Below are 110,813 nucleotides of genomic sequence, written 5' to 3' on the forward strand. Positions count from 1 at the left end.
TCCGGCTTGGTGATGTGTGCAGCGCCGGGGGCCAGCCGCGCGATCGTCTGGCGAACGGCAAAGAGCTGCCGGAAAAAGGCGGCGACCGTCGTTTCGGACAAGGTCTTTCTCGCCACGATGAGATGGCTGACGCTGACCGTCTCGACTTTGTCATCCGGCCAAGCTGGATCCGCATTGAAGACGCTGGGCGGAATCTCCTCGGATTCATAGCGGGGATGCTTCAGGGCGATCGCTTCCGATGTCTCGATGGCGAGAAACTTCGGCTCGCCGCGTGCCCGCGCCGTTGCGACGACGGCCTCCGCTGTAATTTTGCTGTCGAGCGGCCCGACCGCCATGAATGCGTCGAGGGTGTGATCGCGTGCCAGCTCCTGGATCTGCTCAGTGCCAAAGTGCGTCACCGCGACCTTGTCCGCCTGCACTCCGGCGGCGCTCAGGATGACGCGCAGCAACGCGGCGTTCGCCGCGGTCCGCCCGATCACGCCGACACGGCGCCCTGCGAGATCGGCGACCTCCTTGATTTTCGGCGGGCCCTTTCTTTTCGAACTCTTGCCGGCAAGTCCAGACGGCGCCCACAGCACAACGAAGTTCTTGCGCAAGACGGCGACGGTCTGCGCCGCGGCGGGCATTTCCAGATCGCCCCGGCCGACGGCAAGGTCCGCCTTGCCGGCCCCAAGCAGGGCGAGAGACTCCACCGCCCCTTCGGTTTTGATCGGAGCCAGCCTGATCGTTCGGCTTTCGCTGCCGAAGGCATCGGCCATCGCCTGAATGACTTTGTGGTCGTCGCTGCCCGGCGGTCCAACGGCGATCCTGAGAACGTCCGGCCGCAACGCATAATAGAGTGCACCCGCTGCGGCGCCAAAAACAAGAAATCCAACGGCGAGGACCAACAGTAAGGAATTGCTCCTTCTCCGCTCTCGGCGGGCCGCGTCACTGGTCGTCTGACTTGGACTCTCGGACGAGGACATTGCCGCTGCCGCCGCAGATCGAGGCGCCTCCCGCTTGGCAGGATACCACGTTTTCCCGAGCATAACGTCTTGGCGGCCGTCCTGGTTCACAACCGTCCGAGGCCTGAACGCCTGCCAAGCGCGCCGTCGTGACGGCCGGCACTCGGCAAGCGTCATGCTGATGGCCGGCTGCCTGCACCTGGTCATTCGCGCGGTGATCCAGAGAAGCCACATTCCGGAATGAGGGGGTCCCGCTGCCGCCATTGGCGCCCGCCCCGCGATCATGTACGCCGATCCGAAATCTTCTCGGGACGGGACGCCCATGACGACCGCTGCCACGAAAGACGCGGGAGATGGCACCCGCGCCCTGATCTTTGCGCTGCTCGCGCTGGCCTGCGGGCACATGCTCTCGACCCTGCTGCGCACCATTCCGGCGGTCAGCCTCGACCTGATGGCGGCGGATTTCCATATCGAGCCGCAGGCGCTGGCCAGCCTCACCTCGGTCTATCCCTTCGCCTTTGCCGCGGCACAGATTCCGGTCGGCGCGGCGATGGATCGCTTCGGTGTGCGGCCGGTGGCGCTCAGCCTGCTCGCGGGAACCGTGATCGGCGCCATCGCGTCGGGGTTTGCGACCGGGCCTGCGAGCTTTGCGGTCGGGCAGGTGCTGCTCGGCGTTGCCACCTCGGGCATGCTGATGTGCCCGATGACTCTTGCCGCCAAGCAATTGTCGGCCGGCCGCTTCGGGCTATGGTCGGGCGCGATCCTCTCAATCGGCAATATCGGCATGCTGCTGTCGTCGAGCCCGCTCGCCTTCGTGGTCGACACTTGGGGCTGGCGCGCCGGGTTCTGGATCTCCGCAGCTGGCGGCATCGCGGTGGCGCTCGCCGTGTTCGCGCTGGTGCCGCACCAGGCGGCCGAGCACAAGGACGATTCCTCGCCGCTATCGCAGATGATCGAGGTGCTCCGGCTCGGACTGTCACGGCCCTTGCGCGGCCTGATCGCGCTGGCGCTGGTGTCGCTCGCGAGCTCGCTGGTGCTGCGCGGCCTGTGGGGCGGGCCGTGGCTGATGCAGGTCAAGGACCTGTCGCGGGTCGAGGCCGGCAACCAGCTCGGCGCGTTCACGCTGGCGATGATCGCCGGCCCTCTCTGCATCGGCATGATCGACCGCAGGCTGGGCCGCCGCCGCGCGCTGGTGGCGGCCTCGCATATGGTCGGGGCGCTGCTCCTGGCGCTGATGGCGTTGGGGGCGCCGCATTACGCGGTCTCCGTGCTGTTCGGCATGCCGATGATGCCGCCGCAATACGACCTCGTGCTGTTCGTGCTCATTGGCCTTGCGACCTCCGCGCAGCCGCTGCTGTTCGGCATGTCCCGGCAGCTAGTCGATGCGCAAACCGCGGGCAAGGCGCTCGCGGCCGTGAACCTCGCGTTCTTTCTCGGCGCGGCCTTGATGCAGTCGGTCACCGGTGCGGTGGCGGCACTCGCCGGGCTGCCGGCGGTGCTGCTGTTCATGGCTGCCATGCTGGCATTCGGTGTGCTGATCTTCTTGGCTTACACCTCGCCAAGTCCATAAAGCGCGATGAGATCAGAATGAATCGTCATCGCGCTGTAGGTTATTTGTTTGAGCATGATCTTTTCGGAAAACCGCTGCACACTTTTCCGGATCATGCTCTAGGATGACGCGCCCCGCCTGCCAAAGGAATCACTCATGCCCGTCGACACCAAGGCCGCCACCGACCGCCTCATGCGCTTCCTCTCCGTCGAGGGCGTGACGGGACAGGAGGCGGCGATCGGGCGAGAGCTCACGGCCGCGCTGAAGGAGAGTGGCGTGCCGGCGAAGGCGATCCGGCTCGACGATGCCAACACGCGCATTCCCGTGCCGACCGAGACCGGCAACCTCATCGTCGACCTGCCCGGCCGCGGCGCGCTGCACAACCAGCCGCGCATCATGTTCATGACCCACATGGACACCGTGCCGCTCTGCGCCGGCGCCAGACCTAAGAAATCGGGGCGCAAGATCGTCAACGAGGCCAAGACCGCGCTCGGCGGCGACAATCGCTGCGGCTGCGGCGTGCTGGTGACGCTGGCCGCGGAGCTCGAAAAGCAGAAGCTCGATCATCCGCCGATCACGCTCTTGTTCTGCGTGCGCGAGGAGAGCGGGCTCTATGGCGCGCGCCACGTCAAGCTCGACGAGCTCGGCGCGCCGGTGATGGCCTTCAACTATGACGGCGGCTCGGCCTCCAACGTCGTCGTCGGCGCGGTCGGCGCCGACCGCTGGACCGTCGAGATCTTCGGCCGCGCCTCGCATGCCGGCGTGGCGCCGGAGCGCGGCATCTCCGCGACCATGATCATGGCGCTGGCGCTCGCCGAGGTGAAGGCGGGCGGCTGGTTCGGCAAGGTGGTGAAGGGCAAGCAGCAAGGCACCAGCAATGTCGGCCCCGTCACCGGCGGCGAGGGCCGCCCGGCGGGCGATGCCACCAATGTCGTCACCGACTACGTGCATGTGCGCGGCGAATGCCGCAGCCATGACGGGAAGTTCTTCAAGGAGATCACCAAGGCCTACAAGGCCGCGTTCGAGAAGGCCGCCAAGAAAGTCACCAACGCGCAAGGCAAATCCGGCAAGGTCAAGTTCAAGGCGCAGACCGACTATTATCCATTCCGCATGAAGGAGAGCCTGCCCGTGGTCCAACGCGCGATCGCGGCGGTCTCTGCCGTAGGTGGAACTCCGAACGTCCGCGCCGCCAATGGCGGCCTGGATGCCAACTGGATGGTCCGCCACGGCATTCCGACCGTGACCTTCGGCGCAGGGCAGAACGAGGCGCACACGATCGACGAATGGATCAATCTCGACGAATATGACCGCGCCTGCGCGCTGGCGCTTCAGCTCGCGACGATGCGGTGACCCGCCCTGCACGGTGCGCGCTTGCCCGCCGGTGCGCACCGTCCTAGCCTGCAAAGAAAACGCAGGAAGGAACCATGGCGCGCATCGCAACGACCGAGACCGGACTCTACCGGATCCCCCTCCCCATCACGCTCTCCGACTCCACCCATGGCGAGATCGCCGCGTTCGAGCTGATCACCTGCCGCATCCGTGATGCCGACGGCGCCGAGGGCGTCGGCTACACCTACACCGTCGGGCGCAATGGCGGCGCCGTCGCCAACATCCTCAAGCGCGAGATCCCCGTACTGATCGAGGGACGCGAGGCCGACGACACCGAAGCGATCTGGCATCACCTCTGGTGGGCGCTGCATTATGGCGGCCGCGGCGGGCCGGTGGTGCTGGCGCTGTCCGCGCTCGACATCGCGCTGTGGGACCTGAAGGCGCGGCGCGCCAAGCTGCCGCTGTTCCGCCTGCTCGGCGGTTTTGACGCGGCCGTGCCGTGCTATGCCGGCGGCATCGACCTCGATCTCTCCGTCGACGCGCTGCTCAAGCAGACCGACGGCAATCTCGCCAAAGGATTTCGCGCCATCAAGATGAAGGTCGGCCGGCCCGACCTGAAATCCGACGTCGCGCGCGTCTCCGCAATGCGGCAGCATCTCGGCGATGGTTTTCCGCTGATGGCGGATGCCAACATGAAATGGACCGTCGAGGAGGCCATCCGTGCCGCCCGCGCTTTCGTTCCTTATGACCTCACCTGGCTCGAGGAGCCGATCATTCCCGATGACGTCGCAGGCCACGCGCGGATCATGCAGGCCGGTGGCGTGCCGATCGCGGCCGGCGAGAATCTGCGTTCGCTGTGGGAGTTCAAGAACTACATCGCCAGTGGCGCGGTGTCCTATCCCGAACCCGACGTCACCAATTGCGGCGGCGTGAGTGCGTTCATGAAGATCGCGCGGCTGGCCGAAGCCTTCAACCTGCCGGTCACCAGCCACGGTGCGCACGACATCACCGTGCATCTGCTCGCGGCCTGCCCGAACCGCTCCTATCTGGAGGCGCATGGTTTCGGGCTGGACAAATATATCGAGCACCCGCTGGTGCTGAAGGACGGCATGGCGCTGGCGCCGGACCGGCCCGGCCACGGCATCGGTTTTGACTGGAACGGGCTGGCGAAGCTGGCGGGGTAGCGTTCAATCGTGGCCGCGAACGAGGTGCGCTCCCTCTCCCGCTTGCGGGAGAGGGTTGGGGAGAGGGTATCTCCGCAACGGGACAATCTCCGAGGCGAAAGAACCCTCACCCGGCGCTACGCGCCGACCTCTCCCGCAAGCGGGAGAGGTAAGTGGGGCCGCGGCAAGATTGGGCTCATCGGCCGTCATCAGACTGATCGTTGCTGCACGCGTGCTATTCTCGTCTGCTGGATGCACAGGTCGCAGACTTCGATATGATAGCCGCAACCGACATCACCCAAGAGCTTCTATCTTGACACCCGAGCTGCACCAGAAACTGACCGCGTGGCGCCAGCACCTGCATGCGCATCCCGAATTGTCCCTCCAGGAGAAGGCCACCGCCGCTTTCGTGCAGGACCGGCTCACCGAGCTCGGCATTCCCTTCGTCTCAGGCATCGGCGGGCACGGCATCGTCGCGACCTTGGTGCGCGGGCATGCGCAGAGGCGCGTCGGCCTGCGCGCCGACATGGATGCGCTGCCGATCACCGAGGACACCGGCCTGCCCTACGCCTCGACAACGCCAGGCGTGATGCATGCCTGCGGCCATGACGGACACACCGCCTCGCTGCTCGGCGCGGCGGCGCTGCTCGCCGCCGACACCGATTGGAGCGGCACGGTCGATTTCATCTTCCAGCCGGCCGAGGAAGGCTTTGGCGGCTCCCGCGCGATGGTCGCGGCCGGGCTGTTCGACCGCTTTCCGATGGAACGGGTGTTCGGCTTTCACAACTGGCCGGGCCTTGCCGCCGGCAGCATCGCGGTCCATGACGGCGTCGTCATGGCCTCCGGCGGGCGCATCACCATCACCATCGAGGGCCATGCCGGGCATGCCGGCATGCCGCATCTGACGCGCGATCCGGTGATGGCGGCCGGCCATCTGATCGTGGCGCTGCAATCGATCGTGGCGCGCGGCGTCGATCCGCTCGACACTGCCGTGCTCTCGCTGTGCACGATCGAAGGCGGCACCGCGCCGAACCAGATCGCCGGACGCGTCACGATCCGCGGCACGCTGCGGTATCACCGCGACGCGGTCAAGGACACCATCCTCGACGGGATCGAGCGCAGCTGCGCTGGCATCGCGACCAGCTTTGGCGTCAAGGTCACACCCGAGATCGTCATGGGTGTCGGCGTGGTGATCAACACGCCGGCGGAAGCGGGCCTCGCCCGCATCGCCGCAGAGAAGGTGCAGGCTCCGGTGCGGCGCGACCTCGCACCCAGCATGGCCGGTGAGGATTTTGCGTTCTACCTCCAGCAGCGTCCGGGCGCCTTCGTCTGGATCGGCAACGGGGACTTGCGCGACGGCGCGGAGCTGCACGGCCCGCGCTATGATTTCAACGACGCGATCCTCCCGGTCGCATCGAGCTGGATGGCCGAGGTCGCCAAGACGGCGCTGGCGTCGAACTAGAGCGCAATGAGATTGAGTTTCTCCCTCTCCCGCTTGCGGGAGAGGGCTGGGGAGAGGGTGTCTCCCCAATGGGACACTTCCGATGAGGAAACAGCCCTCACCCGGCGCTTCGCCGTAGCCGAGGCTCTGCCTCGGCGTCTTTTGAGATGACGACCGCCGAAGGCGGCCACGCCTCTCCCGCAAGCGGGAGAGGTTTACGGAGCCGGCGGCGCTTCAAGTGATTCAACCTGAAGCCAGCTCGCTCTAGGCCCGTTCAGGAAATCTCGCGCGGCAGCTTCCAATCCGGCCGCGGCTCGCAAACCTCGTCCACCCGCTTGACGTGATAGCCGGCCGGCAGAATCCGGCCACCTTCCTCGTCGGCGACCGGGACGTCGGTCACCAATCCCTCGATCAAGGCGGCTTCCCACACCTCTTTCTCGGTCGGAAAGGGACTGCCGATCTGCTTGTTGCCTTCGAACAGCGCGTACATCGGTTCCGGTCCTGCGTTGATCAAGAGCAACGTATCGGCCGCACGGACGTTCCCTTCCGGCAAATTGCAACGAATGGCACGTAAAAGATGGCGCGCGTTCTGATCGGCACCTCCGGCTGGCATTACGCCTCCTGGCGAGGCCCGTTCTTTCCCGAGGGCGTGACGCTGAAGGAGCAGCTGCGCTACTACGCCGGACAGTTCGACACCACCGAGCTGAACGGCGTGTTCTACCGCACGCCGACGCCGGAAGCGGTGAAAGGGTGGCGGGAGCAGACCGGCCGCGATTTCGTCTTCGCCTGGAAGGCGTCGAAATTCATCACGCACTGGAAGCGCCTGTCGGGCCGCTCCGTCAACAGCCTCGAGCTGCTGGAGGATCGCATCTCACGGCTGGGCCGCAAGGCCGGCCCGATCCTGTTCCAGCTCCCGCCGCAATTCGAGGCGGACGCCGACCGCCTCGCCGCCTTCTTCAAGCTGTTGTCGCGGAGGCGGCGCTACAGCTTCGAATTCCGTCATCCGAGCTGGTATCAGCCGCGCATTCTGCGAATGCTGGCCGACGAGAACATCTCGCTGTGCCTGTCCGATCATCACGATGCGCCGGCACCATGGAAGCGCACGGCGGATTTCGTCTATGTGCGCGGACACGGCCCGAGCGGGCGCTATCACGGGCACTACACCAAAGCCATGCTGACGCAATGGGCGCGGCGGATCAAATCGTGGAAGCGGCAGGGCTGCGACGTCTATGTCTATTTCGACAACGACCAGAAGAGCGCGGCACCGGCCGATGCACGGGCGTTGAAGCAATTGCTGTAGCAGGCGGACGCCGGCTCGCCCCGCATAGCTCGACCTCTTGATTCCCGCCGTGGACGAAGGGAACGGACACCCGCTGCCCCGCGCGTTCCGCGCCTCGCGGCGCGCCCGTGCGCTTGACGCACGGCGTCTTGAGAGGTCTAATAGCCATTGACAACAATTGTTCGCATTCCGAACATTTTTGCTTGGACCAGAGCGGGCTCACAACACCGCGTCCGTCACCAGAGGAAACGTCAACGATGCAAGCCATCCTCAACGGCGAGAGCACGCTCATCATCACGATGATCGTCGCCTATATCGCCTTCACGTCCTGGCTCACGCTGAAACTGCGCAGCCGAACCAGCGACCAGTTCATGACTGGCGCGCGCGCAATGCCGGCCGTCGTCGTCGGCGTGCTGATGATGTCCGAATTCGTTGGCGCCAAGTCGACCGTCGGCACGGCGCAGGAGGCGTTCCAGTCGGGCATCGCGGCAGGCTGGGCCGTGCTCGGCGCCTCGATCGGCTTCTTGCTGTTCGGGCTGTTGATGGTGAAGAAGCTCTACAATTCCGGCGAATACACCATCTCGGCCGCGATTGCGCAGAAATACGGCAAGTCGACCATGCTCACGGTATCGGTGATCATGATCTACGCCCTGCTGCTGGTGAATGTCGGCAACTACGTCAGCGGGGCGGCCGCGATCGCCACCGCGCTGCATGTCAGCCTGCCTGTCGCGATGTGCGTCATCGCCGTCGTGAGCACCTTCTACTACGTGTTCGGCGGCTTGAAGGGCGTCGCCTGGGTGACGATCCTGCACAGCGCCATCAAGGTCGTCGGCATCCTCATCATCTTTGCGGTGGCGATGTCGCTGACCGGCGGGATTGCGCCGATGCGGGCCAAGCTGCCGGTGTACTATTTCAGCTGGGACGGCAAGATCGGCTTTGCGACCATCTTCGCCTGGACCTTCGGCACGGTCGGCGCGATCTTTTCGACGCAGTTCATTGTCCAGGCGATCTCCTCGACGCCGAGCGCCGACGACGCCCGCAAGGCGACCTTCTATGCCGCCGCGTTCTGCCTGCCGCTCGGCATCCTTCTCGCACTGATCGGGGTCGCCGCGAAATTCCTCTATCCTGATATGAACAGCCTCTACGCCCTGCCGGTGTTCCTCGAGAAGATGCCGCCGCTGGCCTCGGCCTTCGTGACCACCTCGCTCGTCGCCTCGATCTTCGTCAGCGTCTGCACGGTGGCGCTCGCGATCGCCTCGCTCGTGGTGCGCGACTTCTACGTTCCCTACTGGAAGCCGACGCCGGAGCGCGAGCTGAAGATGACCCGCGTGTTCTCGGTGCTGATCGGCATCGTGCCGCTGGTCTTCGTCTTCTTCGTTCCGGAGATCCTCAAGCTGTCGTTCTTCACGCGCGCACTGCGGCTGTCGATCACGATGGTGGCGATGATGGGCTTCTATCTGCCGCTGTTTGCCAGCAACCGCGGCGCCACGGCCGGGTTGATCGGCGCGGCGGTGTCAACCACGGTCTGGTACCTGCTGGGCAATCCGTTCGGCATCGACAACATGTACGTCGCCGCCGTGACGCCGTTGATCGTGATGGCGATCGAGCGCCTGGTGCTGGGCCGCTCGCCCACCGCCCCGGCGACGCCGCAGGCGGCGCAACCAAACGCCCTGTTGGAAAGGACTTCGACATGATCGCCGACATGGAGATCGTCGCCGATGGGGTCGTCCGCCCGGTGGCCGATGATCCCGAGCGGTTCGACGCCTTCATTCCCTCGCCTTGCGTGCAGAACCACGCCGCCAATCTTATGCCGCTCGCGGGCGGCGATCTGGCTTGCGTCTGGTTCGGCGGCACGCAGGAGGGCATGTCGGATATCTCCATCTACTTTTCACGCCTCCCCCGTGGCGCGACACAGTGGTCGCCGGCCGAAAAGCTCTCCGATGACAAGGGACGTTCGGAGCAGAACCCGGTGCTGTTTCCCGCTCCCGACGGCACGCTGTGGCTGATGTGGACGGCTCAGCTCGCCGGAAACCAGGACACCGCGCTGATCCGCCGCCGTCTCTCGCGTGACAATGGCAAGAGCTGGGGCCCGATCGAGACGCTGTTCCCGGAGCAGCGCGGCCGCGGCACCTTCATCCGCCAGCCGGTCGTCGTGCTCGACAATAGCGACTGGCTACTGCCCGTGTTCTATTGCCACAGCACGCCAGGCCGGAAATGGAACGGCGACGAGGACACCAGCGCGGTGAAGATCTCGTCGGACGCCGGCGCGACCTGGCGGGATGTCGACGTCCCCGGCAGCCGCGGCTGCGTGCATATGTGCATCGCGCGCCTCGACGACGGCTCGCTGCTCGCGCTGTATCGCAGCCGCTGGGCCGACAACATCTATCAGAGCAGGTCCGCGGATCACGGCCGCACCTGGTCAGCGCCGGTTGCGACCGCGCTTCCCAACAACAACGCATCTATCCAGTTTACGCGGCTCGTGAACGGCCATCTCGCACTCGTGTTCAACGACTCGAGCGCCAATGACGCAACCGGGCGTCGGCTCTCGCTCTATGACGAAATCGAAGATGATCTGCCACCGGTTCTTGCCGCCGACGGCAGCACGGCGAACGGTCGCACCGCATTCTGGGGCGCGCCGCGGGCACCGATGACGCTGGCGGTCTCGGCCGACGGTGGACGGAGCTGGACCAGGCGCAACGTCGAGACCGGCGACGGCTATTGCATGACCAACAATTCGCGCGAGCAAAGCAATCGCGAGCTATCCTACCCGACCGTCAAGCAGACCGCCGACGGCGCGCTCCACATGGCGTTCACCTTCCACCGCCGCGCCATCAAATATGTGCGCGTGACCGAACCATGGGTGACGCGCGCCGCCCAGGGCTGAGATGGTGCACATGAGGCCTCACGCCCTCGTCACCGGCGCCAGCTCGGGGATCGGCGCTGCGATCGTCGAGCGGCTGCTGCGCGACGGTTGGCGCGTCACCGGGATCAGCCGGCGGGCCGGACTGTTCGAGCATCCGGCCTTCGATCATGTGTCGCTCGACTTTGCCGACGTCGGGGCCATCGCGGACGCCGTCGCGGGCATCGCGCCGACCGCACTGGTTCATGCCGCCGGCATGCTGAGGGTCGGTCACCTCGGATCGCTCGACCACGAGGCGGGAGCGGCGATGTGGCGGCTGCATGTCGACGCCGCCGAGCGCCTCGCCAACGCGCTGGCACCGCGCCTGCCGAAAGGAGGGCGCATCGTCTTCATCGGCAGCCGCACCGCATCGGGTGCGTCCGGCCGCGGGCAATATGCCGCGACGAAGGCGGCGCTGATCGCGCTGGCCCGGTCCTGGGCAATCGAGCTCGCGCCGCGCGGCGTCACGGTCAACGTGGTTGCGCCGGCTGCGACCGAGACGCCGATGTTGAAGGATCCCTCGCGCGCTGATGTTGCACCAAAACTGCCGCCAATCGGCCGTTACATCCGCCCCGAGGAAGTTGCCGGCGCAGTCGCCTTCCTGCTCTCGGCGGAAGCCGCCGCCATCACCGGACAGCAGCTGGTCATCTGCGGCGGCAGCTCGCTTTGAATGCTCCGCCATCCCGGAGCTTGCACCGTGATAGCTAGATGATGCCGCCCTGCCGGAGCGCCGCGATCGCGGCCTCGTCGTAGCCGAGCTCAGTCAGGACGAGATCGGTGTGCTCGCCGAGCGTCGGCGGACGCGTTGCGATGTCGCCCGGCGTCTCCGACAGCCGCACGGCAGCGCGAGCGACCGGTGCGGGCTTCGGCAGGCCGGGATAATCGACGTCCTGCATGAAGCCGGCGGCACGGATGTGCGGATGGTCCAGCGCCTGTTGCGGGCTGAGGACAGGTCCTGTCGGAATCATCGCACGTCCCAGCGTGTCGACCGCCTCCTGCGTGGTGTGCTCGGCGCACCAGCGCGCCATGCGCTCGCTGATGATGGGGCCGTTGTTGCCGCGGCTGATGTCGTCGGCAAAGCGCGGATCGTTCAGCCACTGTTCCTCCTCGCCCATCAGCCTCGCCCAGCGCTTGAACAGCGGATGACCGGTGACCTGGCACAGCACCCAACCGTCTTTGGTGCGGTAGATGTCGGCTGGAGCCGCGGTCTGGCCGAGATTGCCTGTCGGCACGCGGTTGACGTTGATGACCGCCTGCTCGATCAGCGTGGCATTGGTGAAGGACAAGGCGGTTGCGAGCAATGCGCCCTCGACGACCTGCCCGCGCCCGGATTTGCCGCGCTCGATCAGCGCGGCGAGCGTTCCGAAAGCGCAGTGCAGCGCCGTGCCGAAATCGACCCAGTTCACCGCGGCCCGATACGGCGGATCGCCCGCGCCCGTCATGTACACCGACCCCGACATGACCTGGCCGACGCCGTCGAAGCCGACGCGGTCGGACCAGGGCCCCGGCCCGCCGAACGCGGTCGCCGTGGTCAGGATGATGTCGGGCTTGACCGCCTTCAAGGATTCGTAGTCGAGCTTCATCGCGCGCAGGGTCTGCGGCGGCAGATTGGCGACGACCACGTCCGCGGTGGCAACCAGGCGGCGCATCACCTCCTGCCCCTCCGCCTTCATCGGATCGAGCGTGATGCACTTCTTGTTGCGGTTGACCTGGAGAAACAGCGCGCCTTCGCCATCTTCGCCCACCGGCGCCACGAAGCGATCCTCGCTGCCGTCGCGCTTTTCGACGCGAATGACCTCGGCGCCGAATTCGGCCAGCAAGGTCGCGCAATAGGGACCTGCGATATAGCGCCCGAAATCGAGAACGCGGACGCCGTCCAGAACTCCTCCCATCGATCCCTTCCCCAATGTTTTCGCCAGATTACAGGGACTGCACGCTGCAGCAAGGCGGCAATGGACATGATGCCCAGCCCGCGAGATGTGAACGGCGACCAGTTTCGGCGGACGGAAATTCTGCTCTAGTATGTCCCTAGATCCCCCAGCCGGAAGCACACATCCATGCCGCAGCCATTCGATCGATCAGCCGAAGATCTCGGGAATGCGATCCATTTCGAGCACGTCAACGTGCAGGTCCCGGATCAGCGCCTGGCGACCCTGTTCTACGTCACGGGGCTCGGGCTGACCCGCGATCCCTATCTGATGGTGTCCGACACCAACATATGGATCAATGCCGGGCGAAGCCAGTTTCATTTGCCGAGCGGCAGGCCGCAGGTGCTGCGCGGCCATATCGGGCTGGTCATCGCGGGCCGCGAGGCGCTGCTGGCGCGGCTCGCATCGGTCGCGAAGAAGCTCGAGGGCACGGCCTTCGCCTTCGCCGAGCGCAACGACCATGTCGAGGCGACCTGCCCGTGGGGCAACCGCCTGCGCTGCTACGAGCCGGACGCTGCGCGCTTCGGGCGCATCGCGCTCGGCATTCCCTATGTCGAGTTCGACGTGCCGGTGGGCTCCGCGGCCGGCATCTGCGCGTTCTATCCTGAAGTCATGAGCATGCCCGCCGACTTGCGGAACGGCGACGGCAAGGTTGCCGCGGTGAAGACGGGCCGCGACCAGCACCTGCTGTTCCGCGAGACCGATCGGCCGCAGGGCGACTATGACGGCCACCATGTGCAGATTTACATCACCGACTTCTCGGGCCCGTACCGCAAGCTGCTGGCGCGCGGCCTGATCTCCCGCGAGGACAATCAATACCAGTACCGGTTCTGCGACATCGTCGACCTCGACAGCGGCAAGCACCTCTTCACCGTCGAGCACGAGGTGCGCAGCGCCACCCATCCGATGTTCATGCGCCCGATGGTCAATCGCAATCCGGCGATCAACAACCGGAATTATGCGTACGGGCACGACGAGGCGGCCTGGGCAATGGGGCCGGACCAGTATGAGGGATAGGGAGCGCTGGCTGAACGTTTGAGCATGATCTCCGCGCAAACGCGTTCGGCGTTTGTCGCGAGGAAAACCGCTGCACACTTTGCACTAACGCGGCCCTTCGGGTCCGGATCATGCTCTAGCGTCAGTCGGCAGGATCAAATCCGACAGCATCCAATGAGGGCCGGCCGATCAATTCAGCTGGCACTCACGATTGGAAATTTCCGACGCGCCGCCAGGCGCTATAGGCCACCTCGCCCTTCCCAATAGGTGGGCATCCCATAATAGCGGTGAGTTCGCGTTTCCCAGTCTCGATCCTGCCAGGAGTCATCGCTGAACTCGGGCGCATCCTTCAGCTGTTGCTCGGTGATGTTGGTTCGAAAACCGTCAAGCGACGTATCAAATGTCAGAGCGCCCCAGGGAATGGGGTAGTGGCTGTGACCCAAGCCAACAAATCCGCCGAAGCTCATGACGGCATAAGCCACGCGGCCTGACACCTTGTCGATGATGAGGTGATCAACCTCACCGATATTCTTTCCATCTGCACCATACACCTTGGTTCCCTGAATATCTTCGCTCGAGATGCATTGATGATTCGGATGTGCTGTTGCGCGGGCCATGACCTTGTCTCCTTCACAAGTGGTTTTGTCGGCCTAACTCGGCCGCTCCGAGGGCGTTCCTGTCTTGGGAGAACATGTCGCAGCGCCGATCATCAACCTGTCGTCGCTGACACCGACTATGACAACCCAGCCCTGGTCGCTCCGGGGAGGCACACACATCTGGCGACAAGAGCCGGGGCGACAGGCCGACAAAGAAGCTACGAAAGGACGCCCAACGAGGACGGTGCAGGCACGCTCCACGTCGCGGGCTTCGTCGGTCTGCCACGACACTTTCGAGCGACAGCGCGCATCGCGCTGAGACCCGGACGGCCGGTCGCGCTCCGATGCGACTTCACTGCATGACGAGGCCGCGCCAGACCCGGCAGCTCCCCAGCCAAGCTGATTTCGGGAGTGGTCTCAGGCGGGGCGGGCAATCTGGCTGGGGCGGGAGGGATCGAACCTCCGAATGGCGGAATCAAAATCCGCTGCCTTACCGCTTGGCTACGCCCCAACAGGTGACTGAGGGAACGACGGAAGATCGGGCTACCGCGGATTCCCCTCAGGTGCTGCCGGTCTATAGGGAGCGACGCGGCATTTCAACCGCCTGGAGGGCAAAATACCACACGGGCCGACGACCCTCCCCTCCTCACTCTATATTATAGACTATAGGCGCGGCGATGGCCCTGCGGCCGACCGGCGCCGGCCCGCCTCCCGGCCATTGAGACTGCCCCCGTTTCATGGGAATACGGCGCCAATATTTGTCCACGGGAGTGAGCCATGACCTACCGCCCGCCGATCTCTGACATGCTGCTGTCGCTCAACCACGGCGCGGGCCTCAAAGCCGCCGTGGCGGCCGGCCATTACGGCGATTTCGACGCCGACATTGCCGCAGCCGTGCTGGAGGAAGCCGGCAAGTTCGCATCCGACGTGCTGGCGCCGCTCAACAAGGTTGGCGACGAGCACGGCATCAAGCTGAGCGAGGGCAAGGTCACGACCGCGCCGGGCTGGCCGGACGCCTACAAGCGTTGGACCGAGGGCGGCTGGAACGCCGTCTCTGGCCCGGAAGGTTTTGGCGGCCAGGGCCTGCCACTTGCGATCAACGCCGCCTGCACCGAGATCTGGAGCGCCGCCAACCTCGCCTTCGGCCTCTGCCCGCTGCTGACCGCCTCCGCGATCGAGGCGCTGGAGGCGCATGGCAGCGACGAGTTGAAAAAGATCTATCTCGAGAAGCTCGTCTCCGGCGAATGGACCGGCACGATGCAACTCACCGAGGCGCAGGCCGGCTCCGACGTCGGCGCGCTGCGCACCCGCGCCGAGCGGCAGGCCGACGGCACCTATCGCATCAAGGGGACGAAGATTTTCATCACCTATGGCGAGCACGACATGACCGACAACATCGTGCATTTCGTGCTGGCGCGCCTGCCTGACGCGCCCGCCGGCACCAAGGGGATCTCGCTGTTCCTCGTGCCGAAATTCATGGTCAATGCCGACGGCTCGCTGGGGCAGCGCAACGACATCTATGCGAGCGGCGTCGAGCACAAGCTCGGCATGCATGCTTCGCCGACATGCACCATGACCATGGGCGATCATGGCGGCGCCATCGGCTTCCTGATCGGCGAGGAGAATCAGGGCATGCGCTGCATGTTCACGATGATGAACCAGGCCCGCCTCGGCGTCGGCCTCGAGGGCGTCGGCGTCGCCGATCGCGCCTATCAGCAGGCGCTGTCCTACGCCCAAGAGCGCAAGCAGGGCCGCGCGGTCGGCAAGAAAGGCGACGGCTCGGATGCGATCTTCGTCCATCCCGACGTCAAGCGCATGCTGATGCGGATGCGGGCGCAGACCGCGGCGGCGCGCACCATCTGCTATGCGACCGCGGTCGCGATCGACGTTTCCACCCGCGCCAAGGACGCGAAGGTGCGTGCCGATGCGGCCGCACGCGCGGCGCTGCTGACGCCGATCGCGAAGGGCTATTCCACCGACATCGGCAATGAGGTCGCCTATCTCGGCGTGCAGGTGCATGGCGGCATGGGCTTCATCGAGGAGACCGGCGCTGCGCAGCATTATCGCGATGCCCGCATCACCGCGATCTACGAAGGCACCAACGGCATCCAGGCGATCGACCTCGTCACGCGCAAGCTCGCAGCCAATGGCGGCGCGGCGGTGTGGGTGCTGCTCGACGAGCTCTCGGCCATCGTCAGCCAAGTCGAGGCCTCCAACGATCCTGCCTTCGGCACCACCGCCACCAAGCTGCGCGAGGCGCTGGAAGCGCTGACGCGCACCAGCAAATGGCTGTTGGAGCGCGTTGCGTCCGCGCCGAACGAGGCGCTTGCGGGAGCTACGCCCTATCTGCAGCAGTTCGGCGGCACGCTCGGCGGCTGCATGCTGGCTGCTGAGGCGCTCGCCGCCAAGGCCGACGGCACCACGGACGCCGCGCGCTACGTCTCGCTCGCCCGCTTCTTCGCCGAGAACATCACGGTGCAGGCGCCTTCGCTCGAGCGCACCGTGACGGAGAGTGCGGAGTCGGTCGCGGCGGCGGATGCGGTGCTGCTGTAGGCGCGAAGCACTGCCGCGTTTGGGATGGGAGATCTCGCCTCCTCCCCGCTGTCATTCCCCGCGAATGCGGGGAATCCAGTACGCCGCGGCTTCTCGATAAGCGACTGACGCCACTGGGTACTGGATCACCCGATCAAGTGTTCAGCCCGGGGACATGACCGACGGGTGTTCGGGGACATAGCCGACACTTTCTCCGCTCGCCAAGTCGATGATAGCGATTTGGTGGGCAGCAAAGAAGATCCCGTATTGCGCATCGTTTGCCGAGGGGCGGATGGCGAGGCGCTCGCCACGGAAGGCCTGTGGCACTTTCCACAGACGTCCCTTGAAGCTGACATAGGCCTTGGTCGTGGAGACGCGGCGCACGATCTCATGGCTGTCGTATTCGACCTGTGGCAATCGATCGGGCATTGGTCGCTGGCTGGGCCGATATCGACTGGCCGGGACCTGTTGTCCGAGCACCTCGTGTGGCCGTTCGAAGTTGTAGACTTCCCGCCAGGCGTCGAAGGCACGCTGCGTCTCTGCGAGATCGCGGAACTGTCGCAGTGCGAACACCTCAGCCGCGAGGGTGCGGTGGAATCGTTCATTCTTGCCGCGGCTTTGCGGGTGATATGGGCGGCTGCGGATGACGGCGACGCCAAGCTTGAGCAGCCACACCGAGAACCGTGTCCATCGCTCGCCGGAAGGATCACCCCAGGGCGAACCATTGTCGACGAAGAAGGCCTCCGGGAGCCCGTAGTGGCGAAAGGTCTTCTCCAGGCGGCTGCGCACGGTATCTGTGCGTTGATCGGCACAGGCCTGCAGACACAGATCATAGCGGGAGTGGTCATCCACCACCGTCAGGGGATGGCACTGGGTATCATTGCCGAGCCGAACCCAGCCTTTGAAGTCCATCTGCCACAACAGATTGGGGGCCGGCATCTCGAAACGCTGGCTTGCCATCGGGCCGCCGATCGGAGGCTTGATGCGGCCAGACCGACGCAAGATCTGATGAACTGTTGAGACTGCTGGCGAACGCAAACCATTGCGCTCCAGGCAGTGAGCTATCTTGCGAGCTCCCCATGCCGGATGGGCATCGCGCACCGCGAGAATACGTGCCTCGAGCTCGCAATCGGTCTGTCCCGGGCTCGCATGCGGTCGGCGCGAGCGGTCGTTGACATTCTGATCCGCTTGCCATCGTGCAAGCCACTTGTAGCCCGTGTCGGGATGGATATTGAACCGCCGGCAGAGCTCCCGCCGGTTCGCTCCCTCCTGCATCGCAAGCCGCACGAACTCCCGCCGCTGATCCATCACCGACACCTCTCGCCAGGGCATGGACTTGGCCTCCTTTACCGCAAATCCCTGCACTATGATGTGTCGGCTATGTCCCCGAACACCCGTCGGTCATGTCCCCGGGCTGAACATCAAGTCGGGCGATGACACCGAATGTGTGGGACGAGCGTACCACACACGACCGGATTGCGCCGCGCTCCAGGCTACGAAGCTGCGACATCCGCCCTTCCCCCCGGCCGCCACAGCACGACGGCCGCCGCGACGAGATCGAGCACCACGCACAGCGCGAACGCCGTCGTGTAATTGCCGGTAAAGCTCCGCACCAGGCCGACGATGCCGGGGCCGAAGGCGCTGACGATGCCGCTGATCGAGGTGCCGAGCCCCATCGCGGCCGCGAAGGCAGAAGCGCCGATCTCGCGCTGGATGATCAGAGGCGGGAACGTGATCATGTTGCCGATCGAGAAGCCGTAGACGGCGCAGCAGGCCAGCAGCACGGTCGGACTCGTGCTTTGGAGCAGCACGAAGAGAGCCGCGGCCTGGCTCGTCATCGACGCCGCGCAGGCGAGCCGCGGATCGAGCCGGTCGACGAACAGGCCGAGCGACAGGCGGCCGATCACCGCCATCGCCGCCATGAGAGTGACGGCGAGGCCCGCGCTGGCGCGCCCGATCAGCGGCTCGAGAAACGTCACCTGATGGATGATGAAGCCCATCTGCGCCAGCAGCGCGATCGCGATCGGCAGCACCATGGTCCAGAACGCCGCGTTGGCGAGCAGCGCCTTGCGCGACTGGCCGGGTGCGGCCGCATCGCCACCGGACGGACGTCCGGCCGGTGCCAGCGAGGTCCCGGCGGGCCAACCGATGAACGTCACGACCACCGGCAGCACCAGCAGCACCATTGCGAACGTGACCGCCAGCATCGCGGAACGGAAGCCGATGCTGCCGGTCAGCGACAGCAGCAACGGGACGAGGACGATGCCGCCGCAGGTCGCACCGTTGAAGGCGAGGCTGAGCGCGAGCCCGCGGCGCCGCTCGAACCAGGAGTTCAGCACGGTCGCGATCACCACGGTGCCCATGCCGGTCCAGCCGACCGACATCAGCGCATAGGCCAGATAGAGCTGCCAGGGCGTCTGCATCAGCGCCAGCAGCACGGTCGAAGCGCCGAGCGCCGACAGGCCGCACAGGATCAGCGCGCGCAATCCGATGCGGGCGAGCAGATCGTCGGTGAAGATGACGAGGACGGAGGTCAGGAGGAACGAGAAGGTGCTGGCCGCGGAGACCAGCGTGCCCGGCCAGCCATGGGCGCGCTGCAGCTCGGCGAGATAGACGCCTTGGCCGTAGAGGCCGAAGCCGAACATGAAGAAGGCCATCAGGAAGCAGGCCAGCACCACGCGCCAGCCGCGGTAGTGCAGCGAGGATTCGTCGACACCAGTTTTGGCAATCATCAATCGAGCAATCGGTCAAAGCAAACGGTGCAATGTGCGATCGTGCCCCACAACCAGCGGTTTTTCAATTGAAACGTTGTAGCCATTTGTTGCAACGCGCAATAGCGAGACCCCACCGATGCGGCGGGCGCCATGTACCTGCGTCACAAGATCGGCATCGAAAAGCTTGAGCCAGCGCATTGGCACGCCTGCAAGATGATGTAGGCTGACGTTTCGTGAGTCACGCCAAAGGCAAGCGCCGCGGCGACCGCAGGGGGCTCTCATGCCGAATGGCAATATCGTCGTCACCGAAGAGCGTGGAACGCGCGTGATCACCCTGCGTCGTCCAAGCAAGAAGAACGCGATCACGCAGGACATGTATCGGGAGATGAGTCACGCGATCGACACCGCGCAGAACAACTCCGACATTCGCTGCATGATCATCACCGGCGGCTCCGGCGTGTTCACCGCCGGCGACGACATCGAAGACTTCCTGAAGGCCGACGCCTCGCACCCCGAGATGCTGTCGAATGGCGCCAAGTTTCTCTATTCGCTCGCCCTCAATGCCAAGCCGATCATCGCCGCCGTGGACGGCGCCTCGATCGGCATGGGCACCGTGATGCTGTTCCACTGCGACTATGTGCTCGCCTCGAACGCTGCGACCTTCTCCGCACCTTATATCCATCTCGGGCTCGTACCAGTGGGCGCGGCCAGCCTGCTGATGCCGAACACGATGGGCTACCAGCGCGCCTTCGCGATGCTGGTGATGGGGCGGACTTTTTCCGCCGCGGAGGCGCACGCCGCAGGTTTCGTCAACACCGTGGTCTCGCCGGGACACACCGAGGTCGAGGCGCGCAAGGTGGCGCGCGAGATCTGCCGCTTGCCGGCCGAGGCGGTCGCAACCTCGCGCCGACTGCTGCGCGCCCCGCCCGAGGAGCTCACCCGCCGCATCGACCAGGAAGGCCATCTGTTCGGCGAGCGGCTGAAGTCGGAGGAAGCGGTGGCGGCGTTCAATGCGTTCGCGAACCGGAAGAAGCGGTGAGGTGAGCACGCTGCTGCCACCCTCCCCTGGAGGGGCCTGGAGGGGGAGGGTCGCTCGCGCGAAGCGCGGGCGGGGTGGGGTGGGCCGCACAAAGACTCCCGCTCGTATGCGCGAGAATTTCTGGTACCTTCTGCGAGGATGGTCTGTCACCCCGCCCCGGTTCGCATTTCATGCGAACCGACCCGCCCCCTCAAGGGGCGGGTGGGAGTGCGCGGCAGTCGCCGCACGCAACAGAAGGCTTCGTGAAATCTTCGCGCCGAACGTCTAATCTGGTTCCATGCGACATCTTCTCCGCCTGACCGCCTTCGCGCTCGCCCTTACCTTTGCCCTCCCCGCCTCGGCCCAGACCGCCGCGCCGGTCGAGCTGCGCATTCTTGCGATCAACGATTTCCACGGCAATCTGCGTCCGCCGCCGGGCGGCATTCGCATCGGAGATCCCGAGGATGGAGCCAAGAAGGTGATGGTGGCGGCCGGTGGCGCCGAATACATGGCGACGCTGGTGAAGCAGCTGCGCGAAGGACACAGGAACACAATCTTCGTCGCTGCCGGCGACCTGATCGGCGCGAGCCCGTTCCTGTCGGCGATGTTTCACGACGAGCCTTCGATCGAGTCGCTGTCAATGATGGGTCTTGCGATCACCTCGGTCGGCAATCACGAATTCGACGAGGGCAAGACCGAGCTCTTGCGGATGCAGAACGGCGGCTGCCATCCGGTCGACGGCTGCCAGGGGCCGCATCCCTTCACGGGCGCCAAATTCCGCTATCTCGCGGCCTCGACCATCGAGACCGCGACCGGCAAAAGCGTGCTGCCGCCGTTTGAGATCAGGGAGTTCGACGGCATCTCCGTCGGCTTCATCGGACTGACGTTGAAAGGCACCGCCGGCATCGTCTCGCCCGCCGGCATTTCCGGTCTCGAATTCCGCGACGAAGCCGAGACGGTGAATGCGCTCGTGCCGCAATTGAAGGCGCGCGGGGTCGAAGCGATCGTCGTGCTGATCCACGAAGGCGGCGAGCCTGCCGGCGACTACAACGAATGTCCCGGCATCTCGGGCCCGATCGTCGACATCGTCAAGAAGTTCGACCGCGCCGTCGACGTCGTCGTCAGCGGTCACACCCATCGCGCCTATGTCTGCAATATCGATGGACGGCTCGTCACCAGCGGCGACAAATTCGGCACACTGGTCACCGCGATCGACCTCAAGCTCGATCCCGCAAGCCGCGACATCGTCAGCGCCAGGGCCGAGAACGTCATCGTCGCCAATGCCTCGCTGCCTAAGGATGCCGAGCAGACCGCATTGATCGAGGCCTACGACAAGCTGTCGGCGCCGATCGCCAACCGGCCGGCCGGATCGGTGACGCAGACGCTGTCGCGCATTCCGAACGAGGCCGGCGAAAGCGCGCTCGGCGACATCATTGCGGATGCGCAATTGCTTGCAACCCGCGATGCCAAGGACGGCGGCGCCGTGATCGCGCTCACCAATCCCGGCGGCATCCGCACCGACATCGTTCCCAAGGAGAACGGCGCGATAACATTTGGCGATGTCTTCGCCAGCCAGCCGTTCCGCAACCGTCTCGTCACCATGACGCTCACAGGCCGCCAGCTCAAGGACTTGCTGGAACAGCAATGGTTGGACCCGAAGCGGCCGCGAATCCTGCAGGTGTCGAACGGATTCAGCTATGCCTGGGACGCGGCAAAACCATTCGGCGAGCGCGTAATGCCGGAGAAGATGACGCTCAGCGGCAGGCCGATCGAAGCTGGAAGCGGCTACCGCGTCACCCTCAACGACTACCTCGCCGTCGGCGGCGACGGCTTTACCGTCGCCAAACAGGGCTCGGCGCCGCAATATGGCGGCTACGACGCCGACGCGTTGTTCGCGTTCTTCCAGGCGCACGGGCCGATCGGTCCGCTACCGCCCACCCGCATCCTGCGGGTGAATTGATCCGGATCAAACGGGCCGGCGCGGGACGACCCTTTGCCATTGCCGTCCAAACGCCTAGATTGGGTTTTGCATTGCGTTTTGGCGCCGGATGCGCCAAGCGACGTCAAGAGCCGTTTTCTGTGAGGCCGACCTGATGAGCACGCTTCTTCTCTCCCACAAGGCCTGCCTCGACCACGTCACGCCGCCGGGACATCCTGAAAGGCCGGATCGCCTGCGCGCGGTGGAGGAAGCGCTGTCGCACGAGCGTTTCCAGTTTCTGGCGCGCGACCAGGCGCCGGAGGGCGATCTCGATCTCGTCACGCTGTGCCACAACGAGCACTACGTCACCGAGCTGCGCCACATCGCGCCGACCAGCGGCCAAGTCTATCTCGATGGCGACACCTCGATGTCGCCGGGCACCTGGGAAGCGGTGATGCGCGGCGTCGGCGGCGCGGTCGCGGCCACCGAAGCGGTGATGGCGGGCGAGCATCGCAACGCCTTCGTCGCGGTGCGCCCGCCCGGACATCACGCCGAGATCGGCAAGCCGATGGGCTTCTGCTTCTTCGACAATGTCGCAATCGCGGCGCGCCACGCGCAGCGCAAATTCGGCATCAAGCGCGCGGCCATCGTCGATTTCGACGTACATCACGGCAACGGCACGCAGGACATCTTCTGGTCGGACCCGACCGTAATGTACTGCTCGACGCACCAGATGCCGCTGTTTCCGGGCACCGGCGCCAAGAGCGAGCGCGGCGACCACGACACCATCGTCAATGCGCCGCTCGCGTCCGAGGACGGCGGGCCGGAATTCCGCAACGCGTTCGAGAATCTGATCCTGCCGCAGCTGGAAAAATTCAGCCCCGAGCTCCTCATCATCTCCGCCGGTTTCGACGCGCATTATCGCGACCCGCTGGCCTCGCTGAACCTGCGCGCCGAGGACTATGCCTGGGTGACGCGCAAGCTGATGGACCTCGCCGACAAGACCGCAGGGGGCCGCATTGTTTCGGTACTCGAGGGCGGCTATGACCTGCAAGGACTGAAAGAATCTGTTACGGCGCATGTCGGCGCCCTGATGGGCGCGTGACGGACCCGCCACATTAAGCCCGCAAAATTCTGCTTTTGCTCATGTGAAGCGAATCGGGCAATCGGAAACGGATATGGCCGAAAATACCCAAATCGACGTCTCCAGGCTCACCTTCGAGCGCGCGATCGAGGAACTCGAGACGATCGTGAAGCGGCTCGAAGACGGCAAGGTGCCGCTCGAGGAATCCGTGACGATCTATGAGCGCGGCGAGGCCCTGAAGCGCCGCTGCGAGGACCTGCTGCGTCAGGCCGAGGCCCGCGTCGACAAGATCACCACCGATGCCAGCGGCCAGGCCACCGGCACCGCACCGCTCGACGTCCAGTAAGCCAAGTTCCCCCCTTCGGTTTCTGACCGCGCTTGTCCCTTTAACAGGGCACAGGGAGCGCTGCCGGCTGCATTTTTCATAATCGCACGGCGCCGTCCCTCGAGGCGTGACGGTTCCATGGGGTGGGGACCTGGTCGGGGTCGTTCCGGATCGAGGCCTTCCGAGAGACGAAAAAGATCTGATTCTGGCAGAAAAAGTCCGCCAAGAAACCGGACGAGCCCGGAACCCCTCGTCACGGGCCGCAGTTAACCAAGCCGGCCCGCCGGTTGCACCTGCATACCCCCAATCGGCCCGGCGGGTTGGCTTTGGCCCAAGCTTTGGTGTAAAGCTGCGCGGAGTGTGGCTTTTTGTAAGCCTTGCGTGGGCAATGATTACCGACGACAAGCGCTTCAAACTGCTGATGAAATTGGCTGGGACGGGCGAAGCCGATCTAAGTGACAGGGATCACAGAGACTGAACCGGAGCGCACTTAAGCTTACCTAAGCTTGAAGACGGGGCCTGGCCCCATGCAGGTGGCTCCGACGGTTTGGGGACTCGCGCTGCGCCGATATTGAGCAAACCCATCGCGCACCGGAACCTTCCGGCGCTGACAAATTGGAAATGGCCGTGAACGCATACAGTAAAACGCCGCTTCTCGACACCATCCGGACGCCGGAAGACCTGCGCAAGCTCAAGATCGAGCAGGTTCGCCAAGTCGCCGACGAGCTGCGGCAGGAGACCATCGATGCTGTCTCGGTGACCGGCGGTCACTTCGGCGCGGGTCTCGGCGTGGTCGAGCTCACCACCGCGATCCATTACGTCTTCGACACGCCGCGCGATCGGCTGATCTGGGACGTCGGCCATCAAGCCTATCCGCACAAGATCCTCACCGGCCGGCGCGACCGGATCCGCACCCTGCGCACCGGCGGCGGCCTGTCCGGCTTCACCAAGCGCAGCGAGAGTGACTACGATCCGTTCGGCGCGGCGCATTCCTCGACCTCGATCTCGGCCGGCCTCGGCATGGCCGTGGCGCGCGATCTCTCCGGCGGCAAGAACAACGTTATCGCCGTGATCGGTGACGGCGCGATGTCGGCGGGCATGGCCTACGAGGCCATGAACAATGCGGGTGCGATGAACTCGCGCCTGATCGTCATCCTCAACGACAACGACATGTCGATCGCGCCGCCGGTCGGCGCCATGAGCGCCTATCTGTCGCGGCTCTACTCCGGCAAGACCTATCGCACGCTGCGCGATGCGGCCAAGCAGATTAACAAGCGCCTGCCCAAGATCCTCGCCAACCGCGCCAACCGCGTCGAAGAATACTCCCGCGGCTTCATGATGGATGGCGGCACGCTGTTCGAGGAGCTCGGCTTCTATTATGTCGGCCCGATCGACGGCCACAATCTCGACCACCTGCTGCCCGTGCTGAAGAACGTGCGCGACATGGAGGAAGGCCCGATCCTGGTTCACGTCGTGACCCAGAAGGGCAAGGGCTACGGCCCGGCAGAAGCGTCCGCCGACAAGTATCATGCGGTGGTCAAGTTCGATGTCGCCACCGGCACCCAGGCGAAAGCAAAACCGAACGCGCCGGCCTACCAGAACGTGTTCGGCCAGAGCCTCGTCAAGGAAGCGCAGAAGGACGACAAGATCGTCGCCATCACCGCGGCCATGCCGTCGGGCACCGGCGTCGACATCTTCAACAAGGCGTTCCCCGACCGCACCTTCGACGTCGGCATCGCCGAGCAGCACGCGGTGACATTCGCCGCCGGTCTTGCGACCGAAGGCTACAAGCCGTTCTGCGCGATCTACTCGACCTTCCTGCAGCGCGGCTATGACCAGATCGTGCATGACGTCGCGATCCAGAACCTGCCCGTCCGCTTCGCCATCGACCGCGCCGGCCTGGTCGGCGCCGATGGCGCGACCCATGCCGGCTCGTTCGACAACGCCTATCTCGGCTGCCTGCCGAACATGGTGATCATGGCGGCGGCGGATGAGGCCGAGCTCGTGCACATGGTGGCGACCCAGGTCGCGATCGACGACCGCCCGAGCTCGCTGCGCTATCCGCGCGGCGAAGGCCGCGGCATCGACATGCCCGAGGTTGGCATTCCGCTCGAAATCGGCAAGGGCCGCATGATCCGCCAGGGCAGCAAGATCGCCCTGCTCTCCTTCGGCACGCGCCTCGCCGAATGCGAGAAGGCGGCCGACGAGCTCGCAGCCCACGGCCTGTCGACCTCGATTGCGGACGCGCGCTTCATGAAGCCGCTCGACACCGAGCTGGTGCTCAAGCTCGCCCGCGACCACGAGATCCTGATCACGATCGAGGAAGGCTCGGTTGGCGGTTTCGGCTCGCATGTCGCGCAGTTCCTGACCGATCAGGGCGTGCTGGACAGCGGCATGGTCAAGTTCCGCTCGATGGTGCTGCCCGACGTGTTCCAGGACCACGACACGCCCGCCGCGATGTACGCCCGCGCCGGTCTCGACGCCAAGGGCATCGTCGCCAAGGTGTTCGAAGCGCTCGGCAAGGACGTCAAGGCCGAGACGGTCAAGCTGGCTTGATGTTCACCCGCTCGCGGGAGAATCGGATCGCGAAAGCGATCCGGGTGAGGGCTTTCTCCTCTTGGGGGTTCTCGCTTGCGGAGACACCCTCTCCCCACCCCTCCCCCGCAGGCGGGGGAGGGAGCAGAGCGCGTGCCGTGGCTCACACCTCGATCCAAATTTCTTCGGCTTTACTCCCATGAAGATCTATCTGGCAGGCCCCGACGTGTTCCTGCCGGACGCGGTAGAGATCGGCCGCCGCAAGGTCGATATCTGCACGGCTCATGGACTTACCGGCCTCTATCCCCTCGACAACGCCATCGACCTCACCGCGCCCGATGTCTCGCGGCAGATCTTTTGCGGCAACGAGGCGATGATGGACGAGGCCGACGCCATCATCGCGAACCTCACCCCGTTCCGCGGGGCCGGCGCCGATCCCGGCACCGTCTACGAGCTCGGCTACATGGCCGGGCGGCGTAAGTTCTGCCTCGCCTATTCCAATGACGGCGCCGTCTATGCCGACCGCGTCGGCCGTTTCATGGACGTCGCCTCCGAGGACGGACGGCTAGTCGATGCGCAGGGACTGACGGTCGAGGATTTTGGTCTCGTCGACAACCTCATGATGATCCATGCGCTGGAACTGCACGGCTGCCCGCTGGTGACGCCGGCGCAGATGCCGATCGATGTCTGGCACGATCTCGCCGCGTTCGAGGCTTGCGTCCGGATGGCGGCTGCGCGATTGATCGCTACATAAGCACCTCAGTCGTGCCCATGAGAGCGTGATGCCCCCTGCCCGCAAGCGCGCGGATGTATTGCTGGTCGAGCGCGGCCTGTTCGAGAGCCGGGCACGGGCGCGCGCGGCGATCGAGGCCGGCCTGGTTACGGCTGACGACAAGCCGGTTTTGAAACCGTCGGAGACGATCGCCGAGGACGCGGTGATCCACGCCGAGCCGGCGTATCCCTATGTCTCCCGCGGCGGCGTCAAGCTCGCCGGCGCGCTGGAGCATTACCCGATTGAAATCGAGGACCATGTCTGCCTCGATGTCGGCGCCTCCACCGGCGGTTTCACCGAGGTGTTGCTGGCGAACGGCGCGAGCCTGGTGTTCGCCATCGACGTCGGCACCAGCCAATTGCATCCCTCGCTGCGCGATCATCCCAAGATCGTGTCGATGGAGGAGACCGATATAAGGTCCTACGAAGGCAAACGTCTGCCGGCGCGGCCCGATATTGTCGTCATCGACGTCAGCTTCATCTCGCTCAAGGCGGTGCTGCCGGTGGCACTGTCGCTGGCGGCGGCCCCCATGAGCCTGCTGGCGCTGATCAAGCCGCAATTCGAAGCCGAGCGGAAGCACAACAAGAAGGGCATCATCCGCGACACCGCCGTGCACCGGGAGATCTGTGACGACATCGCGGCCTTTGCCGCTTCGCTCGGCTGCACCGACATCGAGATATTCCCCTCACCGATCACGGGCGGTGACGGCAACATCGAATTCTTCCTGGGCGCGCGCCGTGGTTGAGCGCCTGACGATTGATCATGTCGGCCATCGCGGCGACGGTGTCTGCCTCGACGCCGGCGCAGCGATCTATGTGCCCTATACGCTTGGTGGAGAGACCGTCGAGGTCGATCACGTCGCGGGCCACCATCCCGACCGCCGCAAGCTGCTCGCGATCGACATCGCAAGCCCCGAGCGCATTGAACCGTTCTGCCCGCATTTCGGCGTCTGCGGCGGCTGCGCCATCCAGCATTGGGCGGCTGAGCCCTATCACGCCTGGAAGCGCGGCATCGTGGTCGAGACGCTGGCGCAGGCCGGCGTCGATTGCGAGGTGGCGCCGCTGGTCGATGCGCACGGCGCCGGGCGCAGGCGCATCACGCTGCACGGCCGCTTTGGCACGCATGACGTTCTCAAGGTCGGCTTCTCCGCGACGAGCTCGCACGACGTCATTCCGATCCATCGCTGTCCCATCCTCGATCCCGCGCTCGCGGGCGCGATAGACGCCGCCTGGGCGCTGGCCGAACCGCTGACGACCAAGATGCCGGTGACGAAGCCGCTCGACATCCAAGTCACCGCCACCACCAACGGCCTCGATGTCGATGTGCGCGGCTCCGGCCGGTTGCCAACGCCGCTGGTGACGGCGCTGTCCCGCGTCGCCGAGCAGCACCGCCTGGCGCGACTGACGCGGCATGGCGAGCTGGTGCTGCAGCGCCTGCCACCAGCGGTAAAGATGGGCCGCGCTGAGGTGACGCTGCCGCCGGGCTCATTCTTGCAGGCGACCTTCGCAGGCGAAGAAACGCTGGCCGCGCTCGTCGCCGAGCGCGTCGGCAAGGCCAAGGAAATTGTCGATCTCTTCTGCGGCGTCGGCCCGTTCGCGTTGAGGCTGGCGGAGAAGGCGCGCGTGACCGCCTATGACAGCGACGCCGGCGCGATCGCAGCGCTGGCGAAAGCGGCGCGCACGCCCGGCCTGAAGCCGATCAAAGCCCAGCCGCGCGACCTGTTCCGCCGTCCCCTGATGCCGCAGGAGCTGCGCGACGTCGACGCGGTGGTGTTCGACCCGCCGCGCCAGGGCGCCCAAGCTCAGGCACTGAAGCTTGCCGCAAGCAAGGTGCCCGTCGTGGTCGCCGTGTCCTGCAACGCCGCGACCTTCGCCCGCGATGCACGACTGCTCATCGACGGCGGCTATCGGCTGGAGGCGGTGGTGCCGGTCGACCAGTTCCGGCACACGCCGCATGTGGAGCTGGTGGCGCGGTTCAGCCGGTGACGCAACCCGCCCCCCCAATTCCGTGCGGACCGCTATGTCGACGGCTCGAATTGCGGTTGCCATCGCAGCAGGTAGGACTGGAGCGAGCGCACCGCGATCGCCAGCAGGATGCCGACGAACATCATGACGAAGATGGCGACCATCATCTCGCTGGCATTGGCCCGCGCCTCGGCTTCGATAATGAGCTTGCCGAGCCCGCGCTCGGCACCGATGAATTCGCCGACGATGACGCCGATCAACGCAAAGGACACCGCCGGCAGCAGCGAGGCGAATACCCAGGCGAGCGCGGAGGGAATCACGACCGTGCGCAGCACGGTGAACTCGCTGGCGCCGAGCAGACGAGCGGCGGCGATCTGGTCGCGGTCGACCGCACGCGTTCCCTCGAAGGTGTTGAAGAACACCACGAAGAACACGACCAGCCAGGCGGTCGCGATCTTGGAGAGATCGCCGAGGCCGAAGATCAGGATGACGAGCGGCACCAGCGCAATGCGCGGGATCGAATTGAATGCCACGATGTAGGGCCCGAATACGCGGGCAAGGAAATCCGAACGGCCGAGGATCAGGCCAGCCGCGATTCCGCTCGCCGATCCGAACAAAAATCCCCACCAGGTGTTCTTCAGCGTGACGAGTGTCGCAAGCCACAGATTGTTGTCGTTGCCCTTGATACAGGCGGCAAAGCCGCTGGTATCGGCAAAGCAGCCAAGCCGCAGGAAGCTCTGCCAGATCAGCGACGGCTTGGCGACGAAATAGGGATCGAGGATTTTCGGCACGTAGGCCTTCGGCAGCAGCGCCTTGCTCCATTCAAAGCCCCACTGCCAGATGACGAGAACGGCCGCGAGAATGGCCAGTTGCCAGAACAGGATGACGGTGCGGCTGTTGGACATGGTCAGTCGGCCCTGGTGCGGCGGAACTCTTCGCCGAGCGAATGCCAGATGTGGGAATAAAGGCGGCCGAATTCGGCGGTCTCGCGCACGGCCACGGGATCGCGCGGACGCGGGATGGCGACGTCGAAATCTTCCTTGAGACGCCCGGGCCGCGCCGAGAGCAGGATGATGCGGCTCGCCAGCGTCAAGGCTTCGCCGAGATCGTGCGTCACGAACAAGACGGTCTGCCGCTCGCGTTCCCAGATCTCCAGCAGCGTCTTGTGCATCTCCAGCTTGGTGTGAGTATCGAGCGCGCCGAACGGCTCGTCCATCAGCAGGATCTCGGGCTCCAAGATCAGCGTGCGCATCAAGGCGACGCGCTGGCGCATGCCGCCGGACAGCATGCGCGGAAAACTCTGCGCAAAGCCCGAGAGCCCGGCCTTCTCGACCGCCGAAGCGACGCGCCCTGCGCGCTCGGTCTTCGGCAGTCCCGCGATCTCCAGCCCATAGCCGATGTTCCGCTCCACGGTTCGCCAGGGAAACAGCGTATCGCGCTGGAAGACATAGCCGACCCTGGGGTTGATCTTGCCGGTCTCGACCGTGTCCGCATCGATCAGGATGCGTCCGCCGGAACGCGGCAATAGCCCTGCGACCATGTTGAGAATGGTGCTCTTGCCGCAGCCGGAGGGACCGAGCAGCGCGACGAACTCGCCCTGCTTGACCTCGAAGGAGACGTCATCGACCGCCACGAACTCGCGGCCGGACGCGTTGAAGCGCTTGGCGAGCCCCTGCACGGTAATGCGGGTGCGCGCCGCCGCTGTTTGATCCTCATCGCGCGCGAACGCGAGGCCCTGACCTGGCGCGGCAATCATTTGTACTTCGCCCTGGCCGCCTGGAGGAAGCTCATGTCGACGACATCCTCGTATCTGGTCTCGGGAATATCAGTTCCCTTGCGGTACCAGGGCTTGGCGCCACGTTCGAACGCGGGCTTGTCGATAACACCGTCATAGGCCCAGGTCGACTTGTCGAAGCCGAGCTCGGCGCTGACCGCGTCGGGATCGATGCCCGAGAAATATTTCGGCGTGACCAGCGCCTGCACCTCGGCGAGCGGCGTCGCCTTCACGAAGGCCATCGCGCGATGGATCGCATTGACATAGGCCTGCACCATCGCCTTGTCCTGCTCGATCGTGTCCTGGAGCGTGTAGATCACCAGCACGGGCAACGTCCCGCCGAAATCCTTCTCGAACACGCCGGGCTTGGACGTGTCGTAGATCGTCCGGCGAAAGCCCTTCTTCTCGACCTCGACGATCCAGCTCGGCGGCGCCATGATGGCGTCGAACTGCTTGGTCTGGAGCGAGGGGAACATGGTGTTGGTCCCGCCGCCCGCGACCCAGTTCACCTTGCCGCCGAGCCCGCGCGCTTCGAACACATAAGTCCCGAACACCCAGGTGCCCGACCCGATCGCGGTCGCGGCGACGATCGGCTTGGCGCCATCGGTGCGCTTGTAATCCGCGAGCTTCTCGACCGAATTGATGCCGGCGTCGTAGAGGTCCTGCCGGACCATGATGCTGGCGTAGGAGCACACCATCTCGGTCGCGAGCAGGATCTTGCAGGGCTTGCCGCGCGCACTGAGCTGGAGCGGGTGGCTGGCATCGCCATGGGCGAACAGCGCCTGCCCCGCCGCCAGGGTCTGGCGACCGAATGTGCCGGCATTGCCGGTGACGAGCTTGGAATCGAGTCCTTCGTCCTTGAAGTACCCCTTCAGCTCCGCGATCATGCCGATGGCATAGACCGGCGACACCGGTCCGAAGGCGAGCGAGACCTGCTTGGCCTCGGCGCGCAGCTGCCCCGGCAGCAGCGATGCGCCGGCCCATGCGGAGCCCGCGATCAGCGCCTGGCGCCTGGTAATGCTCATGTGCTCCTCCTCCCTTGGTTTCTTTGTTCGATTGCGCCGATCGGTCAGGACGGCGCGACCTTGATCGTCCCTGCCTGTCGCAGCGTTTCGATCTCATTCGGCGACATGCCGATCTCGCTCAGGATCTCGCCGCTGTGCTCGCCGATCTCAGGTGGATCGTAGCGGTTGGGCAGGCGACTTCCGTCCATGGAAATCGGCAAGAGCGGCGTCTTGGCCTCGCCGCCGTCAGGCAGCCGAATATCGGTCAGGCCGCCGGACTGGTTGAGATGCGGATCATCGAAGAGATCGCCGGGCTTGTTCACCGGCGCATAGGGCAGATCGAGCTGCTCGAGACGCGCGGCGAGATCGGCCTTGTCCCATTGCTTGAAGATCTTCGCGATCTCGGGGATCAGCCAGCCGCGATGATCGACGCGGTCGTTGCTCGTCGCGAAGCGCGGATCAGTGAGCCAGGCTTCGCGATCGAAGGCGCGACAGAACGCCGCCCATTGCTCTTCACCGACGATGGTGACGAACAGTTTCGAGCCGTCCCTGGTATCGAAGAGATCATAAACCGGCCATGGGCTGTCCTTGATCGAATACGGGATCGAGGGTTGACCGCTGACCACCTCGCACATCATGGCCTGCGCCATCAGGAACACGTTGTTCTCGTACAGCGCACTCTGGATGTAGCGACCCCGGCCGGTGCGCTGCCGCTCGGCGAGCGCAGCCTGAATTGCGATCACGCCGAACATGCCGCCCATGACATCGTTGACCGAGGCACCGGCGCGCATGGGACGGTCGGGCAAGCCGGTCATGTAGGCGAGGCCACCCATCATCTGCACGACCTCGTCGAGCGCGAGGCGGTTCTCGTAAGGCCCGGGCAAATAGCCTTTGAGCGAGCAATAGATCAGGCGCGGCGCGAAGGCCGCGACGGTCTCGTAATCGAGGCCGATCCGCTTCAGCAGACCCGGCCGGAAATTCTCGATCAGGACATCGCTGTTCTCGATCAGCCGGCGTGCGATCGTCTGGCCTTCCGCAGTCGACGTATCCAGCGCGATGCTGCGCTTGTTGCGGCTGTAGGTGGCGAAGAAGCCGGCGGCGGGGCCCTTGAAGTACCGAGTGCGGTCGCCCTTGGGCGGCTCGACCTTGATCACGTCGGCGCCGAGATCGGCCAGGATCAGGCCGCAGCTCGGCCCCATCACCATCTGGCTGAACTCGATGACCCGCAGGCCTGCCAGCGGACGAAGCTCCGATGGCGTCTCGCGCGCAGCCCTGGTCATGCCGCGCTCCGCAGGACCTTGGGGATGCCGGCCTCGTGCAGATGCCCCGTCAAATGTTTTGCCGGGATATGGCGGGCGAGAATCTCGCGCGTCTGCATCAGGCGGTCGAGGTCGATGCCGGTGGAGAGTCCCATGCGCTCCAGCATGAACACGAGATCCTCGGTGACGATGTTGCCGCGCGCACCGGGAGCAAAGGGACAGCCGCCGAGGCCGGACACCGCGGCGTCGAAACGGCGGATGCCCGCTTCGAGGCCGGCGACGGCATTGGCAAGGCCCGCACCGAGCGTGTCGTGCAGATGCAGCCGCAGCGTCATTTGCGCCCCGACCTCGCGCCGCACGGCCGTGACGATCTGCCGGATCGATTTGGGCGTCGCATAGCCGACGGTGTCGGCAAGCCCGATCTCGTCGGCGCGGGCTTCGGCAAAAGCGCGTGCCACACGGCACACCGCCGCCTCGCTCACCTCGCCCTCCAACGAGCAGCCGAAGGAGGTGGAGATCGCGCCCATCAGTTGCGGCCGCTCTTCCACCGGCCGGGCGTCGATCGCGGCGCGGACCGCACGAAATCCCTCGATCTGCTCATCGACTGTGCGGCGCACATTGGCGCGGTTGTGCGTCTCGCTTGCCGAGATGACGAAATAGACGGCGTTGACGCCTGCGGCGATGGCGCGCTCGGCGCCCTTCGGGTTCGGTACCAGCGCGCCGATGGTTGCGGACTTGTGCGTGAGCGCATGCGCCATCACTGCGTCGACGTCGGCGAATTGCGGCACGACCTTTGGCGGAACGAAGGATCCGGCATCGATCTCGCGCACGCCGGCGGCGGCGATCGTGTCGATCAGCGCGCATTTGGCTTCGGTCGAAACGAAGATGTCCAGGTTCTGGAGACCATCGCGGGGAGCAACCTCGCAAATGTGGACATCGGGCGCGCGCGCCATCGGGCTCTCCCTTGTTGATTGTATATTGTTGCATAAAAGAACAATCCATGGCACAGTCTGTCAAGCTCTAAAACTTGCGTGCACTGCAATGATCGCATCCGACAGTTCCCGACAGCGCAGCGTCAAAAACGGTTCCGAGCGCGCCGAGCACCTCGCCGGGCTGATCATGGCACTGGCCCGGCGCGAAGGCATGAAGGCCGGAGACCGCCTGATCGAACAAAGGCTTGCGGATGCGCTGGACCTTTCACGCGCGCCGATCCGGCTCGGCCTGAAGGCTTTGGAAGCAGCGGGGCTGGCGCGCGGCGAGCCGCATCGCGGCTTTGTGCTGGCAAAGAATCCCACCAGTGGCGCAGCCCAACCGGCGCTCGCGGCGGTCAGGCGCAACGAGCAGGTTTATGCGACCATCGCAGGCGACGTGCTCGCAACACGGCTGCCGGCCGACGTCACCGAGGCCGAGCTGATGCGCCGCTATGGCCTCAGCCGGGCCGAGCTGCAGCGGCTGCTCGACCGGATCGCCGCCGAGGGCTGGATCGCACGTCTGCCCGGCTATGGTTGGCGCTTCGCCGAGACGGTCTCGAACCCCGAAGCCCAGGCCAAGGCCATGGCGTTTCGCGCGGTGATCGAGCCGGCGGCGATCGCGCAGCCGGGCTTTGCGCTGCCGCAGGAGGTGATCGTACGCTTGCGCGAGCGCCAACAACGCGTCTTCGAAGGCGAGCTCGAGAAGATGACGATCGGCGAGGTCTTTCACTCCGGCTGCGAATTCCACGAAGAGATCATCCGCGGCGCCGGCAATCCCTTCTTTCTCGAAGCGCTCAAGCGCGTGAACTCGATCAGACGCCTGTTCGCCTATCGCAGCTTCGCCGACCGCGACGGCATGCGGCGGCACGTGCGCGAGCATCTGCGCCTGCTCGACGTCCTGGAGACACGACGCTACACTGAGGCGGCCGACCTGATGGCCCGGCACCTGCAACGCCCACTAATCGCGGGCTTGTCGTGATGCCTGTGGGGATTGCTCAGCGGCGCAAGCCGCCCAACGCCGGCGACTCGCCGGGCAGCATCGAGGAGTTGATGTCGCTGTCCATGCGTCCCGACTGCTGCTGGATGAAGCCGGCACCGAACGACAGGCTGAGATTGGAGGTCGGCTTGAACTCGACACCCGCGAACGCGCCATAACCGGGCGTGGCGCTGGAGGTCAGCGGCGCCAGCGAGCTGCCGATGCCGTTGCCGAACTTCAGCGTGTCGAAGCCGGCGAAGAACGTGACGGGCATGCCGCCCGCCGTTTTGGTGTTGTAGCCGAACTGCGTGCTGTCATAGGACAGCGCGCTGAAATTGCCGGCCGAGCCGGCCTGATTGAAGCCGCTCAAACCAAAATTGCCGCGCTCGCTGCCGACGAAGAAACCGTTCGCATAGCTGGTACGCCAACCCGCATCGCCGGCATTGAAGCTCGAGAAGCCGCCGTAAGTATTGGAACTCAGCTCGGCACCACCACTGAGACCGAAAGGCCCGCCGGGAATCCAATATCGCAGCGGCGCAACTTGCGCATGAGCCGGTGCGCCGGTGAGGCAGAGCACGGCGAGAGTTGCAAGAGCGTGTGAACGTGCGAAGTTGAACATCCAGGTTACCGTCGAGAGTTTTGCAAATTATACTCCTCGGACATCACCAATGCCAGCGGTGCGACCGCGCCGACGTCACGGCCCCGAGCCTCCCGGAGAGCTCCACCTGATGCCCCACGATCCGTTGCTCACGCGCCTGACATCCGCCTTTGCCGGAGTACCGGGCGTCGAGGCTGTCGTTCTCGGCGGCTCGCGTGCGCGGGGCAGCGGGCACTCCACGTCGGACTACGATGTCGGCCTCTATTTCAAGACGGCGATCCCGCTGGATACCGAACGGCTGCTGGCCGCCGCAAAGGACATCGCCGACGATCCCGCAGCCACGACCGTGACGCCGGTCGGCGAATGGGGCCCGTGGATCGTCGGCGGCGCCTGGCTTTCAGTGGAAGGCCGCAAGGTCGACCTGCTCTATCGCAACGCCGACGCGGTCGAAGCGGCGATGGAATCCAGCCGCGCGGGCGTCGTCACCATGGATTATCAACCCGGCCATCCGCATGGCTTCTGCTCGGCAATCTGGATGGGCGAGATCGCGTATTGTCAGCCTCTGCACGATCCGAAGGGTTTGATCGCTCAGCTCAAATCAATCGCGCTTCCCTATCCGCAGGCTCTGCGCCGCGCCCTGATCCGGCGCTTCCAGTGGGAAATCCTGTTCAGCATCGAAAATGCCGAGCTCGCGGCGGCACGTAACGAGCGGACCCACATCGCGGGATGCCTCTACAGATCGCTCGCCTGCATTGCGCAGGTGCTGTTCGCCGTGAACGAACGCTATCTCATCAATGAAAAGGGCGCGCTGCAGGAGGCGGCTGGACTGCCGCTGACGATCCCGCAACTGGAGGAGCAGGCAAACACGGTCTGGCGGCTGATCGGCGACGGTGCCTTTGCGCCCGCTTGTGAGGCCTTGCGCAGGATCGACCGGCAGTTGAAGGTGCTGACATCTTAAAGGTATGGAGAATCCGGTGACATCGGATAGTCCCGTCACTTACGAACGTGCAGGCAACATCGCCCGCATCACGCTGCGCCGCCCGCCCGTCAACGCGCTCAGCCTCGAACTCATCCGCGCGGTGGTCGCGGCGCTCCGCCGCGCCGCGGACGATCCGGAGGCGCGCGTGGTCGTGCTGGCGAGCGCTATCCCTAAGCGCTTCTCGGCGGGCCTCGATCTCGACATCCTGCTCGGCAAGCCCGGCGCCGAGATCCGCGAATTCCTCCAGGCGCTCTATATCGACCTCTACGACGCGCAGTATCGGCTCGGCAAACCGTCGATCGCCGCCGTCGGCGGTGCGGCGCGGGGCGGCGGCATGACCATGGCAGTGTCCTGCGATGTGGTGCTGGCGGCCAAGAGCGCGACGTTCGGCTATCCCGAGATCGACGTCGGCGTCATCCCGGCGATCCACTATGCCCATCTGCCGCGGATCGTCGGACGTCACCGCGCCTTCGAGCTGCTGTTCACCGGCCGCGTCTTCAGTGCCGCGGAGGCGCGCGAGCTCGGCGTGGTCAACCGCGTCGTCGCCGATGCGGAGCTCGAGGCCGAGGTCGCAAGGCTCGCGGCGCAATTCGCAGGCAAATCGGCCGCAGTGCTGCGGATGGGCCGCGCCGCCTTCATGCGCCAGATCGATCTCGACTATCGGCGCAGCATTGCAAGCGCCGTCGACGATTTCTGCAATGTCGCGACGTCGGATGAGGCGCAGGAGGGCTTGAGAGCGTTCGTGGAGAAGCGGCCGCCGAAATGGTGAGGACGGCAGCTTTCAGGCGGTCTTGTCGACCGAAGACGAGGAGTCCGCCGGCGGATATTTCGTCACCGGCACCATGAAGGATTTCGTGCCGACCTGGTAGATGATCTTGCCGTTCTGCCCGTCATCGGTTGCGATCTGCGCCTGGCCGAACATGATGACGTTCTTGTAGACGGTGCCGGTGCCCTGGCGGGTGACGCCGTCGGTGGTGACGCTGACCTGGGCTTCCTTGCCGTTGACCGAAAGCACCTTGAAGCTCGCGCTCTTGCCGTTATCGCTGGAATAGCCGCCCCAGCTTCCCATGAGGCGGCTGTCGGAAGCCGGCGGGTCCTGCTTCTCGAGGTTCGCGGTCTGCTTGCCAGCGCCGCCCACCGAGAACAACAGCACCATGCTCTTGCCGTCCTTGGTGCCGACCGTGACCCCGCCGAACGTGATCAGCGAGCCATTGACCTCGGCAAAGCCGCGCTCGGTATGCCCGTTATGGGTGTACTCGACCTGCGCCCGGGCACCGCGGATGTTCACGACCTTGAAGCCGACGGGCTGGTTGTTGCCCACCCAATTGCCCTTCCATTCACCGAGCAATTTGCTCTGGTGAAAGACCCGCTCGTTGGCGGGCGAAATCTGGCTGGTGCTCGACGTGACGATGGCCATGGTCTGCTCGGTGGACGGGTTCGACGCACCCGCTCTCGTTCGCGCGCCCGACAGCAACGTCAAAACGGCAGTCGTAAACGAACTGAAACAACCGGATTAGGGCCATGTGCCGGTTAACGAGCGGTTAAATTCAACCGTCGGGCGAGATGAGGCGAAAGGTCCCAACGGGGTACGCTATCAGCGGCCCCAGCGGTCCGACCAGATCTTCTCGCCGATCATGCAACTGACGCGCGGCTCCTTGTCCGCAACCCGCATCACGGGGCGCTCCGGCATGCGGCCAGCGACCTCCATCAGCAGCTTGGTGCGGATCGCTTCCTTGAACTTGTCGCGGTCCTTGATCGTGATGACGAAAGAGCCGGGACCGCCGATGACGCAGTCCTCGTAGTAGAAGTCGAGATTGTCGATATCCATAGTCGAATAGGACGGCTCCTTGACCATGATCGGAAGACCGTTGATCACGATGCCCTTCTCTAGCGCGGCATCGCGCGCCACCGTGACCGGGGTGCCATTGTTGTTGGGGCCGTCGCCGGAAATGTCGATCACGCGACGCAAGCCCCGATATGGATCCTCGTCGAACAGCGGCATCGCAAACATGATCGCGCCGGAGATCGAGGTGCGCGAGGCACGCCGGATCGGCGTCTTCAAGATCTCGGCGGCGACCGCATCCGCGGTCTCGGGGCCGTCGATCAGGCGCCAGGGGATGATGATCTTCTGGTCGCTGGAGGCGGCCCACTCGAAATAGGTCACGGCGATCCGGCCGTTCGGACCGAGCTTCAGCGCCTGGAGGAATTCCTTGGACTGGATCGCCTGCGCGTAGCCTTCGCGCTGGACCGCGAGCTCGTCCATGTCCATGGAGTAGGAGACGTCGACCGCGAGGATCAGTTCGACATCGACCGTCTGTGCATCCTTGTCGGCAGCCAGCCGCTGCGGCTGATTTTGAGACGATTCAGATTTGGGCGGCTCAAATTTAGGCCCTGGCGCCGCGATGCCCGCGACGTCCCCTCCGGCAAGCACGCCGGCCACCAGCACAGCCCCGATCGAGAACAGCAAGCGCATCGCAGCGGTCTCCCGTCGTATGACGCGATGGTGACATGCAATCGCCTTGCCGCAAAGTGCGAAGATCGCTTGCGCTTCACATTCGAGTTAGGATCGCCGCTGTGTTGCCTCGCTTCGCGTGACTGGAACACGCAGCGAGACCGCCACCGTCGTTCCAGAGCTCGCGCGAAGCGCGCAGAATGACGCCTAGGGACAGCGCGGCCGGCCCACTTGTCCGGCGCAATTTCCATGCTAGGCTGGATGCACAGATGGGGATGGAGTCCCCCGACAACCGCCCGGCGGTCGATGATCGTACTGGGCTGATGACTCCTGCTTGAGGTGGGGCAATCTTTGAGCCTCTGCCTTTGGTGGGAGCATGGACCAACCCGCCGATGGCGGGTTTTTTGTTGCCTGGTGGCGAAGGCAGGAAACTGGGCCAGCAAGCCAAGGCCAGGAGAAAGTCAAGCCAAGGCCAGGAGAAAGTGAAGACGTGACCACGACGACACCGAATGCTGCGCGCGCCTCGCTGCCCAGGGGAATCTGGGTGCTCGGCTTCGTCTCGATGCTGATGGACATCTCCTCCGAGATGATCCATGCGCTGCTGCCGGTCTATCTCGTCACCGCGCTCGGGGCCTCCACGCTCACGGTCGGCTTCATCGAGGGCATTGCCGAGGCGACCGCCTCGATCACAAAGATCTTCTCCGGCGCGTTGTCGGATTGGCTCGGCCGCCGCAAGCTGCTCGCCGCGCTCGGCTACGGGCTCGCCGCCTTCACCAAGCCGCTGTTTCCGCTCGCCCCGAGCGTCGGATGGCTGTTGGCGGCGCGCTTCATCGACCGCGTCGGCAAGGGCATTCGCGGCGCGCCGCGCGATGCGCTGATCGCCGACATCGCGCCCATCGGTCTGCGCGGCGCGAGCTTTGGCCTGCGGCAATCGCTCGACACCATCGGCGCCTTCGTCGGGCCGCTCGCGGCCATCGGCATGATGTGGTGGACGGCTGACAATTTTACGATCGTGTTCTGGGTGGCGGTGCTGCCGGCCTTTCTGTCCTTCGGCCTGATCGCCTTCGCCGTGCACGAGCCGGAGCCGGATCCGAACCGCAAACCTGCAACGAACCCGCTCAATCTTGCCGCGATGCGGCAGCTTGGGGCGGTCTACTGGCGCGTCGTCGCGGTCGGTGTCGTGTTCACGCTCGCGCGCTTCAGCGAGGCCTTCCTGATCCTGCGCGCGCAGAACATCGGGCTCAACCCGATGTGGGTGCCGGCGGTGCTGGTGCTGATGAACGTCACTTATGCGCTGTCGGCCTATCCCGCCGGCGTGCTGTCGGATCGAATCAACCGGACCGGCCTGCTCGCGCTCGGTCTGATCTTCCTCGCCGGCGCCGACCTCGCGCTGGCACTGCTCCCGAGCCTTGCAGGCCTCGCGCTCGGCGTCGTGCTGTGGGGGCTGCATATGGGGCTGACGCAAGGCCTGCTCTCGGCGCTCGTCGCCGATGCCGCGCCGCCGAGCCTGCGCGGCACCGCATTCGGCTATTTCAACCTATTCACGGGTCTGGCCCTGCTGGCGGCGAGCGTGATCGCCGGCGCGTTGTGGGATGCCTATGGTCCGGCAGGCACGTTCCTGGCGGGGCTCGGCTTTGCGCTGATCTCGCTCATGGGGCTGCTTGCCGTCGGCAACGGTCTGGCAGCAGAGCAAAAATGATGACGGGGAGTTTTTCGTCGTGCTGAGTGGGGTGCTTGCGATCATGATGGGTAGCATGCTTGGCGGCTGTGCGCGCTATTTCGTGTCCGGCGCGATCGCGCGGCGGTTGGGCGAGACGTTTCCGTGGGGCACCATGACCATCAACGTCACCGGCGCCTTCCTGATCGGCATTTTCGGCGCGCTCGCGACCCATCCCGGCTCGGCCTTCGCCGCGCCCACCCCCTGGCTGTTCGCGGTGACCGGTTTTCTCGGCTGCTACACCACGGTGTCCTCATTCAGCCTGCAAACCCTGACGCTGGCGCGGAGCGGCGAGCCGCTCTCTGCACTCGGCAATGTCGTGCTCTCGGTCGGGCTGTGCCTTGCGGCCGTCAGTTGCGGCTTCCTCCTCGCGGACAGGCTTGGAGGATAGAAGCGCATGGCCGTCCCCTCCTCCGCCGAGCGCTGGCGTAGCGCGATACTCTACGCCTGGGTTGCCGCCGGCAGCATCGTCGGCGGACTGACCCGTTATCTGGTCGGTCTCGCGCTCGACACCGGACCGGGCTTTCCCTTCGCTACACTGTTCATCAACGCCACGGGATCGCTGATCATCGGCTTCTACGCGACGCTGACCGGCCCCGACGGCCGCATGCTGGCGCGTCCTGAGCACCGGCAGTTCGTCATGACCGGGTTCTGCGGTGGCTACACCACGTTCTCGACCTTCAGCCTGGAGACCTTTCGCCTGCTCGACGGCGGCATGAAGTACACGGCACTTGCCTATGTCGCAGCGTCCGTCATCTGCTGGCTGGTGTCGGCGTGGCTCGGGCATATGATGGCGAGCCGCTACAACCGCTTGACAAGGAGTTGACCATGCAAATCCCCGCTCAGGCCGTTTTGCTCCGGATCTTCATCGGCGAGAGCGACCATTTCGACGGCAAGCCGCTCTATGAAGCGATCGTGATGACGGCACGCGAGCGGCACCTCGCCGGCGCCACCGTGCTGCGCGGTCCGATGGGCTTCGGCAAATCGAGCCGGCTCCACACTTCGAAGATCCTGCGACTTTCCGAAGACCTGCCGCTGCTGATCGAGATCGTCGACAGCGAGGACAACATCAACGCATTCCTGCCCATCCTTGATGGCATGATGTCGAGCGGCCTGATCACCTTGGAGAAGGTGCAGGTCCTGCAATATGGTGCGAAGGCCACGAGCTGATCGCTCCGGCAGGAACCCGAGCCGCCGTGTCCGGGAGGCGGAATGAACGATACCGTTACCACACCGAAAACCAGGACGAAGACCAAGGTCGAGCGGCCGCGGCTGCACAAGGTCATCCTGATCAACGATGACTACACGCCCCGCGAATTCGTCACCATGGTGCTCAAGGCCGAATTCCGCATGACGGAGGATCAGGCCTACAAGGTGATGATCACCGCGCACAAGCTGGGCACCTGCGTCGTCGCCGTGTTCACCAAGGACGTCGCCGAGACCAAGGCGACGCGTGCCACCGATGCCGGCCGTGCCAAGGGCTATCCGCTGCTGTTCACGACCGAGCCGGAGGAATAAGGCTCAGCCGGCCATCGCGTGCGTTTCTTCCGCCAGCCCGTACACGCGCTGTGCCTTGGAAAATCCTGCGATCGGAAATTCGCCGAGTTCGTGCCAGTTGTGGTGGCAGACATTGGCAAAACCTTCCGAGGCGACGACGGTCCGCCCCAGCCGCCCCGTGATCTTCTCCAGCCGGGCCGCGAGATTGACGGCGGGGCCGATGCAGGTGAAGTCCAGCCGGTTACCGCCCCCGATATTGCCGTAGAGGATGTTGCCGATGTGCAGCGCGACGCCAAAGCGGAAGCGCTCGACGACATCGCCGACCGGAAACGCGAGTTGCTCCACGCTGGCGCGCGATTCACGCGCCGCCTCCAGCACGCGCGCGCAGACATGGGCGGCATCGCCAACATATTCATCGATCGGAAACACTGCGAGCAGGCCGTCGCCCATGAATTTCAGCACCTCGCCGCCATGACCCCTGATCGCGGTGACCTGGCAGTCGAAATAATGGTTGAGGATTGCCACCACCGTCTCGGCCGGCAGCCGGTCCGACAGCGCGGTGAAGCCGCGCAGGTCCGAGAGCCAGATCACCGCCTGCATGGTGTCGGTGTGGCCACGGCGGATCTGGCCGCCGAGAATGCGTGCGCCGGCGCGGTTGCCGACATAGGTGTCGAGCAGCATCTCGGCGGTGCGGCGCAGGCTGATGATCTCGCTGACGCGCGCGAGCGGCGCTATGATGCTTCGGATCGCCGCGATGTCGTCGTCGCTGAACCCATCGGGATGCTGCGTGATCCAGCTCGTGGCGTGGATGGAGCCATCGAGAAAAGGCACCGGCACGGCAATATAGTCGGTCGCGCCTTCGGCGCGCATGTCGTCGAGGAACGGAAATCGCTTGCTGTCGGGATCGCTCGCGCGTCCCCTGACCTCCACCCCCTGCTCGAACACGATGCGGAGCGGGCTGCGGGCGAATTCGGGCGTCTCCAGGATCTCGAAATCGACGCTGCCGATTTCGACCTCCCCACCCTGCCGCCAGATGAAATTGCGGCCGAAGATTTCCGGATGCAGCGTGCGGATGAAGATGCCGAACCGCCACAGCGGCAGGCCGGCCGCGACCAGACGTTCGCAGAAATCGGCGATCATCTCGGCCGGCTCTAGCGACGACCAGGCACCGCCGATCAGCCAGTTGCAGATGCGCTGGAGCTCGGAGCTATTCATGCCCGCATTTGCGGACGAAGTTGTGGGCCCGTCAAGCTGCGCGGTGGGCTAGTACCGCGACAGGGCGCGTTATCGGCGGTGTGCTCACCTCTCCCCGCGGGAGAGGTGAAAAAACTAGCGTCCCACCTGCCCGCGATCGCGCAGGAAGTGATCGGCCAGCACGCAGGCCATCATGGCCTCACCGACGGGGACGGCGCGGATGCCGACGCAGGGGTCATGGCGGCCCTTCGTGACGATCTCGGTATCAGTGCCCTTGCGATCGACGGTGCGGCGCGGCTGGAGGATCGATGAGGTCGGCTTCACCGCAAAACGCACCACCACCGGCTGTCCGGTGGAGATGCCGCCCAGAACGCCGCCGGCATGGTTGGAGAGAAAGCGCGTGCCGTCATTGCCGGTGCGCATCTCGTCGGCGTTCTCTTCGCCGGTCAATTCGGCCGCGCCAAATCCGGCGCCGATCTCGACGCCCTTCACCGCGTTGATGGTCATCATCGCGGCCGCCAGATCGGAATCGAGCTTGGCGTAGATCGGCGCGCCAAGGCCCGCTGGCACGCCTTCGGCGACGATTTCGATCACCGCACCGATCGAGGAGCCGCTCTTGCGGATGCCGTCGAGATAGGTCTCGAAGAACGCAGCTTTGTCCTTGTCGGGACAGAAGAATGGATTTTTCCCGATCTCGTCCCAGTCCCATTTGGCGCGGTCGATCTTGTGCGGGCCGATCTGCACCAGTGCGCCGCGCACCTTGACGTCGGGCAGCACTTTTCGCGCGATCGCGCCGGCGGCAACGCGCGTGGCGGTCTCGCGCGCCGAGGAGCGCCCGCCGCCGCGATAGTCGCGCAGGCCGTACTTCGCCTCATAGGTGAAGTCGGCATGACCGGGGCGAAACTTGTCCTTGATCTCGGAATAGTCCTTCGAGCGCTGGTCGGTGTTCTCGATCAGGAGCCCGATCGGGGTGCCCGTCGTCACCTGCACGCCGGTCTCCGGATGCGCCATCACGCCGGACAGGATTTTCACCTGGTCCGGCTCCTGGCGCTGGGTGGTGAAGCGCGACTGGCCGGGCCGACGGCGGTCGAGATCGCCCTGGATGTCGGCCTCGGTGAGCGGGATCATGGGCGGACAGCCGTCGACCACGCAGCCGATCGCCACGCCGTGGCTCTCGCCGAAGGTGGTGACGCGGAACATGTGGCCGAAGGTGTTGAAGGACATCCGTCTCTACTCGTCAGTCAGTTCTGACTTGTGGTGGTAACGCGGGGGAACACCCGGGTCAAACACACACTCGGTCATTCCGGGGCGATGCGAAGCATCGAACCCGCAATGACCGCGTTCCAGGCTAACTAAACTTTTCCAGCCGGCGGTCGCGGAACACGTAGACGGCGCCTTGCTCGATATAGAGCTCGGCGGCACCGGCGGGGGTCTCGATGCCCAAAGCCACCATCAGGGCCCGGCAGGTGCCGCCATGGGCGACCGCGACGGTATCGACCAGAAGCGACTCGTACCAATCGAGCATGCGTAGCTGCACGGCCGCATAGGTCTCGCCGCCGATTGGCGCGACCGTCCATTTGTCGGCGAGGCGCCTTGCATAGACCTCGGGATCGGAGGCCTCGCTTTCGGCCAGTGTCAGCCCCTCCCAGGTGCCGTAGCCGATCTCCCGCAGGCGGTCGTCGAGCGAATAATCGGCAAGCGGCAGTTCAAGCTTGCGGCGCACCAGTTCCATGGTCTGGCGCGCACGCCCGAGCGGGCTCGACACGTAGGGCAGCGCCGCCTTGTCCTTGCTGTCGCGCCTGAACAGATCGGCCAGAACCCCGGCCGCGTGCACGGCCTGCCCGCGGCCGCGTGCATTCAGCGGAATGTCCTGGGCGCCCTGGAGCCGCCCGAGCGCGTTCCACTCGGTCTCGCCGTGGCGCAGGAAGTAGATCGTGGGCACGGGCATGCGGTTTCGAAGGCTAGTCTTCTTGTTCGAGCATGATCTTACCGGAAAACCGGTTCCCACTTTTCCGGATCATGCTCTACCCGCCGAGTGAGATATCCGGCGCGTCCGGGCGCTTCATGCCGAGCACGTGATAGCCGGAATCGACGTGGTGCACCTCGCCGGTCACGCCGCGCGACAAGTCGGAGAGGAAATACAGCGCGCTGCCGCCGACGTCTTCGGTCGACACGTTGCGACGCATCGGCGCGTTGTATTCGTTCCACTTCAGGATATAGCGGAAATCGCCGATGCCCGAGGCGGCGAGCGTCTTGATCGGACCTGCCGAGATCGCGTTGACGCGGATGTTCTTCTCGCCGAGATCGGCGGCGAGATAGCGCACGCTGGCTTCCAGCGCGGCTTTCGCCACGCCCATGACGTTGTAATGCGGCATCCATTTCTCGGCGCCGTAATAGCTGAGCGTGATGAGCGAGCCGCCGTCGGTCATCAGCTTCTCGGCGCGCTGCGCCACCGCGGTGAACGAGTAGCAGGAGATCAGCATCGACTTCGAGAAGTTCTCCTGCGTGGTGTCGACGTAGCGGCCGTCGAGCTGCTCGCCATAGGCGATCGCGTGCACCAGGAAGTCGATCTTACCCCACTTCTCCTTCAGCACCGCGAAGGCGGCGTCGATGGTCGCGGCATCCGTGACGTCGCAATGGCCGAGCACGAGACCGCCGACCTCCGCGGCGAGCGGCTCGACACGCTTCTTCAGCGCATCGCCCTGATAGGTGAAGGCGAGCTCGGCACCGGCCGCGCGGCATGCCTTGGCGATGCCCCAGGCGATCGATCGGTTGTTGGCAACGCCGAGGATCACGCCCCGTTTGCCCTGCATCAGACCTGAATTCTGCGCCATTTTTTCAACGTCCCATCGAGCGGGTTAAGGTCTGGAGGTACACCAGCCCTCCTTCGCGGTACAGTCCTAATACGCGGCGTTAACGCTGTTTCGAGCACCGGAATAGCCGTTTCATTCGGGTGTTATGATCGTTGTGGCGCTCGCGCCGAATACCGGGACGTGAAAACCGCAATGAATGCGTTTCGCCAGAGTGTGGAAACCATGATCCCGGCGTTGCGCCGCTATGCCCGCGCACTCACGCGCGATGCGGATGCGGCCGACGATCTGGTACAGGATACGTTGGTACGCGCGCTGCGTTCTGAGCGTCTGTTCCTCGGGGGCGACGTCAGGAGCTGGCTCTACACGATCCTGACCAACCTCAACAAGAACCGGCGGCGCTCACTGGCTAGGCGGCCGCAATTCATGCCGCTGACGGAGAACAACCCGGATGCCAGCGGGACCGAGGCCGAAGGGCGCGACATCGAGAAGGCGCTGGCGACGCTGGTCGAGGAGCAGCGTTCGGTGCTGCTGCTGGTGATGCTGGAGGGCATGAGCTATCGCGAGGTCGCCGACATTCAGGGCGTGCCGATCGGCACCGTGATGTCGCGCCTGGCGCGCGCCCGCGCCCACGTCAAAGCCTCGCTGGAGGGCGCGCGCCCGGCGCTCAGGCGGGTGAAATGATGGCAGGGCTGATGCATTGCGTGTTGTCCGCCCACATGCCGATGGAGCGGGCGACGTTAAGCCACGAAGGACATTTTGGGCCGCAGAGCCAGAGACGACCGATATGAACGACCGCAACATTCCGATCACCGAAGACGAGCTGCACGCCTATGTCGACGGCGAGCTGCCGGCCGAACGTCGCGCCGACGTCGAGGCCTGGCTTGCCGCCCATCCTGACGAGGCCGAGCGTGTGCAATCCTGGCGCGCCATGGCTGAGATGCTGCACGCCCGCTACGACGCCGTCGCCCAGGAGCCGGTGCCGGCACGGCTGGAGCTCGAGCGGCTGGAGCGACGCCCCCGGCAATGGCTCTATGGCGCCGCCGCGGCTGTGCTGGTTGCTTTCGTCGCCGGCGGCACGGCCGGCTGGGTCGCGCATGGTGCCGCCAACGCGCCCTCGACCTTCCAGAGCTTCACAGCCGACGCGCTCGACGCCCACCGCCTCTATGTCGTCGAGGTCCGCCACCCCGTCGAGGTCGGGGGCAACGAGCGCGACCATCTCCAGGCCTGGCTGACCCGGCGCTGCGGCTGGACCGTGTTCGCGCCAAACCTGGAGGCGAGCGGGCTGAAGCTCGTCGGCGGCCGGCTCTTGCCGGGGCCGAAAGGTCCGGCGTCGTTCCTGATGTATGAGGGCGCCTCGGGCGAGCGGTACACGATCTACACCGCCAAGACCGAGAATGGTGCGACGCAGATGCGCTACGCCAAAACGGACAAGGACGGGGCGCTGTTCTGGGCCGAGCGCGGCGTCGGTTACGTTGTCAGCGGCGGCGCCGACCGCGACCGGCTGACCAAGGTGGCGCAGGCCGTTTACGACCAGGCAGAGAAGCACGGCACCTAGACAACCCCTGCAAGCGCGATGCCTCGATTCCGACATCGAAAATTTGGAATCAGGACATCGGCGCGTCTCAGAATCGCACCGGATGATCACGCGAAAATGAGCAGCGTTCGATCCGCCGATCGACGCAGGCGGCCTCGATTGGGGTTTTTGGTACCGCGCTGGTCCCCCTCTCGAGGCCGCACCTTCTTATCGGCTGCCCCGCCGGATAGTCGACGCGCCTCAAACGTCAGCGTTGAAGCGCGACCGCGCTTCAGGCGCATGTTGAGCATCATCCTTTCGGGAAGAGAATGCTCCGATCGTCGAGGCGGCCTCGGATAGCGCCTTAGCCGAGCCCGCTACGCGGATTGTAGGGATGTTGGTCCCGCCACTTTTCCATCAATGTCTCAAGCTCGGCATCGTTCCCGTCCGGTAGCATAATCCTGATGACGACGAAGAGGTCTCCGGCTCCGCCGGCCTTCGGCAGCCCCTTGCCCTTGAGGCGGAAGGTTCGGCCGCTGGATGTGTTTTTAGGGACCGAGAGCTCCACAGCATTGCCGAGGGTGGGGACGCGGACCTTGCCGCCGAGCACCGCCTCATAGAGCGTGACCGGCAGATCGATCCGCAAGTCCGTGCCCTCGACCTTGAAGTGGGGGTGGGGCGCGATGTTGATGGTGATCAGGAGATCGCCGGGCGGATGGCCCTGCGCACTCTCGCCCTGGCCCCTCAGCCGGATCTGCTGGCCTTCGGCGACGCCGGCCGGAATCTTGACGTTCAGCTCCTTGCCCGTGGGCAGCCGGACGCGTTTCTCGCCGCCCTTGACCGCCTCTTCCAGAGAGACGGACATGGCAACGTTCACGTCGAGATCGAGCCCGATCCCGCCGGTGTCGAAGTCGAACTGGGCGCCGCCGCCGGCCCCGGGCCGCGCGCCACGCATCCCACCGCCGAACATGCTGTTGAGGATATCCTCGAACGCGCCGCCGCCCGGGCTGGCACCCGCACCGCCGCTCCGGAACGTATAGCTCTCGAACCCGCCGGGGCCCGCGCGCCCGCGCGGCCCGCCGCCCCCCGGAAAGCCCTGGAAGCGCGGCTTGCCCTCGGCGTCGATCTCGCCGCGGTCGAACTGCTTGCGCTTGTCCTCGTCGCCGAGAATCTCGTTGGCCGAGTTGATCTCGGCGAAGCGCTCGGCGGCCTTCGGGTCACCCTTGTTGCTGTCGGGATGATGCTTCTTGGCAAGCTTGCGATAGGCGCTCTTGATGGCGGCAGCGTTGGCGCTCCGCGGCACCCCCAAGACCTCATAGGGGTCGCGCATCCGTCACGTCTCCTTCACGGAATCGAATTGTTCAAAGGGCTCCCCGCCCCACCTGCGGATCATGTGGGGAGAGAGTGGCATTTTTGCAACTAGGGCCCGCCGGATCCTAGCTCCGCCACGGCTTTAGCGTATGAATCTCCCAACGGCCACGGCTGCTTTGGCAGCCGGCGCCCTGGAGCCAGCTTTCGGTATTGCCGTTGACGTAGCTCGCCAGAAAGTCGCGGCACTTGCGGCCGTCCTCCGCGGCATAGGATTGGGCGATCGGGGTGACCGAGCCCCGCGCCCCGGTCTCCGGATTCTCCCAGTGCTGGCTGGAATCCTTGTCGCCCTTGCTGAGGACGTCGGAGGCGGCGTTGCGGGCGAAGGCGAGATCGGTCTCGGTCGGCGGGGCGTCCTTCGCCGGCCGCGCGATCGATCCGGTCAGGTCGCTGTCGTCGGCCTTGGCATAGGCACTGCTGTCGTTGCGCGAAAAGCTGCAACCGCCGGCACCAAGCCCGATTAGAATCATCGTCATGACGAAGCCGGACGGACGGATCACCGATAGGCCAACGCGTCCCCATGCCCTATATAGGGCGGTAGCGGACAATAGCGCGTTTTGGGCCGCGGGACGCAACTCGGACTCCAGACATGACCGACACGACATCGATGAAACACCAGACACCCTTAACATCCGGTGATTTCACCGCCGCCGACGAGCCATTTGCGTTGTTCGAGTCCTGGCTGAACGAGGCGATCAAGAGCGAGCCGAACGATCCGAACGCAATGGCGCTCGCGACCGTCGACCCGGACGGGCTTCCGGACGTGCGCATGGTGCTGATGAAGGGTTTCGATACCGAGGGTTTCGTCTTCTACAGCCACATCGCCAGCCAGAAGGGCCGCGAACTCGCCGCAAATCCTAAGGCAGCATTACTTTTTCACTGGAAGTCGCTGCGCCGTCAGGTCCGCATCCGCGGCAACGTGACGCCGGTGACCGACGCCGAGGCCGATGCCTATTTCGCCACCCGCCCCAAGCAGGCCCAGATCGGCGCCTGGGCGAGCAAGCAATCCGAGGCGCTGGAGAGCCGCTTCGCCTTCGAGCAGGCCATCGCCAAAGTCGCGGCCAAATACGTCATCGGCGAGGTGCCGCGGCCGCCGGGCTGGAGCGGCTGGCGCATCACGCCGGTGCGCATCGAGTTCTGGCACGACCGCCCATTCCGCCTGCACGACCGCATCGAATTTCGCCGTGACGCGGCCGGCCAGAAGTGGTCCAAGACGCGGATGTATCCTTGAGCCTTGTGGGCCGACCTGAAAGATGTCCATGCCGCATTCGTCCAATGTGCCGCGTCGTACGCTGCTCCTGACCGGAGCCAGCCGCGGCATCGGCCACGCCACCGTGATCCGTTTCTCCTCGGCCGGCTGGCGCGTCATCACCTGCTCACGGCATGCCTTCCCGGAGGACTGCCCGTGGGATGCAGGCCCCGAGGACCATATCCAGGTCGACCTCGGCGATCCCGTGGATACGGCGCGCGCGATCTCCGAGATCCGCCGCCGGCTCGAGGGCGGCACGCTGCATGCGCTGGTCAACAACGCCGCGATCTCGCCGAAGGGCGCGGGCGGCGCGCGGCTCGGCTCGGTCGACACCGATCTCGACACCTGGACGCATGTCTTCAACGTCAACTTCTTCGCGCCGATCATGATGGCGCGCGGGCTGATCGAGGAATTGAAGGCGGCCAGGGGATCGGTCGTGAACGTCACCTCGATCGCAGGCTCGCGCGTGCATCCCTTCGCGGGCGCCGCCTACGCGACGTCCAAAGCCGCGCTCGCCGCGCTGACGCGCGAAATGGCTTCCGACTTCGGCCGCATCGGCGTGCGCGTCAACGCGATCGCGCCCGGCGAGATCGACACCTCGATCCTCTCGCCCGGCACCGAGAAGATCGTCGAGCAGCAAATCCCGATGCATCGCCTCGGCACGCCCGACGAGGTCGCCAAGATCATCTACGTGCTGTGCACGGACACGAGCTCCTACGTCAACGGCGCCGAGATCCACATCAACGGCGGCCAGCACGTTTGATCCGCTCTCGTCGCTGCGCGGCAATGACGGAGCAATGGGCGATCTCGTCGGCAACCAACCCGCCTCTCAGACACGCGTTCGCATTCTCGCGGCGTCTTTCGCCCGAGCTTTGCTTCATCTCTCCACCCTCGAAGCCAAGAGGGCGCAGGGAAGGCCGGGTGCTGACCTGGCACCCGCGGTCCGCTGCGCGAAAAGCACACGCAGGAAGAACCGCACAGCAGCATACAGGTGTAGCCAATCACTCGGCCTTCCCTGCGCGATGGTCGGACGGCGTATGCCGCGCTCTCCCGGGAGCCGAGTTCCTTCTGGCCTCCCTCACGCCTGCGAAAGTCACCGGCACCGCGCCGGTTGACGCGATTGCCGCATCCGCAAGAGCTTGACCGTAGCAACGACGGCCAGGACCACACGGTTTTGCCGTACGCACGGCCCGCCATTTCGCCGCAGTTTTCCCAGCCCTGTCGACGGAGCCGGAAACTTACAGGCGAGACGAACCTGACAGCGCCGTCCGTCCGCACGAAGCCCTGGGCTCACGGAGAGCAATCCGCCCTGCCCTGGCTGTTCGCGCCCGACGCTGCTGCGTCCACCGCAAGCCCGGCTCGCGAAACATGACGACCACATGATCGCCCCTCAAGGATGGGCCGGGATGGACGACACATACGACAAATCCGAATTTCGGTAAAGAGGAATATTTCCGAGCAGGCATCTTGACAACACGGTTGGGATCGCACGGTGACGGCGCGCTCGCGATCTGCGCCTCGTTCTCGGCCGCCGATGGCCGCAACTCCTGGCTTGATGGCTACAACGAGATCCGCCGCCGCTGGTCACCGGCAAAGCTCTGGGAGGAAGACAGTCGAAACCAGCCATCTGGTCGGCCTGTACGACTTGGCGCAACGCACTCTCACTTATTCGTCGTCATCACCGGATGCTTTGGGCGAGAATGTCGAGGCTATGCTGCGCGATGTCTTAAAGCATCTCGTCTCTTTCAGCCGTGACGGCGCCATCGCCGAGACCATCGTCTCGACGGCGCATATCGTGAAGCGCTAGCTGATTTGCCGAAAGACGGAAGCTAGGCGATCCAGACAACGCCGCCGCAAGACCTGGATCGCCCTTACCTTCCGTTCCTCAATCGAGTCGAATCCGACGCGACCGTTCACGCAGCCGCGGAGCGGCGGCGTTCAATGCAGTCGAGCAGTCGTCGTCGTTTTCGCCGTCGAGCAGCGGAGCACCACAGTGCCGGCACAGGCGTGCCGACAACGACGGCGCCTTGCCGCTTGTCACGGCCTGACGATAGTTCGCCAGATCGATGACGTTGCGGGGCGTCGTTATGTGTTTTTCAACCATGGCTGTTCCTCGCGGCTAACACGCTGCTTATCGCAGACAAGTTTCGCGCAAACGTTCAGCCCACCGCTCAAATTTTACCGGAGGAATTGGGGCACAGAGCACACATCACGGCAGCGCCTCAATCCCGCTCTATTCTGCGACACGATCGACCGTGTCTTTGCGAACCGCGTAAGGTCTCGGTAGGTATCTTCCGAGAGCGCGGGAGATCAGAGCCACTTCTTCCACTTGAAGATCCAGTACGGGACGATCGCTGCCACCAGCATCATCACCAGCGCCATCGGATAGCCGTGGATCCATTCGAGTTCCGGCATCACCTTGAAGTTCATGCCGTAGATCGAGGCGATCAGCGTCGGCGGCATCAGGACAACAGCCATGACCGAGAATAGCTTGATGATGTTGTTCTGCTCGAGATTGACGACGCCGAGCATGGCGTCGAGCACGAAGGTGATCTTGTTGGAGAGATAGGATGCGTGATCGGTCAGCGAGGCCACATCGCGCTGCATGGTCTTGAGCTGCTCGCGCATGTCCTTCGACCATTTCACGCCTTCGACCACTGCGGACAGGAAGGTCACGACGCGGCCGATCGACACCAGGCTCTCCCGAACCTTCGATGTCAGATCGCCCTTGCGGCCGATCGAGATCAGGATCTGGGAATATTGCTTGGCGTGGCCGTGGCGCTCACTCTCGGGCTCGAAGATGTCGTGCGAGACCTGGTCGATCTCGGCGCCGCAGCGCTCCAGAATGTCGGCGCAGCGGTCGATCACGGCGTCCAGGAGTTCCATCAGCACCATCTCGCCGGTGATGGAAGGCGTGCAGGAGCGACCGAGCTTGGCCTCGACCAGGGCGAATGGCTTCGGCAAATCGTAGCGCACCGTCACCAGGCGGTGGTCGCCGAGGATGAAGGTCACCGCCGTGGTCCGGGGCATGTCGGTATCGGAGTGGCACATCAGCGTCGCGGTCATGTAGCGCGCGCCGTTCTCGATATAGAGCCGGCTGGAGATCTCGATCTCCTGCATATCTTCCCGGGTCGGGATGGCGATGCCCGCCAGCCGCTCCACCGCCTTGTCCTCGGCCGCGCTCGGGTTGACGAGGTCGATCCAAACCGCGCTCTCCGGCAGCGCGGTGAGATCTTCGATGACGGCCTTCTTGAGGGAGGCCTCGGAGGGAACAAACACCGAAAACATGACAACTCCAGAGAACCTGCGACAGAATGACAGCCCTTAGCGCGATTCTGACAAGTTCACGATGACAACCGGATTAACGAAGCGTTGGTATTTATGGCGGGGGCGCGGCTCAACTGTGGCGCGGAATCGACAGTTCGGGGCCGCCTGCCGCAAAATCCACACAGCGCCGCAAAACTTGCGGCAGAAAAGCCACAGCTGGGGTCTTGCAGCGCGGGATAAAGGCTTCAGTGCTGGAATTGTGGCAGATTTCAACGATAATGGGATTAACGGAGTCGAGGAACTTGGGCGCTAAGCTCAGGCCTTCCGCACGGTATTGTTTCGATTGGAACCACAAACCATGTCGTCGCTGAAAGTTAAATTGGGGATCTTGGCCGCCGGCCTGATGCTGTCGGGCTGCATGCAGGCCACGCATTATGAGGCGACCGACACCAAAGCCTTCAAGCCGAAGGACAAGGAACTCCTTGCTAAAGTCCGGTATGAGAATACCCCGGTCGCAGAGCCGTTCCGCCGCGCCATCGTTGAGTATCACCGCAAGGAATCGCCGGGCTCGATCGTGGTCGATTCCGACAACCACTATCTCTATTACGTGCTGGAGGGCGGCAAGGCGATCCGCTACGGCATCACCGTCGGCGAAGAGGCCATGGCCTGGTCCGGCATTGCCAAGGTTGGCAGCATGACCGAATGGCCGGCCTGGCATCCGACGCCGGGCGAGATTTCGCGCCTGGGCGTGCCGACTTATGTCGCGCCGGGTCCGGACAATCCGATGGGTTCCCGCGCCATGTACCTCTACTCGGGCGGCAAGGACACGCTGTTCCGCATCCACGGTACCAACCAGCCGGAATATATCGGCGCCTCGATCTCGTCGGGCTGCATCCGCCTGACCAACGAGGACGCGATCGACCTCTACAATCGCGTCAAGGTCGGCACCATCGTCGTGGTGCTCGAGCCGAAGCATGGCGACTCGCCGTATAATTCGCGCCTGGCGCTCGGCAGCAGCCAAACCGGCCAAGCCGGCAGCTACTGATCGCGTCCTGATCTCTGACATCCAAAAGCGCCGGTCTTACCGGCGCTTTTTTGTTGCCGGCTTGTGCGACCGGGTTTTGTTGCCATCAGCAGACGGCTTGTCCGCAGGCGCAGGGGGATTCTCCGCCGCCCCTTCGTCGGCGTCCTCCTTGCCGTCGGGCTTGGCCGCGACCTCGCGCGGCGGTGCCTCCTCGGGGCGCTCCGCCGGCAACAGCGGGGCGACCTGCGGCAGCGGATCCCAGACGTTCCACTGGCAGATCCGGTAGTCATTGCGCCGCTGCGCCAAATCGAGATGGATGTGGTCCTCGTGGTACCAGTCCGAGCCCGGGCCGAGCACGGTGGAGAAGCGCGCGCACACCGAATGCAGCACACGCTCGCGCACCTCGCGCGACATGGTGCGGTCGGTCAGGCCGATCGACTGCCCGTTGGCGAGCTTGATGGCGCGGACGTCGAGGGCGTTGGCCTTGCCGTGCTCGGACAGCATCGCGCCGACGACGCGGTTGCGTCCGCGACACTCGAAGCTGTCGAAATTGTCGAGGTCGCTGATGGTCGAGCCGAGGCTCGCAGCCAGCGGCACCATGTCCTTGCGCACCCAATCGGCGACCGCGGACGCCATGGTGCAGCGGAGGATCGCCGCCGGCTTGACCGCCACCTTACGCTTGTCCGGCAGCACGATGGCCTCTAACCGCACCAGATCCTCACCGCCGCAGGCGCCGGGGCCGCGGATATCCGGAATGGACGGCGCGATCGCGATCTCCTCGGTCAGCGCCAGCCGGCAGGCCGAGGCCTGCTTCTCGGGCGGCGGCGCGGCCTCGGCGGGCTTGTCGGCGCTTGGCTTGTCCTCGGATGGCTTGCCTTCTGGCTCCGGCGCCCCCTCGTCCGACGCCTTGGGGGCCTGTTCGGGGCGCGGTTTTGGCAGTGGAATCTTGGCGTGACGAACGGCTGCGCGCGGTCGTGGTGTACCAAGGCCGAAGATATCCCATGGCGCAGGATATTTCCGCGCCTCAGCCCTCTCGGCGAACACAAGCGACAGCGCGAGCGCGGCGGTAACCATTGCCGCCCCGGTGGACATATAGCCGCGACAAGACCATTTGCGGCGAAAGTCCGGCAGGCTAAAACTCATCACAATTGTTTGGCCCAAGGCTGAGAGCGATAACGCGCCCAGCGACTTCTCGGAGGAACGTCAGAATGCTCGGTTTGATGCAAGATTGGCCCCTGCTCTGCCACCGGATCATCGAACACGCCGCCAGAATTCATGGCAAGCAGGAGGTGGTCACACGCTCGGTCGAGGGGCCGATCCATCGCACCAACTACGCCGAGATCCACCAGCGCGCGCTCAAGGTCTCGCAGATGCTGGAGCGCGACGGCATCAAGCTCGGCGACCGTGTCGCAACGATCGCCTGGAACACCTGGCGCCATCTCGAGGTGTGGTACGGCATCATGGGGATCGGCGCCATCTGCCATACCGTCAATCCCCGCCTTTTCCCCGAGCAGATCGCCTGGATCATCAACCATGCGCAGGACCGCATCGTGATGACCGACATCACCTTCGTTCCGATCCTGGAGAAGATCGCCGACAAACTTCCGAGCGTGGAACGCTATGTCGTGCTCACCGACAAGGCGCATATGCCGGAAACCACGCTGAAGAATGTGGTCGCCTACGAGGACTGGATTGCGCAGGCCGACGGCAAATTCAAATGGAAGGACTTTGACGAGAACACGGCAGCCGCGATGTGCTACACGTCGGGCACGACGGGCGACCCGAAGGGTGTGCTGTATTCGCATCGCTCCAACGTGCTGCACGCGCTGATGGCCAACAATGTCGACGCGCTCGGCACCAGCGCCTCCGAGACGATGCTGCCGGTGGTGCCGCTGTTCCACGCCAACAGCTGGGGCATCGCCTTCTCCGCGCCTTCGCAGGGCACCAAGCTGGTGATGCCCGGCGCCAAGCTCGACGGCGCCTCGGTCTACGAACTGCTCTCGACCGAGAAGGTGACACACACTGCGGGCGTGCCGACGGTGTGGCTGATGCTGCTCCAGCACATGGCCGCCAACAATCTGAAGCTGCCCGACCTGAAGATGGTGATCTGCGGCGGCTCGGCGATGCCGCGCTCGATGATCAAGGCCTTCCTCGACATGGGCTCGAACGTCCGTCACGCCTGGGGGATGACCGAGATGAGCCCGATCGGCACCGTCGCGGCGCTGAAGCCGCCGTTCCAGAACGCGACCGGCGACGCCAGGCTCGACGTGCTCCAGATGCAGGGCTATGCGCCGTTCGCGGTGCAGATGAAGATCACCGACGATGCCGGCAAGGAGCTGCCCTGGGACGGCAAGACCTTCGGCCGCCTCAAGGTGGCCGGCCCAGCCGTCGCCAAGGCCTATTACCGGCTCGACGCCAACATCCTCGACGAGGAAGGTTTCTTCGACACCGGCGACGTCTCGACCATCGACGAGGACGGCTACATGCGGATCACCGACCGCTCCAAGGACGTGATCAAGTCCGGCGGCGAGTGGATCTCCTCGATCGATCTCGAAAACCTCGCAGTCGGCCATCCGGCCGTGGCCGAAGCCGCCGTGATCGGCGTGTTCCACCCGAAATGGGATGAGCGGCCGCTCCTGATCGTGCACCTCAAGCAGGGCCAGCAGGCCACGCGCGAGGACATCCTGAAGTTCATGGACGGCAAGATCGCCAAGTGGTGGATGCCCGACGATGTCGTCTTCGTCGAGGGCATTCCGCACACCGCGACGGGCAAGATCCTGAAGACGGAGTTGCGCGACCAGTTCAAGGATTACCGCTTCCCGAACGCGGCGGCGTAAGACGGTGCCACCCTCCCCTGGAGGGGGAGGGTCGGCTCACATGGAGCGAAGCGCAATGTGAGACGGGGTGGGGTGATCTCTCCACACGGGCACCGCCTCAGTTGAGAGGCCGTCACCCCACCCCGCCCGCGCTTCGCGCGATCGACCCTCCCCCTCCAGGGTAGGGTGAACGACCCTTGAATTTGCCCTCGGGCCGTGGTCTCAACGGCGCATAGCCGCGCCAGATCGGCCGGCGTCGTCCGCAACACCCGGCAGAGCTCACCCGATGGCCCGCAGGTTTTCCGCTCCCTATCAGTCGGAGCCCGTGTCCAGCCTCGCGAGCTGGGCGCGTAATCTGGCCGTGTTCGCGGTGGTGGCGGTGGTGGTCTCGATCATCATCGTCCGCTTCGACTTCCTGGAGATGAAACCGGCGCTGATGGCCTTCTTCGGCGGGCTCGCGATTGCCGGCCTCTCGATCCTGTTCGGGCTCGCCGGCTTTGCCGCGATCTGGCAGAACGGCTCGCGCGGCATGGCGCGCATCCTGCTCGCTTTCCTGATCGATGCGCTGATCCTCGCCTATCCCACCTATCTCGCCCTGCAATATCGTAAGCTGCCGGCGATCCACGACATCACCACCAACCCGATCGACCCGCCGCGCTTCGACGCGCTGGCGCCCATACGCACCGGCGATGGCACCAACACCGCGGTCTATGCCGGTCTCTATTCGGCCGAGCAGCAGCGCCAGTTTTACCCCGACATCGAGCCGATCGAGCTGGAGATCCCGGCTGACCGCGCCTATGCGATCGCGCGCCAGCTCGTCACCAAGCGCAAATGGCTCGTCATCGACGAGCGTGCGCCGCAGCCGCCGCGCCGTATCGGTCGCATCGAGGCGGTGGCGCGCACGCCGATCATGGGGTTCCGCGAGGACATCTCGATCCGGGTCGTGCCTGATGGCGATGATTCCCGCGTCGATATCCGCTCCGCCTCGCGCTATTTCGAGAGCGACCTCGGCAGCAACGCTGCCCGCGTCAAGAAATTCATTGATGATCTCAACACCGCCGCCGATGCCGATGCGCTCAAGCCGGTGAAGAAGACGCCGGTCGCGCCGCCAAAGGCGCCGGCAAAGACGGTGAAGAAGTAGCGGCTGTCATTCCGGGGCGGTCCGCAGCATCGAACCCGGAATCCATCGGGCCGCAGCGTCGGTGGATGAATGGATTCCGGGTTCGATGCTGCGCATCGCCCCGGAACGACAGTGGGACACTAGGCGCTAGCCATCCGATACGTTCCGCCGATCACGGGATCGCCATCCGTCGCGACCACGCCGCGTGCGACCAGGTCTTCCAGATGCGCCAGCACGGAGTAGCCAGCGGCGGTCGTCAGCCTGGGATCGATCCCGATATAGATCGCGCGCACCATGGTCGGGATGTCGGCCTCGCCCTTGGCGAGGCGATGCAGGATCGAAGCCTCGCGCGCCTTGCGATGACGGATCAGGAAACGCACGAAGCGCGGACCGTCCGGAATCTCCGGGCCATGGCCGGAGAAGTAGAGGTCCTCCTCGCGGGACGCGAGGCGGTCCAGCGACTCCATATAGTCGATCATCGAGCCGTCGGGCGGCGCCACGATCGATGTCGACCAGCCCATGACGTGATCACCGACGAAGTTGAATTTTCGCTCGGGCCAGGCAAAGGCGAGATGGTTTGCGGTGTGGCCGGGCGTTGCCACCGCCTCGATCCGCCAGCCGGCGCCTTCGACGACGTCGCCATGGGCGATCCTGACATCGGGCGCGAAATCGCGATCGGCGCCGGATTCCGGATTGTGCTTCTCGCTCTCGAAGCGCGGGCGCGAGGCCCGGTGCGGGCCTTCGGCATAAACAAGCGCGCCGGTCGCCTGCTTGAGCCGCGCGGTGTTCGGCGAATGGTCGCGGTGGGTGTGGGTGACGAAGATATGGCTCACCGTCTCACCGCGCACGGCATCGAGCAGCGCTGCCGCATGCGCCGCATCGTCCGGGCCGGGGTCGATGATTGCGACATTGCCGGTGCCGACGATGTAGCTGACCGTACCGGTGAAGGTGAACGGGCTCGGATTGTTACAGAGCACGCGCCGCACGCCGGGGCGGACTTCCTCGACGATTCCGGGCTTCAGCGGAAAGTTGCGGTTGAACGGGACGTCGTCATTGTCGGACATGGGACTTCCTGTGCGTACCGCCACACTCTTCGTCGTCCCCCGCGAAAGCGGGGTATTCAGTACGCCGCGGCGCCTGTGACGAAGGCGAGGTCTCTGGGATACCGGATCGCCCGCCCCAGTGCGCATTGCGCACAAGGCGGGCGATGACAGCTCAGCAAAACAACCGCCACGGAATGCGTGACGACTAGAAGAACGCCTGAATGCCCGTGATCGCGCGGCCCAGGATCAGGGCGTGGACGTCGTGGGTGCCCTCATAGGTGTTGACCGTCTCGAGGTTATGGACGTGGCGCATCACGTGATACTCGATCGAGATGCCGTTGCCGCCGTGCATGTCGCGGGCGGTGCGGGCGATGTCGAGCGCCTTGCCGCAATTGTTGCGCTTCATGATCGAGATCATCTCGGGCGCGAACTTGCCCTCGTCCATCAGGCGGCCGACACGAAGCGAGCCCTGCAGGCCCAGCGCGATCTCGGTCTCCATGTCGGCGAGCTTCTTCTGCACCAGCTGGGTCGCGGCGAGCGGCTTGCCGAACTGCTTGCGGTCGAGCGTATACTGGCGGGCGCGGTGCATGCAGTCCTCCGCGGCCCCTAACGCACCCCAGGAGATGCCGTAACGGGCGCGGTTGAGACAGCCGAACGGGCCCTTCAGGCCGGAGACGTTGGGCAGCAGCGCGTCCTCGGGAACCACCACACCGTCCATCACGACCTCGCCGGTAATGGAGGCGCGAAGCGACAGCTTGCCGCCGATCTTCGGCGCGGAGAGGCCCTTCATGCCCTTCTCCAGCACGAAGCCGCGGATCTGGTTGTCGTGCGCCGCCGACTTGGCCCAGACCACGAACACATCGGCGATCGGCGCGTTCGAGATCCACATCTTGCTGCCGGTGAGGCGATAGCCGTCCGAAACCTTTTCTGCGCGGGTCTTCATGCCGGCCGGGTCGGAGCCGGCGTCGGGCTCGGTCAGGCCGAAGCAGCCGACCCACTCGCCGCTGGCGAGCTTCGGCAGGTACTTCTTGCGCTGGTTCTCGTCGCCATAGGCATAGATCGGATACATCACCAGCGAGGACTGCACCGAGTTCATCGAGCGATAGCCGGAATCGACCCGCTCGATCTCGCGCGCGACGAGGCCATAGGCGACGTAGCTCGCATTGGCACAGCCATATTCCTCGGGCAGCGTGATGCCGATCAGGCCGAGCTCACCCATTTCGTTGAAGATCTCGCGATCCGTCTTCTCTTCGAGATAGGCCTGGGAGACACGTGGCAGCAGCTTGTCCTGGGCGTAGGCGCGAGCGGTGTCGCGCACCATGCGCTCGTCTTCGGTGAGCTGCTCGTCGAGCAGGAACGGATCGTCCCACTGGAAAGAAGCCGCAGCCGGCTTGTCCTTGGCCTGAGGGCGCACGCTCATGAAACGTCCTTTCGCGTCTGGTTCCGTCATAAATTGCCCGACAAATTAAAGCGCCGCGGCAACAAGTGCAATTGCATCCTGGTTTCGGTCATTCCGGGGCGAGGCGAAGCGTCGAACATCTCCTCGCCTCTACACTGCGTGTCAGCTTTCGAGCTGCTCGTTGGCGACGATCTCGATGCCGAAGCCCGACAGGCCTTTGTAGTCGTGCACCGAAGAGGTGAGGTGCCGGATCGAGGTGACGCCAAGATCGCGCAGGATCTGCGCGCCAACGCCGACCTCGCGCCACTGGCGGTTGCGGTCGGCTTCCGTGGACGTCTCGTCCGGCAGCGGCTCCACGGGCACACCGGCTGCGCCATCACGCAGGTAGACCAGCACGCCTCGGCCGGATTTCTTGAAATGCTCGAGCACCGCCGCCATGCGCTTGTGGCCGGTGAAAGCGTCCTTGACGATGTTCGGCTTGTGAAAGCGCGTCAGCACGTTCTTGCCGTCACCGACGCCATTGTAGACGAAGGCGACGTGGGCGATGGAATCGAACGGCGAGCGATAGGCATAGCCCTGCAAGGGCCCGATCGGGCTCTCGGTGACGAAGGTCGAGACCCGCTCGATCAGCTTCTCGCGCCCCTGGCGGTAAGCGATCATGTCCGCGATGGTGACGTGCTTGAGCTTGTGCTCGGCGGCGAAGCGGGCGACTTGCTCGCCCTTCATCACGCTGCCGTCGTCGTTCATGAGCTCGCTGATGACGCCGACCGGCGGCAGGCCGGAGAGCTTGCAGAGGTCGACCGCGGCCTCGGTATGGCCGGAGCGCAGCAGCACGCCGCCATCCTTGGCGATCAGCGGGAAGATGTGGCCCGGGCGGGCGAAGTCGTTGGCGCCGACATTGGGATTGGACAGCGCCCGGCAGCACGAGGCGCGCTCCTCGGCGGAGATGCCGGTGCCGCCGTCGGGCTTGTAGTCGATCGAGACCGTGAATGCCGTGGTGTGCGCGGAATCGTTGTGGGCGACCATCGGGTCGAGCCGCAGGCGGCGCGCGTCCTCCGTGGTCACGGGCGCGCAGACGATGCCGGAGGTGTGGCGGATGATGAACGCCATCTTCTCGGCGGTGCAGAGCGAGGCAGCGACGATCAGATCGCCCTCGCCCTCGCGATCCTCATCATCGGTGACGACGACGAGCTCGCCCCGGGCAAAGGCCTGCAAGACTTCCTGAATGCTATCGGGCATTTCCCAATCTCTATCGGTTATGGCCGGGAGGCTTAGCCGGACTTGAGCCGGGGCGCTAGTCTTCCCAGCGCAACCACATATGCCAGACGGCAGGCCTGCCAGGGTGGTTCAGGCTTGCACCGAAGACACCAGGGATATAGGCACCGACCGCCGGAAAGGAAGGCGGCCGGGCGCGGTCACGGCAGCACTTCGCGCCGCTCGCCGAGCCTCTGATCGAGCTCGGCGCGCTTGTCGGCCAGAAGGCCGGCCTGGGCGGCTTCGATCACCGTGAACAGCTCGTGGGCGTCGCTGAGCCGGGTCACGGTGACATAGCTGGCGCCGGCCTCGTAGAGCTCGCTGACATCGGCCAGGAGGTCGGCGGTCGCCACGATCAGGGCGGTGGGGTTGAGCGCGCGGACGTGGCGGACCAGCTTCTCGTTGGTGGCGCCCTTCAGCAGCGAATCCGGCACGCTGAGAATGATCATCTCGGACTTGCCGACGCCGGCATGGAGCAGCGTGTCGACATTGCTGATGTCGCCATAGATCACGTGCAGGCCGCGCGAGAGCAGGGTCTGGTACACATTGGGGTTGAAATCGACCACCGTGATCTGCTCCAGCAGCACCGGGGCCTGCCGTTCGATCTCGGCCAAAAGCGCGCTCGCCGCACGGAAAAAGCCGAGGATGACGATGCGGCGGGCCTCGCCATGGCCGCCCCCATGGGCCTCCTCGGCATGCCCGCTGCCATGATCGAGGTCGCGCAGGCCGATCCGCTTCAGGGGGCCGATCATCCAGCGGGTGATCTCGTCACTGCGCGTCATCACGAAGGTCGAGAGCACGGCCAGCACCACGAAGGCGAAGGAGGCCGCGTTCGCCGTCTCCGGCGCGATATGGTGGTCGGCGATGCCGGTCTGGATCACCACCAGGGAGAACTCGGAGATCTGGGCGAGGTTGAGGGCCGGCAACAGGCTCGCGCGAAGCCCCTGCTTCATCAGGTAGAGTGGGATGAAGGTGGTGATGAGGCGGCTCACCACGGTAAACGCCGCGATCATCAAGGCCAGTCCGATGACGGAGAGACCGGGCACGGGAATGGTCATGCCGAGCGCGACGAAGAACAGCGTGATGAAGAAGTCGCGGAGCGTCGTGACCTTGGCGGTGACGTCGAGCGCGTAAGGAAAGGTCGAGAGCGAGACGCCGGCGATCAGCGCGCCCATCTCGCGCGACAGCGACAGCCGCTCCGCAGTTTCGGCGACGAGGAAGCACCAGGCGAGCGCGCCGAGCAGGATCAGCTCGGGCCGCCGTGCGATCTGGTGGAACAGGCGCGGCAGCACGTAGCGGCTGACCAGAAGCGCGGCGGCGACCAGCACCGCGACGCGGCCGATCGAGAGCAGGATGACGCTGACTTGCAGATTGGCCAGACTGGGCTGCACCGCCAGGAACAGGATGGCGAAGATATCCTGGAGCACCAGCACGCCGAGGGTGATGCGACCCGGCAGCGTGTCGAGCTCGCGCTTCTCGTAGAGCACCTTGACGATGATGACAGTGCTCGACAACGCGCAGGCGACACAGAGATAGACCGCATCGAAATGCCCGCCGCCGAGCGACAGGCCGATGCCGACGAAGAACAAGACCCCGAGCAGGCAGCCCCCGAGCAGCTGGCCGCCCGCCGCGAACAGGATCACCTTTCCCGCCCGCACGATCTTCTTCAGGTCGATCTCCAGCCCGATCATGAACAGCATGAAAATCAGGCCGAGCTCGGAGATGACGCTGATCGATTCCTGCGATTTGACCCAGCCGGCGCCGAATGGACCTATGCAGAAGCCGGCGATAAGGTAGGCCAGGATCAGGGGTTGCCGGGAGAAATGGGCGAGCAGGCCCAGCATCCAGGCAAACAGAATACAGAGAGTGATGTCGCGAATGAGCTCGTGCATGCCAAATTGGTCCGTTTTGCCGCACCCTAGAGACGGGTTGCGGTGCGGCAAGCGAGCAATTCGTCACATGCGGAAAGGGCTCTTCGCGGCAATGCTGCTATGCCCCCTCGCCTACGCCGCGCCCGCCGCCGCGCAATCCAAGGTCAGTATCGAACAAAACTTTGCTGATTCGCTAACCGCGCTGCCGAAGGAAGAACTCGTCGTCTCCGGCGGATTCTACGTGCCCGCCTATTCCAGCGTCGCGATGAGCCAGGGCAAGCTGCGCGTCGACTTCTCGGTGACGCTGAGCGTGCACAATGCCTCCGAGACCCGGCCGCTGGTGGTCAAACGCATCGCCTATTTCGACACCGCAGGCAAGCAAGTCGAGAGCTATCTGACGGCGCCGGTCGCCTTGAGGCCGCTCGCCACCGTCTCGATCTTCATTCCGACCGACGACGTCCGCGGCGGCACCGGAGCCAATTTTCTCGTGGACTGGGCCGCAACAAGCGAGATCGCCGAGCCCGTGGTCGAAGCCCTGATGGTTGGCGGCGTCGCCAATGCGCATTACGCTTTCATCAGCCAGGGACGTCCGACCCGGACGGCCAGCAGGAAGTAAGACAGGCCGGTGCAACGCCTGCCGCCCAACAAGAACAAGATGAGGAACGCCCATGACGTCCAGCTTCGATTTCGCGCCCCTGTTTCCCGCAGGGCTGCCGGCCCCCACTGCGCGCTGGACGGGCCTTGCCAAATACAGCTTCGTCGGCGGCAACAACGATTCCGAGCAGGTGCCGCTCGAGGGCCTGATCGAGGCGACGAACCTGGCGCTGCAACGCGAGGGCCGCTCGCTTGCCACTTACGGGCTGGCGCACGGTCCCCAGGGTTACCTGCCCTTGCGCGAATTCCTGGTGACAAAGCTCAAGCGCGATGCCGGCATCACCTGCACGGTCGACGATCTCCTGATCGTCTCGGGCTCGCTCCAGGCGCTCGATCTCGTCAACGCCACGCTGCTGACGCGCGGCGATACCGTGATTTTCGAACAGGAGAGCTATCAGGGCGCGCTGACGCGCCTGGCGCGGCTCGGCGTCAATGTGGTCGGCATCCCCCTCGACAAGGATGGCATGCGCATGGACGTGCTGGCCGCGACGCTAGTCGACCTGAAGAGCCGCGGCATCCGTCCCAAATACATCTACACCATCCCGACAGTGCAGAACCCGACGGGCAGCATCATACCGGAGAGCCGGCGCGCCGAGCTGCTGCGGCTATCGGCAGAATACGGCGTGCCGATCTTCGAGGACGTCTGGTCGGGCCAGCGGCCACCTGCGATCCATGCGATGAGCCGAAACGGCGGGGTGATCCATATCGGCTCGTTCTCGAAATCGATCGCGCCGGCACTGCGCGTCGGCTTCGTCGTGGCGCCCTGGGATGTGATGTCGCGGATGCTGTCGCTGAAGACGGATGCCGGCTCGGGCGCGCTGGAGCAGATGGTGCTCGCCACCTATTGCAAGCCGCATTTTTCGACCCACGTGCCGGCCCTGACGAAGGCGCTGCGCACCAAGCTCGATACGCTGATGGAAGCCCTGAACGAGCAGTTCGGGACGGCGGCCGAGTTCGAGGAGCCCAAGGGCGGCATCTTCCTGTGGGTGAAGCTGCCCGACCAGGTCGATACGCTCAAGCTCTATCAGGCCGCGCTGGCCGCCGGCGTCTCGATCAATCCGGGACCGGAATGGTCGACCAACAAGAACCATTCCAACTCGCGGCTGAGGCTGTGCTTTGCGAGCCCGACGCATCAGCAGATCCGCGAGGGGATCGCCGTGCTGGCCGAGGTCTGCCGCAAGGAATTTGGCGTGCCGGCCCGCAGCGCCAATGTGGAGAAGCGGGCCTGATATTAAGCCGCCTGATATTAAGCCACTTGGGGCTGGCTGCCGTGGATCGCGGAGGCGAGCCGCAGCAACAGGACGATCGAGACGTTGCCCTTGCCGGCCTCGATCTGGGCGATGTACCGCTCGGAAATCCCGGAGCGGCGGGCCAGCTCGCGGCGCGACAGGTCACAGCGCGTGCGCGAGGACCTTAAGCGCTCGCCTAGCTCGGCCAGAAACGCGGTCTCGGAATAAGGCGGCACGGCGCAGCTCCCCGGGAGCACTTCGCCCGCAAAATCCACGACTTGATTCAGCATTGGTCTATCCACGTTCGCCTTCGGGAAGCACATCCTACCCCGGAAACGGCCGGCCTCATTGACGCGGATCAAATTCGCGCGCGATCGGCAGCTGGCGTGGACGGCCGTGCGCGGGATGCTACACTTTGGAATTCTTCGAGGCGGGGCTTGCCAGGACATGACGGGTTGTTTGAGCCGCTGGATCGCGGCTGCGCTGCTGTGGGTCGCACTCGCGTCCGCGGCGCGTGCCGAGACGCTTGCGGCGACGGTCGAACAATGGGGCCTGCTCGGCTCTTGGGCGGTCGACTGCGCGGTTCGGCCCGACCGCGACAAGCGCGCGCTCTTGACCTACGAGATCAGGAAGGACGGCCGGGTGATGTACGGGCGCAACTTCGGCGACGCCAGGGACGAGAACGAGGTCGTCTCCGCCGCGGTCAATGCCGAGGGCCTGCTCAATGTGATGGTGTTCTTCCCCTCGCTGCATCAGACGCGCGAATTTGGACTCCTCTTGCAGAAGGATGGCAGCCTGCGCGCGATCTACAATCGCAGCGAGCGCGGCGAGTACACGATCAGGGACGGCAGATACGTCGCGACCGGCGCGCCGACACCGGCGCAGCAACGCTGCGATTAACAGCCGTTCAGAATTCTCCCGCAGTTCCTCCGGAACGTTCGCGTGCACGCGCGGTTTAGATGTGCATTCGATTGGAGGAGAGACATCATGAAGAGGCTCGGTTATGTGGTTGCGGCTCTCGGCGCGCTGGTGATCGCGGCGCCGACGCTGGCGAGCGCCGAGACGGTGGTGATCAAACGCGGTCATCATCACGGCCCGTACGGCGCCCGCGCCGAATATCGCATGCACCATGACTACGGCTGGCATCGCGGCTGGCACCATCGCGGTGACAGGGTCGTCGTGATCAAGCGCAGCCATCGCCACCACTGGGACTAATGCGCAACGCAGCATGGAGATGGCCCCTTACGGGGCCATCTCTTTGCGTTCGAAAGCACTCGGGGCTAATCCCACGCCGGCGCGAAGCCGGGATTGACGCAGCGCATGTCCTTTGGCAGTGCGGCGATCTTATTGCGGTCGGCGTCGTCGAGCGTGATCTTCAGGGCATCGAGATTGGCCTTTTGGCTCTCGCGCCGCGAGGCCTTCGGAATGGCCGCGACGCCGTTCTGATCGAGCAGCCATTTCAGTGCGACCTGCGCTGCGGTCGCATTGTGCTTAACTCCGATCTCGCTCAGCACCGGATCTGTTGCGAAGCGCCCCTGCGCCAGCGGGCAATAGGCGACGAGCGGGATCGACTTGGCGTCGAGATAGGCCAGCACGTTCGATTGATCGAGCATGGCATGATATTCGATCTGGTTGCAGGCGATCGGCGCCTTGATGTCCTCGACGGCGATCTTGAGCAGCGCTGTGGTAAAGTTCGCAACGCCGATCGCCCGTGTGCGTCCCTCCTCCTTCAGCTTCATCAGGGTCTCGAACACCGCGCCCCAATTGGCGGCTCTCGACGGCCAGTGCACGAGATAGAGGTCGACATGGTCGAGCCTGAGCTTGTTCAGGCTGGCATCGAAAGCCCGACGGATCGCCTCCGGTGCCAGATTCTCGTGCCAGACTTTTGTGGTGACGTGCAGCTCGCCGCGCGGCAGACGGGAAGCGGCGATGGCCGAACCGATCGAGTCCTCATTGGCATACATCTCGGCGGTGTCGATGTGGCGATAGCCGATCGACAGCGCACTCTCGACCGCGGCGCGGCAGATGTCGCCCTGCATGCGGAAGGTGCCGAGGCCGAGCTTGGGCATGCTGATGCCCTGTGTCTGCAGATGCTCCATGAACAGGCTCCTGACGTCATTCATCCCGCCGGACGCGCGGTGACAGACTCTTCGGTGATGGAAAGGAAGTGGTGGGAGTGGCCACCATAGCGCGGGCGGCGCAGGGCGGCCAATCAAGATCGGGTTAGCTTTGGGACGCACGATGCTTCCCCATCGTCATGGCCGGGCTTGACCCGGCCATCCACGCCTTGCCCCGCGGCACAAAGAACGTGGATGCCCGGGACAAGCCCGGGCAGGACGATCAGGGCTCAGTGCGGTCGTCCCTCACGAATGCTGCGCCACCACAGCCGGTCGGGCCGGCGGCCGCGGCACGATATCGACCGACCAAAGGTCACGGTTGTCGACATCCTTCAGGGTCACGGTCATCACGCCGCTGCGGCCGTCGATGTCGACCCGGCCGAAGAACTGCAGGCCGAAGCAGGGCGCGAGATTCTCGCCCTGCGCCGCACTACAGCCATGCTGGTACATCGCGACCGGACCAAACGTGTCATCGAGCTCGCCCGGCCCCCAGGTGCCGGCATGCAGCGGGCCGGAGACGAATTCCCAGAACGGATCGAAATCCTGGAATTGCGCCTTGTTCGGATCGTAGTAGTGCGCGGCGGTGTAGTGCATGTCGGCGGTGAGCCAGACGATGTTGCAGATTCCGGCGCGCTTGATGAACGCCAGCAGATCGGCAATCTCGTGCTCGCGCCGGTCAGGCGGCCCATTGCCGAGCGCAACGGCGTCGAGGCTGATCAGGCCGATCGGCAAATCGGCCGCGATCACCTTCCAGGTCGCGCGCGAGGCGGCGAGCTCGCGCTTGAGCCAGGCGAGCTGCTCAGCGCCGAGGATCCAGCCGCGATGATCGTTTCCCTTGTTCCAGGTCTCATCGCGATAGCTGCGCATGTCGATCATGAAGACGTCGAGCAGCGGGCCATACGCGATCTTGCGATAGACCCGACCCTGGCGCGCGCCGATGTCGCGGATCGGCATGAAGTCGAAGAAGGCGCGGCGGGCGCGCGCGACCAGGCGCGGCGAGCCGTCGTCCTCGAAGCCCGCATCGTCGTAGCTGCCGGTCGGCGACCAGTCGTTGGTGACCTCGTGATCGTCCCACTGAGCGAACATCGGCACTTGCGCGTGAAAGGCGCGAAAGTGCTCGTCCAAATGGTTGTATTTGTAATTGCCGCGGAACTGCGCCAGCGTGTGCGCGACCTCGGCCTTGTCCTCGGTGACGATGTTGCGCCAGGTCTCGCCGTTCGGCAGCTTCTGCTCGGAAGGAATGGTGCAGTCGGCGTAGATATGGTCGCCGGAGTGGATGAAGAAATCCGGGCGGTTGTCGAGCATGGTGCGATAACTGCGATACCCGCCGCGCGAGACATCGATGCCCCAGCCCTGTCCCGCGGTATCGCCGGACCACAGGAACGAGATCGACCGGCCCGCGATCGGTGCTGTGCGGAAATGGCCGATGCGGCTCTCGCCGGCGATACCGGTCGCAATATCGTCGAAGCGCACGCGATAGAAGATGTCCTGCCCGGGCGGCAGATCGTTCAGCAGCAGCTTTGCAGTGAAGTCGGCATCGGGCAGCGCATCTCGCGAAGCCGACGCAATGATCGTCTTAAAACTCTCGACGGTCGAGCATTCCACCTGCATCCGCGCCGGCCGGTCGGCGCGCGCCCAGATCACGGCGGCGCCGTCACAGACATCGCCGGACTGGATGCCGCTCGTGATCTGCGGACGATCGGCGGCGCGGCTGAGATGCGGCTTTGCGAGCGTCCCAAGCGAGGCGATGGCGAGGCTGGAGGTCGAGCGAACCAAAAATTGCCGCCGGGTCCATGCCCGCGCGGCGCGGAGCGTTGCCATTCAGGAAACCTTCGTCGAATCGCGACGGAAGGTGCCTGCGCTCCTTGACTTCCAGCTTACGGTTTCTTGACTGCGCGCCTACGGTTTTGCGACGCAGGGATGACGCCTATGAGCTAGCGCTTCCAGTTGCAGATGCCGCCGGAGCGGCACGGCCAGGTCTGGATGCGCGTGTCCCTTGCCTGCGCGTCCAGCGGATTGCCGTGACGACGTGAGAGTTTGGTGCGCGCCGCACCGCGCGGCTGGGCGCTCCGGGCATGGCCGACCTTGGGCTCGGCCACGTGCACGCGTTCAGCGGCGACCTTCTTTGGCACGTCAATCGGCTCGGCGCGCGCCTGCGCCTCGTTGCCGCCGCGTGCCTCCAAAGCGACCGGCGCGAATTTCGTCTCCGGACCGAGCCGCTTCGGCGACAGCACAGCCTTGGACAGATCGAGACCGAGATATTCGTCAGGCTTGTAGTCGTCAGCGCGCGCGATGCCCGCCCCTGCGAGCACGAGGGCCACGGCAATTGCAAAGGGAACGCTTTTCAGGACCACGGACGCCTCCTGAAATCGATTATGAAAGGGGCAATTTACCCGTATTTAAGAGGCGTCGCGCGCAATTCCAGCGGCCAATTGCCGCCGTGGTTAAGAAGTTTGGCGATGTCAGGCGACCTTTCGCGTCGTCCCTGTCCCATCGAGGAACCCGATCAGGCGGCTGCGGATGATGGTTTCCGCCTCGCTCATGATGCGGTCGACGAGTTCCTTGCAGGAGGGAATGTCGTGGATGAGGCCTGCGACCATGCCGCAGCTCCAGGCGCCCGCGTCCATCTGACCATCCAGCATGATCCTGGGATAGACACCCGCGACCTGGTCGTGAATGTCGTCGATCGTGAGCTTGGCGCCCTTCGCGCGCTCGATCTCGAGCAGACGGTCGACATTGGCGTTCTTCAGGACGCGCTCGGTATTGCGCAGCGCCCGCATGATCAGGCGGGTGTCGAGCTCGGTGGCGGCGACCAGCGCATTCTTGACGTTCTGATGCACCGGCGCTTCCTTGGTGGCGATGAAGCGCGTGCCCATGTTCATGCCGGCTGCGCCCAGCGACAACGCCGCGACGAGGCTGCGCCCGTCGGCCATGCCGCCGGAGGCGACGAACGGGATCTTCAATTCTTCCGCAGCGCGCGGCAGCAGGATCATGTTGGGAATGTCGTCCTCGCCGGGATGGCCGCCGCATTCAAACCCGTCGACGCTGACGGCGTCGCAGCCGATCCGCTCTGCTTTCAGCGAGTGGCGGACTGAAGTGCACTTATGGATGACCTTGATGCCGGCCGCCTTCAGCGCCGGCAGGTATGCTTCCGGGCTGCGGCCCGCGGTCTCAACCGCCTTGATTCCACCTTCGATGATGGCCGCGATGTATTCCGGATAAGGCGGCGCCGAGAAGGTCGGCAGGAAGGTGAGATTCACGCCGAACGGCTTGTCCGTCATGTCGCGGCAGCGCGCGATCTCCTTGGCCAGCAGCTCGGGCGTCTTCTGCGTGAGACCGGTGATGATGCCAAGCCCGCCGGCATTGGAGACGGCGGCAGCCAGCTCGGCAAAGCCGACGAAATGCATGCCGCCCTGGATGATCGGGTGCTCGATGCCGAACAGTTCGGTGATCGCGGTCTTCACTTAGTTTCTCCTCCCGGAATTTTGCCTAGTGTCAGGTTCAGTCTAGCCGCAGTCTCGTGCCGCGGTCACCATTTCTCTCCGGACGGGTGGAGGGCGCGTCAGTGCCCCCGCGCCGGCGCGCTCAAATCGATCCGGCGCAGCACGGCCGCGGTGGGAATCATCAGCACCGCGACGATGGCGAGCGTCCAGAACACGTCGATATAGGCCAGGAAATCGACCTGCTGCTGCAAGGTCTTGCCGACCCATGCGACCGCCTGCGACGCTGCATCGCTCGCATTCGAGCCCTGGGCCTGGAAGTAGCGCGTCATCGCGTCGATGGTCTGCTGGTAGCCGAGATCCGAGGGCGCAGCGTGCTCGATCAGACGGCTCTGATGGAATTGCTGGCGCTGAGCCAGGAGCGTCTGCGCCAGCGCAACCCCCATCGAGCCGCCGATATTGCGCGCGACATTGATTAGGGCGGAGGCCTGGTTGGTCTTCTCGGGTGGCAAGCCGTCATAGGATGCCGTCGTCACCGGAAGGAACAGGAACGGAAGAGCGACCGCGAGATAGATTCGCGCCAGCGCGGCATAGCCGTAGGTGATCTCCCCGGTAAGCCCGGTCAGATGCCACATGGAAAGTGCGGCAGTCGCAGCGCCGAACATAATGAGATATTTGGGCTGCACGATCGTGACTAGTCGTCCCGCCACCGGCATCAACATCATCGTCACGACGCCGCTCGGCGACAGCACCAATCCTGCAAGCATGGCGGTATAGCCCAGCTCCGTCTGCAAAAGCTGCGGCAATAGCTGCGTCGTTGAGATCAGCACCGCGAATGTGCCGAGCATGACCAGGAAGCAGGACCCGAACTGGCGCCTGCCGATCAGGCGGATGTCGACGATCGGATCATCCCGCATCAACTCCCATGGGATCAATGCGAGCAGGCAGAAGGCGGCAAGAAGTGCAAAGAACAGGATCATGTTCGATCCGAACCAATCATTGCGCTGACCTTCGTCAAGCACGAATTCGAGCGCGCCGAGCCCGATCGCGACCAGCAGGAAGCCGATGTAGTCGACGCGCAGGCCTCTGCTCAGCAGCTCCGCCCTCTCCTCTTCCGCGCCCGACGGCTCCTTGACCAGCGTGCCGACCAGGAACAGCGAGATCAGACCCATCGGCACGTTGATCAGGAACACCCAATGCCAGGAATAGGTGTCGGTGATCCAGCCGCCGAGCGTCGGGCCGATCACTGGGGCGACCACGACGGCGACGCCATAGATGGCGAAGGCCTGGCCGCGTTTTTGCGGCGGAAACGAATCGGCAAGGATCGCCTGCTCGCTGGTGGCCATGCCGCCGCCGCCGAGGCCTTGAAGGATGCGAAACAGCACCAGCGACTGCAAACTCCAGGCAGATCCGCACAACAGCGAGGCCACCGAGAAAGTCGCGACGCAGATCATGTAGAAGCGCTTGCGTCCCATCACGGTCGATAGCCAACCCGAGATTGAGAGCACGACGGCATTGGCAACGAGATAGCTGGTGATGACATAGGTGCTCTCGTCGATGCCGACCGCGAGGCCGCCGGCGATGTGGCGCAATGCGACGTTGGCGATGGTGGTGTCAAGCACCTCCATGAAAGTCGCGATCGAGACCACGAAGGCAATCAGATAGGGATTGTGCCCGCCCGCCGCTGAACGCTCCGGCGACCAGCCGCCGGCGGCCGCGCGGCCTTGCGTGACGTCCGTCATCGCACCCTGGTCCAGGGCACGACCGACATGCCGGGACCAACAGGCAGATCGGGCGGCCAGTTGTCGACCACGATCTTCACCGGCACACGCTGTACCACCTTGACGTAGTTGCCGGTGGCATTCTCCGCCGGCAGCAGGCTGAACGCGGTGCCCGAGCCCGGCTGCACCGAATCGACGTGGCCGGTCAGCTTGCGGCCGGGATAGGCATCGATGCGGATCTCCACCGGCTGACCTGGACGCATGTCGTTGAGCTGCGTCTCCTTGTAATTGGCGACGATCCAGACCTCGTCGGGCACGAACATCATCAGGCTCTGGCCGGCGGTGACGAATGTGCCCTTGGCGCCGCTCAGCTTGACGACGCGGCCGGACTGCGCGGCAACGACGCTGGTATATTGCAGGTTCAGCTTGGCCTGATCGAGCTGCGTTTGCGATTGCTCCAGCTGCGCCTTGGCGCCTTCGAGCTGCGCTTGCAGCGATTTGATGCCGAGTTGTGCCGCCGTGACTGCGGTCCTCGCGCGCTCCGTGTTGGCTTGCTGGGCTTGAAGATCGGAACGGGTCTGCTGCTGGCGCTGCACGGTGCCGGCGCCCTTCTCGACCAGATCCTGCGCCCGCGCAAATTCTTCCTGCGAGAACTGGAGCTGGGCTTGCGCCTGCTCGAGCTGAGCCTGGGCCTGCTTGATCTGCTCCTGCTGCGAAACGATCTGCGCCTCGACATTGTCGATGTTCGCCTTGGAGACCGCGACCTGCGCGTTGGCCTGGTCGACCGCGATCCGGTAGTCGCGCTCGTCGATCTTGGCGAGCAAATCTCCTGCATTGACGTGCTGGTTATCCGTGACCGGAACGTCGGTCACGTAGCCACCCACCTTCGAAGCCACGGAAAAGCTGCGCGCGGCGACGAAAGCGTCGTCGGTGGATTCGTAATGGCGGATCTCAAGCCAATAAAGCAGACCGCCGACGAGCGCCGCGATCAGCACAATGGCGCCGGCAGTTGTGAGCAGCCAATGCTCGCGAAGCCGCGCGCGCAACGGCGGCGCCGGCTTGTCCGGCTGGTCTTTGACGTCGCGGGCTTGATCAGGATTCGTGGTCGGAGCTTCCTTCGCCCTCTGCGGCTGCTCCGCGGACGGCCCACGCTCCCGGGTTTGAGCATCCACGCTGAACACCTTTTCTCGGGACTACCGGCCGCGAGCCGATTGAGCCGACTCGCGCGCCGGGAGCCCAACCACAGCGCAGAAGCATGGTTCCGTCTTGCTGGAACGCCGCTGCCATTCGTGAACACGGTGCTGCAAAAAAGCGCGGCGCCGGCGTGCCACGCTTCGATGGTCTTACGGGAAAATGCGCACCACTAGTGCGTCTTGGTCTCGTGCCACTTCTCGAGATCGGGCTTTACTTCTTTGTTCGAGACCTGTTCTTTCTCCGGATTGCCCTTCCAGGGCTTGTCCGTCTGTCTGTGCGAGCCCCAGTCGTTCCGATCCCGGGGATCGTCGGTGGGCCGTTCCTTGCTCATCGCATCGCTCATCGCATCGTCCTTTTGCTACACGAAGGGGACGCCGTAATAGGCATTGATACCGCGTACAGCAGCGTCATCACTCCAGTTCCACTCGGTCTTTTCGCCGTATTTTGGAGCGCTTTCCAGATCCTTCGCGGTAATTGCGGTAACATAGCCGCCAAGCTCGGTGTCGTATTTCAGCGACTGCCAGGGCAATGGGTAGTGATCATTGCCGAGGCCGAGAAATCCGCCGAAGCCAAGCACTGCGTAAGAGACCTTGCCAGTGATCTTGTCGATCATCACGCGTTCGATTGAACCGATCCTGTTTCGATCGGCCCCGTAGACCGATGTTCCCTCGACCTTGTCGCTCCCGATCAGGCGGCCCATCTCGTTCCGGTCCAGTTCGCCCTGATTCAGCATCGTAATTCTCCACTCAGCCATTTGTGAATCAACCGCGAGGGGTCAGCGATCGTTCCGGCGCGTGTTCCGCAAGCGCCAGGGAACATCGCCGTAGACAACAGGTTCTGAGGCTAACTGGGTTCGAACCTGGAGAGCCACGCGCAATGTCTCAGACCGTCTCCGACTTCATCGTTCGGCGCCTGCATCAATGGGGCGTGCGCCACATCTTCGGTTATCCCGGAGACGGCATCAACGGCCTGTTCGGCGCGATGAGCCGGGCCGAAGGCAAGATGAATTTCGTGCAGGCGCGGCTGGCGAGCGATATGCCTGTCGTGCTGGAAGTGAAAACCGATCCCGAGGTGCCGCCGCTGCCGCCGCACATCACCTTGCAGCAGGCGAAGAACTTCTCGCTCGCTCTGATGAAGGGCGATCCGAACGAGAGCGGGATGATCAAGGGAGCTGCGCGGCAGGTGCTCGAATCGATTCTGCCCGGAAAGCAATGAGGTGAACCATGAGTGACTTCCGCGACATCCAGCACGGCGTCAACGACCCCGTCGACGGCGTCGACGTGAAGTGGCGTTTCAACGACAACCGGACGCCGCATGAGCGGGCACAGCGTCATGCCGACGTGCGTGCCGACGCCACCGCCGCACCGGCCGAGGCGTTTCTGCCCGAGCGGCTTCGACGCAAGCCGACCGATCCCATCAATCCGCGCACGGGGCGCAATCCCACGGACTAGTCCGCTAGGAACCTCGGCCCTTGCGGCGTGTTGATCGGCGCAACATGGCGCGGCAAGTGGCTGCGCAACCAATTAGAGGGATCGGACCATGAAACGAACCATTGCCGCCGTTGCTTGCGTGCTTCTTGCAGGCCCCGCATTGGCCCAATCGCTGGGCGAGAAGACCGGCGTCAATTCGGCGCTCGGCGTCGCGCCGACGACCGCCGACTTCGTCAAGGAGGTCGCCATCAGCGACATGTTCGAGATCGAGTCGAGCAAGCTCGCCGAGCAGAAGGGCAATGCGCAGGAGAAATCCTTCGCCCAGCAGATGGTGACCGATCACACCAAGACCAGCGGCGAGCTGAAGGGACTGGTTGGCAACGGCAAGGTCCAGGCGACGCTGCCGACGGCGCTCGACAGCTCGCACCAAAGCAAGCTCGACAAGCTCAAGAGCGCAACCGGTAAGGACTTCAGCTCGGACTACAATTCCTACCAGGTCAGCGCCCATCAGGACGCCGTCTCCCTGTTCGACCGCTATGCCAAGGGCGGCGATAATGCCGCACTGAAGGATTGGGCCGGCAAGACGCTGCCGGCGCTCAAGCACCATCTCGACATGGCCAAGGAGCTCGGTAAGGCGCCGAGCGTCGGTCAGTCCAAGTAGGACTCGGCCGGGGACGCCGACTCTGCCGGCGTCCTCCTCGTCTCAGCAACGATGCCCTTCTCCGCACGTTGGATCACAGAATCGCGGAGATCCTCATGGCGCAGCAAGACAAGACCTCGATATCCCGCCGGCACGTCGTCCACGCCGCGAGCCAACGTTCGCGGCGGCTTCGCTGGCCGCCTCGACGGCTAAAGGAGATACGTCCATGGCTGAGCACGACCTGATCAATCCCGTCAGCCGCTATCCGAAGCCGCCGTTCAAGAAGCAGGCGCAGCCCTGGCCGGGCCTTGCCGGCAAGATGGAGCCGCGGCCGGATCATGGCGAGACCAGCTACAAGGGCTCCGGCCGGCTCGCCAACCGCAAGGCATTGATCACCGGTGGCGATTCCGGCATGGGCCGCGCCGCCGCGATCGCCTATGCGCGCGAAGGCGCCGATGTCGCCATCAACTATCTGCCGGCGGAAGAGCCCGATGCGCAGGAAGTGATCGCGCTGATCAGGAAGGAAGGACGCACCGGGCTCGCGATCCCCGGCGATCTCAACGACGAGGCCTTCTGCAAGCAGCTGGTCGAGCAGGCCGTGCAAGGCCTCGGCGGGCTCGACATCATCGTCAACAACGCAGCGCGGCAGCAGACGCGCGCCTCCATCCTCGACGTCTCGTCGGAGGATTTCGACGCCACCATGAAGACGAACGTCTACGCGCCGTTCTGGATCATCAAGGCAGCGCTGCCGCATCTCAAGCCGGGCTCCTGCATCATCGGCACGACCTCCGAGCAGGCTTACGATCCCTCGCCGGATCTCTATGATTATGCGCAGACCAAGGCGGCGACGATGAACTATGTGAAGTCACTGGCCAAGCAGCTCGCCTCCAAGGGCATCCGCGTCAATGGCGTCGCGCCCGGACCGATTTGGACGCCGCTCCAGGTCTCCGGCGGCGCCACGATGGAGAAGCTGGAAAAGTTCGGCGGCATGACACCGCTCGGTCGTCCCGGCCAGCCGGTCGAATTGGCCTCGATCTACGTGCAGCTTGCCGCGGCTGACGCAAGCTATGCAACCGGGCAAGTGTATGGCTCCGCCGGCGGAGCCGGACAGCCATAGTCGCGGCGCGGCGGGCTGATACCACGCGATTGAAACTGAGGAACTCTTCTTTGTCTCTGAGTTTTACAAAACTGACATGGAGGACTTCTCGCCGGCGGACCGATGGCGCTCGTAGCAATCAAACCCACCCGGATCGACGCGGCGATCGCGAACGAGATCGCGCACAACACCACTTCGGGACTCGAGCATGTCGCCCAGACATTGACCTGGGGTGCCGACGAGCATGTGCTCGTCGCGCTCGCCACGGCGGGATGGCTCTACACCCGGCTACAGCAACCGCAGAAGAGTCGCATCGCCGATCACTTGCTGATGGTATCGCTGGCGACGGCCGTGCTGCCGCATGCTCTGAAATCCTTGTTTGATCAGACGAGGCCGGACCGTCTGACGGTTAGCGGCCACCGGCGCGGGATTCCCTATTCGGGGCGCCCGCGCGATGCATTTCCCTCAGGTCACGCCGTGCACATGGGCGCCCTCGCCTCGGCCGCCGGCCTGTTGCCGCCGGTCCCGCGCCGCTTGGTACGCTGCCTTGCCGTGGCCTTGTCGTTGACGCGCGTCGTGGTGCTTGCACATTGGGCCAGCGACGTGGTGGCAGGCTTCACTCTTGGCGTCGTCGTCGAGCGATTATTCAGGCCGTTCACACTGGCAAAGTCACGGCAGCAGCGGCCTCCAGCCTCGCGGGGATGGCCATGACGGAATATCTCGTGCGCTTCGTCGCCGGCGGCCTGATCGTTTCCGCGTTCGCGATCGTCGGCGACATGCTGCGGCCGAAGAGCTTTGCCGGGCTTCTCGGTGCGGCGCCGTCGGTCGCACTCGCCACGCTTGGCATCGCCGTCGTTCAGCACGGCCCGCAATATGCCGCGGCCGACAGCTGGACAATGATCTACGGCGCGGTCGCCCTCGGCTGCTACAGCCTCGCCGTCTGCCACCTCCTGATGAGATTTCGTCTCGCCACGCTGCCGGCCACCATTCTCGCATTTGCGGTTTGGCTCGTGGTCGCCTTCGGCTTGCTTGCCGGGTTCGGAGGCGCCGCCTGATGCTGGTCAAGCTGTCATCATCCGCGCTGAAGCAGACGCATTGGTATGAGTACGCGGCGCGTTTCGTGCTGGGCGGCCTCGCGACGGTAGCGGCAGGCCTGATCGGCAGCCATTTTGGCGTTGCCATCGGCGGTCTCTTTCTCGCGCTTCCCGCCATCCTCTGCGCCAGCGCGACGTTGATCGAGCGCCATGAACGCCGCGCCAAGGAAAAAGCCGGCCTCAGCGGGCGAAGACGCGGGCAGCAGGCTGCAGCGTTGGACGCGGCGGGCGCCGGCCTCGGAAGTATTGGCCTCGCAGCGTTCGCAGCGGTCTTCTACGTCGTGGTGTCGGCGAGCATCACCGGGGCATTCGCCGCCGCCGTTCTGGCTTGGGCCATGGTGTCCGTGTCGGCATGGTGGCTGAGGCGGAAGCTTCGCGTCACCTCGGGCCGCCGGCAGCCCGAACGCGGGGCGCGATCAGCGAGGGGTTGGAGTTTCTTGCCGTAGCATCAGGAAATCGTACATCTCGGCGGCAGTCTGGAGCTGTTCGAGACGCGCAACAACGCAATCGCGTTGCCGCCCGTCCGGTAGCTTCGCCATCTCGTGCTCGAGCCGCAGCCTCTGCGCCTCGAGCCGTTGCTCAAATGTGTGTGGTTCAGAACGTCTTCGCATTTTCCGTCCTCGGTGGCTGCAGGCCCGGGCTGTTCGCCCAGCGCTCCACCTCCTCGATCACCTTCTGATGGCTGGGGCGCACGGGCTTCGATGCTTCTGCCTCTTCGGAAAGCTTGCGGGGCAACCTGACGTCGTCTGTCATCGCCTCTCTCCCTTCGCAGGGGAAATGCGCCAGCGCACGACTGGTTTCAATATTAACTTATTGATTTTATTTGCTATTCTTGCTCAGTTGGTGATTATTTCGATTCTTGTGGAACTCCCGCCAAATTCGTCGATTGAGTAAAATACTCAACTTGCTCAATTTGCGTGTTCGACCATGAATGACCTTCGCGCCGAGCGCCTTCAGGTTATGCTCTCGCTAGAAGAATTGGCCGCCATCGATGATTTCCGGTTCAAACACCGCATGCCGACACGGGCGGCAGCTGTCCGCGAACTCCTCAAGTTCGGGCTCGCCGCCGTGGGCGTCGATGCGGCAGCCGGCGTGAAGTCGAGCAGCTTCGGCGTATTTGGCCGCGGACCTGACGGACATACTCAGGGCGATCCCGACGGCGGGACCGAGAACTAACCCATATGACGCTCCACAAACAAACGACCCCGGCACGGGGGGTGCCAGGGCCGTCCTTGGAGATTGCTTCCGGCGCACCGGGGGCATGACAACCGGAAGCAATCCGTCGACTCTTCGCGCGGGAATTCGTTCCTCGTAAGCGCTAACCCGTAGCGTCGCTCGAACCGTCCGGCATCGCGCCGGAGCCTGGCGTCTTACTATCATCGCTCAGCTTGGGATCGCGTGTCGCCTCCCGCGACGGCGAACCTTTAGGATCCGTCTTGTGCACGGACTGCGCACGCCGCTTGTCGCGCGGCTGCTCCTCCGCCCGCTTGTCCTTGACGATGCCGTGATCGGAATGGGCCATGATCTGCTCTCGCCTCTCTTGATGTTTCGCAGCGGTTACGCGCTGGCACGTCGATTGTTCCGGGCGAGAGCACCCCGACGCTAGCTGTGCGCCGCGTGGATCGCGGCCGATGCATTTTCCAGATGCACCTGCCGTACCGTCGTTACCGTCGCGAAGGCGACCGAAACGCCAAAAGCGAGAATCAGTGAAAGAAGAGCCAGACGTGGAGTCATTGCGAAACCTCCTTCTGGAATCGAAAATCAACGCGATCGACTGTTCACGGATGATCCTGGATTGGTCTCTTGCATTCCGTGCGCGGTCTCACACACGGCTTCACGAGGACGACTACCTGTCCTGTTTTTGAGGGATATGGATCGTCACGGGCGGGATTTCTCCATCGAGCCAATCCTGTTCCGTCGCAAGCGCCGTCCAGGCGTCCGCCATGCGCGAATAGCGCCTGTAAGCGGGTTTCCCTTCCGCGCGCTCAGCGAGCTGAAGACAGTTGTCGGCGTTGTCTCTGAAAATGTCAGACTGTTTCATGCGAAAGACGTGGGGACGGAACTCTCGGGTCGCAATGCCCTTACCGGATCGTAACGTTCGGGGAACTTTGCACGTCATCCGTCATTGATACCGATGCGAGTTCTCGTCGCCATAGTCCTGGTGTTCATCAGCACCGCGGCCCCTGCCGACAGCACTGGCGAGCGAAACCTTGGCGACCGCATGCCGAGCGCAACCGACGTCATCGGCGGCCTCTACGCCTTCAGCCGCTTCCAACAAGGTCTGCTGGAGAGTACCGACCTGAAGGGCAATACGGAGGTCAAGAACCTTGCTGCGCTGCGGGCTGAAGAAGCAGCCAAGCGCGACAAGGCGCTGAAACAGATTCAAGAGACGATCGGTGCTGAGCCCCGCGTCAACAAGGCGGCGTCGGCAAGCGCGAGCCTCGTCGAACCCGAAATTTCGGACGGACCGACTTACGTCAGAAGCTTTTATGCCTCGCAGATTCCCGAATACGAAGCGGTTATCAACTTGCTTGAACGCTACCTGAAGGCGCCCGACAATGCTGCGCTTGCAGCGTTCGCGCGCGAGCAGCTTCCGATGCTGCGGGCACAGGTCAAGGCTGCCGAGCGCACCATGGCGGACAAGTAGCCTTTACTTGTCATTCGGATGATACTGCTGACTCTGCGGCCGCACGGTCCGGTCGCTCTCAGGCATTCTGTCCCGGCCTGCATCGCCATTGTCATCCTTGCCGCCCGAGGTCGAGGTGCCGCTGCCGCTCGGGTTCGATCGGGTCGCCGTTCCCGTGGTGGACGGATCCGCGCGAGGCGTGGCCGAGCTCGCGGCGGGATCGCCGGTCACGGCCCCCCGGCCACTGGGCGCCCCTCCCTGCGCGAAGGCCGATCCGGCAAGCAACACGACCACGATCGCAGCCAATCCAGTTTTCATCTGCGCTCTCCCTGTTCTTTGCGGGCTAACCGCAGGGCTCCTGCTGCGTTCCGCGAGGAGCGGTCCGCGAGGCACCGACCAATGCGGGCCGCCGCGGCCAAATTCTTTGGAACTTGCGTGGAACCAGGCCGATCGTTCGCGGTTAGTACAACCGGGCTGAGCAAAGCAGGTTCCATTTCCCTGCGCCGCAACCTTGGCGCTTGATTTCGAATTTGGCTGACGCTCTATTTTGACCAAACGCGTCTTGCCTGGGATTCGGCCGACGCCTGCGGGGGAATCAGTATGAGCGACCTCGATCCCGGCACTGCATCACGCTCCGGTCGTCGCGTCCCAAAGCCCAAACCCAACGGTACGTCGGAGCAGGATTCCCGGGCGGAATTGCTGCTCGCCTTGCAGGCAATGCGTAGCGGCGATTTCTCCGTACGGATGAGTGGCGACTATCTCGGCATCGACGGCAAGATCGCCGACACTTTTAACGAAATCATCGCGGCCAACCAGCGCATGGCGCAGCAGCTCGAGCTGGTCGGCCAGGTGGTGGGCCGCGAGGGCAAGACCCGCCAGCGCGTGAAGTTCGGCCTCGCCTCGGGCTCCTGGGCCGACATGGAAGGGTCCGTCAACACGCTGATCGACGACCTGTTGTGGCCGACCCGCGAAGTGACGCGTGCAGTCGCCGCGGTGGCGCAAGGCGACCTGCTCCAGACCGTCAAGCTCGACGTCGACGGCCGCCCCCTGCGCGGCGAGTTTTTGCAATCGGCGACCATCGTCAACACCATGATCAAGCAGCTCGGCGTGTTCACCTCCGAGGTGACGCGCGTGGCGCGCGAGGTCGGCACCGAAGGCAAGCTCGGCGGCCAGGCCCAGGTGCCTGAGGTGACCGGCGTCTGGAAGGACCTCACCGAGAGCGTCAACTCGATGGCGAACAACCTGACCAACCAGGTTCGCAACATCGCCGAGGTGACGATCGCGGTCGCCAATGGCGACCTGTCGAAGAAGATCACCGTCGACGTCCGCGGCGAGATCCTCCAGCTCAAGGAAGCCATCAACACGATGGTCGATCAGCTCCGCTCGTTCGCCTCCGAAGTGACGCGCGTGGCGCGCGAGGTCGGCACCGACGGCAAGCTCGGCGGCCAGGCGATCGTGCCCGGCGTCGCCGGCACCTGGAAGGACCTCACCGACAGCGTCAACGCGATGTGCGGCAACCTGACCGCACAGGTGCGCAACATCGCCAACGTGACCACCGCCGTGGCGCGCGGCGACCTCTCGCGCAAGATCACCGTGGACGTGCGCGGCGAAATCCTGGAGCTGAAGGACACCATCAACACCATGGTGGACCAGCTCAACTCGTTCGCTTCGGAAGTGACGCGCGTGGCGCGCGAGGTCGGTACCGAAGGCAAGCTCGGCGGCCAGGCCCAGGTGCCCGGCGTCGCCGGCACCTGGAAGGACCTCACCGACAACGTCAACTTCATGGCGTCGAACCTGACCGCGCAGGTCCGCAACATCGCCGACGTCGCCACTGCGATCGCCAGCGGCGACCTCTCGAAGAAGATCACCGTCAACGTCTCGGGCGAGATCCTTCAGCTGAAGGAGACGCTCAACACCATGGTCGACCAGCTCAACGCCTTCGCCGGCGAAGTGACGCGCGTCGCGCGCGAGGTCGGCACCGAGGGGCGGCTCGGCGGTCAGGCCAACGTGCTCGGCGTCGCCGGCACCTGGAAGGACCTCACCGAGAGCGTCAACTCGATGGCCTCGAACCTGACCGCGCAGGTCCGCAACATCGCGGAGGTGACGACGGCGGTCGCCGGCGGCGACCTGTCGAAGAAGATCACTGTGGACGTGCGCGGCGAGATCCTGGAGCTGAAGGACACCATCAACACCATGGTGGACCAGCTCAACGCCTTCGCCGGTGAAGTCACGCGCGTCGCGCGCGAGGTCGGCACCGAAGGCAAGCTCGGCGGCCAGGCCGTCGTGCGCGGCGTCGGCGGCACCTGGAAGGACCTCACCGACAGCGTCAATTCGATGGCCTCGAACCTGACCGGACAGGTCCGCAACATCGCCGAAGTCGCGACCGCGGTGGCGAAGGGCGATTTGTCGAAGAAGATCACGGTGAACGTATCGGGCGAAATCCTTCAGTTGAAGGAAACGCTCAATACCATGGTGGACCAGCTCAACGCCTTCGCCGGCGAGGTGACGCGCGTGGCGCGCGAGGTCGGCACCGACGGCAAGCTCGGCGGCCAGGCCGGCGTGCCGGGCGTTGCCGGCACTTGGAAGGATCTGACCGATTCCGTGAACTCGATGGCGGGCAATTTGACCGCCCAGGTGCGCAACATCGCCGAAGTCGCGACCGCGATCGCCGGTGGCGACCTCTCGCGCAAGATCACCGTGGACGTGCGCGGCGAGATCCTCCAGCTCAAGGACACCCTGAACACAATGGTCGACCAGCTCAACCGCTTTGCGGGCGAGGTGACGCGCGTCGCGCGCGAGGTCGGCACCGAAGGCCGCCTCGGTGGTCAAGCCAACGTGCCCGGCGTCGCCGGCACCTGGAAGGATCTCACCGACAGTGTGAACTCGATGGCGGGCAACCTCACGGCCCAGGTCCGCAACATCGCCGAAGTCACCACTGCGGTGGCGCGTGGCGACTTGTCCCGCAAGATCACGGTGGACGTGAAGGGCGAAATCCTCGAGCTGAAGAACACCATCAACACCATGGTGGACCAGCTCAATGGCTTTGCCGGCGAAGTCACGCGCGTTGCCCGCGAGGTCGGCACCGAAGGCAAGCTCGGCGGTCAGGCCGAAGTGCCCGGCGTCGCCGGCACCTGGAAAGACCTCACCGACAACGTCAACTTCATGGCCTCCAACCTGACGGCCCAGGTCCGCAACATCGCTGAGGTCGCGACCGCGATCGCCGGCGGCGACCTCTCGAAGAAGATCACGGTGGACGTGCGCGGCGAAATCCTTCTCTTGAAGGACACGCTGAACACGATGGTCGAGCAGCTCCGCTCCTTCGCCGCCGAGGTCACGCGCGTGGCGCGCGAAGTCGGCACCGAGGGCCGGCTCGGCGGTCAGGCCGTCGTGCCCGGCGTCGGCGGCACCTGGAAGGACCTCACCGACAACGTCAACCTGCTCGCCGCGAACCTCACCACGCAGGTCCGCAACATCGCCGAAGTCACCACGGCGGTCGCGCGTGGCGACTTGTCCCGCAAGATCACGGTGGACGTGAAGGGCGAAATCCTCGAGCTGAAGAACACCATCAACACCATGGTGGACCAGCTCAACGCCTTCGCCGGCGAAGTCACGCGCGTTGCCCGCGAGGTCGGCACCGAAGGCAAGCTCGGCGGACAGGCGCAGGTGCCTGGCGTTGCCGGCACCTGGAAGGACCTCACCGATACCGTGAACCTCATGGCCGCGAACCTGACCGAGCAGGTGCGCGGCATCGTCAAGGTCGTGACTGCGGTCGCCAACGGCGACCTCAAGCAGAACCTGACGATGAAATCGCGCGGCGAGGTCGCGGCCCTCGCCGACACCATCAACAACATGACCGAGACGCTCGCGACCTTCGCCGATCAGGTGACGTCGGTGGCGCGCGAGGTCGGCGTCGAGGGCCGCCTCGGCGGCCAGGCCAACGTGCCCGGCGCCGCCGGCACCTGGAAGGACCTCACCGGCAACGTCAATCTGCTCGCGGCCAACCTGACCTCGCAGGTGCGTGCGATCGCGGAAGTCGCGACCGCCGTGACCAAAGGCGACCTGACGCGGTCGATCCAGGTCGATGCCCGCGGCGAAGTCGCGGAGCTGAAAGACAACATCAACACGATGATCACGAATCTCCGTCTGACGACGGACGTGAACACGGAGCAGGACTGGCTGAAGACCAACCTCGCGAAATTCACCAACATGCTCCAGGGCCAGCGCGATCTCACGACTGTCGGCCGGCTGCTGCTCACCGAATTGTCGCCGCTGGTGAACGCGCATACCGGCGTGATCTACCAGGTCGAGAACGAGGACAATTCTCAGCTCCTGCTGCTGGCGTCCTACGCCAGCGACGGTATCTATCCCTATCAGCGCGTGCTTCAGTTCGGCGAAGGCCTGATCGGCCAGTGCGCCCTCGACAAGCGGCCGCGCCTGGTCGCCGACATTCCATCCGACGTGGTGCCGATCAACTCGGCACTGCTCCGCGTCGCACCGAAGAACCTCGTGGTGCTGCCGGTGCTGTTCGAGGGCCAGGTCAAGGCCGTGATCGAGCTTGCTTCGCTGATATCGTTCACGACGTCGCAGATGACGTTCCTGGAGCAGCTCACCGACTCCATCGGCATCGTGCTCAACTCGATCGAGGCGACGATGCAGACCGAAGGCCTGCTCAAGCAGTCGCAGCAGCTAGCCGGCGAGCTCCAGACCCAGCAGCGCGAATTGCAGCAGACCAACGACCAGCTCGAACAGAAGGCGCAGCAGCTCGCCGAGCGCAACGTCGAGGTCGAGCGCAAGAACCAGGAAATCGAGCAGGCCCGCCGTGCGCTGGAGGAAAAAGCGACCGAGCTCGCACTGACCTCGAAGTACAAGTCTGAATTCCTCGCCAATATGAGCCACGAGCTGCGCACGCCGCTGAATTCGATCCTGATCCTCGGACAGCAGCTCACCGACAATCCGGACGGCAACCTCTCCGCCAAGCAGGTCGAATTCGCCCGCACCATCCACGGCGCCGGCACCGACCTGCTCAATCTCATCAGCGACATTCTCGACCTCTCCAAGATCGAGTCCGGCACGGTGACAGTCGATGCCGAGGAAATTCTGACCGCGAACCTGCTCGAGACCGTCGGCCGGCCGTTCCGGCACGAGGCGGACAACCGCAATCTGGCGTTCAAGATCGACATCGATCCGAACCTTCCGCGCAGTATCGTGACCGATTCCAAGCGCCTGCAACAGGTGCTGAAGAACCTGCTCTCCAACGCCTTCAAGTTCACCGCCGAAGGCGAGGTGCGGCTGAAGGTCGCCGGTGCGGTCGGCGGCTGGGGGACGGATCACCCGGTGCTGAACTCCGCGCCGGCCGTGATCGCGTTCGAAGTGACCGATACCGGCATCGGGATTCCCCTGGAGAAGCAGAAGCTGATCTTCGAGGCGTTCCAGCAGGCGGACGCCGGCACCAGCCGTAAATATGGCGGCACGGGCCTCGGGCTTGCGATCAGCCGCGAGCTCGCAAGCCTGCTCGGCGGCGAAATCCACCTGCGCAGCTCGCCGGGCAAGGGCTCGTCATTCACGCTTTACCTGCCGTTGAAATATTCCGGCCCGACGCTCGCGCCGCGCGCGGCGCCTGCGCCACAGCAGTACAGCCAGCCGCCGGCACTGCAGTCGGCCGCGCCCGACCAGCAGCGCGTCATCGAGCAGCTTCCCGATGACCGGCTCAACCTCGAGCCCGGCGACACCATCCTCCTTATTGTGGAGGACGATCCGCACTATGCGCGCGTGCTCGTCGATCTTGCCCGCGACAAGGGCTTTAAGGTCCTGGTTGCGGCCCGCGGCGCCGAAGCGCTGGAGCTCGCCAAGCAGTACCAGCCGACGGCCGTCTCTCTCGACGTGTTCCTGCCGGACATGCTGGGCTGGACCGTACTGAGCCAACTCAAGCACAATCCTCTGACCCGCCATATTCCCGTGCAGATCATCACGCTCGACGAGGACCGCCAGCACGCGTTGGCGCGCGGTGCGTTCTCCTTCGTCAACAAGCCGACGACGACCGAAGGCGTCTCCGCCGCGCTGACGCAGATCAAGGAATATGCGCGGCCGCGGCGCAAGCGACTCCTGATCGTCGAGGACAACGAGGCCGAGCAACTCTCGATCCGCGAGCTGCTGCATCACGACGACATCGAGATCGTGACGACGGATACCGGTGCCGGCGCGCTCTCGACACTGCGTCAATCCCCGTGCGACTGCGTGGTGCTCGACCTGCGACTGCCCGACATGAGTGGCTTCGAGGTGCTCGACGAGATCCGCAACGACGAGGCGCTGTCGAACGTCCCGGTCGTGGTGTTCACCGGCCGCGAGCTTTCGGCGGAAGAGGATGCGGAACTCCACACCATGGCGCGCAGCATCGTGGTCAAGGGGGTGGAATCGCCGGAGCGCCTGCTCGACGAGACCGCGCTGTTCCTGCACCGTGTCATCACGGAACTACCGATCGAGAAGCAGCGCATGTTGGAGAAGCTGAACAGTTCCGATGAGGACCTGATCGGCAAGACGGCCCTGCTCGTCGACGACGACGCCCGGAACATCTTCGCGCTGTCGAGTGTGCTGGAACGGCGCGGCATGAAGGTGCTGACGGCCACGACCGGCAGCGAGGCGGTCGCGCTGGTCGAATCCAATCCGGAAATCGCCATCGTGCTGATGGACATCATGATGCCGCAGATGGATGGCTATCAGACCATGGGTGTGATCCGCGAGAACCCGGCCTTCGCGCGGCTACCGATCATCGCGCTGACCGCCAAGGCGATGAAGGGCGACCGTGAAAAATGCCTGGAAGCCGGCGCGTCCGACTACCTCGCCAAACCCGTCAACACCGATCAATTGCTGCTTGCGATCCGCATGTGGCTGCACCGCTGAGTTGGATCCGCGAATGGACCAAGAGAAGGTCAACATCCTGCTCGTCGACGACCAGCCAGCCAAGCTGCTGGCCTATGAGGTGATCCTGAAGGATCTTGGCGAGAACCTCGTGATCGCCTCGTCTGGACGCGAAGCGCTGGAGGTTCTGCTCAAGACCGAGATCGCGGTCATCCTGGTGGACGTCTGCATGCCCGAGCTCGACGGCTTCGAGCTCGCCGCGATGATCCGCGAGCATCCGCGCTTCCAGAAGACCGCAATGATCTTCATCTCGGCCATTCAGGTGAGCGATATCGACCGGTTGCGTGGCTACGAGATGGGCGCAGTCGATTACGTTCCGGTGCCCGTCGTGCCGGAGGTGCTGCGCGCCAAGATCAAGGTGTTCTCCGAACTCTATCGCAAGACCCGCGAGCTCGAACGACTGAACCAGGAGCTCGAGGACCGCGTCCGCGCACGCACCGCCGAGCTGGAAAACTCCACCGCCAAGCTTCGCGAAAGCGAGCAGCGGCGCAGCATGGCGATCGCCGCCGGCAAGATGGGCTCCTGGGATTGGGACTGGATCACCGGCGACTGGATGTGGGACGAGGGGCAATATCGCATCTTTGGGGTCAGCCCAGAGAGCTTCGAGGTCAACCCGGCCAACGTTCAGGCGCTGTTGCATCCCGATGATGTCGATCAGTTGCGCAAGGCGATCTCCGAGTTCAACAAGGGCGCACGCGCCTACGAAACGGAATTCCGCATCGTGCGGCCCGACGGTGATGTGCGCTGGTGCGTCGGCACCGCGGCGGCAACGGTCGACGAGAGTGGTCGCGTGGTTCGTGTCAGCGGCGTCACCGTCGACATCACCGAACGCAAGCGTGCCGAAGAGCGGCAGAATCTCCTTGCGCGGGAAGTCGATCATCGCGCCAAGAATGCGCTGGCGCTGGCGCAATCGATCGTGCGCCTCACCCGCGCCGACGAGGTCAAGGCCTACGTCAATGCCGTCGAGGGGCGCATCAATGCGCTCGCGCGCGTGCATACCATCCTGTCGCTGTCGAGTTGGCAGGGCGCCGAGCTCTCCAAGCTGATCGACGAGGAGCTTGCGCCCTATTCGCTAGGCGGCCAGATCAAGCTTGCCGGGCCCGAGGTTCAGTTGCTGCCGGCGACCGCCCAGACGCTGGCGCTGGCGCTGCACGAGCTCTTCACCAATTCGGCCAAGTATGGCGCACTGTCGACGCGATCCGGTCGGCTCATGATCGGTTGGCAGACCGAGGACGACCGCCTCACACTGACCTGGGAGGAATCCGGCGGCCCGCTAGTCAGGACGCCGAAATCCCGCGGCTTCGGCACGCGGAGTCTGCTTGCAAGCGTCGAGTCCCAGCTTGGCGGACAGGCGCAATTCAATTGGCGCGCCGAGGGCTTGTTGTGCCGCCTGGAGGTGCCGTTGACACGCAAACCGGTGGCGACGACGGCACCCGGCAAATTCGATGCCGCCGCCGCGGCCGAATTGCAGCGCGCATCCGGTTAGAACGTTTTCCAGCGAAGTGGTGACCGGTTCGCGCCAAGAAAACGCGTCAAGCGAAGAATCGAGAGCTACCGTTCCGATTCAATCGGAACGGAAAGCTCTAGCCGGACGCCGCGCTCGTCATGCGCTGCTCCGTCCGGGGATCGCGCGCGACGCGTCCTTCGAGCCAAGCCTCCGTTCGAGCGAGATCGCGTAGCGCCTTCGCATAGCGGCGAGCCGCGCTTCGTTCCGCGCCGCGCGGGAGCTTGCGCGCCTTGCGTAGGATGTCCGCGGCCGCGTTGCGATAGGCCAGCGAGCGGTACAGAAAGACTACCTTGCCCATATCGATATTCCCGTGTTGACAGTGCTCATCTTCGCAAGCCGGGCATGAACGTCGGATGAAGCTGACGATGACAATTCCTTCATCCTGATGGAACCAATGGCGATCGCGCGCGTTTGCCTGCCAGATCGGGACATAGTTCCATGCGCGCGAAAAAGTCGTCGAACCTGATCTCTCCCACCGGCCTTATCAAGCTGATGACACATGCGATGATGGGTGCAGCCCTCGGCCTCGCCTTCAGCCTCGCACTCATTCTGACCAATCCAGCCGTCGCCAACCTGCTGAGCCATGGCGGAAGCCAAGCCGCTATTGTCTTCGCTCTCACGCTGGTGACGACCTTCGCGATCGGCGCGACGCTCACCGGCATCGTGTTCATCCTCGAAGAGAACAAGCAATCTTGAAGCGTGCGCGACGCGTGGAGAAGCTTTGTTGGGAACTCCTGCGAGGAACGGCCGTTGGCCGCCTGCGTCAATTTAACCCAGGGAGTTCCCCCATATGAAGACAGTCAAGCTCGTCCTCACCGCAATGTTGGCAACGGGCCTCGCCGCCGCGCCGTTCGCCGTGCAGGCGAAGTCGCACAAGGCCAAACATGGATCCTCGATGTCATCGTCGCAGACCACGGGCGCGAATACCAAGTCCTCCAAGGGTGCCGATCCCTCCGGTCAAGGCGGCTCTGGCCCCGGCTCCGACCAGGGCGGCACGATGACGAACAAGGGCGGCATGAGCAAGTGAGCTCTGCCCGGCAAGGTGAGAGTCCCGCGTTCAGCGCGGGGCTTTTCACTCGAGGACGACGACGATTCATCTTGCCCTCTCCTTCGCGCTCTAGGCTAGCGCCACATGGTCGGCGCGCTGATCCTCCGACAGCATCGACAATCTCCAGCATGTCGCTTGCGCGCACGCCTTAGCTGCGTCGGATGTCAGTGATGTTAAGACAGCTTGCCGCGGAATTCGTCTTAACGAGATGCTCGAACTGCGCCCGCTTGCGCGCGATCAGGCCGCAGCGTCGTCGAGGCCCTCGCGCTGCAATTGCCGGATGGCGGAGCCCAGTTCGAGAATCTCGGCGCGCAATTTCAGGATCCGGTAGTTGTCCGGGTCTTCCTCCACCGCGCGCCCCCGATGTCTCAGCGGCGGGCCAACACGCGCGCCGGCTTGTCGACATTCATCAAGGAGCGAAGACGCATCCGGTCGCGAACGTCGGGCAGGACATCGCCGCCCCCGGCCGACTTCCATTCGTCGATAAGCAGGTTGATCTTCCGGCGCAGATTGATCTGCGCCAGAGCTTGTTCGGTGCAGTCGCAATCGCCGTTGACGAGAGCGCGCACAGACGCCTCGACATCGGCCATTTCCAGCCTCAAAGCGCTGATTTTACGCCGAATTTCATTAATTCTGTTGTCCATGGCTTGTTAGAACAAAATAAGAACATATAGTCAAGCCAGATTTCAAGGACGGAGGAGCGACATGCAGGTCCAGGCGAAATACGACGCCAGGGTTTTTCTTGGCGAGCAGATGACACGGGCGCAGGGACTGAGGCTGAAGCGGCTGAGCGAAGAGGCCTATCAGCCGGCACAATATGCGCGAGATCTGTCCTCTGCCGAGGCTGCGCGGCGCATTCAGGTGCTGGAGGCCGAGATCGAGCTGGCGAATTCGTTCTGAGCCGCCTTCACCGCCCGGAACATTGCACGCGTGCTGTCGGAACCATGCCAGTGTCGAATGGTTCTCCCTCCGCCAAGGGAGAACAGGCATGGCACGCAAGGCAAAGAAGCGCCGCTACTCGCGCAGCTCCGGCAGCGATGTCGAAAGCGAGATGCGGCGCTACAAGAAAGGTACCGCGAAGAGCGGACGTGGCGGTCGCGGCGGACGCGTGAAGAGCCGCAAGCAGGCGATCGCGATCGGGCTGTCGAAGGCCCGCAAGAAGGGCAAGAAGGTCCCGAAGAAGGCCTCGAAGCGGAAGACGTCCAAGAAGAAGACGTCCAGGAAATCTTCCAAGAAATCTTCCAAGAAATCGTCGAAGCGCAAATCCAGCAAGCGGTCGCGCTGACCTCAGTCAGATCATGCTGCCCGGCATGAAGCAGCGGATCGAAATCCCGAACGCAGTCTTCACCGGCCACACCATGGTGCGGCCGGCGCGGTTCGGCTCGGTGATCACGGCTTCATCCGGCACCTCGACCCATTGCCCGTCCAACCGCACACGGTAGTGCCCGTTGTGCGATTCCCAATCTGGGTCGGAGACGGCAAAGCCGTCCGCATCCGAGCAGCACGGACCGAGGTGGCTGCGCAGGCTGTCGAACCATGGCTTCAGGGGCGAGTTCGCATAGCGGCCATCGTCGCGCCCGAAGGCGTTTCCAGCCGGCAGCACGAACCACGCCACGAGCAGCGTACTCATCAGCGAGAGCTTCAATCGATCCATGTCGGCACCGATCAATGTGAACCAGCGGCCAGTTCCACAAAGCGGCCGGAGGTTCGAAGGTTCCACGCTCGCGAGCCCACTCCGCGGCTGCGTTGCCGCCGAGCAGATGCCCGACCAGAAAGTGTGATGGCCGAACACGGCTTTTTCGGACGAACCGGGTCACCCTCCCTGCCGTTAACGAGAATGTTATCGGGTGACCTGTGGGAATCTTAAGTGCGAATGCGAAAGGCGGCCCAAAGGGCCGCCTTTTTGAATTGTACCGATCGAGGTTCGCCTTACGCGAGTGGCACCGCGACGAACCGGGTGGCATCCGCGCTTCTGATCTGCAACAGCACGCTGCGCTTGCCGGACGATTTGGCCTGCGCCAGCTCCGAGCGCACCTCGCCGACATTGCTGACGGCCTTGCCGCCGACATTGAGGATGACGTCACCGGTCTTGATGCCGCGCTGCGCGGCCGGCCCTTCCGGATCAACCTCGGTGACGACGACACCCTTCTGGCCGGCGCCCTGCACATCGCCGGCCGGAGCCAGACCAAGCCCGAGGCGCGGCATGCCGGCGCCCGGCTGCACCTTGCCGTCATAGGCCTTGCCCTGAGCCTGCCGTTCGTTCGGCAGTTCGCCGAGCGCCAGCGTCACCGTCTTGCTCTCGCCCTTGTGGAAGACGTCGAGCTTGACTGAGCTGCCGGGCGCCAGGGTGGCGATGGTGCGGGCGAGATCGCGGGAATCCTTGACTGCCGTGCCGTTGACGGAGGTGATGACGTCGCCCGCCTCGATGCCGGCCTTCGCCGCCGGGCTGTCGGGTTGCGGATTGTCGACGATCGCGCCGCGCGCCTGCTTCAGTCCGAGACTATCGGCGATATCCGATGTCACCGGCTGCACCTGCACGCCGAGCCAGCCGCGGGTGACCGCGCCCTTGTCCTTCAACTGCGCCACCACCAGTTTTGCGGTCGTGGCCGGAATGTCGAAGCCGATGCCGACCGAACCGCCGGAGGGCGAGAAGATCGCGGTGTTCACGCCGATCACGTTGCCGTTCATGTCGAAAGCGGGACCGCCGGAATTGCCTTTGTTGATCGGCGCGTCGATCTGGATGAAGTCGTCATAAGGACCATTGCCGATGTCGCGGCCGCTGGCCGAGACGATGCCGGCGGTGACGGTGCCGCCGAGCCCGAAGGGATTGCCGACCGCGACCACCCAATCGCCGATGCGCGGCTTCTGGTCGGAGAATTTGACGAACGGAAAATCCTTCTTGCCGTCGACCTTGATCAGCGCGAGATCCGTCTTCGGATCGGCGCCGACGACCTTCGCGGTGTAGGTCGTGCCGTCGTCCATGGTCACCTGCACGGACTCGGCGTGATCGACGACGTGGTTGTTGGTCACGGCATAGCCATCGGCCGAGATGAAGAAGCCCGAGCCCTCGCCCGTGATCATCTGGTGGCGCTGACGCGGCATGCCGTTCATGCCATCGGGAAAGCGGAAGCCGAACTGTCGCGAGAACTGGTCGAACGGCGAGTCTTCGTCCGAATCCATCCGGTTCTGTTGCAGCATTGCGCTCTTGTCGCTGTCCTGGTCGATTCTGACCCGCACCGAGATGACGGCGGGTTTGACCTTGGCCACGAGATCGCCAAAGCCCGGCGGGGTCGCAGCCGTTTCCGCGGCCTGGGCCGGCGCGACGAAGGAGGTCAGGCCGAATGGCGAAGCACCGGGAGCAGCCGCCAGCACGGCCGCGCCGAGCGCGGCTGCGGTGCCGAGCAGCGTGAGCCTGCGCGGCCTCAAGATCTTGCGGGACGTGGGGGTGTCGGAATTGACGCGATCGTTCATGTCGAAATGTCCATGTTGAGCAGGTGTCGCCTTGCGCGTAACATGGGCGTTGCCACCTTACGGCGTCCCGTCCAGGCGATTAAATCTTGGCAAAGGATTGGGACCGGGCCCCGCGGCGAGTTCGTCGCTGCACATTGATGCAGCTCAACGCAGGTCCTTCGTGCAGTGAAAAACTGCGTCACCGGATGATGTTCATCGGAGGCGCGCCATGTACAAAGACATTCTCGTCCACATCCCGACCGAGCGTCCGATGCGTCCCGCGATCGATGGCTCGATCTCGCTCGCGGCGCACCTCAACGCCCATCTCGACGCGGTCGCGGTCGGCTATATCGCAACCAGTGCGGCTTACGTCGTGGAGGGTGGCGCCGCCGCGGCGGCCGTGTTCGAGCTGGAACGCGAGCGCGCAATGGAGCGGGCCGAGGCCGCGCTCGCAATATTCAGGAGCGAAGCGGTGAACGCGGGCATCTCCCACGCCTGCCACCCGCTCGGCGCGATCCCGATGGATGCAGCCGGCACGCTCGGCGAGATGGCGCGACTGCACGACCTCAGCATCGTGCTCCAGCCCGATCCGACGCAAGGCTCGTTCGACAACGACATGCCCGGCGAGATCCTGTTCCAGGCGGGCGGCCCGGTGCTGTTCCTGCCGTACACCTTCCGCGGGACCTTCAAGGCGAACCGGATCGGCATCTGCTGGGACGGCAGCCCCCTCGCTGCCCGCGCAATGCGCGACGCAGCCCCGTTCCTGGCCCGCGCCGAGGCAATCGTGATCATCACGATCAACGAAGCCGATGCGGCCTGCGGCGAAGCTTCAGCGACCAATCTGGCAAGACATCTCGGCCGGCGCGGGCTCTCGACCCGCACGGTCGGCCTGTCGGCCACGCGCGCCGACATCCAGCCCACGATCCTATCTCTGGCGGCCGATGAGAGCCTCGATCTCCTGGTGATGGGCGGCTACGGCCATTCGCGATTGCAGGAGCGCTTTCTCGGCGGCGTCACCCGCGGCATGCTGGAGGCCATGACGATTCCGACGCTGATGTCGCATTGAGCCGAGCCGGCCCGCCGCTGCTACGCCGCGGCAGGTGTCTTCAATGGCCCGGCTTCAGCGACGTCCTCGCCGCCTTGTGCGTTGCACGCGTCGAAATGCGCCTTGAGCTCGACTTCCGCGAGATATTCGAAATGTTCGGCCTGGCCGAGGAGCTCCCAATTCTGGAGCGGCCGGTAAGCGGCCTGCTGACGACAGAGGGACGCCAGCGCCCGGTAGCGACGTACGTTCTCCATGAGACCCTCCCTCGCATTCACAGGGCTTATTGCCCCGATTTGCGTCAGGCCGATGGCGGTCATGCAAAAGTTTTGCTGCGCCCGCCGCGGCGCCGACTTCAGCTAGTTCTAGCAAATGCCCAAGGAAGCCAAAGTTCCAGTCGAAGCGGACTCTCGCTCTGAATTCCCGCCGCACCCATCAAGGGCTAGGCATAGAGGCGACGCTCGACGGTCACGCCGACGAGATCGAGATAGCTCCTCACGGCTGCCGAATTAGAGCACGAGCTGAGCGGGCCCGAGCAGTGGATCAGCTCCCCGCCAGCCATGGGCAGCATTCCAATGGAGATATTGAATGTGCTTCCACGCCTCTGCAGTTATTAAACCACAGATTGTAGCGCGGCGCATTAATCGAACGCGTGCTTCGGCGCTCTTGGTTACCCTGGCATGAAGGGTGTTGCCGATTCGTGCTGGATTCTCCGTAGGACCCCGGAGAAAAATGCGCACTATGAAGCGATCGATACCTCGGCGTAATCGCCTGGGTGATGCTCTCCGTAGTCTACCGGATGCGCGCACTTTCTCCGACGCGCAGCGGCCGCGCGGCATTATCTTTCGTCTTTGGAACCCGGCCGGCCTCGGCGGCGGTGCGAATGGCCGCAATATTGGATGCGTATTCGGCGGCGCTCTTGCCGCGAAACACGGCGGACCCCGCCACGAGCGTATCGGCGCCCGCTGCAGCCACGGCAGCGGCATTGTCGCGCGTGATACCTCCATCGACCTCGAGCCGGATCGGCCGGTCGCCGATCATGGCCTTGATCCGTGCGATCTTCGCCAGCTGGGAGTCGAGGAAGGACTGGCCGCCGAAGCCGGGATTGACCGTCATTACCAGCACGAGGTCGAGGCGATCGAGCACATATTCGATCGCGCTCTCCGGCGTTGCGGGACACAGGCTAACGCCGGCTTTCCTGCCGAGCGCGCGGATCGCCTGAAGCGAACGGTCGAGATGCGGGCCGGCTTCGGCGTGCACCGTGATGACGTCCGCACCGGCCTTCGCGAACGCCTCGAGGTAAGGATCAGCAGGCGCGATCATGAGATGCACGTCGAAGACTTTCTTCGTGAGCGGCCGGATTGCCTTGATGACATCGGCGCCGAAGCTGATGTTCGGCACAAAGTGTCCATCCATGACGTCGCAATGGATCCAGTCCGCCCCGGCCGTATCGATCGCCGCGATCTCCTCGCCGAGACGCGCGAAATCCGCGGCCAGGATCGAAGGAGCAATGATCATCTCTCTCGTCATGATTTTGCACTCCGCGAGTCGGCGCCGCCGCCGAAGACGCGGCTCGCCAGGACGTCCATGGGATCGATGGTTTCGAGGTCGGCGACGTCGAGCATGCGATCAAGATCGGACACCAGGCGATCGGCCTGCCGCAGGCGAATGCGGTCGACGGCGTTGCGGATCGAGCGCGCATTGGAGAAGAACGGCTGGGTCCGGCGCAACGCGATGTATTTTTCGAACGCCTCGCGCGCCGCCGCCGAGAAGCGATAGCCGCGCTCCTTCAGCATCAGCTCGGCGATGACGAGCAGCTCGGCTTCGGCATAATCCGGAAATTCGATGTGATGCGCGATGCGCGAGCGGAAGCCGGGATTGGAGGCGAAGAAGCTCGTCATCCGCTCGCCATAGCCGGCGAGGATCACGACCAGATCCTCGCGCTGGTTCTCCATCACCTGGAGCAGGATTTCGATCGCCTCCTGGCCGTAGTCGCGCTCGTTGTCGGGGCGATGGAGATAATAGGCCTCGTCGATGAACAGCACGCCGCCCATCGCCTTCTTCAATATCTCCTTGGTCTTCGGGGCGGTATGGCCGATATACTGGCCGACGAGATCGTCGCGCGTGACCGAGATCACCTGCCCTCGTCGCACGAAGCCGAGGCCGTGCAGGATCTTGGCCATGCGCAGCGCCACCGTGGTCTTGCCGGTGCCGGGATTGCCGGTGAACGACATGTGCAGCGTCGGCGGCGCGGAGGCCAATCCAGCGCGCTGCCGAATGCGCTCGATCAACAGCAGCGAGGCGATCTGGCGCACGCGGTTCTTTACCGGCTTCAATCCGACCAGCTCCTGCTCGAGCTGTTGCAGCGTGTCGGTGATCTCAGCCGCTTCGGCCTCCTTGCGGAGATCGAAACTGGTCTCGCTGTGTTCGGTCGTCGTTGCGTGGGGCACATCGAGCATCGGCACCTCGAAGAAAAGGGCTTCGCCGCGGGGGGAGCGGCGAAGCAGTGGTCCGCCAAGGATGCGGAGCAGGGAGAGCTCCGCGCGGAAGCGGATGCCTTAAGTTGACGCGTGCGCGGCCGGTCGGCGCACGGTGGTGTAACGGATCGCGCGGCCGCCCACCTCCTGCCGCACCAGCTCGAGCTCCGCTTCCTGCTTCGGCCGGTTGACGAGGAAGGAGATGCGCACCGATTCCCAGCCGTGGCTGGAATCGAAGCCGCTGATGCGGATGTAGCGGTCGCCATACACCCTGCGGCACTCAGCGAGCTCCATCATCACGCCGGCAGCATCCTGGAGATCGAACATCGGCAGGCCCCACATCTCCCAATAAGTGTTGCGGGGATGCGGATCGTCGGTGAACTCGATGTTCACAGCCCAGCCTTTGGCAAGGCAGTACTGCACTTGGCTGTAGATCTGGTCATCGGTCAGATCAGGCAGGTATGAGAAGCAACCCTGGGTCAGTTTCATGTGAATCTCCTCAAACGGTTTCCAGCGCCGTCGGCACGAAGTCCGGCGTGTCGGTGGATTGATAGTTGAAGGTGACGTCCTTCCAGACTTCGAGCGCGGCCTTCAGCGGCGTGCAGGTCTCGGCCGCCTTGGCGAGGATCTCCGGCCCTTCGTGGACGTAGTCGCGGCCCTCGTTGCGGGCGAGGATCATCGCTTCCAGCGCCACGCGATTGGCGGTCGCGCCGGCCGCAATGCCCATGGGATGGCCGATGGTGCCACCGCCGAATTGCAGCACGACGTCTTCACCCAAGAGGTCGAGCAGCTGGTGCATCTGCCCGGCATGGATGCCGCCGGAGGCGACCGGCATCATCTTGTTCAGGCTCGCCCAGGACTGGTCGAAGAAGATGCCGTGTTCTAGCTTCGTCGGATTAAAATCTTCGCGGCAGACGTCGTAATAGCCGCGCGTGGTGTTCGGATCGCCCTCGAGCTTGCCGACCACGGTGCCAGCATGGATGTGGTCGACGCCGGCGAGCCGCATCCACTTGGCGATGACGCGGAACGACACGCCGTGGCTCTTCTGCCGCGTATAGGTCGAGTGGCCGGCGCGATGGAGATGCAGGATCATGTCGTTGCGCCGCGCCCACTTCGCCATGGACTGGATCGCGGTGTAGCCGATCACGAGGTCGATCATGACCACGACCGAGCCGAGCTCCTTGGCGAACTCAGCACGCTCGTACATGTCCTCCATGGTGGCCGCGGTGATGTTGAGATAGGTGCCCTTGACCTCGCCCGAGGCCGCCTGCGCGCGGTTGACGCCCTCCATGCAATAGAGGAAGCGGTCACGCCAGTGCATGAAGGGCTGCGAGTTGATGTTCTCGTCATCCTTGGTGAAGTCGAGCCCGCCCTTCAGCGCCTCGTAGACTACGCGGCCGTAGTTGCGCCCCGAAAGACCGAGCTTGGGCTTGATGGTCGCACCCAGCAAAGGGCGGCCGAACTTGTCGAGCCGTTCACGCTCGACCACGATGCCGGTCGCCGGTCCCTGGAACGTCTTCACATAGGCGACCGGGAAGCGCATGTCCTCCAGACGCAGCGCCTTGAGCGGCTTGAAGCCGAACACGTTGCCGATGATCGAGGCCGAGAGGTTGGCGATCGAGCCTGGCTCGAACAGGTCGAGGTCATAGGCGATGTAGGCGAAGTAAGAGCCGGGCGAGCCGGGGACCGGATCGACGCGGTAGCACTTGGCGCGGTATTTCTCCGCGGCGGTTAACCGATCGGTCCACACCACTGTCCAGGTCGCGGTTGAGGATTCACCGGCGACCGCAGCCGACGCCTCGATCGGGTCGACCCCCTCCTGCGGGGTGACACGAAACAGCGCGATGACGTCGGTGTCCTTTGGCGTGTAATCGGGCTCCCAATAGCCCATGCGCTTATATTCCATCACGCCCGAGCGATATCTTTCCTTGCCGCGAACGGTTCCTGCGTGTGCGTTCATGACTCTCTCCTGCTCTTCTCTCTGAATGACTAGGCAGCGACCGGTTCGCGGGCGTCGATGCGCGGATCAAGTTCGCCGGCGCGATAGCGCCGCGCCATCTCGCTCATCGGGACGACCTTGATCTTGCTGGCGTGGCCTGCCGTGCCGAACTGCTCGAAGCGCTCGCGACAAAGCTCGCGCATCGCATCCATCGCCGGCTTGAGGAACTTTCGTGGATCGAACTCGGAGCGCGCTTGCGCGGCGACCTTGCGGAATACCGCAGTCATCGCAAGACGGCAGTCAGTGTCGATATTGACTTTGCGCACGCCGCTTCGGATGCCGCGCACGATCTCCTCGACCGGCACGCCCCAGGTCTGCGGCATCTCGCCGCCGAACTGATTGAACATGTCCTGCAGCGGCTGCGGCACCGAGGACGAACCGTGCATCACGAGATGCGTGTTCGGCAGCCGGCGATGGATCTCCTCGACCACCCGCATCGCCAGGATGTCGCCATCCGGCTTGCGGCTGAACTTGTAGGCGCCGTGCGAGGTGCCCATCGCGATCGCCAGGGCATCGACCTTCGTCGCGCGGACAAAATCGACGGCCTGGTCCGGATCGGTCAGCAGCTGATCGTGACTGACCTTGCCCTCGACGCCGTGACCATCCTCCTGCTCGCCGCCGCCGTGCTCGAGCGAGCCGAGCACGCCGAGCTCGCCTTCGACGGATGCGCCGACCCAATGGGCGAGGTCGACGACACGGCGGGTGATCGCGACATTGTAGTCATAATCGGCCGCCGTCTTGGCGTCGGCCTTGAGCGAGCCGTCCATCATGACCGACGTGAAGCCATGGGCTATGGCGGAGGCGCAGGTCGCCTCGTCATTGCCGTGGTCCTGGTGCATGCAGAGCGGAATGTCGGGATAGGTCCGCTCCAGCGCATCGATCATGTGCGAGAGCATGAGATCGCCGGCATAGCTGCGCGCACCGCGCGAGGCCTGCATGATGACCGGCGCATCGACCTCGGCCGCCGCCTGCATGATCGCGATGCCCTGCTCCATGTTGTTGATGTTGAACGCCGGCACCGCGTAGCCGTGGCTGGCGGCGTGATCGAGCAATTGACGAAGGGTGATACGAGCCACGATTAATCCTCCTTATTGTTTCTTGCGGGCGATCGCCCGCCGGGCGGCTTCCGCAATGCTTTGCGGTGTGATGCCGAACTCGCGGTACAGCACGGGCGCCGGCGCCGAGGCGCCGAAGCCGCGCATGCCGACGAACTCGCCCTCAGTGCCGATCCAGCGCGGCCAGTCACCCGCTACGGCCGCCTCGATGCCGACACGCGGTGCAGTACCGAGCACCGTGGCGCGGTAGTCGTCCGGCTGCTCCTCGAACAGGGCGAAGCAGGGTGCAGAGACGACGGCTGCGCGGATGTGCTCGGTCGCGAGCAGGCGGGCCGCCTCCAGCGCGATCGACACTTCCGAGCCGGTCGCGATCAACGTCACGTCGCGGCCGCCGTCAGGGGAGACGACGAGATATGCGCCGCGCGCGACGCGATTTCTGCCGCGGACATCGCTGCGGAAGGTCGGCAAGGCCTGACGCGACAAGCACAACACGGACGGACGGCTCTCCAAGGTGAGTGCGCAATCCCAGGCTTCCAGCGTCTCCACCGCATCGGCGGGGCGGAACACCAGAAGGTTCGGAATCACCCGCAGTGCGGCGACATGCTCGACCGGCTGGTGCGTCGGGCCGTCCTCGCCGAGGCCGATGGAGTCGTGAGTCATCACATGAATCACGCGCAGCCGCATCAGAGCCGCAAGGCGAATCGCCGGCCGGCTGTAGTCGGAGAAGGCGAGGAAGGTGCCGCCATAGGGGATGAAGCCACCATGCAGCGCGAGGCCATTCATCGCGGCAGCCATGCCGTGCTCGCGAATGCCGTAGTGGATGTAGTCGCCGGCGAACGCCCCGCGCGTGACGGGAGCCTGCACCTTGGCATGCGTGAGGTTCGAATGCGTGAGGTCGGCGGAGCCGCCGACCAAGCCCGGAATCGCCCCGGCGATGCCGTCGAGCACCTGTTGCGAGGCCTGGCGCGTTGCGATCTTCGGACGCTCGCTGGCGAAGCGCTCGCGCAACTTCGCCGCAGCCAGCGCATAGGCGCCCGGCAAGGCGACGGCCTTACCCTCGACGAACAGGTCGCGCTGCTCGGGCGTCGCACGTTCATAGCGATCGAGCCAGGCAAGACGGGCGACCTGCCCGCGCTGTCCGATCATCCGCCACGCCTTCGAGATCGGGAGCGGCACCACGAAAGGCTGATAGTCCCAGCCCAACGCCCGCCGCGCGGCCGCGGTCTGCTCAGTGCCGAGCGGCGCACCATGCGCCTTCTCGGTGCCCTGTCTATCAGGCGCGCCATAGCCGATGATGGTGCGGCAGGCGATCAGCGACGGTTTTGTGGTCTCACGCTCCTCCGCGATCGCCTGTGCAATGGCTTCGGGATCGTGCCCATCGACACGGCGCACCGACCAGCCGGAGGCGGCGAAGCGGGCGAGCTGGTCGTCGGAGGTCGCGAGCGAGGTCGGCCCGTCGATGGAAATGCCGTTGTCGTCGAAAAGCACGATCAGACGCGCGAGCTGGAGATGACCGGCGAGCGAGATCGCCTCCTGGCTGATACCTTCCATCAGGCAGCCGTCACCGGCGATCACATAGGTGAAGTGATCGACGAGGCGGTCGCCATGCCGCGCATTGGCCATGCGTTCGGCGAGCGCCATGCCGACCGCCGTCGCAATCCCCTGCCCCAGCGGTCCAGTCGTAGTCTCGACGCCCGGCGTGTGGCCGTATTCCGGATGTCCCGGCGTCTTGGAGCCCCATTGCCGGAACGCCTTGATGTCGTCGAGGCTGACATCGCCGCCGGTCAGATGCAGCAGCGCATAGAGCAGCATCGAGCCGTGGCCCGCCGACAGCACGAAGCGGTCGCGGTCGGGCCAGTTGGGATGGGCCGAGTCGAATTTGAGGAAGCGCGAGAACAGCACGGTCGCGACGTCGGCCATGCCCATGGGCAGGCCGGGATGGCCCGACTGCGAGGTCTCGATGGCGTCCACCGCGAGGAAGCGGACGGCGTTGGCGAGATCGTTATGCGTGACCGCCGTAAGGTCGGCTTCGGCATGAACCGAGATATTCATCGGATCCTCCCGTTGTTGTCGTTGCTGTGCATCACTTCAGGCTCCGCTTGCGCTCGATCAGCTGCATGATCAGCGGCGTCAGGATGAGTTGCATCGCGAGATCGAGCTTGGCTCCGGGGCAAACGATCGAATTCGCGCGCGACATCCAGCTTTGCGGCAGCATCGAGAGCAGATAGGGGAAGTCGATCCCGCGTGGGTTCTTGAAGCGGATCACGACCATCGATTCGTCCGGCGTCGGGATCCAGCGCGCGATGAACGGATTGGAGGTGTCCACCGTTGGCACGCGCTGGAAGTTGATGTCGGTCTCGGTGAATTGCGGGCAGATGTAGTGGATGTAGTCGGGCATCCGCCGCAGGATGGTGTCGGTGACGGCCTCGGTCGAATAGCCGCGCGCGCTGCGGTCACGGTGCAGCTTCTGGATCCATTCGAGATTGATGACGGGCACGACGCCGATCTTGAGATCCGCATAGCGCGCGACGTTGACCTTGTCGGTGACGACGGCGCCGTGCAGGCCCTCGTAGAACAGCAGGTCCGAACTCTCCGGCAGCCGCTTCCACTCGGTGAAGGTGCCGGGTGCCGCGCCATGCAGCGCGGATTCCTCGGCGTCGTGGACGTAATGCCGCGTCACCGCCGTGCCGGTCTCGCCGTAGTCGCGGAACGCGCGCTCCAGCTCCTCGAACAGATTGGTCTCAGGGCTGAAATGGCTGAAGTGCTTGTTGCCGCGCTCGGCCTCCTTCGCCATCTGCGCGCGCATCTCGGCGCGGTCGTAGCGATGGAACGCGTCGCCCTCGATGTAGACGGCGTTGACCTTCTCGCGGAAAAATATCTGCTCGAAGGTCTTCTTGACCGAGGTAGTGCCGGCGCCGGAGGAGCCGGTGATCGAGATGATCGGATGCTTCCTGGACATGGGACGCCTCGCTCAGAGCCGGAAGAATCCGCGCCGCGCGAACAGCGGTGCGGAGACGCTGGCAACCAACAGGGGATCGCAATGCAATTCCTTGACCCTCCGCACCTCATTGCTCGAGCCCATGATCAGCGGCACGCGCTGATGCAGGCTTTGCGCAGACAGCTCGAGGATGCGCTCGCGCCCGGTCGTGGCCGAGCCGCCGGCCTGCTCGATGATCATCGCCATCGGGTGCGCCTCGTAGGTGAGGCGCAGGCGGCCGTCGCCATAGCCGGGTCGCGCGTCCGAAGGATAGAGGAACACACCGCCGCGGGTGAGAATGCGATAGGCCTCCGCGACCAGCGAGCCGATCCAGCGCATGTTGAAATCGTGGTTGGCGGGCCCGTCGACACCGGCGAGGCATTCGTCGATGAAGGCGCGCACCGGCGCATCCCAGTGCCGGCGATTGGACGCGTTGATCGCGAACTCCTCGCAGGCCTCGGAGATCTGCACGCCGCTGCGCGCGAGGCGGAAGCAGCCCGCCTTACGGTCAAGCGTGAAGATGTCGACGCCGTCGCCGAGCGTCAGCACCAGCGAGGTCTGCGGGCCGTAGGTGACGAAGCCCGCCGCGAGCTGCGCCGAGCCGCGCTGATGGAAGGCGAGCGAGAGATCATCAGGTGCCGGCAGGATCGAGAAGATCGTGCCGACGGTCATGTTGATGTCGATGTTGGAGGAGCCGTCGAGCGGATCGATCGCGACGCAGATGCGCCCCTGACGGTCGACGATCTGGGCCTCGCGCATCTCTTCCGACGCCAGCGCCGCGATCGGCAGCCTGACGAGGCAGCGGCGCAGGATCGCATCAGCCTGGACGTCGAGATCGCGCTGGACATCGCCGTCGCTGTTGCGGCCCGTCGTCAGGCCCGAGGCGTCGGCGAGATCGCCGGAGGCGATGAGATCGGCGATCTCGACCGCTGCTGCCGCGATGGCATCGACTGCGGCCGCCACGGCGAGCGCATGCGGTGCGGTCTCTGAGTACCGTTGAAGGTGGTCGTCCAGCCTGAGTTGCCCGGTCATCTGCGTCCATCCCCTTGCTGGCGCCGCATCCATTTCCCTCCCCCTTGGAGGGTCGATGCGGTCCGTCCCAGCACGACGAGATTGACAGGGCCGGCTTAATAAGGAAAATTTCTATTCATAATGAGCCTCAGAGAATTTTCTTATAACGGCCCCGGCCATGCGGCGGCCCAGCTCCGGCATCTGACGATCCGGCAGCTGCGCTCACTCGCGGCGCTTTCGGCCAAGGGCAGCGTGACGGCGGCGTCCAGCCATCTCGGGCTGACCCAACCGGCCGTGACCCAGCAGCTTCGGCAGCTTCAGGACCTCGCCGGCCTGCCGCTGGTGCAGCGGACCGGTGACGGCATGCTGCTGACGGAGGCTGGCAAGGAGGTGCTGGCGCTGGCCGAACGGGTCGAGGCCGCGATCATGGACTGCCAGGGCTCGCTCGACCTGCTGGCGGGACGGACCGGCGGCACTGTGCAGCTCGGCGCGGTCTCGACCGCAAAATATTTCGTGCCGCACGCGATCGCGGCATTCTCGAAGCGCTATCCCAAGATCGAGATCAAGCTCACCATCGGCAACCGCGAGGAGATCCGCGAGGCCATGCACGGCTACGACCTCGATTTCGCCGTGATGGGTCGGCCACCGGCCGACGTCACGGTCGACGTCCGTCAGCTCGGGCGCAATCCGCACATCATCGTCGCGCGCAAGGGACATTGGCTGGAGAAGGATTCCGGCCTCAACCTGACCGATCTCGTGCACGAGACCTTCCTCACCCGCGAGCCGGGCTCGGGCACACGAACGCTGATGGAAGGCATGTTCCAGAAGTCGGATCTCGAGCCGATCATCGGCATGGAGATGAGCAGCAACGAGACCATCAAGCAGGCGGTGATCGCCGGGCTCGGCATCGCCTTCATCTCGGCGCACACCGTGGCGCATGAGCTCGCCGAGGGCCGGCTCATAGTGCTCGACGTCGCCGGCCTCCCGATCGTCCGGCAATGGTACGTGATCCGCCGCAGCGACAAGGTGCTGCTGCCGCCGGCGCAGGCGATGTTCGATTTTCTGGGTTCGGAAGGCTCGAACTATCTGCCCGACGTGCCCGAACTCGGCGGGCGATAGGCAGCGGAAGCTCAGCTCATCAGCTTCATGGCGATCGTCGCGATCAGAACCACGATGATCTGGAGCAGGCGCTCGGTCGTGAAGATGCGGTTGAAGGTGATCATCGCTTGCCCCGGCCGACGTGAAGGATCTCGTTGAGCCGTTGCTAGCACAGGCGCGCGCCGAGACAACTCCATAATCGCCGCGTGGTGTCCCGTGCACGATCCGACGATCGCACCTTCGGCAAGATGGACCGAGGCCGTGCCGATGGTTAACGATCAGGCCGCGAGTGGGGCCGCGTGGTCCGCGCGGGCCGCGAAATAGGCTTCCAGCTCCGACAGCGCCCGCGCTTCCCAATCCCTCGCCTGCTCCAGCAGCGACCAGCTCTGGCCCGGGCGGAATGCAGCGGTCTGGCGATAGAGCGATGCGATGCCGCGGTAGCGGCGCACGTTCTCCAAGATGGCGTGCCCAGTTATTTGGCCGTTCATGTCCGAAAACTCCCTCGTCATTCCCGCGGGAGAAACTGCGGCCAAATCTTTTTCGAAAAGTTAGCGGCGCGCGGCAAGCTCGCGGATGGTTGCCGAACTGTTGCGCGCGCGCAACGCGTATGGTCGTGCAAAGCCGACTTATTGCGGATTCGTTGCCGCGCTCTCGCCCGGGCGCTTCAGCCCGCAGCGGCTGACGATCGCCATCGTCTCGCGGCAGAGATCGGCGAGGCCGATCAGCAGCACGGCCAGCAGGCAGAACAGGTTGATGGAATCGGTGTTCGCGCTGGTCAGCGCATTGAACTCGAAGAAGGGCGGCATGAACGCCCACCACACCAGCGGAATGGTCAGCAGCGTGGCAAGGGTCGCAGCCGGCACGCCTGCGACAAGCCCGAGCACGAAAAGGCCGGGCAAGAACGCCGCGAAATAGAGTTTTGCGCCGAGCGCGACACAAATCCCCTGAAGCAGCGCCGACATCGCGACGACCACGAATCCGAGCAGAAACGCCTGCCACGACCATGGCCGTACCTGCGGTACGCCAAACAGCCCCGTACGCCTCATCAGCCTCCCCCTGCCGCCTGTTAACCAGGTCCGCTTGCGACCAAAGTACTACAGCGGCGGCCGGACCGCGAGCCGGAAATTGCGGCCTCGCGGGGTTGGTAAACGGGCCGTATCGCACCATTCCGGCCATGCCGGCGGCTACTCGGTGGCCGCATAGAGCAAGCCGGCCACCGGCAGGGCAAGGCCAATGGCCGATGCGAGCGTCCAGCCGCCTTGCGCGAAGGCGAAGGCGCCGAGCGCGGAGCCGGCGGCGCCGGCGGCGAAGAACGTCGCCATGTAGAGGCCGTTGAGGCGGCTGCGGTGCTCGTGCCCGAGCAGGAAAATGGCGCGGAAGCCGAGCACGACGTTGCCCTGCACGCCGATGTCGATGGCGATCGCGGCCACGACCAGGCAGGCGAGGTTCAGCGCCGATCCGGCCGCGCCGACATGCGTGATCAGAAAGCCGACGGCCGCGAGCAGCATCGCGATCAGCGTCGCGATGCGGCTATGGCCGCGATCGGCGAGCCGTCCTGCGATCGGCGCCGCGAACACGCCGGCGACGCCGGCGAGCGCGAACAGCGCGATGCCGCGTTGGGTGAAGCCGAACGCGCCCGCGAGCTGGAGCGGCGCCACCGTCCAGAACAGCGTGAAGCAGCCGAACAGGCTCGCCTGGTAAAGCGCGCGGCGGCGCAGCAGCGGCGTCGTGCGCACCAGCTGCGGCATCGACAGCAGCAACGCGCCATAATGCATCCGCGCGACCGGCTTGCGCGTCGGCAGCGTCATCCAGAGCACGGCTGCGAGCACGATCATCAGCGCGGCCGAGCCGAAGAACACTGCGTGCCACGACAGCGCCGCCGTGACGAAGCTCGACACCGGGCGCGCCAGCATGATGCCGAGCATCAGGCCGGTCGAAACGTTGCCGACGACGCGGCCGCGGATGGCCTCGGGCGCCAGATGCGCGGCATAGGGAATGATGATCTGCACCGCGACCGAGCCGAGCCCGATGAACAGCGCGGCGATCAGGAACGGCAGCGCGTGGGTCGCGAACGCCGCGGCAAGCAGGGCCGCCGCGCCAAGCGCGATCACCGAGCAGATCAGCGAGCGGTTCTCGACGAGATCGCCGAGCGGCACGATGAAGAGAAGCCCCACGCCATAGCCGATCTGCGTCATGGTGACGATCAGCCCGGCGGCGGCATGCGACAGGCCGAGCGCGGTGCTGATCGGCGCGATCAGCGGCTGGGCATAATAGATGTTGGCGGCGACCATGCCACAGGCCGCGGCAAGCACGAAGGTCAGGCGCTGCGACACCGCATCCGGTCCGGGCGCGGTCTCGATCGTGGCATTCATCGTCATTCGCATGGTCTCCAGGATTAGGGAATGATTATTCCCTAATATGACCAAAAAATTCAGGCGAGCAGCTTCATCGCGACGGCGACCAGACGCATCCCGTCGAGCGGCAGGCGCGCCTTGCCGACGACGCGCATGCCCTGCGTGATGCAGATCATCAGCCGCGCGGTGTCGTCGGCGGCGACATGGCGGGGAATTGAGCCATCGGCCTGCCCCTTGCGAATGAGGCCGGCGATGAAGCTTTCGTTTGTCTTGAGCTGCGCATTGACGCGGGCGCCGACCACCGGATCGAGCGCGGACAGTTCGACCGCGCTGCCGACGACAAGGCAGCCGCGCCGCCCCTCGGTGCCCTGGGAATGCTCGACATAGGACAGGAGCACGTTGCGGATTTGCTCGCGGCCGTTCGCGCCGCGCGCCGCAGCGCTGTGCGTCTGCTCCTGGCGCAGCGTGGTGTAGCGTTCGAAGGCGGCCAGGAACACGGCATGCTTGTCGCGGAACGCCTTGTAGACGCTCCCGGTCGCCAGCCGCATCGCCGCGGTGAGGTCGCCGATCGAGGTGGCATGATAACCGCGCTCGCGAAACACGCGCACGGCCCTGTCGAGCGCGGTATGCATGTCGAACTCCCGGGGACGGCCGGGCGGACGGGCGGCAGACTGAGATCGGCGGGCAGCTTTTTGCATCGCGGCATGATAGGGAACGAACGTTTCCGAATAAAGACACTTGGTTGTGAACGCTAGTTTAGCAGTGTCATTGCGAGCGCAGCGAAGCAATCCAGAATCTTTCCGCGGAGGGATTCTGGATTGCTTCGTCGCAAGGGCTCCTCGCAATGACGGAGCAAGGGGCACCGTCGTCGTCCTCCAAATGCCACTGTCATTCCCGCGAAGGCGGGGAATCCAGTAGGCCGCGGCCTCTCGATTGAACCTCAACCGTCTCGGAATACTGGATCGCCCGGTCGAGTGTTCAGCCCGGGGACATGACCGACGGGTGTTCGGGGACATAGCCGACACATTCTCCGCGCCGCAGGGTTCGACGGCGTTGTGCACCTTGCCATCGAAATGCTGACGCGACGAACCTGACAGCGCCGTCCGTCCGCGCGAAGCCTTCAGGGCTCACGGAGAGCAATCCGCCCTGCCCTTAACCTCGCGCCCGACGCTGCCGCGTCCACCGCAAGCCCGGCTCTACGATCATCACGACACATGATCGCCCCTCAAGGGTGAGCCGGGATGGGCGATACATACGCCAATTCCGAATTTCTGGAAAGTGGAATATTTTTGACCGAGCCGCTTGACACCGTACCGGGTATTTTGCCCGTCGGGCAACGAAGCTCCATCGTCCTAGCCTCCGCCAGGACGACATCGGAGAAGCAGCGTCGCAAGGTAAGGCACGAGACCAATCACGCCTTCGGCGGCACCGGCGTCCCGTCCGCCATCGTCGTCACGCCCTTCCGCTCCACGATCATCCCATAGGCCCGTGGCTGGCGGTGGACGTCGAAATTGAAGGTGGTGCGCTTGTAGGAATTGCAGAGATCGAGATCGCAGCGGGCGATCGCGATCTCGTCGCCGTTCGTCGTGCAACTCGCAACGATCTCGCCCGAGGGCGCGATGATGCAGCTGCCGCCGATGTGCTCCACGCCCTCCTCGATGCCGGCCTTGGCGACGCCGACCACGAAAGTGCCGTTCTGATAAGCGCCGGCCTGCATCACCAGATGGTTGTGAAACAGCGAGAGATGGTCGTGCTCGGGTGCGGGCGGATTGTGCACTGGCGTGTTGTAGCCGATCAGCACCATCTCGACGCCCTGCAGGCCCATCACCCGGTAGGTCTCGCTCCAGCGGCGGTCGTTGCAGATCGCCATGCCCATCACGCCGCCCAAGGCGCTGGTCACACCGAAACCTGCGCCGGGCTCGAAATAGCGCTTCTCCAGATGCTGGAATTTGCGCCACGGCTCGTGCTCGGCATGGCCGGGCAAGTGCACCTTGCGATATTTCAGGACGATCGCGCCAGTTCTGTCGACCAGGACGGAGGTGTTGTAGCGCCTGGGAATCCCGGCCTCGACCGTCAGCTCGGCATAGCCGAGATAGAACCCGATGCCGAGTTCGCGCGCGAGGTCGAACAGGCGTCGCGTCTCCGCCCCCGGCATTTCGCGCTCGAAGAATTTGTCGATTTCGGCCTGATCCTCGAAATACCAGCGCGGAAAGAACGTGGTTAGCGCGAGCTCGGGATACACGATCAGGTCGCAGCCGTCTGCGTGCGCCAGGCGCATCATGGCCATCAACCGCGCCACCACCTCGGTCCTCGTCTCGCTTTTCGCGATCGGGCCAAGCTGACCGGCCGCAACATTCACAAATCTCGCCACGCGTCTTTCCTTTATTCGCTTTGCGGTTCGCCGATACCGCGGCAACACCCACGACCTTGCCGGTTGGAATCAAATTCTGTGCCTGCAGGTCTCATCATGCGATCGCGTGCAAAAACAAGGGAAC

115 protein-coding genes, 1 tRNA gene and 1 riboswitch (1 of these 117 only partly in view) are annotated in these 110,813 nt (G+C 64.6%); of the genes, 55 read left to right on the forward strand and 61 right to left on the reverse strand.

Annotated features, from left to right (window positions below):
- Positions 1-965, reverse strand: partial view of a TAXI family TRAP transporter solute-binding subunit gene (locus XH85_RS33325; RefSeq protein ID WP_164940867.1) — the 5' portion only. Its footprint begins 466 nt before the window's first position; only the first 965 of its 1,431 coding nucleotides appear in the window; the start codon lies at positions 963-965; its stop codon lies beyond the left edge, outside the window.
- Between the two features lie 301 nt (positions 966-1,266).
- Here XH85_RS33325 and XH85_RS33330 point away from each other — a divergent pair, with 301 nt between their 5' ends.
- From XH85_RS33330 to XH85_RS33350, 4 genes are all read left to right on the forward strand, one after another.
- The gene (locus tag XH85_RS33330; protein WP_128935268.1) at positions 1,267-2,514 is read left to right on the forward strand and encodes an MFS transporter; all 1,248 of its coding nucleotides are present in this window, start codon (positions 1,267-1,269) and stop codon (positions 2,512-2,514) included.
- Positions 2,515-2,649: 135 nt separating this feature from the next.
- A complete protein-coding gene (locus tag XH85_RS33335) occupies positions 2,650-3,843 on the forward strand; it encodes a M20/M25/M40 family metallo-hydrolase (RefSeq protein ID WP_128935269.1) in 1,194 nt (397 codons plus the stop codon).
- 74 nt (positions 3,844-3,917) lie between these two features.
- Positions 3,918-5,006 carry a mandelate racemase/muconate lactonizing enzyme family protein gene (locus tag XH85_RS33340; protein WP_128935270.1) on the forward strand — a complete coding sequence of 363 codons (1,089 nt, stop codon included), beginning with the start codon at positions 3,918-3,920 and terminating at the stop codon, positions 5,004-5,006.
- A 292-nt stretch (positions 5,007-5,298) separates the two neighbouring features.
- The gene (locus XH85_RS33350; RefSeq protein WP_128935271.1) at positions 5,299-6,447 is read left to right on the forward strand and encodes an amidohydrolase; all 1,149 of its coding nucleotides are present in this window, start codon (positions 5,299-5,301) and stop codon (positions 6,445-6,447) included.
- Between the two features lie 253 nt (positions 6,448-6,700).
- Here the strand turns inward: XH85_RS33350 and XH85_RS33355 are convergent, their stop codons facing one another.
- Positions 6,701-6,916 carry a hypothetical protein gene (locus XH85_RS33355; protein WP_128935272.1) on the reverse strand — a complete coding sequence of 72 codons (216 nt, stop codon included), beginning with the start codon at positions 6,914-6,916 and terminating at the stop codon, positions 6,701-6,703.
- 87 nt (positions 6,917-7,003) lie between these two features.
- On the opposite strand from XH85_RS33355, the gene XH85_RS33360 reads away from it, so the two are divergent.
- From XH85_RS33360 to XH85_RS33375, 4 genes are all read left to right on the forward strand, one after another.
- Positions 7,004-7,726: a DUF72 domain-containing protein gene (locus XH85_RS33360; RefSeq protein WP_128935273.1), complete on the forward strand. Its 723-nt coding sequence runs from the start codon at positions 7,004-7,006 to the stop codon at positions 7,724-7,726.
- 236 nt (positions 7,727-7,962) lie between these two features.
- Positions 7,963-9,399 (forward strand): sodium:solute symporter family protein, encoded by a 1,437-nt coding sequence (locus XH85_RS33365; protein ID WP_128935274.1) that lies wholly within the window; start codon positions 7,963-7,965, stop codon positions 9,397-9,399.
- Complete coding sequence (locus XH85_RS33370) at positions 9,396-10,589, forward strand: sialidase family protein (protein ID WP_128935275.1); 1,194 nt, start codon at positions 9,396-9,398, stop codon at positions 10,587-10,589. Before XH85_RS33365 ends, XH85_RS33370 begins: the two co-directional genes overlap by 4 nt.
- Position 10,590: 1 nt before the next feature.
- On the forward strand, positions 10,591-11,274 hold the full coding sequence (locus XH85_RS33375; protein WP_128935276.1) for an SDR family NAD(P)-dependent oxidoreductase: 684 nt from the start codon (positions 10,591-10,593) through the stop codon (positions 11,272-11,274).
- Positions 11,275-11,308: 34 nt separating this feature from the next.
- On the opposite strand, the gene XH85_RS33380 is transcribed toward XH85_RS33375, so the two are convergent.
- Entirely contained in the window at positions 11,309-12,496 is a 1,188-nt protein-coding gene (locus XH85_RS33380) for a CaiB/BaiF CoA transferase family protein (protein WP_128935277.1), read from the reverse strand.
- Positions 12,497-12,661: 165 nt separating this feature from the next.
- Here XH85_RS33380 and XH85_RS33385 point away from each other — a divergent pair, with 165 nt between their 5' ends.
- Positions 12,662-13,549 (forward strand): hypothetical protein, encoded by an 888-nt coding sequence (locus XH85_RS33385; RefSeq protein ID WP_128935278.1) that lies wholly within the window; start codon positions 12,662-12,664, stop codon positions 13,547-13,549.
- A 218-nt stretch (positions 13,550-13,767) separates the two neighbouring features.
- Here the strand turns inward: XH85_RS33385 and XH85_RS33390 are convergent, their stop codons facing one another.
- Positions 13,768-14,145 carry a PRC-barrel domain-containing protein gene (locus XH85_RS33390; protein ID WP_128935279.1) on the reverse strand — a complete coding sequence of 126 codons (378 nt, stop codon included), beginning with the start codon at positions 14,143-14,145 and terminating at the stop codon, positions 13,768-13,770.
- A gap of 415 nt (positions 14,146-14,560) precedes the next feature.
- Positions 14,561-14,635 (reverse strand) — tRNA-Gln (locus XH85_RS33395).
- Positions 14,636-14,901: 266 nt separating this feature from the next.
- Between XH85_RS33395 and XH85_RS33400 the strand changes: the two genes are divergently transcribed.
- Complete coding sequence (locus XH85_RS33400) at positions 14,902-16,677, forward strand: acyl-CoA dehydrogenase family protein (protein ID WP_128935280.1); 1,776 nt, start codon at positions 14,902-14,904, stop codon at positions 16,675-16,677.
- A 141-nt stretch (positions 16,678-16,818) separates the two neighbouring features.
- On the opposite strand, the gene XH85_RS33405 is transcribed toward XH85_RS33400, so the two are convergent.
- From XH85_RS33405 to XH85_RS45475, 3 genes are all read right to left on the reverse strand, one after another.
- A complete protein-coding gene (locus tag XH85_RS33405; protein ID WP_128937512.1) occupies positions 16,819-17,988 on the reverse strand; it encodes an IS481 family transposase in 1,170 nt (389 codons plus the stop codon).
- Positions 17,989-18,149: 161 nt separating this feature from the next.
- Positions 18,150-19,388, reverse strand: a complete 1,239-nt coding sequence (locus XH85_RS33410) for an MFS transporter (RefSeq protein WP_128935281.1) — start codon at positions 19,386-19,388, stop codon at positions 18,150-18,152.
- A gap of 15 nt (positions 19,389-19,403) precedes the next feature.
- Positions 19,404-19,568 (reverse strand): hypothetical protein, encoded by a 165-nt coding sequence (locus XH85_RS45475; protein WP_164934634.1) that lies wholly within the window; start codon positions 19,566-19,568, stop codon positions 19,404-19,406.
- A gap of 82 nt (positions 19,569-19,650) precedes the next feature.
- Here XH85_RS45475 and XH85_RS33415 point away from each other — a divergent pair, with 82 nt between their 5' ends.
- The 8 genes from XH85_RS33415 (at position 19,651) to XH85_RS33455 (ending at position 29,007) form a co-directional block, all read left to right on the forward strand.
- The gene (locus XH85_RS33415) at positions 19,651-20,409 is read left to right on the forward strand and encodes an enoyl-CoA hydratase-related protein (protein WP_128935282.1); all 759 of its coding nucleotides are present in this window, start codon (positions 19,651-19,653) and stop codon (positions 20,407-20,409) included.
- Between the two features lie 277 nt (positions 20,410-20,686).
- Positions 20,687-22,348, forward strand: a complete 1,662-nt coding sequence (locus XH85_RS33420) for a bifunctional metallophosphatase/5'-nucleotidase (protein WP_128935283.1) — start codon at positions 20,687-20,689, stop codon at positions 22,346-22,348.
- Between the two features lie 133 nt (positions 22,349-22,481).
- Positions 22,482-23,411: a histone deacetylase family protein gene (locus XH85_RS33425; protein ID WP_128935284.1), complete on the forward strand. Its 930-nt coding sequence runs from the start codon at positions 22,482-22,484 to the stop codon at positions 23,409-23,411.
- Between the two features lie 73 nt (positions 23,412-23,484).
- Positions 23,485-23,736 carry an exodeoxyribonuclease VII small subunit gene (locus tag XH85_RS33430; RefSeq protein WP_008551229.1) on the forward strand — a complete coding sequence of 84 codons (252 nt, stop codon included), beginning with the start codon at positions 23,485-23,487 and terminating at the stop codon, positions 23,734-23,736.
- Positions 23,737-24,342: 606 nt separating this feature from the next.
- Positions 24,343-26,271: a 1-deoxy-D-xylulose-5-phosphate synthase gene (gene dxs, locus XH85_RS33435; protein ID WP_130220925.1), complete on the forward strand. Its 1,929-nt coding sequence runs from the start codon at positions 24,343-24,345 to the stop codon at positions 26,269-26,271.
- Positions 26,272-26,449: 178 nt separating this feature from the next.
- Positions 26,450-27,004, forward strand: coding sequence for a nucleoside 2-deoxyribosyltransferase (locus XH85_RS33445; protein ID WP_128935286.1), 555 nt, complete (start codon positions 26,450-26,452; stop codon positions 27,002-27,004).
- Between the two features lie 28 nt (positions 27,005-27,032).
- Complete coding sequence (locus tag XH85_RS33450) at positions 27,033-27,767, forward strand: TlyA family RNA methyltransferase (protein WP_164934632.1); 735 nt, start codon at positions 27,033-27,035, stop codon at positions 27,765-27,767.
- Entirely contained in the window at positions 27,760-29,007 is a 1,248-nt protein-coding gene (locus tag XH85_RS33455) for a class I SAM-dependent RNA methyltransferase (RefSeq protein WP_128935288.1), read from the forward strand. Before XH85_RS33450 ends, XH85_RS33455 begins: the two co-directional genes overlap by 8 nt.
- Positions 29,008-29,039: 32 nt before the next feature.
- Here XH85_RS33455 and XH85_RS33460 read toward each other — a convergent pair whose 3' ends face one another.
- The 5 genes from XH85_RS33460 to XH85_RS33480 are packed head-to-tail and all read right to left on the reverse strand — an operon-like array spanning position 29,040 to position 33,976.
- The gene (locus tag XH85_RS33460; RefSeq protein WP_128935289.1) at positions 29,040-29,891 is read right to left on the reverse strand and encodes an ABC transporter permease; all 852 of its coding nucleotides are present in this window, start codon (positions 29,889-29,891) and stop codon (positions 29,040-29,042) included.
- Between the two features lie 2 nt (positions 29,892-29,893).
- Complete coding sequence (locus XH85_RS33465; RefSeq protein ID WP_128935290.1) at positions 29,894-30,742, reverse strand: ABC transporter ATP-binding protein; 849 nt, start codon at positions 30,740-30,742, stop codon at positions 29,894-29,896.
- The gene (locus tag XH85_RS33470) at positions 30,739-31,785 is read right to left on the reverse strand and encodes an ABC transporter substrate-binding protein (RefSeq protein ID WP_128935291.1); all 1,047 of its coding nucleotides are present in this window, start codon (positions 31,783-31,785) and stop codon (positions 30,739-30,741) included. The genes XH85_RS33465 and XH85_RS33470 overlap by 4 nt, the downstream gene beginning before the upstream one ends.
- Before the next feature lie 44 nt (positions 31,786-31,829).
- Complete coding sequence (locus XH85_RS33475; RefSeq protein ID WP_128935292.1) at positions 31,830-33,044, reverse strand: CaiB/BaiF CoA transferase family protein; 1,215 nt, start codon at positions 33,042-33,044, stop codon at positions 31,830-31,832.
- A complete protein-coding gene (locus tag XH85_RS33480; protein WP_128935293.1) occupies positions 33,041-33,976 on the reverse strand; it encodes a hydroxymethylglutaryl-CoA lyase in 936 nt (311 codons plus the stop codon). Before XH85_RS33480 ends, XH85_RS33475 begins: the two co-directional genes overlap by 4 nt.
- An 88-nt stretch (positions 33,977-34,064) precedes the next feature.
- Between XH85_RS33480 and XH85_RS33485 the strand changes: the two genes are divergently transcribed.
- Entirely contained in the window at positions 34,065-34,973 is a 909-nt protein-coding gene (locus XH85_RS33485; RefSeq protein ID WP_245473816.1) for a GntR family transcriptional regulator, read from the forward strand.
- A 16-nt stretch (positions 34,974-34,989) separates the two neighbouring features.
- On the opposite strand, the gene XH85_RS33490 is transcribed toward XH85_RS33485, so the two are convergent.
- Positions 34,990-35,589, reverse strand: a complete 600-nt coding sequence (locus XH85_RS33490; protein WP_128935294.1) for a hypothetical protein — start codon at positions 35,587-35,589, stop codon at positions 34,990-34,992.
- A 109-nt stretch (positions 35,590-35,698) separates the two neighbouring features.
- On the opposite strand from XH85_RS33490, the gene XH85_RS33495 reads away from it, so the two are divergent.
- Both XH85_RS33495 and XH85_RS33500 read left to right on the forward strand, forming a co-directional pair.
- Entirely contained in the window at positions 35,699-36,526 is an 828-nt protein-coding gene (locus tag XH85_RS33495; protein ID WP_128935295.1) for a nucleotidyltransferase domain-containing protein, read from the forward strand.
- Positions 36,527-36,542: 16 nt separating this feature from the next.
- Entirely contained in the window at positions 36,543-37,316 is a 774-nt protein-coding gene (locus XH85_RS33500) for an enoyl-CoA hydratase/isomerase family protein (RefSeq protein WP_128935296.1), read from the forward strand.
- Positions 37,317-37,328: 12 nt separating this feature from the next.
- On the opposite strand, the gene XH85_RS33505 is transcribed toward XH85_RS33500, so the two are convergent.
- Positions 37,329-37,964, reverse strand: a complete 636-nt coding sequence (locus XH85_RS33505) for a hypothetical protein (protein ID WP_128935297.1) — start codon at positions 37,962-37,964, stop codon at positions 37,329-37,331.
- 177 nt (positions 37,965-38,141) lie between these two features.
- The gene (locus tag XH85_RS33510) at positions 38,142-39,020 is read right to left on the reverse strand and encodes a DUF1194 domain-containing protein (RefSeq protein ID WP_128935298.1); all 879 of its coding nucleotides are present in this window, start codon (positions 39,018-39,020) and stop codon (positions 38,142-38,144) included.
- 241 nt (positions 39,021-39,261) lie between these two features.
- Positions 39,262-39,339, forward strand: a riboswitch (Fluoride riboswitch).
- Between the two features lie 150 nt (positions 39,340-39,489).
- On the opposite strand from XH85_RS33510, the gene XH85_RS33515 reads away from it, so the two are divergent.
- From XH85_RS33515 to clpS, 5 genes are read left to right on the forward strand one after another with little or no spacing between them, the layout of a single operon-like run.
- Positions 39,490-40,698, forward strand: coding sequence for an MFS transporter (locus tag XH85_RS33515; RefSeq protein WP_128935299.1), 1,209 nt, complete (start codon positions 39,490-39,492; stop codon positions 40,696-40,698).
- 19 nt (positions 40,699-40,717) lie between these two features.
- Complete coding sequence (gene crcB, locus XH85_RS33520) at positions 40,718-41,107, forward strand: fluoride efflux transporter CrcB (RefSeq protein WP_128935300.1); 390 nt, start codon at positions 40,718-40,720, stop codon at positions 41,105-41,107.
- A 6-nt stretch (positions 41,108-41,113) separates the two neighbouring features.
- On the forward strand, positions 41,114-41,542 hold the full coding sequence (gene crcB / locus XH85_RS33525) for a fluoride efflux transporter CrcB (RefSeq protein ID WP_128935301.1): 429 nt from the start codon (positions 41,114-41,116) through the stop codon (positions 41,540-41,542).
- A 2-nt stretch (positions 41,543-41,544) separates the two neighbouring features.
- Positions 41,545-41,886 carry a DUF190 domain-containing protein gene (locus tag XH85_RS33530; RefSeq protein ID WP_128935302.1) on the forward strand — a complete coding sequence of 114 codons (342 nt, stop codon included), beginning with the start codon at positions 41,545-41,547 and terminating at the stop codon, positions 41,884-41,886.
- Between the two features lie 42 nt (positions 41,887-41,928).
- Positions 41,929-42,234: an ATP-dependent Clp protease adapter ClpS gene (clpS, locus tag XH85_RS33535; RefSeq protein ID WP_091893614.1), complete on the forward strand. Its 306-nt coding sequence runs from the start codon at positions 41,929-41,931 to the stop codon at positions 42,232-42,234.
- Between the two features lie 3 nt (positions 42,235-42,237).
- Here the strand turns inward: clpS and XH85_RS33540 are convergent, their stop codons facing one another.
- From XH85_RS33540 to fabI, 4 genes are all read right to left on the reverse strand, one after another.
- Complete coding sequence (locus tag XH85_RS33540; protein ID WP_128935303.1) at positions 42,238-43,428, reverse strand: adenylate/guanylate cyclase domain-containing protein; 1,191 nt, start codon at positions 43,426-43,428, stop codon at positions 42,238-42,240.
- Positions 43,429-43,542: 114 nt separating this feature from the next.
- The gene (aroC, locus tag XH85_RS33545) at positions 43,543-44,631 is read right to left on the reverse strand and encodes a chorismate synthase (RefSeq protein WP_128935304.1); all 1,089 of its coding nucleotides are present in this window, start codon (positions 44,629-44,631) and stop codon (positions 43,543-43,545) included.
- 124 nt (positions 44,632-44,755) lie between these two features.
- Positions 44,756-45,355: a histidine phosphatase family protein gene (locus tag XH85_RS33550; protein ID WP_128935305.1), complete on the reverse strand. Its 600-nt coding sequence runs from the start codon at positions 45,353-45,355 to the stop codon at positions 44,756-44,758.
- Positions 45,356-45,431: 76 nt separating this feature from the next.
- Complete coding sequence (gene fabI / locus XH85_RS33555; protein WP_128935306.1) at positions 45,432-46,241, reverse strand: enoyl-ACP reductase FabI; 810 nt, start codon at positions 46,239-46,241, stop codon at positions 45,432-45,434.
- Positions 46,242-46,412: 171 nt separating this feature from the next.
- Between fabI and XH85_RS33560 the strand changes: the two genes are divergently transcribed.
- Entirely contained in the window at positions 46,413-46,901 is a 489-nt protein-coding gene (locus tag XH85_RS33560) for a sigma-70 family RNA polymerase sigma factor (RefSeq protein ID WP_091893603.1), read from the forward strand.
- Between the two features lie 103 nt (positions 46,902-47,004).
- Positions 47,005-47,775: an anti-sigma factor family protein gene (locus XH85_RS33565; RefSeq protein WP_128935307.1), complete on the forward strand. Its 771-nt coding sequence runs from the start codon at positions 47,005-47,007 to the stop codon at positions 47,773-47,775.
- Between the two features lie 322 nt (positions 47,776-48,097).
- Here XH85_RS33565 and XH85_RS33570 read toward each other — a convergent pair whose 3' ends face one another.
- Together XH85_RS33570 and XH85_RS33575 are read right to left on the reverse strand one after the other, a co-directional pair.
- Positions 48,098-49,063: a DnaJ C-terminal domain-containing protein gene (locus tag XH85_RS33570; RefSeq protein WP_128935308.1), complete on the reverse strand. Its 966-nt coding sequence runs from the start codon at positions 49,061-49,063 to the stop codon at positions 48,098-48,100.
- Positions 49,064-49,169: 106 nt separating this feature from the next.
- Positions 49,170-49,577 (reverse strand): RT0821/Lpp0805 family surface protein, encoded by a 408-nt coding sequence (locus tag XH85_RS33575; protein WP_164934631.1) that lies wholly within the window; start codon positions 49,575-49,577, stop codon positions 49,170-49,172.
- 113 nt (positions 49,578-49,690) lie between these two features.
- Here XH85_RS33575 and pdxH point away from each other — a divergent pair, with 113 nt between their 5' ends.
- From pdxH to XH85_RS33595, 3 genes are all read left to right on the forward strand, one after another.
- Positions 49,691-50,332 carry a pyridoxamine 5'-phosphate oxidase gene (gene pdxH, locus XH85_RS33580; RefSeq protein ID WP_128935310.1) on the forward strand — a complete coding sequence of 214 codons (642 nt, stop codon included), beginning with the start codon at positions 49,691-49,693 and terminating at the stop codon, positions 50,330-50,332.
- Between the two features lie 28 nt (positions 50,333-50,360).
- On the forward strand, positions 50,361-51,113 hold the full coding sequence (locus XH85_RS33585; RefSeq protein WP_128935311.1) for an SDR family NAD(P)-dependent oxidoreductase: 753 nt from the start codon (positions 50,361-50,363) through the stop codon (positions 51,111-51,113).
- A gap of 789 nt (positions 51,114-51,902) precedes the next feature.
- The gene (locus XH85_RS33595) at positions 51,903-52,157 is read left to right on the forward strand and encodes a hypothetical protein (protein WP_245473135.1); all 255 of its coding nucleotides are present in this window, start codon (positions 51,903-51,905) and stop codon (positions 52,155-52,157) included.
- 78 nt (positions 52,158-52,235) lie between these two features.
- Here XH85_RS33595 and XH85_RS33600 read toward each other — a convergent pair whose 3' ends face one another.
- Entirely contained in the window at positions 52,236-52,454 is a 219-nt protein-coding gene (locus XH85_RS33600; protein ID WP_128935312.1) for a hypothetical protein, read from the reverse strand.
- A 206-nt stretch (positions 52,455-52,660) separates the two neighbouring features.
- Entirely contained in the window at positions 52,661-53,638 is a 978-nt protein-coding gene (locus XH85_RS33605; protein ID WP_128935313.1) for a magnesium transporter CorA family protein, read from the reverse strand.
- A gap of 337 nt (positions 53,639-53,975) precedes the next feature.
- On the opposite strand from XH85_RS33605, the gene XH85_RS33610 reads away from it, so the two are divergent.
- Positions 53,976-54,662 (forward strand): L,D-transpeptidase, encoded by a 687-nt coding sequence (locus tag XH85_RS33610; protein ID WP_128935314.1) that lies wholly within the window; start codon positions 53,976-53,978, stop codon positions 54,660-54,662.
- 36 nt (positions 54,663-54,698) lie between these two features.
- Here XH85_RS33610 and XH85_RS33615 read toward each other — a convergent pair whose 3' ends face one another.
- Complete coding sequence (locus XH85_RS33615) at positions 54,699-55,784, reverse strand: extensin family protein (protein WP_128935315.1); 1,086 nt, start codon at positions 55,782-55,784, stop codon at positions 54,699-54,701.
- A gap of 65 nt (positions 55,785-55,849) precedes the next feature.
- On the opposite strand from XH85_RS33615, the gene XH85_RS33620 reads away from it, so the two are divergent.
- On the forward strand, positions 55,850-57,478 hold the full coding sequence (locus tag XH85_RS33620) for a fatty-acid--CoA ligase (protein ID WP_128935316.1): 1,629 nt from the start codon (positions 55,850-55,852) through the stop codon (positions 57,476-57,478).
- Between the two features lie 265 nt (positions 57,479-57,743).
- Positions 57,744-58,598, forward strand: coding sequence for a DUF1499 domain-containing protein (locus XH85_RS33625; protein ID WP_128935317.1), 855 nt, complete (start codon positions 57,744-57,746; stop codon positions 58,596-58,598).
- A 119-nt stretch (positions 58,599-58,717) separates the two neighbouring features.
- On the opposite strand, the gene XH85_RS33630 is transcribed toward XH85_RS33625, so the two are convergent.
- The 4 genes from XH85_RS33630 to XH85_RS33645 all read right to left on the reverse strand — a co-directional run bounded on the left by XH85_RS33630 (position 58,718) and on the right by XH85_RS33645 (position 64,165).
- The gene (locus XH85_RS33630; RefSeq protein WP_128935318.1) at positions 58,718-59,641 is read right to left on the reverse strand and encodes an MBL fold metallo-hydrolase; all 924 of its coding nucleotides are present in this window, start codon (positions 59,639-59,641) and stop codon (positions 58,718-58,720) included.
- Positions 59,642-59,825: 184 nt separating this feature from the next.
- A complete protein-coding gene (locus tag XH85_RS33635; RefSeq protein ID WP_091892433.1) occupies positions 59,826-61,040 on the reverse strand; it encodes an acyl-CoA dehydrogenase in 1,215 nt (404 codons plus the stop codon).
- A 141-nt stretch (positions 61,041-61,181) separates the two neighbouring features.
- A complete protein-coding gene (gene ribB / locus XH85_RS33640; protein ID WP_091892435.1) occupies positions 61,182-62,258 on the reverse strand; it encodes a 3,4-dihydroxy-2-butanone-4-phosphate synthase in 1,077 nt (358 codons plus the stop codon).
- 176 nt (positions 62,259-62,434) lie between these two features.
- Entirely contained in the window at positions 62,435-64,165 is a 1,731-nt protein-coding gene (locus XH85_RS33645) for a cation:proton antiporter (protein ID WP_128935319.1), read from the reverse strand.
- Between the two features lie 67 nt (positions 64,166-64,232).
- Between XH85_RS33645 and XH85_RS33650 the strand changes: the two genes are divergently transcribed.
- Positions 64,233-64,760, forward strand: coding sequence for a DUF3124 domain-containing protein (locus XH85_RS33650; protein ID WP_164939909.1), 528 nt, complete (start codon positions 64,233-64,235; stop codon positions 64,758-64,760).
- Between the two features lie 52 nt (positions 64,761-64,812).
- Positions 64,813-66,027, forward strand: a complete 1,215-nt coding sequence (locus XH85_RS33655) for an aminotransferase-like domain-containing protein (RefSeq protein ID WP_128935321.1) — start codon at positions 64,813-64,815, stop codon at positions 66,025-66,027.
- 17 nt (positions 66,028-66,044) lie between these two features.
- On the opposite strand, the gene XH85_RS33660 is transcribed toward XH85_RS33655, so the two are convergent.
- On the reverse strand, positions 66,045-66,317 hold the full coding sequence (locus XH85_RS33660; RefSeq protein WP_128935322.1) for a helix-turn-helix domain-containing protein: 273 nt from the start codon (positions 66,315-66,317) through the stop codon (positions 66,045-66,047).
- Positions 66,318-66,474: 157 nt separating this feature from the next.
- Here XH85_RS33660 and XH85_RS33665 point away from each other — a divergent pair, with 157 nt between their 5' ends.
- Together XH85_RS33665 and XH85_RS33670 are read left to right on the forward strand one after the other, a co-directional pair.
- Entirely contained in the window at positions 66,475-66,927 is a 453-nt protein-coding gene (locus tag XH85_RS33665; protein WP_164939910.1) for a hypothetical protein, read from the forward strand.
- Positions 66,928-67,014: 87 nt separating this feature from the next.
- Positions 67,015-67,242, forward strand: coding sequence for a hypothetical protein (locus XH85_RS33670; RefSeq protein WP_128935323.1), 228 nt, complete (start codon positions 67,015-67,017; stop codon positions 67,240-67,242).
- Positions 67,243-67,307: 65 nt separating this feature from the next.
- On the opposite strand, the gene XH85_RS33675 is transcribed toward XH85_RS33670, so the two are convergent.
- The 8 genes from XH85_RS33675 to XH85_RS33710 form a co-directional block, all read right to left on the reverse strand.
- On the reverse strand, positions 67,308-68,126 hold the full coding sequence (locus tag XH85_RS33675) for an aldo/keto reductase (protein ID WP_128935324.1): 819 nt from the start codon (positions 68,124-68,126) through the stop codon (positions 67,308-67,310).
- A 264-nt stretch (positions 68,127-68,390) separates the two neighbouring features.
- Complete coding sequence (locus XH85_RS33685; RefSeq protein WP_128935325.1) at positions 68,391-69,965, reverse strand: alkaline phosphatase D family protein; 1,575 nt, start codon at positions 69,963-69,965, stop codon at positions 68,391-68,393.
- 113 nt (positions 69,966-70,078) lie between these two features.
- Complete coding sequence (locus XH85_RS33690; RefSeq protein WP_128935326.1) at positions 70,079-70,498, reverse strand: hypothetical protein; 420 nt, start codon at positions 70,496-70,498, stop codon at positions 70,079-70,081.
- Positions 70,499-70,606: 108 nt separating this feature from the next.
- Positions 70,607-71,608 carry an NAD(P)H-dependent flavin oxidoreductase gene (locus XH85_RS33695; RefSeq protein ID WP_128935327.1) on the reverse strand — a complete coding sequence of 334 codons (1,002 nt, stop codon included), beginning with the start codon at positions 71,606-71,608 and terminating at the stop codon, positions 70,607-70,609.
- Between the two features lie 98 nt (positions 71,609-71,706).
- Positions 71,707-73,326: a DHA2 family efflux MFS transporter permease subunit gene (locus tag XH85_RS33700; protein ID WP_128935328.1), complete on the reverse strand. Its 1,620-nt coding sequence runs from the start codon at positions 73,324-73,326 to the stop codon at positions 71,707-71,709.
- Positions 73,323-74,477 (reverse strand): HlyD family secretion protein, encoded by a 1,155-nt coding sequence (locus XH85_RS33705; RefSeq protein WP_128935329.1) that lies wholly within the window; start codon positions 74,475-74,477, stop codon positions 73,323-73,325. Before XH85_RS33705 ends, XH85_RS33700 begins: the two co-directional genes overlap by 4 nt.
- A 191-nt stretch (positions 74,478-74,668) precedes the next feature.
- On the reverse strand, positions 74,669-74,842 hold the full coding sequence (locus XH85_RS45480) for a hypothetical protein (protein ID WP_164939902.1): 174 nt from the start codon (positions 74,840-74,842) through the stop codon (positions 74,669-74,671).
- 15 nt (positions 74,843-74,857) lie between these two features.
- Entirely contained in the window at positions 74,858-75,232 is a 375-nt protein-coding gene (locus XH85_RS33710) for a PRC-barrel domain-containing protein (protein ID WP_128935330.1), read from the reverse strand.
- 143 nt (positions 75,233-75,375) lie between these two features.
- Between XH85_RS33710 and XH85_RS48135 the strand changes: the two genes are divergently transcribed.
- The 7 genes from XH85_RS48135 (at position 75,376) to XH85_RS33745 (ending at position 79,205) form a co-directional block, all read left to right on the forward strand.
- Entirely contained in the window at positions 75,376-75,714 is a 339-nt protein-coding gene (locus tag XH85_RS48135; RefSeq protein ID WP_128935331.1) for a thiamine pyrophosphate-binding protein, read from the forward strand.
- A gap of 8 nt (positions 75,715-75,722) precedes the next feature.
- A complete protein-coding gene (locus XH85_RS33720) occupies positions 75,723-75,950 on the forward strand; it encodes a hypothetical protein (protein ID WP_128935332.1) in 228 nt (75 codons plus the stop codon).
- 88 nt (positions 75,951-76,038) lie between these two features.
- Positions 76,039-76,590: a DUF4142 domain-containing protein gene (locus XH85_RS33725; protein ID WP_128935333.1), complete on the forward strand. Its 552-nt coding sequence runs from the start codon at positions 76,039-76,041 to the stop codon at positions 76,588-76,590.
- A gap of 205 nt (positions 76,591-76,795) precedes the next feature.
- Positions 76,796-77,686 carry an SDR family oxidoreductase gene (locus XH85_RS33730; RefSeq protein WP_128935334.1) on the forward strand — a complete coding sequence of 297 codons (891 nt, stop codon included), beginning with the start codon at positions 76,796-76,798 and terminating at the stop codon, positions 77,684-77,686.
- Between the two features lie 102 nt (positions 77,687-77,788).
- Positions 77,789-78,376 (forward strand): phosphatase PAP2 family protein, encoded by a 588-nt coding sequence (locus XH85_RS33735; RefSeq protein WP_128935335.1) that lies wholly within the window; start codon positions 77,789-77,791, stop codon positions 78,374-78,376.
- Positions 78,373-78,720 (forward strand): DUF3147 family protein, encoded by a 348-nt coding sequence (locus XH85_RS33740; RefSeq protein ID WP_128935336.1) that lies wholly within the window; start codon positions 78,373-78,375, stop codon positions 78,718-78,720. Before XH85_RS33735 ends, XH85_RS33740 begins: the two co-directional genes overlap by 4 nt.
- Complete coding sequence (locus XH85_RS33745) at positions 78,720-79,205, forward strand: hypothetical protein (RefSeq protein WP_128935337.1); 486 nt, start codon at positions 78,720-78,722, stop codon at positions 79,203-79,205. The genes XH85_RS33740 and XH85_RS33745 overlap by 1 nt, the downstream gene beginning before the upstream one ends.
- Before the next feature lie 148 nt (positions 79,206-79,353).
- Here the strand turns inward: XH85_RS33745 and XH85_RS45485 are convergent, their stop codons facing one another.
- Positions 79,354-79,512 carry a hypothetical protein gene (locus XH85_RS45485; protein WP_164939090.1) on the reverse strand — a complete coding sequence of 53 codons (159 nt, stop codon included), beginning with the start codon at positions 79,510-79,512 and terminating at the stop codon, positions 79,354-79,356.
- Positions 79,513-79,686: 174 nt separating this feature from the next.
- Here XH85_RS45485 and XH85_RS33755 point away from each other — a divergent pair, with 174 nt between their 5' ends.
- Complete coding sequence (locus XH85_RS33755) at positions 79,687-79,935, forward strand: hypothetical protein (protein WP_164934626.1); 249 nt, start codon at positions 79,687-79,689, stop codon at positions 79,933-79,935.
- Between the two features lie 142 nt (positions 79,936-80,077).
- On the opposite strand, the gene XH85_RS33760 is transcribed toward XH85_RS33755, so the two are convergent.
- The 3 genes from XH85_RS33760 to XH85_RS46985 all read right to left on the reverse strand — a co-directional run bounded on the left by XH85_RS33760 (position 80,078) and on the right by XH85_RS46985 (position 80,800).
- On the reverse strand, positions 80,078-80,281 hold the full coding sequence (locus tag XH85_RS33760; protein WP_128935339.1) for a hypothetical protein: 204 nt from the start codon (positions 80,279-80,281) through the stop codon (positions 80,078-80,080).
- An 80-nt stretch (positions 80,282-80,361) separates the two neighbouring features.
- Positions 80,362-80,493, reverse strand: coding sequence for a hypothetical protein (locus XH85_RS47480; protein ID WP_276339321.1), 132 nt, complete (start codon positions 80,491-80,493; stop codon positions 80,362-80,364).
- A gap of 112 nt (positions 80,494-80,605) precedes the next feature.
- Positions 80,606-80,800, reverse strand: coding sequence for a hypothetical protein (locus tag XH85_RS46985; protein ID WP_091892476.1), 195 nt, complete (start codon positions 80,798-80,800; stop codon positions 80,606-80,608).
- Positions 80,801-80,893: 93 nt separating this feature from the next.
- Between XH85_RS46985 and XH85_RS33770 the strand changes: the two genes are divergently transcribed.
- Positions 80,894-81,406, forward strand: a complete 513-nt coding sequence (locus tag XH85_RS33770) for a DUF4142 domain-containing protein (protein ID WP_128935340.1) — start codon at positions 80,894-80,896, stop codon at positions 81,404-81,406.
- Between the two features lie 3 nt (positions 81,407-81,409).
- Here XH85_RS33770 and XH85_RS45490 read toward each other — a convergent pair whose 3' ends face one another.
- Positions 81,410-81,703, reverse strand: coding sequence for a hypothetical protein (locus XH85_RS45490; RefSeq protein ID WP_164939911.1), 294 nt, complete (start codon positions 81,701-81,703; stop codon positions 81,410-81,412).
- A gap of 282 nt (positions 81,704-81,985) precedes the next feature.
- On the opposite strand from XH85_RS45490, the gene XH85_RS33780 reads away from it, so the two are divergent.
- Together XH85_RS33780 and XH85_RS33785 are read left to right on the forward strand one after the other, a co-directional pair.
- Positions 81,986-88,282: a HAMP domain-containing protein gene (locus tag XH85_RS33780; RefSeq protein ID WP_128935342.1), complete on the forward strand. Its 6,297-nt coding sequence runs from the start codon at positions 81,986-81,988 to the stop codon at positions 88,280-88,282.
- A gap of 13 nt (positions 88,283-88,295) precedes the next feature.
- A complete protein-coding gene (locus tag XH85_RS33785; protein WP_128935343.1) occupies positions 88,296-89,786 on the forward strand; it encodes an HWE histidine kinase domain-containing protein in 1,491 nt (496 codons plus the stop codon).
- A gap of 97 nt (positions 89,787-89,883) precedes the next feature.
- On the opposite strand, the gene XH85_RS33790 is transcribed toward XH85_RS33785, so the two are convergent.
- Positions 89,884-90,105 (reverse strand): hypothetical protein, encoded by a 222-nt coding sequence (locus XH85_RS33790; RefSeq protein WP_091892487.1) that lies wholly within the window; start codon positions 90,103-90,105, stop codon positions 89,884-89,886.
- Between the two features lie 140 nt (positions 90,106-90,245).
- Here XH85_RS33790 and XH85_RS33795 point away from each other — a divergent pair, with 140 nt between their 5' ends.
- Both XH85_RS33795 and XH85_RS33800 read left to right on the forward strand, forming a co-directional pair.
- Positions 90,246-90,503, forward strand: coding sequence for a hypothetical protein (locus tag XH85_RS33795; protein WP_091892489.1), 258 nt, complete (start codon positions 90,246-90,248; stop codon positions 90,501-90,503).
- Positions 90,504-90,597: 94 nt separating this feature from the next.
- Positions 90,598-90,834: a hypothetical protein gene (locus XH85_RS33800; RefSeq protein WP_128935344.1), complete on the forward strand. Its 237-nt coding sequence runs from the start codon at positions 90,598-90,600 to the stop codon at positions 90,832-90,834.
- Between the two features lie 389 nt (positions 90,835-91,223).
- On the opposite strand, the gene XH85_RS33810 is transcribed toward XH85_RS33800, so the two are convergent.
- Entirely contained in the window at positions 91,224-91,445 is a 222-nt protein-coding gene (locus tag XH85_RS33810; protein WP_128935345.1) for a hypothetical protein, read from the reverse strand.
- A 115-nt stretch (positions 91,446-91,560) separates the two neighbouring features.
- Here XH85_RS33810 and XH85_RS33815 point away from each other — a divergent pair, with 115 nt between their 5' ends.
- Together XH85_RS33815 and XH85_RS33820 are read left to right on the forward strand one after the other, a co-directional pair.
- The gene (locus XH85_RS33815) at positions 91,561-91,755 is read left to right on the forward strand and encodes a DUF3072 domain-containing protein (protein ID WP_128935346.1); all 195 of its coding nucleotides are present in this window, start codon (positions 91,561-91,563) and stop codon (positions 91,753-91,755) included.
- 88 nt (positions 91,756-91,843) lie between these two features.
- The gene (locus XH85_RS33820; protein WP_128935347.1) at positions 91,844-92,140 is read left to right on the forward strand and encodes a DUF6496 domain-containing protein; all 297 of its coding nucleotides are present in this window, start codon (positions 91,844-91,846) and stop codon (positions 92,138-92,140) included.
- A gap of 6 nt (positions 92,141-92,146) precedes the next feature.
- Here XH85_RS33820 and XH85_RS33825 read toward each other — a convergent pair whose 3' ends face one another.
- Both XH85_RS33825 and XH85_RS33830 read right to left on the reverse strand, forming a co-directional pair.
- Positions 92,147-92,509, reverse strand: coding sequence for a hypothetical protein (locus XH85_RS33825; RefSeq protein ID WP_128935348.1), 363 nt, complete (start codon positions 92,507-92,509; stop codon positions 92,147-92,149).
- Between the two features lie 275 nt (positions 92,510-92,784).
- Positions 92,785-94,326, reverse strand: coding sequence for a Do family serine endopeptidase (locus XH85_RS33830; RefSeq protein ID WP_128935349.1), 1,542 nt, complete (start codon positions 94,324-94,326; stop codon positions 92,785-92,787).
- Between the two features lie 208 nt (positions 94,327-94,534).
- Here XH85_RS33830 and XH85_RS33835 point away from each other — a divergent pair, with 208 nt between their 5' ends.
- A complete protein-coding gene (locus tag XH85_RS33835) occupies positions 94,535-95,371 on the forward strand; it encodes a universal stress protein (RefSeq protein ID WP_128935350.1) in 837 nt (278 codons plus the stop codon).
- A 20-nt stretch (positions 95,372-95,391) separates the two neighbouring features.
- Here XH85_RS33835 and XH85_RS33840 read toward each other — a convergent pair whose 3' ends face one another.
- From XH85_RS33840 to XH85_RS33880, 9 genes are all read right to left on the reverse strand, one after another.
- On the reverse strand, positions 95,392-95,604 hold the full coding sequence (locus XH85_RS33840; RefSeq protein WP_128935351.1) for a hypothetical protein: 213 nt from the start codon (positions 95,602-95,604) through the stop codon (positions 95,392-95,394).
- Positions 95,605-96,139: 535 nt separating this feature from the next.
- Complete coding sequence (gene rpe, locus XH85_RS33845) at positions 96,140-96,877, reverse strand: ribulose-phosphate 3-epimerase (protein ID WP_128935352.1); 738 nt, start codon at positions 96,875-96,877, stop codon at positions 96,140-96,142.
- Positions 96,874-97,806, reverse strand: coding sequence for a CbbX protein (gene cbbX, locus XH85_RS33850; RefSeq protein ID WP_164939912.1), 933 nt, complete (start codon positions 97,804-97,806; stop codon positions 96,874-96,876). Before cbbX ends, rpe begins: the two co-directional genes overlap by 4 nt.
- Before the next feature lie 99 nt (positions 97,807-97,905).
- A complete protein-coding gene (locus XH85_RS33855; RefSeq protein WP_091892515.1) occupies positions 97,906-98,313 on the reverse strand; it encodes a ribulose bisphosphate carboxylase small subunit in 408 nt (135 codons plus the stop codon).
- Between the two features lie 10 nt (positions 98,314-98,323).
- Positions 98,324-99,784 (reverse strand): form I ribulose bisphosphate carboxylase large subunit, encoded by a 1,461-nt coding sequence (locus XH85_RS33860; protein ID WP_128935354.1) that lies wholly within the window; start codon positions 99,782-99,784, stop codon positions 98,324-98,326.
- Between the two features lie 29 nt (positions 99,785-99,813).
- Entirely contained in the window at positions 99,814-100,899 is a 1,086-nt protein-coding gene (gene fba, locus XH85_RS33865; RefSeq protein ID WP_091892520.1) for a class II fructose-bisphosphate aldolase, read from the reverse strand.
- A 12-nt stretch (positions 100,900-100,911) separates the two neighbouring features.
- Entirely contained in the window at positions 100,912-102,930 is a 2,019-nt protein-coding gene (gene tkt / locus XH85_RS33870; protein ID WP_128935355.1) for a transketolase, read from the reverse strand.
- Between the two features lie 31 nt (positions 102,931-102,961).
- Positions 102,962-103,837 carry a phosphoribulokinase gene (locus XH85_RS33875; RefSeq protein WP_128935356.1) on the reverse strand — a complete coding sequence of 292 codons (876 nt, stop codon included), beginning with the start codon at positions 103,835-103,837 and terminating at the stop codon, positions 102,962-102,964.
- 12 nt (positions 103,838-103,849) lie between these two features.
- Positions 103,850-104,887: a class 1 fructose-bisphosphatase gene (locus tag XH85_RS33880; protein WP_128935357.1), complete on the reverse strand. Its 1,038-nt coding sequence runs from the start codon at positions 104,885-104,887 to the stop codon at positions 103,850-103,852.
- Positions 104,888-105,007: 120 nt separating this feature from the next.
- On the opposite strand from XH85_RS33880, the gene XH85_RS33885 reads away from it, so the two are divergent.
- Complete coding sequence (locus XH85_RS33885; protein WP_128935358.1) at positions 105,008-105,985, forward strand: LysR family transcriptional regulator; 978 nt, start codon at positions 105,008-105,010, stop codon at positions 105,983-105,985.
- A gap of 257 nt (positions 105,986-106,242) precedes the next feature.
- Here the strand turns inward: XH85_RS33885 and XH85_RS33890 are convergent, their stop codons facing one another.
- From XH85_RS33890 to XH85_RS33915, 5 genes are all read right to left on the reverse strand, one after another.
- Complete coding sequence (locus XH85_RS33890) at positions 106,243-106,452, reverse strand: hypothetical protein (protein ID WP_128935359.1); 210 nt, start codon at positions 106,450-106,452, stop codon at positions 106,243-106,245.
- 138 nt (positions 106,453-106,590) lie between these two features.
- Positions 106,591-107,010: a DUF4118 domain-containing protein gene (locus tag XH85_RS33895; RefSeq protein WP_128935360.1), complete on the reverse strand. Its 420-nt coding sequence runs from the start codon at positions 107,008-107,010 to the stop codon at positions 106,591-106,593.
- 138 nt (positions 107,011-107,148) lie between these two features.
- Entirely contained in the window at positions 107,149-108,342 is a 1,194-nt protein-coding gene (locus XH85_RS33900) for an MFS transporter (RefSeq protein ID WP_128935361.1), read from the reverse strand.
- Between the two features lie 53 nt (positions 108,343-108,395).
- Positions 108,396-109,016 carry a TetR/AcrR family transcriptional regulator gene (locus XH85_RS33905; RefSeq protein ID WP_128935362.1) on the reverse strand — a complete coding sequence of 207 codons (621 nt, stop codon included), beginning with the start codon at positions 109,014-109,016 and terminating at the stop codon, positions 108,396-108,398.
- A gap of 713 nt (positions 109,017-109,729) precedes the next feature.
- Entirely contained in the window at positions 109,730-110,689 is a 960-nt protein-coding gene (locus tag XH85_RS33915; protein ID WP_128935364.1) for an N-carbamoyl-D-amino-acid hydrolase, read from the reverse strand.
- Between the last annotated feature and the right edge of the window lie 124 nt (positions 110,690-110,813).

Origin of the sequence: Bradyrhizobium zhanjiangense, assembly GCF_004114935.1 — a bacterium.
In the GTDB taxonomy this organism is placed as follows: Bacteria; Pseudomonadota; Alphaproteobacteria; order Rhizobiales; family Xanthobacteraceae; genus Bradyrhizobium; species Bradyrhizobium zhanjiangense.

Bases quoted from the DNA above. Each gene is read 5' to 3' on its own strand.
- XH85_RS33835 (WP_128935350.1), top strand. From the start codon at position 94,535: ATGTACAAAGACATTCTCGTCCACATCCCGACCGAGCGTCCGATGCGT.
- XH85_RS33660 (WP_128935322.1), bottom strand. From the start codon at position 66,317: ATGCTGAATCAAGTCGTGGATTTTGCGGGCGAAGTGCTCCCGGGGAGC.
- XH85_RS33445 (WP_128935286.1), top strand. From the start codon at position 26,450: ATGAAGATCTATCTGGCAGGCCCCGACGTGTTCCTGCCGGACGCGGTA.
- XH85_RS33875 (WP_128935356.1), bottom strand. From the start codon at position 103,837: ATGTCCAGGAAGCATCCGATCATCTCGATCACCGGCTCCTCCGGCGCC.
- XH85_RS33830 (WP_128935349.1), bottom strand. From the start codon at position 94,326: ATGAACGATCGCGTCAATTCCGACACCCCCACGTCCCGCAAGATCTTG.
- XH85_RS33330 (WP_128935268.1), top strand. From the start codon at position 1,267: ATGACGACCGCTGCCACGAAAGACGCGGGAGATGGCACCCGCGCCCTG.
- XH85_RS33430 (WP_008551229.1), top strand. From the start codon at position 23,485: ATGGCCGAAAATACCCAAATCGACGTCTCCAGGCTCACCTTCGAGCGC.
- XH85_RS33465 (WP_128935290.1), bottom strand. From the start codon at position 30,742: ATGATTGCCGCGCCAGGTCAGGGCCTCGCGTTCGCGCGCGATGAGGAT.
- XH85_RS33650 (WP_164939909.1), top strand. From the start codon at position 64,233: ATGCGGAAAGGGCTCTTCGCGGCAATGCTGCTATGCCCCCTCGCCTAC.
- XH85_RS33570 (WP_128935308.1), bottom strand. From the start codon at position 49,063: ATGCGCGACCCCTATGAGGTCTTGGGGGTGCCGCGGAGCGCCAACGCT.
- XH85_RS45485 (WP_164939090.1), bottom strand. From the start codon at position 79,512: ATGACAGACGACGTCAGGTTGCCCCGCAAGCTTTCCGAAGAGGCAGAA.
- XH85_RS33885 (WP_128935358.1), top strand. From the start codon at position 105,008: ATGAGCCTCAGAGAATTTTCTTATAACGGCCCCGGCCATGCGGCGGCC.
- XH85_RS47480 (WP_276339321.1), bottom strand. From the start codon at position 80,493: ATGACTCCACGTCTGGCTCTTCTTTCACTGATTCTCGCTTTTGGCGTT.
- rpe (WP_128935352.1), bottom strand. From the start codon at position 96,877: ATGACGAGAGAGATGATCATTGCTCCTTCGATCCTGGCCGCGGATTTC.
- XH85_RS33630 (WP_128935318.1), bottom strand. From the start codon at position 59,641: ATGTCCGACAATGACGACGTCCCGTTCAACCGCAACTTTCCGCTGAAG.
- aroC (WP_128935304.1), bottom strand. From the start codon at position 44,631: ATGTCCTTCAACACCTTCGGCCACATGTTCCGCGTCACCACCTTCGGC.
- XH85_RS33745 (WP_128935337.1), top strand. From the start codon at position 78,720: ATGCTGGTCAAGCTGTCATCATCCGCGCTGAAGCAGACGCATTGGTAT.
- XH85_RS33700 (WP_128935328.1), bottom strand. From the start codon at position 73,326: ATGACGGACGTCACGCAAGGCCGCGCGGCCGCCGGCGGCTGGTCGCCG.
- XH85_RS33800 (WP_128935344.1), top strand. From the start codon at position 90,598: ATGAAGACAGTCAAGCTCGTCCTCACCGCAATGTTGGCAACGGGCCTC.
- XH85_RS33365 (WP_128935274.1), top strand. From the start codon at position 7,963: ATGCAAGCCATCCTCAACGGCGAGAGCACGCTCATCATCACGATGATC.
- XH85_RS33410 (WP_128935281.1), bottom strand. From the start codon at position 19,388: ATGATTGCCAAAACTGGTGTCGACGAATCCTCGCTGCACTACCGCGGC.
- XH85_RS33565 (WP_128935307.1), top strand. From the start codon at position 47,005: ATGAACGACCGCAACATTCCGATCACCGAAGACGAGCTGCACGCCTAT.
- XH85_RS33735 (WP_128935335.1), top strand. From the start codon at position 77,789: ATGGCGCTCGTAGCAATCAAACCCACCCGGATCGACGCGGCGATCGCG.
- XH85_RS33780 (WP_128935342.1), top strand. From the start codon at position 81,986: ATGAGCGACCTCGATCCCGGCACTGCATCACGCTCCGGTCGTCGCGTC.
- XH85_RS33575 (WP_164934631.1), bottom strand. From the start codon at position 49,577: ATGACGATGATTCTAATCGGGCTTGGTGCCGGCGGTTGCAGCTTTTCG.
- XH85_RS33725 (WP_128935333.1), top strand. From the start codon at position 76,039: ATGAAACGAACCATTGCCGCCGTTGCTTGCGTGCTTCTTGCAGGCCCC.
- XH85_RS33470 (WP_128935291.1), bottom strand. From the start codon at position 31,785: ATGAGCATTACCAGGCGCCAGGCGCTGATCGCGGGCTCCGCATGGGCC.
- XH85_RS33785 (WP_128935343.1), top strand. From the start codon at position 88,296: ATGGACCAAGAGAAGGTCAACATCCTGCTCGTCGACGACCAGCCAGCC.
- clpS (WP_091893614.1), top strand. From the start codon at position 41,929: ATGAACGATACCGTTACCACACCGAAAACCAGGACGAAGACCAAGGTC.
- XH85_RS45475 (WP_164934634.1), bottom strand. From the start codon at position 19,568: ATGCGCTGGCTCAAGCTTTTCGATGCCGATCTTGTGACGCAGGTACAT.
- XH85_RS33560 (WP_091893603.1), top strand. From the start codon at position 46,413: ATGAATGCGTTTCGCCAGAGTGTGGAAACCATGATCCCGGCGTTGCGC.
- XH85_RS33490 (WP_128935294.1), bottom strand. From the start codon at position 35,589: ATGTTCAACTTCGCACGTTCACACGCTCTTGCAACTCTCGCCGTGCTC.
- XH85_RS33405 (WP_128937512.1), bottom strand. From the start codon at position 17,988: ATGCCCTGGCGAGAGGTGTCGGTGATGGATCAGCGGCGGGAGTTCGTG.
- XH85_RS33625 (WP_128935317.1), top strand. From the start codon at position 57,744: ATGGCCCGCAGGTTTTCCGCTCCCTATCAGTCGGAGCCCGTGTCCAGC.
- XH85_RS33475 (WP_128935292.1), bottom strand. From the start codon at position 33,044: ATGACCAGGGCTGCGCGCGAGACGCCATCGGAGCTTCGTCCGCTGGCA.
- XH85_RS33375 (WP_128935276.1), top strand. From the start codon at position 10,591: ATGGTGCACATGAGGCCTCACGCCCTCGTCACCGGCGCCAGCTCGGGG.
- XH85_RS33895 (WP_128935360.1), bottom strand. From the start codon at position 107,010: ATGAGGCGTACGGGGCTGTTTGGCGTACCGCAGGTACGGCCATGGTCG.
- XH85_RS33685 (WP_128935325.1), bottom strand. From the start codon at position 69,965: ATGGCAACGCTCCGCGCCGCGCGGGCATGGACCCGGCGGCAATTTTTG.
- XH85_RS33340 (WP_128935270.1), top strand. From the start codon at position 3,918: ATGGCGCGCATCGCAACGACCGAGACCGGACTCTACCGGATCCCCCTC.
- XH85_RS33770 (WP_128935340.1), top strand. From the start codon at position 80,894: ATGCGAGTTCTCGTCGCCATAGTCCTGGTGTTCATCAGCACCGCGGCC.
- XH85_RS33760 (WP_128935339.1), bottom strand. From the start codon at position 80,281: ATGGCCCATTCCGATCACGGCATCGTCAAGGACAAGCGGGCGGAGGAG.
- XH85_RS33425 (WP_128935284.1), top strand. From the start codon at position 22,482: ATGAGCACGCTTCTTCTCTCCCACAAGGCCTGCCTCGACCACGTCACG.
- XH85_RS33540 (WP_128935303.1), bottom strand. From the start codon at position 43,428: ATGAATAGCTCCGAGCTCCAGCGCATCTGCAACTGGCTGATCGGCGGT.
- XH85_RS33605 (WP_128935313.1), bottom strand. From the start codon at position 53,638: ATGTTTTCGGTGTTTGTTCCCTCCGAGGCCTCCCTCAAGAAGGCCGTC.
- XH85_RS33655 (WP_128935321.1), top strand. From the start codon at position 64,813: ATGACGTCCAGCTTCGATTTCGCGCCCCTGTTTCCCGCAGGGCTGCCG.
- XH85_RS33450 (WP_164934632.1), top strand. From the start codon at position 27,033: ATGCCCCCTGCCCGCAAGCGCGCGGATGTATTGCTGGTCGAGCGCGGC.
- XH85_RS33495 (WP_128935295.1), top strand. From the start codon at position 35,699: ATGCCCCACGATCCGTTGCTCACGCGCCTGACATCCGCCTTTGCCGGA.
- XH85_RS45480 (WP_164939902.1), bottom strand. From the start codon at position 74,842: ATGAGCGATGCGATGAGCAAGGAACGGCCCACCGACGATCCCCGGGAT.
- XH85_RS33815 (WP_128935346.1), top strand. From the start codon at position 91,561: ATGCAGGTCCAGGCGAAATACGACGCCAGGGTTTTTCTTGGCGAGCAG.
- XH85_RS33675 (WP_128935324.1), bottom strand. From the start codon at position 68,126: ATGGAGCATCTGCAGACACAGGGCATCAGCATGCCCAAGCTCGGCCTC.
- XH85_RS33380 (WP_128935277.1), bottom strand. From the start codon at position 12,496: ATGGGAGGAGTTCTGGACGGCGTCCGCGTTCTCGATTTCGGGCGCTAT.
- XH85_RS33890 (WP_128935359.1), bottom strand. From the start codon at position 106,452: ATGAACGGCCAAATAACTGGGCACGCCATCTTGGAGAACGTGCGCCGC.
- XH85_RS33385 (WP_128935278.1), top strand. From the start codon at position 12,662: ATGCCGCAGCCATTCGATCGATCAGCCGAAGATCTCGGGAATGCGATC.
- XH85_RS45490 (WP_164939911.1), bottom strand. From the start codon at position 81,703: ATGAAAACTGGATTGGCTGCGATCGTGGTCGTGTTGCTTGCCGGATCG.
- XH85_RS33585 (WP_128935311.1), top strand. From the start codon at position 50,361: ATGCCGCATTCGTCCAATGTGCCGCGTCGTACGCTGCTCCTGACCGGA.
- XH85_RS33335 (WP_128935269.1), top strand. From the start codon at position 2,650: ATGCCCGTCGACACCAAGGCCGCCACCGACCGCCTCATGCGCTTCCTC.
- XH85_RS33505 (WP_128935297.1), bottom strand. From the start codon at position 37,964: ATGGCCATCGTCACGTCGAGCACCAGCCAGATTTCGCCCGCCAACGAG.
- XH85_RS46985 (WP_091892476.1), bottom strand. From the start codon at position 80,800: ATGAAACAGTCTGACATTTTCAGAGACAACGCCGACAACTGTCTTCAG.
- XH85_RS33855 (WP_091892515.1), bottom strand. From the start codon at position 98,313: ATGAAACTGACCCAGGGTTGCTTCTCATACCTGCCTGATCTGACCGAT.
- XH85_RS33480 (WP_128935293.1), bottom strand. From the start codon at position 33,976: ATGGCGCGCGCGCCCGATGTCCACATTTGCGAGGTTGCTCCCCGCGAT.
- XH85_RS33755 (WP_164934626.1), top strand. From the start codon at position 79,687: ATGAATGACCTTCGCGCCGAGCGCCTTCAGGTTATGCTCTCGCTAGAA.
- ribB (WP_091892435.1), bottom strand. From the start codon at position 62,258: ATGCCCGATAGCATTCAGGAAGTCTTGCAGGCCTTTGCCCGGGGCGAG.
- XH85_RS33360 (WP_128935273.1), top strand. From the start codon at position 7,004: ATGGCGCGCGTTCTGATCGGCACCTCCGGCTGGCATTACGCCTCCTGG.
- XH85_RS33460 (WP_128935289.1), bottom strand. From the start codon at position 29,891: ATGTCCAACAGCCGCACCGTCATCCTGTTCTGGCAACTGGCCATTCTC.
- XH85_RS33900 (WP_128935361.1), bottom strand. From the start codon at position 108,342: ATGACGATGAATGCCACGATCGAGACCGCGCCCGGACCGGATGCGGTG.
- pdxH (WP_128935310.1), top strand. From the start codon at position 49,691: ATGACCGACACGACATCGATGAAACACCAGACACCCTTAACATCCGGT.
- XH85_RS33645 (WP_128935319.1), bottom strand. From the start codon at position 64,165: ATGCACGAGCTCATTCGCGACATCACTCTCTGTATTCTGTTTGCCTGG.
- XH85_RS33610 (WP_128935314.1), top strand. From the start codon at position 53,976: ATGTCGTCGCTGAAAGTTAAATTGGGGATCTTGGCCGCCGGCCTGATG.
- XH85_RS33420 (WP_128935283.1), top strand. From the start codon at position 20,687: ATGCGACATCTTCTCCGCCTGACCGCCTTCGCGCTCGCCCTTACCTTT.
- XH85_RS33905 (WP_128935362.1), bottom strand. From the start codon at position 109,016: ATGCAAAAAGCTGCCCGCCGATCTCAGTCTGCCGCCCGTCCGCCCGGC.
- XH85_RS33390 (WP_128935279.1), bottom strand. From the start codon at position 14,145: ATGGCCCGCGCAACAGCACATCCGAATCATCAATGCATCTCGAGCGAA.
- XH85_RS33510 (WP_128935298.1), bottom strand. From the start codon at position 39,020: ATGCGCTTGCTGTTCTCGATCGGGGCTGTGCTGGTGGCCGGCGTGCTT.
- fabI (WP_128935306.1), bottom strand. From the start codon at position 46,241: ATGGCGCAGAATTCAGGTCTGATGCAGGGCAAACGGGGCGTGATCCTC.
- XH85_RS33600 (WP_128935312.1), bottom strand. From the start codon at position 52,454: ATGGTTGAAAAACACATAACGACGCCCCGCAACGTCATCGATCTGGCG.
- XH85_RS33740 (WP_128935336.1), top strand. From the start codon at position 78,373: ATGACGGAATATCTCGTGCGCTTCGTCGCCGGCGGCCTGATCGTTTCC.
- XH85_RS33615 (WP_128935315.1), bottom strand. From the start codon at position 55,784: ATGAGTTTTAGCCTGCCGGACTTTCGCCGCAAATGGTCTTGTCGCGGC.
- XH85_RS33415 (WP_128935282.1), top strand. From the start codon at position 19,651: ATGCCGAATGGCAATATCGTCGTCACCGAAGAGCGTGGAACGCGCGTG.
- XH85_RS33860 (WP_128935354.1), bottom strand. From the start codon at position 99,784: ATGAACGCACACGCAGGAACCGTTCGCGGCAAGGAAAGATATCGCTCG.
- cbbX (WP_164939912.1), bottom strand. From the start codon at position 97,806: ATGCTCGATGTGCCCCACGCAACGACGACCGAACACAGCGAGACCAGT.
- XH85_RS33550 (WP_128935305.1), bottom strand. From the start codon at position 45,355: ATGCCCGTGCCCACGATCTACTTCCTGCGCCACGGCGAGACCGAGTGG.
- crcB (WP_128935301.1), top strand. From the start codon at position 41,114: ATGGCCGTCCCCTCCTCCGCCGAGCGCTGGCGTAGCGCGATACTCTAC.
- XH85_RS33620 (WP_128935316.1), top strand. From the start codon at position 55,850: ATGCTCGGTTTGATGCAAGATTGGCCCCTGCTCTGCCACCGGATCATC.
- XH85_RS33485 (WP_245473816.1), top strand. From the start codon at position 34,065: ATGATCGCATCCGACAGTTCCCGACAGCGCAGCGTCAAAAACGGTTCC.
- XH85_RS33635 (WP_091892433.1), bottom strand. From the start codon at position 61,040: ATGAGCGTGCGCCCTCAGGCCAAGGACAAGCCGGCTGCGGCTTCTTTC.
- XH85_RS33880 (WP_128935357.1), bottom strand. From the start codon at position 104,887: ATGACCGGGCAACTCAGGCTGGACGACCACCTTCAACGGTACTCAGAG.
- XH85_RS33840 (WP_128935351.1), bottom strand. From the start codon at position 95,604: ATGGAGAACGTACGTCGCTACCGGGCGCTGGCGTCCCTCTGTCGTCAG.
- XH85_RS33710 (WP_128935330.1), bottom strand. From the start codon at position 75,232: ATGCTGAATCAGGGCGAACTGGACCGGAACGAGATGGGCCGCCTGATC.
- XH85_RS33790 (WP_091892487.1), bottom strand. From the start codon at position 90,105: ATGGGCAAGGTAGTCTTTCTGTACCGCTCGCTGGCCTATCGCAACGCG.
- XH85_RS33355 (WP_128935272.1), bottom strand. From the start codon at position 6,916: ATGTACGCGCTGTTCGAAGGCAACAAGCAGATCGGCAGTCCCTTTCCG.
- XH85_RS33370 (WP_128935275.1), top strand. From the start codon at position 9,396: ATGATCGCCGACATGGAGATCGTCGCCGATGGGGTCGTCCGCCCGGTG.
- XH85_RS33400 (WP_128935280.1), top strand. From the start codon at position 14,902: ATGACCTACCGCCCGCCGATCTCTGACATGCTGCTGTCGCTCAACCAC.
- XH85_RS33795 (WP_091892489.1), top strand. From the start codon at position 90,246: ATGCGCGCGAAAAAGTCGTCGAACCTGATCTCTCCCACCGGCCTTATC.
- XH85_RS33530 (WP_128935302.1), top strand. From the start codon at position 41,545: ATGCAAATCCCCGCTCAGGCCGTTTTGCTCCGGATCTTCATCGGCGAG.
- XH85_RS33730 (WP_128935334.1), top strand. From the start codon at position 76,796: ATGGCTGAGCACGACCTGATCAATCCCGTCAGCCGCTATCCGAAGCCG.
- XH85_RS33665 (WP_164939910.1), top strand. From the start codon at position 66,475: ATGACGGGTTGTTTGAGCCGCTGGATCGCGGCTGCGCTGCTGTGGGTC.
- XH85_RS48135 (WP_128935331.1), top strand. From the start codon at position 75,376: ATGTCTCAGACCGTCTCCGACTTCATCGTTCGGCGCCTGCATCAATGG.
- tkt (WP_128935355.1), bottom strand. From the start codon at position 102,930: ATGAATATCTCGGTTCATGCCGAAGCCGACCTTACGGCGGTCACGCAT.
- XH85_RS33670 (WP_128935323.1), top strand. From the start codon at position 67,015: ATGAAGAGGCTCGGTTATGTGGTTGCGGCTCTCGGCGCGCTGGTGATC.
- XH85_RS33810 (WP_128935345.1), bottom strand. From the start codon at position 91,445: ATGGCCGATGTCGAGGCGTCTGTGCGCGCTCTCGTCAACGGCGATTGC.
- XH85_RS33720 (WP_128935332.1), top strand. From the start codon at position 75,723: ATGAGTGACTTCCGCGACATCCAGCACGGCGTCAACGACCCCGTCGAC.
- XH85_RS33820 (WP_128935347.1), top strand. From the start codon at position 91,844: ATGGCACGCAAGGCAAAGAAGCGCCGCTACTCGCGCAGCTCCGGCAGC.
- XH85_RS33825 (WP_128935348.1), bottom strand. From the start codon at position 92,509: ATGGATCGATTGAAGCTCTCGCTGATGAGTACGCTGCTCGTGGCGTGG.